This is a genomic window from Amycolatopsis sp. ATCC 39116 (genome assembly GCF_000231075.2).
Taxonomy (GTDB): domain Bacteria; phylum Actinomycetota; class Actinomycetes; order Mycobacteriales; family Pseudonocardiaceae; genus Amycolatopsis_E; species Amycolatopsis_E tucumanensis.
In genome coordinates, this window is sequence record NZ_AFWY03000005.1 from 113,458 (window position 1) to 226,086 (window position 112,629).

106 protein-coding genes and 5 pseudogenes (2 of these 111 cut by a window edge) are annotated in these 112,629 nt (G+C 70.1%); 54 read left to right on the forward strand and 57 right to left on the reverse strand.

What is annotated here, in order from left to right:
* Window positions 1-318 carry the 3' end of a helix-turn-helix domain-containing protein gene (locus tag AMY39116_RS0308160; RefSeq protein ID WP_020417200.1) on the forward strand. 873 nt of this gene lie to the left of the window's left edge, so 318 of the gene's 1,191 nt are visible here — the last part of the coding sequence; its start codon lies off the left edge, out of view; its stop codon occupies window positions 316-318.
* Window positions 319-436: 118 nt separating this feature from the next.
* On the opposite strand, the gene AMY39116_RS0308165 is transcribed toward AMY39116_RS0308160, so the two are convergent.
* The 4 genes from AMY39116_RS0308165 to AMY39116_RS0308180 all read right to left on the reverse strand — a co-directional run bounded on the left by AMY39116_RS0308165 (window position 437) and on the right by AMY39116_RS0308180 (window position 5,432).
* Window positions 437-1,978: a DUF11 domain-containing protein gene (locus AMY39116_RS0308165; RefSeq protein WP_157358480.1), complete on the reverse strand. Its 1,542-nt coding sequence runs from the start codon at window positions 1,976-1,978 to the stop codon at window positions 437-439.
* A 127-nt stretch (window positions 1,979-2,105) separates the two neighbouring features.
* On the reverse strand, window positions 2,106-2,588 hold the full coding sequence (locus tag AMY39116_RS0308170; RefSeq protein WP_020417202.1) for a hypothetical protein: 483 nt from the start codon (window positions 2,586-2,588) through the stop codon (window positions 2,106-2,108).
* The gene (locus AMY39116_RS0308175) at window positions 2,585-4,909 is read right to left on the reverse strand and encodes a molybdopterin oxidoreductase family protein (RefSeq protein WP_027935752.1); all 2,325 of its coding nucleotides are present in this window, start codon (window positions 4,907-4,909) and stop codon (window positions 2,585-2,587) included. Before AMY39116_RS0308175 ends, AMY39116_RS0308170 begins: the two co-directional genes overlap by 4 nt.
* Window positions 4,910-4,964: 55 nt before the next feature.
* Window positions 4,965-5,432 (reverse strand): MarR family winged helix-turn-helix transcriptional regulator, encoded by a 468-nt coding sequence (locus tag AMY39116_RS0308180; RefSeq protein WP_020417204.1) that lies wholly within the window; start codon window positions 5,430-5,432, stop codon window positions 4,965-4,967.
* Window positions 5,433-5,542: 110 nt separating this feature from the next.
* Here AMY39116_RS0308180 and AMY39116_RS0308185 point away from each other — a divergent pair, with 110 nt between their 5' ends.
* The 12 genes from AMY39116_RS0308185 (at window position 5,543) to AMY39116_RS0308240 (ending at window position 18,425) form a co-directional block, all read left to right on the forward strand.
* Window positions 5,543-6,610 (forward strand): 2,3-butanediol dehydrogenase, encoded by a 1,068-nt coding sequence (locus AMY39116_RS0308185; protein ID WP_020417205.1) that lies wholly within the window; start codon window positions 5,543-5,545, stop codon window positions 6,608-6,610.
* A gap of 79 nt (window positions 6,611-6,689) precedes the next feature.
* A complete protein-coding gene (locus AMY39116_RS0308190) occupies window positions 6,690-8,207 on the forward strand; it encodes an MDR family MFS transporter (protein WP_020417206.1) in 1,518 nt (505 codons plus the stop codon).
* 272 nt (window positions 8,208-8,479) lie between these two features.
* A complete protein-coding gene (locus AMY39116_RS42435) occupies window positions 8,480-8,773 on the forward strand; it encodes an MSMEG_0570 family nitrogen starvation response protein (protein ID WP_084506028.1) in 294 nt (97 codons plus the stop codon).
* Window positions 8,770-10,083: an MSMEG_0569 family flavin-dependent oxidoreductase gene (locus AMY39116_RS0308200; protein WP_020417208.1), complete on the forward strand. Its 1,314-nt coding sequence runs from the start codon at window positions 8,770-8,772 to the stop codon at window positions 10,081-10,083. Before AMY39116_RS42435 ends, AMY39116_RS0308200 begins: the two co-directional genes overlap by 4 nt.
* Complete coding sequence (locus tag AMY39116_RS0308205; protein ID WP_020417209.1) at window positions 10,083-10,901, forward strand: amidohydrolase family protein; 819 nt, start codon at window positions 10,083-10,085, stop codon at window positions 10,899-10,901. Before AMY39116_RS0308200 ends, AMY39116_RS0308205 begins: the two co-directional genes overlap by 1 nt.
* A 42-nt stretch (window positions 10,902-10,943) precedes the next feature.
* Window positions 10,944-11,456 carry an MSMEG_0572/Sll0783 family nitrogen starvation response protein gene (locus AMY39116_RS0308210; protein ID WP_017982569.1) on the forward strand — a complete coding sequence of 171 codons (513 nt, stop codon included), beginning with the start codon at window positions 10,944-10,946 and terminating at the stop codon, window positions 11,454-11,456.
* A gap of 31 nt (window positions 11,457-11,487) precedes the next feature.
* Window positions 11,488-12,549: an MSMEG_0568 family radical SAM protein gene (locus AMY39116_RS0308215; RefSeq protein ID WP_235716081.1), complete on the forward strand. Its 1,062-nt coding sequence runs from the start codon at window positions 11,488-11,490 to the stop codon at window positions 12,547-12,549.
* A 4-nt stretch (window positions 12,550-12,553) separates the two neighbouring features.
* Entirely contained in the window at window positions 12,554-13,921 is a 1,368-nt protein-coding gene (locus AMY39116_RS0308220) for an MSMEG_0567/sll0787 family protein (protein WP_020417211.1), read from the forward strand.
* The gene (locus AMY39116_RS0308225; RefSeq protein ID WP_020417212.1) at window positions 13,918-14,778 is read left to right on the forward strand and encodes a carbon-nitrogen hydrolase family protein; all 861 of its coding nucleotides are present in this window, start codon (window positions 13,918-13,920) and stop codon (window positions 14,776-14,778) included. The genes AMY39116_RS0308220 and AMY39116_RS0308225 overlap by 4 nt, the downstream gene beginning before the upstream one ends.
* Window positions 14,779-14,782: 4 nt before the next feature.
* Entirely contained in the window at window positions 14,783-15,616 is an 834-nt protein-coding gene (locus AMY39116_RS0308230) for a carbon-nitrogen hydrolase family protein (RefSeq protein WP_020417213.1), read from the forward strand.
* Window positions 15,613-16,674, forward strand: a complete 1,062-nt coding sequence (locus AMY39116_RS0308235) for an MSMEG_0565 family glycosyltransferase (protein WP_020417214.1) — start codon at window positions 15,613-15,615, stop codon at window positions 16,672-16,674. The genes AMY39116_RS0308230 and AMY39116_RS0308235 overlap by 4 nt, the downstream gene beginning before the upstream one ends.
* Before the next feature lie 41 nt (window positions 16,675-16,715).
* Window positions 16,716-18,425 carry an FAD-dependent oxidoreductase gene (locus tag AMY39116_RS0308240; protein WP_020417215.1) on the forward strand — a complete coding sequence of 570 codons (1,710 nt, stop codon included), beginning with the start codon at window positions 16,716-16,718 and terminating at the stop codon, window positions 18,423-18,425.
* Here AMY39116_RS0308240 and AMY39116_RS47380 read toward each other — a convergent pair.
* Together AMY39116_RS47380 and AMY39116_RS42440 are read right to left on the reverse strand one after the other, a co-directional pair.
* Window positions 18,422-18,622 (reverse strand): hypothetical protein, encoded by a 201-nt coding sequence (locus AMY39116_RS47380; protein ID WP_235716082.1) that lies wholly within the window; start codon window positions 18,620-18,622, stop codon window positions 18,422-18,424. The genes AMY39116_RS0308240 and AMY39116_RS47380 overlap by 4 nt on opposite strands.
* Window positions 18,619-19,263 (reverse strand): LysR family transcriptional regulator, encoded by a 645-nt coding sequence (locus AMY39116_RS42440; protein ID WP_235716083.1) that lies wholly within the window; start codon window positions 19,261-19,263, stop codon window positions 18,619-18,621. Before AMY39116_RS42440 ends, AMY39116_RS47380 begins: the two co-directional genes overlap by 4 nt.
* A gap of 70 nt (window positions 19,264-19,333) precedes the next feature.
* On the opposite strand from AMY39116_RS42440, the gene AMY39116_RS0308250 reads away from it, so the two are divergent.
* Window positions 19,334-19,651, forward strand: coding sequence for a hypothetical protein (locus tag AMY39116_RS0308250; protein WP_020417216.1), 318 nt, complete (start codon window positions 19,334-19,336; stop codon window positions 19,649-19,651).
* Between the two features lie 385 nt (window positions 19,652-20,036).
* Here AMY39116_RS0308250 and AMY39116_RS0308255 read toward each other — a convergent pair whose 3' ends face one another.
* Window positions 20,037-20,699: an IclR family transcriptional regulator gene (locus AMY39116_RS0308255; protein WP_020417217.1), complete on the reverse strand. Its 663-nt coding sequence runs from the start codon at window positions 20,697-20,699 to the stop codon at window positions 20,037-20,039.
* A 135-nt stretch (window positions 20,700-20,834) separates the two neighbouring features.
* Here AMY39116_RS0308255 and AMY39116_RS0308260 point away from each other — a divergent pair, with 135 nt between their 5' ends.
* Together AMY39116_RS0308260 and AMY39116_RS0308265 are read left to right on the forward strand one after the other, a co-directional pair.
* Entirely contained in the window at window positions 20,835-23,147 is a 2,313-nt protein-coding gene (locus AMY39116_RS0308260; protein WP_020417218.1) for a cytochrome P450/oxidoreductase, read from the forward strand.
* Window positions 23,148-23,180: 33 nt separating this feature from the next.
* Window positions 23,181-24,488: an MFS transporter gene (locus AMY39116_RS0308265; protein WP_020417219.1), complete on the forward strand. Its 1,308-nt coding sequence runs from the start codon at window positions 23,181-23,183 to the stop codon at window positions 24,486-24,488.
* Here the strand turns inward: AMY39116_RS0308265 and AMY39116_RS42445 are convergent.
* Together AMY39116_RS42445 and AMY39116_RS48065 are read right to left on the reverse strand one after the other, a co-directional pair.
* Window positions 24,401-25,126 (reverse strand): aldo/keto reductase, encoded by a 726-nt coding sequence (locus tag AMY39116_RS42445; protein ID WP_202961408.1) that lies wholly within the window; start codon window positions 25,124-25,126, stop codon window positions 24,401-24,403. The two genes, AMY39116_RS0308265 and AMY39116_RS42445, sit on opposite strands and share 88 nt — an antisense overlap.
* 151 nt (window positions 25,127-25,277) lie before the next feature.
* Window positions 25,278-25,379 (reverse strand): annotated as a pseudogene (locus tag AMY39116_RS48065) (aldo/keto reductase); the annotation flags it as partial.
* Window positions 25,380-25,429: 50 nt separating this feature from the next.
* On the opposite strand from AMY39116_RS48065, the gene AMY39116_RS45265 reads away from it, so the two are divergent.
* The gene (locus AMY39116_RS45265; protein WP_255346838.1) at window positions 25,430-25,906 is read left to right on the forward strand and encodes a hypothetical protein; all 477 of its coding nucleotides are present in this window, start codon (window positions 25,430-25,432) and stop codon (window positions 25,904-25,906) included.
* Here the strand turns inward: AMY39116_RS45265 and AMY39116_RS0308285 are convergent.
* The 3 genes from AMY39116_RS0308285 to AMY39116_RS0308295 form a co-directional block, all read right to left on the reverse strand.
* Entirely contained in the window at window positions 25,833-26,666 is an 834-nt protein-coding gene (locus AMY39116_RS0308285) for a DUF2182 domain-containing protein (RefSeq protein WP_020417222.1), read from the reverse strand. The genes AMY39116_RS45265 and AMY39116_RS0308285 overlap by 74 nt on opposite strands.
* Window positions 26,642-27,298: a DUF1326 domain-containing protein gene (locus AMY39116_RS0308290; RefSeq protein WP_027935754.1), complete on the reverse strand. Its 657-nt coding sequence runs from the start codon at window positions 27,296-27,298 to the stop codon at window positions 26,642-26,644. The genes AMY39116_RS0308285 and AMY39116_RS0308290 overlap by 25 nt, the downstream gene beginning before the upstream one ends.
* 193 nt (window positions 27,299-27,491) lie before the next feature.
* A complete protein-coding gene (locus AMY39116_RS0308295) occupies window positions 27,492-28,217 on the reverse strand; it encodes an SDR family oxidoreductase (RefSeq protein ID WP_020417224.1) in 726 nt (241 codons plus the stop codon).
* 79 nt (window positions 28,218-28,296) lie between these two features.
* Between AMY39116_RS0308295 and AMY39116_RS0308300 the strand changes: the two genes are divergently transcribed.
* Window positions 28,297-28,869: a TetR/AcrR family transcriptional regulator gene (locus AMY39116_RS0308300; protein WP_020417225.1), complete on the forward strand. Its 573-nt coding sequence runs from the start codon at window positions 28,297-28,299 to the stop codon at window positions 28,867-28,869.
* 101 nt (window positions 28,870-28,970) lie between these two features.
* Here the strand turns inward: AMY39116_RS0308300 and AMY39116_RS0308305 are convergent, their stop codons facing one another.
* Window positions 28,971-29,594: a TetR/AcrR family transcriptional regulator gene (locus AMY39116_RS0308305; RefSeq protein ID WP_020417226.1), complete on the reverse strand. Its 624-nt coding sequence runs from the start codon at window positions 29,592-29,594 to the stop codon at window positions 28,971-28,973.
* Window positions 29,595-29,933: 339 nt separating this feature from the next.
* On the opposite strand from AMY39116_RS0308305, the gene AMY39116_RS0308310 reads away from it, so the two are divergent.
* Window positions 29,934-32,129: a 2Fe-2S iron-sulfur cluster-binding protein gene (locus tag AMY39116_RS0308310; protein ID WP_020417227.1), complete on the forward strand. Its 2,196-nt coding sequence runs from the start codon at window positions 29,934-29,936 to the stop codon at window positions 32,127-32,129.
* Window positions 32,130-32,315: 186 nt separating this feature from the next.
* Here AMY39116_RS0308310 and AMY39116_RS0308315 read toward each other — a convergent pair whose 3' ends face one another.
* The 6 genes from AMY39116_RS0308315 to AMY39116_RS0308345 all read right to left on the reverse strand — a co-directional run bounded on the left by AMY39116_RS0308315 (window position 32,316) and on the right by AMY39116_RS0308345 (window position 38,871).
* Window positions 32,316-33,527, reverse strand: a complete 1,212-nt coding sequence (locus tag AMY39116_RS0308315; protein WP_020417228.1) for an NAD(P)/FAD-dependent oxidoreductase — start codon at window positions 33,525-33,527, stop codon at window positions 32,316-32,318.
* Window positions 33,528-33,626: 99 nt separating this feature from the next.
* Window positions 33,627-34,487 carry an alpha/beta fold hydrolase gene (locus AMY39116_RS0308325; protein ID WP_027935755.1) on the reverse strand — a complete coding sequence of 287 codons (861 nt, stop codon included), beginning with the start codon at window positions 34,485-34,487 and terminating at the stop codon, window positions 33,627-33,629.
* A 58-nt stretch (window positions 34,488-34,545) separates the two neighbouring features.
* Window positions 34,546-35,886 carry an aromatic ring-hydroxylating dioxygenase subunit alpha gene (locus tag AMY39116_RS0308330; RefSeq protein ID WP_039791329.1) on the reverse strand — a complete coding sequence of 447 codons (1,341 nt, stop codon included), beginning with the start codon at window positions 35,884-35,886 and terminating at the stop codon, window positions 34,546-34,548.
* Window positions 35,887-35,921: 35 nt separating this feature from the next.
* Window positions 35,922-36,488, reverse strand: a complete 567-nt coding sequence (locus tag AMY39116_RS0308335; protein ID WP_202961404.1) for a 3-phenylpropionate/cinnamic acid dioxygenase subunit beta — start codon at window positions 36,486-36,488, stop codon at window positions 35,922-35,924.
* Between the two features lie 392 nt (window positions 36,489-36,880).
* Complete coding sequence (locus AMY39116_RS42450; RefSeq protein WP_020417233.1) at window positions 36,881-37,696, reverse strand: SDR family NAD(P)-dependent oxidoreductase; 816 nt, start codon at window positions 37,694-37,696, stop codon at window positions 36,881-36,883.
* A 290-nt stretch (window positions 37,697-37,986) separates the two neighbouring features.
* Window positions 37,987-38,871, reverse strand: coding sequence for a VOC family protein (locus tag AMY39116_RS0308345; RefSeq protein ID WP_020417234.1), 885 nt, complete (start codon window positions 38,869-38,871; stop codon window positions 37,987-37,989).
* 163 nt (window positions 38,872-39,034) lie between these two features.
* Here AMY39116_RS0308345 and AMY39116_RS0308350 point away from each other — a divergent pair, with 163 nt between their 5' ends.
* Complete coding sequence (locus AMY39116_RS0308350) at window positions 39,035-39,358, forward strand: non-heme iron oxygenase ferredoxin subunit (protein ID WP_020417235.1); 324 nt, start codon at window positions 39,035-39,037, stop codon at window positions 39,356-39,358.
* A 28-nt stretch (window positions 39,359-39,386) separates the two neighbouring features.
* Here AMY39116_RS0308350 and AMY39116_RS0308355 read toward each other — a convergent pair whose 3' ends face one another.
* Window positions 39,387-40,187 (reverse strand): IclR family transcriptional regulator, encoded by an 801-nt coding sequence (locus tag AMY39116_RS0308355; RefSeq protein ID WP_084506030.1) that lies wholly within the window; start codon window positions 40,185-40,187, stop codon window positions 39,387-39,389.
* Window positions 40,188-41,465: 1,278 nt separating this feature from the next.
* Here AMY39116_RS0308355 and AMY39116_RS46570 point away from each other — a divergent pair.
* Together AMY39116_RS46570 and AMY39116_RS0308365 are read left to right on the forward strand one after the other, a co-directional pair.
* On the forward strand, window positions 41,466-42,098 hold the full coding sequence (locus tag AMY39116_RS46570) for a TetR/AcrR family transcriptional regulator (RefSeq protein WP_020417237.1): 633 nt from the start codon (window positions 41,466-41,468) through the stop codon (window positions 42,096-42,098).
* 98 nt (window positions 42,099-42,196) lie between these two features.
* A complete protein-coding gene (locus AMY39116_RS0308365; RefSeq protein ID WP_020417238.1) occupies window positions 42,197-42,607 on the forward strand; it encodes a nuclear transport factor 2 family protein in 411 nt (136 codons plus the stop codon).
* A gap of 424 nt (window positions 42,608-43,031) precedes the next feature.
* On the opposite strand, the gene AMY39116_RS0308375 is transcribed toward AMY39116_RS0308365, so the two are convergent.
* Genes AMY39116_RS0308375 through AMY39116_RS0308405 form a run of 7 tightly spaced genes read right to left on the reverse strand, consistent with a single transcriptional unit; the run spans window position 43,032 to window position 49,645 of the window.
* Complete coding sequence (locus tag AMY39116_RS0308375) at window positions 43,032-43,874, reverse strand: fumarylacetoacetate hydrolase family protein (protein ID WP_020417240.1); 843 nt, start codon at window positions 43,872-43,874, stop codon at window positions 43,032-43,034.
* Between the two features lie 13 nt (window positions 43,875-43,887).
* Window positions 43,888-44,745 (reverse strand): alpha/beta hydrolase, encoded by an 858-nt coding sequence (locus AMY39116_RS0308380; protein WP_020417241.1) that lies wholly within the window; start codon window positions 44,743-44,745, stop codon window positions 43,888-43,890.
* Window positions 44,742-45,776 (reverse strand): NAD(P)-dependent alcohol dehydrogenase, encoded by a 1,035-nt coding sequence (locus tag AMY39116_RS0308385; RefSeq protein ID WP_020417242.1) that lies wholly within the window; start codon window positions 45,774-45,776, stop codon window positions 44,742-44,744. The genes AMY39116_RS0308380 and AMY39116_RS0308385 overlap by 4 nt, the downstream gene beginning before the upstream one ends.
* Window positions 45,777-45,804: 28 nt before the next feature.
* On the reverse strand, window positions 45,805-47,139 hold the full coding sequence (locus AMY39116_RS0308390) for an MFS transporter (protein ID WP_020417243.1): 1,335 nt from the start codon (window positions 47,137-47,139) through the stop codon (window positions 45,805-45,807).
* A gap of 5 nt (window positions 47,140-47,144) precedes the next feature.
* Window positions 47,145-47,555, reverse strand: a complete 411-nt coding sequence (locus tag AMY39116_RS0308395) for a RidA family protein (protein WP_020417244.1) — start codon at window positions 47,553-47,555, stop codon at window positions 47,145-47,147.
* Window positions 47,556-47,580: 25 nt separating this feature from the next.
* Window positions 47,581-49,176, reverse strand: a complete 1,596-nt coding sequence (locus tag AMY39116_RS0308400; RefSeq protein ID WP_020417245.1) for an FAD-dependent monooxygenase — start codon at window positions 49,174-49,176, stop codon at window positions 47,581-47,583.
* Window positions 49,177-49,201: 25 nt separating this feature from the next.
* Window positions 49,202-49,645 (reverse strand): cupin domain-containing protein, encoded by a 444-nt coding sequence (locus AMY39116_RS0308405; RefSeq protein WP_020417246.1) that lies wholly within the window; start codon window positions 49,643-49,645, stop codon window positions 49,202-49,204.
* Between the two features lie 169 nt (window positions 49,646-49,814).
* Between AMY39116_RS0308405 and AMY39116_RS0308410 the strand changes: the two genes are divergently transcribed.
* The gene (locus tag AMY39116_RS0308410) at window positions 49,815-50,858 is read left to right on the forward strand and encodes a helix-turn-helix domain-containing protein (RefSeq protein ID WP_027935757.1); all 1,044 of its coding nucleotides are present in this window, start codon (window positions 49,815-49,817) and stop codon (window positions 50,856-50,858) included.
* Between the two features lie 7 nt (window positions 50,859-50,865).
* Here AMY39116_RS0308410 and AMY39116_RS0308415 read toward each other — a convergent pair whose 3' ends face one another.
* Window positions 50,866-51,540 carry a nitroreductase gene (locus AMY39116_RS0308415; RefSeq protein WP_020417247.1) on the reverse strand — a complete coding sequence of 225 codons (675 nt, stop codon included), beginning with the start codon at window positions 51,538-51,540 and terminating at the stop codon, window positions 50,866-50,868.
* A 93-nt stretch (window positions 51,541-51,633) separates the two neighbouring features.
* On the opposite strand from AMY39116_RS0308415, the gene AMY39116_RS0308420 reads away from it, so the two are divergent.
* Window positions 51,634-52,224, forward strand: coding sequence for a TetR/AcrR family transcriptional regulator (locus AMY39116_RS0308420; protein ID WP_027935758.1), 591 nt, complete (start codon window positions 51,634-51,636; stop codon window positions 52,222-52,224).
* Between the two features lie 29 nt (window positions 52,225-52,253).
* On the opposite strand, the gene AMY39116_RS0308425 is transcribed toward AMY39116_RS0308420, so the two are convergent.
* Entirely contained in the window at window positions 52,254-55,703 is a 3,450-nt protein-coding gene (locus AMY39116_RS0308425) for an indolepyruvate ferredoxin oxidoreductase family protein (RefSeq protein WP_020417249.1), read from the reverse strand.
* A gap of 155 nt (window positions 55,704-55,858) precedes the next feature.
* On the opposite strand from AMY39116_RS0308425, the gene AMY39116_RS0308430 reads away from it, so the two are divergent.
* Entirely contained in the window at window positions 55,859-56,326 is a 468-nt protein-coding gene (locus AMY39116_RS0308430) for an Lrp/AsnC family transcriptional regulator (RefSeq protein WP_020417250.1), read from the forward strand.
* Between the two features lie 42 nt (window positions 56,327-56,368).
* Window positions 56,369-56,983, forward strand: coding sequence for a TetR/AcrR family transcriptional regulator (locus tag AMY39116_RS42460; RefSeq protein WP_020417251.1), 615 nt, complete (start codon window positions 56,369-56,371; stop codon window positions 56,981-56,983).
* A gap of 143 nt (window positions 56,984-57,126) precedes the next feature.
* Here the strand turns inward: AMY39116_RS42460 and AMY39116_RS0308440 are convergent, their stop codons facing one another.
* From AMY39116_RS0308440 to AMY39116_RS0308470, 7 genes are all read right to left on the reverse strand, one after another.
* Window positions 57,127-58,560, reverse strand: a complete 1,434-nt coding sequence (locus AMY39116_RS0308440; protein WP_020417252.1) for an NAD(P)/FAD-dependent oxidoreductase — start codon at window positions 58,558-58,560, stop codon at window positions 57,127-57,129.
* 1 nt (window position 58,561) lies between these two features.
* A complete protein-coding gene (locus AMY39116_RS0308445; RefSeq protein ID WP_084506032.1) occupies window positions 58,562-59,125 on the reverse strand; it encodes a hypothetical protein in 564 nt (187 codons plus the stop codon).
* A gap of 277 nt (window positions 59,126-59,402) precedes the next feature.
* Window positions 59,403-61,721, reverse strand: a complete 2,319-nt coding sequence (locus AMY39116_RS0308450) for a hydantoinase B/oxoprolinase family protein (RefSeq protein ID WP_027935760.1) — start codon at window positions 61,719-61,721, stop codon at window positions 59,403-59,405.
* 11 nt (window positions 61,722-61,732) lie between these two features.
* Window positions 61,733-63,835: a hydantoinase/oxoprolinase family protein gene (locus AMY39116_RS0308455; RefSeq protein ID WP_020417255.1), complete on the reverse strand. Its 2,103-nt coding sequence runs from the start codon at window positions 63,833-63,835 to the stop codon at window positions 61,733-61,735.
* Window positions 63,836-63,854: 19 nt separating this feature from the next.
* Window positions 63,855-65,474 (reverse strand): FAD-dependent monooxygenase, encoded by a 1,620-nt coding sequence (locus AMY39116_RS0308460; protein WP_020417256.1) that lies wholly within the window; start codon window positions 65,472-65,474, stop codon window positions 63,855-63,857.
* Window positions 65,471-66,223, reverse strand: coding sequence for an alpha/beta fold hydrolase (locus tag AMY39116_RS0308465; RefSeq protein WP_027935761.1), 753 nt, complete (start codon window positions 66,221-66,223; stop codon window positions 65,471-65,473). The genes AMY39116_RS0308460 and AMY39116_RS0308465 overlap by 4 nt, the downstream gene beginning before the upstream one ends.
* Complete coding sequence (locus tag AMY39116_RS0308470) at window positions 66,224-67,609, reverse strand: MFS transporter (protein ID WP_020417258.1); 1,386 nt, start codon at window positions 67,607-67,609, stop codon at window positions 66,224-66,226.
* Window positions 67,610-67,908: 299 nt separating this feature from the next.
* Here AMY39116_RS0308470 and AMY39116_RS0308475 point away from each other — a divergent pair, with 299 nt between their 5' ends.
* A complete protein-coding gene (locus tag AMY39116_RS0308475; RefSeq protein ID WP_020417259.1) occupies window positions 67,909-69,297 on the forward strand; it encodes an FAD-binding oxidoreductase in 1,389 nt (462 codons plus the stop codon).
* Window positions 69,298-69,362: 65 nt separating this feature from the next.
* On the opposite strand, the gene AMY39116_RS0308480 is transcribed toward AMY39116_RS0308475, so the two are convergent.
* The 5 genes from AMY39116_RS0308480 to AMY39116_RS0308500 all read right to left on the reverse strand — a co-directional run bounded on the left by AMY39116_RS0308480 (window position 69,363) and on the right by AMY39116_RS0308500 (window position 73,077).
* Entirely contained in the window at window positions 69,363-70,124 is a 762-nt protein-coding gene (locus AMY39116_RS0308480; protein WP_039791305.1) for a 3-hydroxybutyrate dehydrogenase, read from the reverse strand.
* Between the two features lie 2 nt (window positions 70,125-70,126).
* A complete protein-coding gene (locus AMY39116_RS0308485; RefSeq protein WP_020417261.1) occupies window positions 70,127-70,993 on the reverse strand; it encodes a VOC family protein in 867 nt (288 codons plus the stop codon).
* Window positions 70,994-70,997: 4 nt separating this feature from the next.
* Window positions 70,998-71,813 carry an alpha/beta fold hydrolase gene (locus tag AMY39116_RS0308490; protein ID WP_020417262.1) on the reverse strand — a complete coding sequence of 272 codons (816 nt, stop codon included), beginning with the start codon at window positions 71,811-71,813 and terminating at the stop codon, window positions 70,998-71,000.
* 101 nt (window positions 71,814-71,914) lie between these two features.
* Window positions 71,915-72,586 (reverse strand): TetR/AcrR family transcriptional regulator, encoded by a 672-nt coding sequence (locus AMY39116_RS0308495; RefSeq protein ID WP_202961405.1) that lies wholly within the window; start codon window positions 72,584-72,586, stop codon window positions 71,915-71,917.
* Window positions 72,587-72,648: 62 nt separating this feature from the next.
* Window positions 72,649-73,077: an organic hydroperoxide resistance protein gene (locus AMY39116_RS0308500; RefSeq protein WP_020417264.1), complete on the reverse strand. Its 429-nt coding sequence runs from the start codon at window positions 73,075-73,077 to the stop codon at window positions 72,649-72,651.
* Between the two features lie 219 nt (window positions 73,078-73,296).
* Between AMY39116_RS0308500 and AMY39116_RS0308505 the strand changes: the two genes are divergently transcribed.
* The 3 genes from AMY39116_RS0308505 to AMY39116_RS0308515 are packed head-to-tail and all read left to right on the forward strand — an operon-like array spanning window position 73,297 to window position 75,722.
* Window positions 73,297-74,253, forward strand: a complete 957-nt coding sequence (locus AMY39116_RS0308505) for an oxidoreductase (protein WP_027935762.1) — start codon at window positions 73,297-73,299, stop codon at window positions 74,251-74,253.
* Window positions 74,250-74,888 carry a chorismate mutase gene (locus AMY39116_RS0308510; RefSeq protein ID WP_020417266.1) on the forward strand — a complete coding sequence of 213 codons (639 nt, stop codon included), beginning with the start codon at window positions 74,250-74,252 and terminating at the stop codon, window positions 74,886-74,888. Before AMY39116_RS0308505 ends, AMY39116_RS0308510 begins: the two co-directional genes overlap by 4 nt.
* Window positions 74,889-74,924: 36 nt before the next feature.
* A complete protein-coding gene (locus tag AMY39116_RS0308515) occupies window positions 74,925-75,722 on the forward strand; it encodes a 2-keto-4-pentenoate hydratase (RefSeq protein WP_020417267.1) in 798 nt (265 codons plus the stop codon).
* Here the strand turns inward: AMY39116_RS0308515 and AMY39116_RS0308520 are convergent.
* Complete coding sequence (locus AMY39116_RS0308520; protein WP_202961406.1) at window positions 75,717-76,637, reverse strand: DMT family transporter; 921 nt, start codon at window positions 76,635-76,637, stop codon at window positions 75,717-75,719. The two genes, AMY39116_RS0308515 and AMY39116_RS0308520, sit on opposite strands and share 6 nt — an antisense overlap.
* Window positions 76,638-76,705: 68 nt before the next feature.
* On the opposite strand from AMY39116_RS0308520, the gene AMY39116_RS0308525 reads away from it, so the two are divergent.
* From AMY39116_RS0308525 to AMY39116_RS0308535, 3 genes are all read left to right on the forward strand, one after another.
* Window positions 76,706-77,566 carry a LysR family transcriptional regulator gene (locus tag AMY39116_RS0308525; protein WP_020417269.1) on the forward strand — a complete coding sequence of 287 codons (861 nt, stop codon included), beginning with the start codon at window positions 76,706-76,708 and terminating at the stop codon, window positions 77,564-77,566.
* Between the two features lie 344 nt (window positions 77,567-77,910).
* Window positions 77,911-78,375, forward strand: coding sequence for a MarR family winged helix-turn-helix transcriptional regulator (locus AMY39116_RS0308530; RefSeq protein WP_020417270.1), 465 nt, complete (start codon window positions 77,911-77,913; stop codon window positions 78,373-78,375).
* Entirely contained in the window at window positions 78,372-79,187 is an 816-nt protein-coding gene (locus tag AMY39116_RS0308535; RefSeq protein ID WP_020417271.1) for an NAD(P)-dependent oxidoreductase, read from the forward strand. Before AMY39116_RS0308530 ends, AMY39116_RS0308535 begins: the two co-directional genes overlap by 4 nt.
* Here AMY39116_RS0308535 and AMY39116_RS0308540 read toward each other — a convergent pair.
* Window positions 79,144-79,419: a hypothetical protein gene (locus AMY39116_RS0308540; RefSeq protein ID WP_020417272.1), complete on the reverse strand. Its 276-nt coding sequence runs from the start codon at window positions 79,417-79,419 to the stop codon at window positions 79,144-79,146. The two genes, AMY39116_RS0308535 and AMY39116_RS0308540, sit on opposite strands and share 44 nt — an antisense overlap.
* Window positions 79,420-79,999: 580 nt before the next feature.
* Between AMY39116_RS0308540 and AMY39116_RS42465 the strand changes: the two genes are divergently transcribed.
* The 6 genes from AMY39116_RS42465 (at window position 80,000) to AMY39116_RS42480 (ending at window position 86,347) form a co-directional block, all read left to right on the forward strand.
* Window positions 80,000-80,677 (forward strand): GntR family transcriptional regulator, encoded by a 678-nt coding sequence (locus AMY39116_RS42465; protein WP_020417273.1) that lies wholly within the window; start codon window positions 80,000-80,002, stop codon window positions 80,675-80,677.
* A gap of 81 nt (window positions 80,678-80,758) precedes the next feature.
* Window positions 80,759-81,811: a TauD/TfdA family dioxygenase gene (locus tag AMY39116_RS42470; protein WP_020417274.1), complete on the forward strand. Its 1,053-nt coding sequence runs from the start codon at window positions 80,759-80,761 to the stop codon at window positions 81,809-81,811.
* A gap of 2 nt (window positions 81,812-81,813) precedes the next feature.
* Window positions 81,814-83,241 carry an MmgE/PrpD family protein gene (locus AMY39116_RS42475; protein ID WP_020417275.1) on the forward strand — a complete coding sequence of 476 codons (1,428 nt, stop codon included), beginning with the start codon at window positions 81,814-81,816 and terminating at the stop codon, window positions 83,239-83,241.
* Window positions 83,238-84,608, forward strand: coding sequence for an acyclic terpene utilization AtuA family protein (locus AMY39116_RS0308560; RefSeq protein WP_020417276.1), 1,371 nt, complete (start codon window positions 83,238-83,240; stop codon window positions 84,606-84,608). The genes AMY39116_RS42475 and AMY39116_RS0308560 overlap by 4 nt, the downstream gene beginning before the upstream one ends.
* The gene (locus AMY39116_RS0308565; RefSeq protein WP_020417277.1) at window positions 84,605-84,910 is read left to right on the forward strand and encodes a DUF4387 domain-containing protein; all 306 of its coding nucleotides are present in this window, start codon (window positions 84,605-84,607) and stop codon (window positions 84,908-84,910) included. The genes AMY39116_RS0308560 and AMY39116_RS0308565 overlap by 4 nt, the downstream gene beginning before the upstream one ends.
* Window positions 84,911-84,991: 81 nt before the next feature.
* Window positions 84,992-86,347: an MFS transporter gene (locus AMY39116_RS42480; RefSeq protein ID WP_157358482.1), complete on the forward strand. Its 1,356-nt coding sequence runs from the start codon at window positions 84,992-84,994 to the stop codon at window positions 86,345-86,347.
* Between the two features lie 21 nt (window positions 86,348-86,368).
* On the opposite strand, the gene AMY39116_RS0308575 is transcribed toward AMY39116_RS42480, so the two are convergent.
* Window positions 86,369-87,280 (reverse strand): helix-turn-helix transcriptional regulator, encoded by a 912-nt coding sequence (locus tag AMY39116_RS0308575; protein WP_020417279.1) that lies wholly within the window; start codon window positions 87,278-87,280, stop codon window positions 86,369-86,371.
* A 133-nt stretch (window positions 87,281-87,413) separates the two neighbouring features.
* Between AMY39116_RS0308575 and AMY39116_RS42485 the strand changes: the two genes are divergently transcribed.
* Window positions 87,414-88,886, forward strand: a complete 1,473-nt coding sequence (locus AMY39116_RS42485) for an MFS transporter (RefSeq protein ID WP_020417280.1) — start codon at window positions 87,414-87,416, stop codon at window positions 88,884-88,886.
* A 23-nt stretch (window positions 88,887-88,909) separates the two neighbouring features.
* Window positions 88,910-90,010: an FAD-dependent monooxygenase gene (locus AMY39116_RS0308585; protein WP_020417281.1), complete on the forward strand. Its 1,101-nt coding sequence runs from the start codon at window positions 88,910-88,912 to the stop codon at window positions 90,008-90,010.
* 48 nt (window positions 90,011-90,058) lie between these two features.
* On the opposite strand, the gene AMY39116_RS0308590 is transcribed toward AMY39116_RS0308585, so the two are convergent.
* On the reverse strand, window positions 90,059-90,979 hold the full coding sequence (locus AMY39116_RS0308590; protein WP_020417282.1) for an aldo/keto reductase: 921 nt from the start codon (window positions 90,977-90,979) through the stop codon (window positions 90,059-90,061).
* A 184-nt stretch (window positions 90,980-91,163) separates the two neighbouring features.
* Between AMY39116_RS0308590 and AMY39116_RS0308595 the strand changes: the two genes are divergently transcribed.
* Both AMY39116_RS0308595 and AMY39116_RS45985 read left to right on the forward strand, forming a co-directional pair.
* Entirely contained in the window at window positions 91,164-92,009 is an 846-nt protein-coding gene (locus AMY39116_RS0308595; RefSeq protein WP_020417283.1) for a helix-turn-helix transcriptional regulator, read from the forward strand.
* A 72-nt stretch (window positions 92,010-92,081) separates the two neighbouring features.
* Complete coding sequence (locus tag AMY39116_RS45985; RefSeq protein WP_157358483.1) at window positions 92,082-92,426, forward strand: hypothetical protein; 345 nt, start codon at window positions 92,082-92,084, stop codon at window positions 92,424-92,426.
* A 949-nt stretch (window positions 92,427-93,375) separates the two neighbouring features.
* Here the strand turns inward: AMY39116_RS45985 and AMY39116_RS0308600 are convergent.
* On the reverse strand, window positions 93,376-93,726 hold the full coding sequence (locus AMY39116_RS0308600; RefSeq protein WP_020417284.1) for a MerR family transcriptional regulator: 351 nt from the start codon (window positions 93,724-93,726) through the stop codon (window positions 93,376-93,378).
* 89 nt (window positions 93,727-93,815) lie between these two features.
* Between AMY39116_RS0308600 and AMY39116_RS42490 the strand changes: the two genes are divergently transcribed.
* The 3 genes and pseudogenes from AMY39116_RS42490 to AMY39116_RS48070 form a co-directional block, all read left to right on the forward strand.
* On the forward strand, window positions 93,816-94,715 hold the full coding sequence (locus AMY39116_RS42490) for an NAD-dependent epimerase/dehydratase family protein (RefSeq protein WP_020417285.1): 900 nt from the start codon (window positions 93,816-93,818) through the stop codon (window positions 94,713-94,715).
* Window positions 94,712-95,581: an alpha/beta hydrolase fold domain-containing protein gene (locus AMY39116_RS42495; RefSeq protein ID WP_020417286.1), complete on the forward strand. Its 870-nt coding sequence runs from the start codon at window positions 94,712-94,714 to the stop codon at window positions 95,579-95,581. Before AMY39116_RS42490 ends, AMY39116_RS42495 begins: the two co-directional genes overlap by 4 nt.
* Before the next feature lie 217 nt (window positions 95,582-95,798).
* Window positions 95,799-96,170: pseudogene (locus AMY39116_RS48070) on the forward strand (LLM class flavin-dependent oxidoreductase); the annotation flags it as partial.
* Between the two features lie 58 nt (window positions 96,171-96,228).
* Here the strand turns inward: AMY39116_RS48070 and AMY39116_RS0308615 are convergent.
* The 5 genes and pseudogenes from AMY39116_RS0308615 to AMY39116_RS45275 form a co-directional block, all read right to left on the reverse strand.
* Window positions 96,229-97,506 carry a DUF1116 domain-containing protein gene (locus AMY39116_RS0308615; RefSeq protein ID WP_020417287.1) on the reverse strand — a complete coding sequence of 426 codons (1,278 nt, stop codon included), beginning with the start codon at window positions 97,504-97,506 and terminating at the stop codon, window positions 96,229-96,231.
* Window positions 97,503-98,390, reverse strand: coding sequence for an alpha/beta fold hydrolase (locus AMY39116_RS0308620; protein ID WP_020417288.1), 888 nt, complete (start codon window positions 98,388-98,390; stop codon window positions 97,503-97,505). Before AMY39116_RS0308620 ends, AMY39116_RS0308615 begins: the two co-directional genes overlap by 4 nt.
* Window positions 98,391-98,440: 50 nt before the next feature.
* Window positions 98,441-99,985, reverse strand: coding sequence for a sodium:solute symporter (locus tag AMY39116_RS0308625; protein WP_020417289.1), 1,545 nt, complete (start codon window positions 99,983-99,985; stop codon window positions 98,441-98,443).
* On the reverse strand, window positions 99,985-100,221 hold the full coding sequence (locus AMY39116_RS46575) for a hypothetical protein (RefSeq protein ID WP_020417290.1): 237 nt from the start codon (window positions 100,219-100,221) through the stop codon (window positions 99,985-99,987). The genes AMY39116_RS0308625 and AMY39116_RS46575 overlap by 1 nt, the downstream gene beginning before the upstream one ends.
* 206 nt (window positions 100,222-100,427) lie before the next feature.
* A pseudogene (locus AMY39116_RS45275) lies at window positions 100,428-100,807 on the reverse strand (transposase); the annotation flags it as partial.
* A gap of 105 nt (window positions 100,808-100,912) precedes the next feature.
* On the opposite strand from AMY39116_RS45275, the pseudogene AMY39116_RS0308645 reads away from it, so the two are divergent.
* Window positions 100,913-102,073: pseudogene (locus AMY39116_RS0308645) on the forward strand (IS3 family transposase).
* 89 nt (window positions 102,074-102,162) lie between these two features.
* Here the strand turns inward: AMY39116_RS0308645 and AMY39116_RS47385 are convergent.
* Window positions 102,163-103,170, reverse strand: coding sequence for a helix-turn-helix transcriptional regulator (locus AMY39116_RS47385; protein WP_020417294.1), 1,008 nt, complete (start codon window positions 103,168-103,170; stop codon window positions 102,163-102,165).
* Window positions 103,171-103,476: 306 nt separating this feature from the next.
* Here AMY39116_RS47385 and AMY39116_RS47390 point away from each other — a divergent pair.
* Window positions 103,477-103,853: pseudogene (locus AMY39116_RS47390) on the forward strand (transposase); the annotation flags it as partial.
* 800 nt (window positions 103,854-104,653) lie between these two features.
* Here AMY39116_RS47390 and AMY39116_RS0308655 read toward each other — a convergent pair.
* On the reverse strand, window positions 104,654-105,649 hold the full coding sequence (locus AMY39116_RS0308655; RefSeq protein ID WP_020417296.1) for a PhnD/SsuA/transferrin family substrate-binding protein: 996 nt from the start codon (window positions 105,647-105,649) through the stop codon (window positions 104,654-104,656).
* A gap of 40 nt (window positions 105,650-105,689) precedes the next feature.
* On the opposite strand from AMY39116_RS0308655, the gene AMY39116_RS0308660 reads away from it, so the two are divergent.
* Window positions 105,690-106,400 (forward strand): TetR/AcrR family transcriptional regulator, encoded by a 711-nt coding sequence (locus AMY39116_RS0308660; RefSeq protein WP_020417297.1) that lies wholly within the window; start codon window positions 105,690-105,692, stop codon window positions 106,398-106,400.
* A gap of 28 nt (window positions 106,401-106,428) precedes the next feature.
* Here AMY39116_RS0308660 and AMY39116_RS45285 read toward each other — a convergent pair whose 3' ends face one another.
* Window positions 106,429-107,325, reverse strand: coding sequence for a hypothetical protein (locus tag AMY39116_RS45285; protein ID WP_235716084.1), 897 nt, complete (start codon window positions 107,323-107,325; stop codon window positions 106,429-106,431).
* Between the two features lie 10 nt (window positions 107,326-107,335).
* On the opposite strand from AMY39116_RS45285, the gene AMY39116_RS0308665 reads away from it, so the two are divergent.
* Together AMY39116_RS0308665 and AMY39116_RS0308670 are read left to right on the forward strand one after the other, a co-directional pair.
* Window positions 107,336-108,340: an alpha/beta fold hydrolase gene (locus tag AMY39116_RS0308665; protein WP_235716085.1), complete on the forward strand. Its 1,005-nt coding sequence runs from the start codon at window positions 107,336-107,338 to the stop codon at window positions 108,338-108,340.
* Entirely contained in the window at window positions 108,337-108,795 is a 459-nt protein-coding gene (locus tag AMY39116_RS0308670; RefSeq protein WP_020417299.1) for a GbsR/MarR family transcriptional regulator, read from the forward strand. The genes AMY39116_RS0308665 and AMY39116_RS0308670 overlap by 4 nt, the downstream gene beginning before the upstream one ends.
* 372 nt (window positions 108,796-109,167) lie before the next feature.
* Here the strand turns inward: AMY39116_RS0308670 and AMY39116_RS0308675 are convergent, their stop codons facing one another.
* Together AMY39116_RS0308675 and AMY39116_RS0308680 are read right to left on the reverse strand one after the other, a co-directional pair.
* A complete protein-coding gene (locus tag AMY39116_RS0308675; RefSeq protein WP_020417300.1) occupies window positions 109,168-110,052 on the reverse strand; it encodes a hypothetical protein in 885 nt (294 codons plus the stop codon).
* Window positions 110,049-110,390 (reverse strand): hypothetical protein, encoded by a 342-nt coding sequence (locus AMY39116_RS0308680; RefSeq protein WP_020417301.1) that lies wholly within the window; start codon window positions 110,388-110,390, stop codon window positions 110,049-110,051. Before AMY39116_RS0308680 ends, AMY39116_RS0308675 begins: the two co-directional genes overlap by 4 nt.
* A 107-nt stretch (window positions 110,391-110,497) precedes the next feature.
* Here AMY39116_RS0308680 and AMY39116_RS42510 point away from each other — a divergent pair, with 107 nt between their 5' ends.
* The 3 genes from AMY39116_RS42510 (at window position 110,498) to AMY39116_RS48075 (ending at window position 111,624) form a co-directional block, all read left to right on the forward strand.
* Window positions 110,498-111,118: a DNA-processing protein DprA gene (locus AMY39116_RS42510; RefSeq protein WP_162146033.1), complete on the forward strand. Its 621-nt coding sequence runs from the start codon at window positions 110,498-110,500 to the stop codon at window positions 111,116-111,118.
* Between the two features lie 85 nt (window positions 111,119-111,203).
* Window positions 111,204-111,374: a hypothetical protein gene (locus tag AMY39116_RS45290; protein ID WP_020417302.1), complete on the forward strand. Its 171-nt coding sequence runs from the start codon at window positions 111,204-111,206 to the stop codon at window positions 111,372-111,374.
* Between the two features lie 100 nt (window positions 111,375-111,474).
* A complete protein-coding gene (locus AMY39116_RS48075) occupies window positions 111,475-111,624 on the forward strand; it encodes a transposase (RefSeq protein ID WP_354712326.1) in 150 nt (49 codons plus the stop codon).
* Between the two features lie 381 nt (window positions 111,625-112,005).
* On the opposite strand, the gene AMY39116_RS0308690 is transcribed toward AMY39116_RS48075, so the two are convergent.
* Window positions 112,006-112,629 carry the 3' portion of a crotonase/enoyl-CoA hydratase family protein gene (locus AMY39116_RS0308690; RefSeq protein WP_027935767.1) on the reverse strand. 141 nt of this gene lie beyond the right edge of the window, so 624 of the gene's 765 nt are visible here — the last part of the coding sequence; its start codon lies beyond the right edge, outside the window; the stop codon is at window positions 112,006-112,008.

Consider the following 112,629-nt stretch of genomic DNA (forward strand, 5'->3'; position numbering starts at 1 on the left):
GTGGACGACGAGCGGCCCGCCGTCACCCGCGTCGTGCTCGACCCGCGCCCCGGCGGTCGTCCCAGCCTCGTCGTGGAGGGTGAGACGGGCAGCTGGACGCACCGGCTGTCCCCGCGCCACCGGGACATCCTGCTCGAACTGGCCCGCCACCGTGCCGGGCTCACCGCCGCCGAACTCGCGGCCCGCCTGTTCGGCGACCCCTCCCGCACCGTCACCGTCCGCGCCGAGCTGTCCCGGCTGCGCAAACGGCTCCCCGACCTGCTCGATCACCGCCCGTACCGCTTCCGGGACGCGGTGGACGTCGTCATCCGCGACTAGCGGCTCAGCCGGCCGGCGGGGACAGCCGCTTCAGCATCGCGTCGGTCCGCTTCAGCCGGCGCAACGCGTGACGGGCGGCTCCGCAGAGGTGAGCCGCCCGCCCTGCTGATCACTCCGGTCAGGCGTTGCTGCGGCGCCGCTTGAGGGCGTAGCCGCCACCGCCGAGTGCGAGCACACCACCGGCGACGGCCAGCGACACCATCGGCACCACGTCGGTCGTGACCTCGTTGGAGGTGTCGTTGGTCGGGTCGGTGTCGATCTCGTTGGACTTGACGACCGCGGTGTTGTAGAGCGTCTTCACGCTGCCGTCGGCGATGCCGGAAACCTCGATCACCGCACTGTCACCGGCCGCCAGCTCGCCGCCGGTGCAGGTGAGGTCCAGGCCACTGACGGTGCAGCCCGGGGTGGTCGTGGTGATGTTGGTCAGGCCGGCGGGCAGCCGGTCGCTGACGGTGTAGCCGGTCGAGTTCCCGGGGCCGTGGTTGGTGACGATCAACCGGTAGGTGACGAGGTCGCCGGGCGCGGCGGTGGCCGGGCCCTCCTTGGCGAGGCTCAGGTCCGTCTTCTGCCCGGTGTTGGTCAGGGTGCAGGAGATGTCGTCACCCGGCTGCGGGGAGACCTGCACGCTGGTGCCGGTGCCCGACGGGAGCGGAGTCGTGCTGCCTGTGGTGGCGTTGGTGCAGGCCCAGGACTGGTCGTAGTTGCCGGTCGGGCCGGTCTCACCGAGCGTGTAGCCCTGGCCGGCCGCACGCGGCAGGACGGTCAGTGCGCCGGTGGTGGCGGTGTTCGACAACCCGGTGCTGGCCGTGCCCACGGTCGTGCCCTCCGGCGAGGTCACCGAGATGTCGAACGAGTCGTTCGCCTGACGCCGGTCGGTGACCTGCTTGTTCAGCGTCAGCTTCGAGGTCTGCACCGCGAACGCGACGGCCTCGATGCCCGCGCTCGACCGCAGGGTCTGGGAGAAGGTGGTCGCGCCGACGGAGTTGACCACGAGCGTGCCCCAGGTCGTGTTGGGCCCCCCGGTGCCCGTGCAGGTCACGGTGTTGGTGCCGAAACCGGTGGCGGTGCTCGCCTGGCAGCCCTGCGTTCCGGAAACCGAGGCCACCTGGTTGATCGGCTGGTTCGAGGTCCAGGTGATGCTTTCGGCCCCGGTGTTCTCGGCGTCGGCGCCCACCAGCGCGTAACCACTCACGCGTGCGCCGCCGGAGTCCGTGACCACGATGTCCCGCAGGGTCAGCGTGTTGGCGCCGCTGACCCTGGTGTACAGCGCGGGCTTGCCCGGGATGTTCTTGTAGACCCTGTTGCCCATGGCCGACGCCGTTCCGTTGGTCGGCACGGCGAAGGCGGCCACGGGCACCGCCGGGCCGCCCGCGGGCCGGTTCACGATGTTGAACGTCATCGTGTAGCCGCCGGGCAGGGTGACTTTCATGTTCTGGCCCGCGGCGGAGCTGGCCTGGGTGTTGTTGTAGGCGCTCATGTCGAGCCAGCACAGGGTGGAGGCACTGGGCCCGCCGGTGCCGTAACCACAGCCGACCGGCGCGTCCGCGGCCGAAGCCGGTGACGCGCCACCGACCATGGTCAGTGCCGCCAGCCCAGCGGCCGACAACACACCGCCGACCCGGGCGACGGCGCGCCTCAACGTGTTTGATTCCTGCGACATCCGTTTCTCCATCAGTCGTTGTCACCGGTCGGTGACCACTGATGGACCGGGATCAACGGCAAGATCTGACGTGGGCTAATCAGCCCGGGGGACCCCCGCGCCGGCAATAGCCGGCTGGCTCTGCGGCTCAGCCGGCCAGCACCTGCGGGGACAGCTGCTTGAGCATCGCGTCGGTCCACTTCAGCTGGCGCAACGCGTGCGGGTGGCAGCGGCTCGCCAGGGCCAGCAGGTCGTCGTCCTTGACGGCCTGCGCTCCTTGCGCCAGCAGTTCCCAGTCCAGCGACACCCCGGCGCACGCGCGGTGCAGCCGGCGCAGGTCGGCCAGCAACGGCACCCCCGGCTCGGGCCGGGTGCTCAGCAACTCGCTCACCGCGGTGCGCACCGGCGCCAGCGGGCCCGACCGCTCGGCGACCTCGGCGTCCAGGTCCAGGCCGTAGGAGCGGCCGGCGTCGGCCAGCGCGCGGACGTGGTCGCGGGACCAGCGCGCCAGGTCGCGGGTGACGTGGTGGATCTCGGGTTCGGCGTGGTGCCGGTCGGACACCTTGAGCAGGTCGCGCACCAGCGCCTTCTCGGCGCGGTGCAGTTCCCGCAGGGCGAGGTCGATCTTCATCGGGTCCCCTCCGCGCGGCGGATCGCGGCGGCCGCGGTCTTGAACAGCGGCTGCTTGGACACCGGGTCCCAGTCGGTGATCGTGAGCTCGTTCGCGGCCCGGTGCCGCCCGGACGGGTCGTCGGCGTCCCAGTAGCCGTAGTGGAACGGCAGGAACAGCACCCCGTCCCGGATGCCGCTGACGCGCACCCGGGCGCGGACCGCGCCGCGTGGCGTGGTGATCTCGGCGAGATCCCCTTCGGACAGATCGTGCGCCTTCGCGTCCTGTTCGGACATCTCCACCCACACCTCGGGAGCCGCGTCCCGCAGCTCCGGCACGCGGCCGGTCTTGGTGCGGGTGTGGAACTGGTAGATCGTGCGCCCGGTGATCAACGCGAACGGGTGCTCGGCGGACGGCATCTCGTGCGGCGGCACGTACTCCGCCGCCTTGAGCATGGCCTTGCCGTCCGGGTTGAACGCGCGGTACTCGCTCTCTTCGGCGGGCGCGCCGGTGATCAGGTCCCGCCCGTATTCCTCGCAGTAGCCGGGCTGGGCGAAGAACTTCCCGTCGGCGTAGAGCCGTTCGGTGCCGTCGGGATGCTCGGCGTCGCAGGGCCACTGGATGGCGCGCTCACGCAGCTTGCCGTAGCTGAGCCCGGTGTAGTCGCAGGGCCGTCCGGCGCTGGCCCGCTGCCACGCCTCGAACGCCGACTCCGCGTCGTGCCAGGGCGGGAACGGCTGCCCGTCGCGGTCGCGGAAGTCCATGCGGCGCGCGTAGTCGAGGAAGATGTCCAGGTCCGGCCGCGCCTGCCCGGGCGGGTCGACGGCCTTCTCCGACAGGTGCACGGTGCGGTCGGCATTCGTGAACACGCCCGTCTTCTCGCCCCACATCGCCGCGGGCAGCACCACGTCGGCCAGCTCGGCGGTCTCGGTGCGGAACGCGTCCTGAACCACGAGGAACAACCGGTCCTGCGACAGGATGGACCGGATGCGCGCGAGGTCGGGCAGCGACACCGCGGGGTTGGTGGCCGACACCCACAGCAGGCGCAGGCTGCCGTTCTCGGCGTAGCGGAAGATCTGCATCGCGTGCGTCGGCGGGGCGTAGTGCGGGATCTGCCGCACCTCGAGGTTCCACAGGTCCGCCAGTTCCGCGACGTGCGCGTCGTTGGCCCAGTTGCGGAACCCGGTGAGGTCGCCGTCCGCGCCGCATTCCCGGGTGTTCTCGGCCGTGGGCTGCCCGTTCATCTGCAGGACCCCGCACCCCGGACGGCCGAGCATGCCGCGGGCCAGGTTGACGTTGTTCACCTGCACGGCCGCGGCGGTGGCTTGGTGGGACTGGTAGAAGCCCTGCAGCACGGTGGACAGCAGCCGCTGCGCGCCGCCCAGCAGAGCCGCGGCCTCGCGGATGCGCGCGGCGGGGACGCGGCAGATCTCGGCCGCGCGTTCGGGCGGGTAGTCCGCGACGAGCGCGGCGAGCTGGTCGAAGCCCACGGTGCACCGGTCCACGTAGTCGTGGTCGACCGAGTCGCGGGCGATGATCTCGTGCAGCAGCGCGTTCATCAGGGCCAGGTTCGTGCCCGGCAGGGGCGCCAGGTGCACGGTGGCCGCGCGGGCGACCGGCGTGTCCCGCGGGTCGACGCACAACAGCGACGGCGGGTTCGGGCCGGCGAGCCGGTCGAGCATGCGGCTCCACAGCACGCTCTGCGTCTCGGCGACGTTGTGGCCGTAGAGGGCGATGACGTCGGCGTGGTCGACGTCGGTGTAGGAGCCGGGCTGGCCGTCGCAGCCGAAGGTCTCCTTGAGCGCGGCGGCCGCGGTCGCGGTGCACAGGCGGGTGTTGCCGTCGACGTGGTTGGTGCCGATCGCCCCGTGCGCGATCGCGGCGAGCGTGTAGTACTCCTCGCAGAACAGCTGGCCGCTGGTGTAGAAGCCGATCGAGCTGGGGCCGCGCTCGTCCAGCAGGGCCCGGCTGCGGTCGGCGACCAGTGCCATCGCCTCGTCCCAGCTCGCCTCGACGAGCCGGCCGTCGCGGCGGACCAGCGGCGTGGTGAGCCGGTCCGGCGAGGCGTTGGCCTGCCAGCCGTAGAGGTCCTTCGGGTCGACGCGGCCGTGGTTGACCCGGTCCCCGGCGCGGCCGCGGACGCCGACGAGACGGCCGTCCTTGACGGCCAGGTCGAGGCCGTCGCCGTTGGAGTGCAGGACCGCCGCCGTCGGGACCCAGCGGTCGACGTCGTCCTCGGTCAGGCCCTCGGCGAGCTGGGAGTCGACCCGCACGGGCCAGGGCTGCCCGGGTCCGTAGGGCGTGCGGGCGCCCCACGGATCGGCGATCGCGTCTCGTCGCACCGGACCCGGTTACCCGCTCCCGCGACGGGGAAACCACTACGGTTGCGCGGCGCAATCAACGGGCGGTGTCGGCGCCGGGGTGGAGGACGGCCTCGGCGGCGTCGGCGAAGGCGCCGAACACGAGCGTCAATGACTCGCGCGCCCGGGGTTCCATCCGGTCGAGCACCTCGGCGAGGACCGACCTGCGGTCGTGGTCGACGCGGTCGACCAGCCGGCGCCCGCGTGCCGTCGGCGCCAGCAGGGTTTCCCGCTTGTTCAGCGGGTTCGAGGCGCGTTGCAGCAGCTTCGCCGCCTCCAGGCGGTCACAGGCGCGCGTCACCGACGACGGGTTCATGCCCAGCTCGGCGGCCACCCGCCGCATCGTGACCGGGGTGCGCTCGGCGACCACGCGCAGCGCCCGGAACTGGGTCAGGGTCAGCCCCGCGGTCCCCCGCTCTACCGTAGCGTCGGCGATGCCGACCATCGACCGCAGCACCGCGAGGGCGGCCTCCGTCTCCGTCTGCACCGCGTTCGGTTGCGTCACGCAACCACCGTACGGGAGGTTTTCCCGCCGGGTGCAACTCGTTGCAACCCTGGCCGCGCCGTCGCTGCCACGTCACCCTCGACGGCACGGTTCGGCGACGAGGAGGTCCCATGAAAGCCGCACGGTTCCACGGTCCCGGCGACATCCGGATCGACGAGGTGGACGACCCGCGAGTGGGGCCGGGGCAGGTGGAGGTCTCGGTCGACTGGTGCGGCATCTGCGGCACCGACCTGCACGAGTACCTGGAAGGCCCGATCTTCATCCCGCCGGCCGGATCGCCGCACCCGCTCACCGGGGTCGCGCTGCCCGTGGTGATGGGCCACGAGTTCGCGGGGGTGGTGTCCGCGGTCGGGCCGGGCGTCACCGGCATCGCCGAAGGTGACCGCGTCGCCGTCGAGCCGTATCACGTGTGCGGCAAGTGCGCCGCCTGCCAGGCGGGGCGCTACAACATCTGCCGCAACCTCGGCTTCATCGGCCTGTCCGGCAACGAGGGCGGCTTCGCCGAGCGGTGTGTGGTCGACCAGCGCTGGATCCACCAGCTCGGCGACCTGCCCACCGACATCGGCGCCCTGGTCGAACCGCTGGCCGTGGGCTACCACGCGGTGCGGCTGTCCGGGATCCCCGAAGGCGGCACCGCGGCGGTGTACGGCGCGGGCCCGATCGGTCTCGTCACCGCCGCCGCGCTCAAGGCCCGCGGCGCCGGGCAGGTGATCGTGGTGGAACCGGCCGCCGCCCGCAAGGCGAAGGCCGGGCCCGCCGGCGCGGACGTCATCATCGACCCCACGTCCGACGACGCGACCGAGGCGATCCGGGACCTGACCGACGGCGCGGGCGCCGACGTGGCGTTCGAATGCGCCGGCATCGACGCGGTCCTGGCCTCGGCCATCTCGTCGGTGCGCCCCGGCGGGACCGTGGTCAACGTCGCGATCTGGGGCCACGTGCCGCGGGTGGCGGTCAACGACCTGGTGATGAGCGAGATCAACCTGGTCGGCTCGCTGGCCTACTGCGGCGACCACGCCGGCACCATCGCGCTGCTGCGTGAGGGCAAGGTCGACGCGTCGCAGTTCATCACCGGCCGGATCGCCCTTGACGACCTCGACGGCGGGTTCCGGGAGCTGATCGACAACAAGGAGGACAACGTCAAGATCCTCGTCTCACCCCGGGAGCAGCTCGCCTGACGTGGCGGGCGGAAACCGCTTCGCCTGTGGGCGGGTGCGGGCGTAGCTTGGAGCTTCGTCGCAGCCTGCGGGAGCCGTCATGGATCGCTCCACCACCGCGCGTGCGGAGAAGCTCGACCGCGAGGTCGTCGTCACCGGGCTCGTCGTCGTGTGCGGGTTCATCATGGTCGTGTTCGACACGACGATCGTCAACGTCGCGCTGGAGACCGTGAGCCGCCAGCTCGGCGGGAACCTGTCCACGGCCCAGTGGATCGTCACCGGGTACCTGCTGGCGGTGGGCCTGGTCATCCCGCTCACCGGGTGGGCCGTGGACCGGTTCGGGACCAAACCGGTGTGGATCGTGTCGGTGGTGTTGTTCGCGGCGGGGTCGGCGCTGTGCGCGAGCGCGTGGTCGATCGAGAGCCTGATCGCGTTCCGCATCGTAGAGGGCCTCGGCGGCGGGATGCTCCTGCCGAGCGGGCAGACGATCATCACCCGCGCCGCCGGGCCGGCGCGGCTGGGGCGCGCGATGGCGATCCTCGGGGTGCCGATGCTGCTCGGGCCCGTCTTCGGCCCGGTGCTCGGCGGTCTGCTGGTCGAGTACGCCAGCTGGCACTGGATCTTCCTGGTCAACGTGCCGGTGGCGGCGTGCGCGGTCGCGCTGGCGGTGTGGAAGCTGCCCGGCGGCGGCGAGGCCGAGCACCCCGGCCGGATCGACGTGCGTGGGCTCGTCCTGCTGTCCGGGAGCCTCGTCGTGCTGCTCTACGGCCTGTCGCGGGCCAGCTCGCAGGGCGGTTTCGGGCAGTGGAGCGTGCTCGCCTGGCTCCTCGCCGGTGGCGCCGGCCTCGCGTTGTACGTGTGGCACAGCCTTGCCCGGGGACCGGCCTCGCTGATCGACGTGCGGCTGTTCACCGACCGATATTTCACCGCTGGCACGGTGACGATCTTCCTCGTGGCGGTCGCGCTGTTCGGCGGGCTGCTCCTGCTGCCGCTGTACTACCAGACCGCGCGAGGCGAAGGCGCCCTGGCCGCGGGCCTGCTGATAGCGCCGCAAGGACTCGGCGCGATGGTGGCGATGCCGCTCGCCGGACGGCTGACCGACCGGATCGGGGCGGGCTACGTCGTGCCGGTGGGCATCGTGCTCGCGCTGCTAGGCACCGCGCCGCTGGGCCTGCTCGGAACCGGCACGTCGTACGGGTGGCTGAGCGCGGTGCTGTTCGTGCGCGGCCTGGGGCTGGGGTCGATGATGATGCCGACGTTCGCCGCCGCGTACGCGCAGCTCGACAGGCGCGCCGTGTCCCGCGCCGCGCCCACGCTGTCGGCGATCCAGCAGATCGGGGCTTCGCTGGGCAGCGCGCTGCTGGTGACCGCGCTGACCCAGCACCTCACCGGCGAACTCGCCGCGCGCGGCATCCCCGCGGTCGGCGCCGGGGCGAACCAGATCACCTCGATGCCACCCACCGCGAGGGCGACGATGGCCCCCATCCTGGCCGAGTCGTTCGGTTTCGCGTTCTGGGTGGCGTTCGGCATGACAGCGGTGCTGATCGTCCCGGCGCTCCTACTCCCCCGCCACCCCGGGCGAAGCATGGGCGCGGGCACGATGACCCCCGGAGCCTGAACCGCCATCGGTTCGCCGCTGTCCACGACGCTCACCATCGGTTCGGCCCAGCGCGGTCCGTGACAGCGAGTCCCCCCGCCCCCAGGCAGCCAGCCGATCCGGCGAGGCACCGCTCCCAGGCGTACTCGCTCCTACTCCCCCGCCACCCCGGGCGAAGCTGAACCACCACCGCGAAACCCGTTGGCAACAAAGGTCTCGTTCCGAAACGAGCCGGTGTTCCGGATGCAACGCCCCCGACATCGCAGGCCGGTGAACTACTCCCATCGCCGCAGATGGGGAGGAAACCCGTGCCGGAGATTGTCTTTCGCGTTCGTTGGCCGGACGCCTCCGTTCAGCAATGTTACTCGCCCTCCACGGTCGTGGAGGAGTTCTTCGTTCCCGGGGACAGCTACCCGGTCGCCGAGTTCGTCGATCGCAGCCGCACGGCGCTGACCCAGGCCTCGGAGCGCGTGCGCCGCATCTACGGGTTCGGCTGCGCGCAAGCCGCGGCCCAGCTGGCCGACATCGAGGCCCGCGCGAAGTCGTTCGAGGACGGCCGGGTCGTCGTCGAGGGGTTCGAGCGATGAACGGCCACCACACCGTGGTCGTGGTCGGCGGCGGCCAGGCCGGGCTGTCGATGAGCCACTGCCTGTCCGCCCGCGGCATCGACCACGTCGTGCTGGAACGCGACACCGCGGGCCACGAGTGGGCCGACCGACGCTGGGACTCCTTCTGCCTGGTCACCCCCAACTGGCAGTGCCGCCTGCCCGGGTTCCCCTACCCCGGCGACGATCCCGACGGGTTCATGGTGCGCGACGAGATCGTCGCCTACCTGCGCGCCTACCGGGACGCCTTCGACTTCCCGCTCATCGAAGGGGTCGAGGCGACCCGGCTGCGCCGCACCGCCCACGGGTTCCAGGTCTCCACATCAGAGGGTGACCTCACCGCCGACCACGTCGTGCTCGCCACCGGCCCCTACCAGGTGCCGCTGATCCCGCGGATGGCCGAACGGCTGCCCGGCGACCTGGTGCAGGTCCACTCCGCGGACTACCGCAATCCCGGCCAACTCCCGCCGGGTGAGGTGCTCGTCGTCGGCACCGGCCAGTCCGGCTGCCAGATCGCCGAAGACCTGCACCTGGCCGGCCGCCGCGTGCACCTGGCCGTGGGCAGCGCGCCGCGCGTCGCCCGCCGCTACCGGGGCCGCGACGTCGTCGCCTGGCTGGACGACATGGGCTACTACCGCCGCGGCATCGACGAGTTCGCCGACGCCGACGCCGTCCGGTTCCGCGCCAACCACTACGTCACCGGCCGCGACGGCGGGCGCGACATCGACCTGCGCGCCTTCGCCCGCGACGGCATGCAACTCTACGGCCGGCTCACCGGCATCGACGGCGGGCGCCTGACGTTCGCCCAGGATCTCCAGAAGAACCTCGACGCCGCCGACGCCGTCTCCGAGGGCATCAAGGACTCCATCGACGCCTGGATCACCGCCCGCGGCATCGACGCGCCACACGAGGACCGCTACATCCCGGTGTGGCAACCGGACGCCGAACCGTCCGAACTGGACCTCCACACCAGCGGCATCACCTCCGTGGTGTGGAGCACCGGATTCGGCCGCGACCACCGCTGGATCGAGGTGCCGGTGTTCGACGGCCGCGGCTACCCGACCCACGAACGCGGCGTCACCAGCTGCCCCGGCCTGTACTTCATCGGCCTGCCCTGGCAGCACACCTGGGGCTCCGGCCGGTTCTGCGGCGTCGCCGACGACGCCGAGTACCTGGCCGCGCACATCGCCTCCACGCACCGCCGCACCGACGGGCTGCACTGGATCGCGGGCACCCCGGACAGCACCTACCCGGCCGACGAGTACTGGACCGCACCCCGGACGGTGGCCTGATGCCGGTCAACGACGCGCACCGCCACCTCGGCGTGCTGCCCGCCTACCCGTTCTACGGCGGCCCCGCCGTCCACCCCGACCTCGGCGCCCGCGCCACCATCGACGAGCTGATCGCCGACCTCGACGCCGAAGGCACCGAACGCGCGCTGGTCATCCCCAACTACGGGGTGCCGGACCCGGAAATCGCGTTCTCCTTCAACGAACTCTGCGTCGAGGCGGCCCAGCGCGACGACCGGATCCGCGCCGGCCTGTGGGTCTCCCCGCTGGAACGCGACGCCGAACGCACCGCGAAGGCGCTGAACCTGGCCGCCGAACCCGGTGTCCGGGCGCTGAAGCTGAGCTTCCTGCTCGGCGGCCGCCCCACCGACCCGGCCTGCCGCCCCGGCCTGGACCGGATCTTCGCCACCGCGCGCGAGCACGACCTGGTCGTCCACGTGCACACCTCCCCCGGCGCGGCCTCCGACATCGACGAGGTCGGCACGCTGGTCGAGCACTACGGCGACGACGTCAAGGTGCACCTGGTGCACTTCGGCGGCGGCATGAGCGGCCACATCAAGCTCGTGGGCAGCCGGTTCTTCGACTGGATCGCGGCGGGCAAACAGGTCTACACCGACCTCTCCTGGGCGATCGGCTTCGCGCCGCGCTGGCTGGCCGCCGAGGTCGACCACCGCGGCATCGGCGGCGACCGCATCCTCTTCGCCAGCGACGAGCCCTGGGGCGACCAGGCCGGCGAATACGCCCGGCTGGCCGCGGCGGCCGGCGACGGCGAGCTCGCGGAACTGGTGTTCCGCGGCACCTTCGACAAGCTCTACGGGTGATCCGCACCCGTGGCAACCCCCGCAACAACAAGGAGAATCATCGTGTCCGAGCTGACCGAGACCGAGCAGCAGAGCCTCAACGAGATCCCGCACCCGTCGCTGCCGGAGGGCTCCAGCATCTACGGCGGCACCAAGGTGTTCCCGGACTACCAGGCCGAACCCGGCCAGTCGTACTTCACGCTCGTGCACGGAATCGCGCACGAGTCGTCGGTGAGTTTCGTGGCGATCCTGCAGGCCACCCGCGCGCTGCGCAAGGGCTTCGAATCCGCCATCTACTTCTACGGCCCCGGCTCGATGAACGCCATGGCCACCCGCGGATTCCCCACCACGGGCAACTCCGCCTTCCCCGGTGAGCACAACATCAACGACCAGCTCAAGACGTTCATCAAGGAGGGCGGCAAGGTCTACTGCTGCCGCTTCGGGCTGTCCCTGCACGGGCTGCGGGAGGAGGACCTGATCGAGGGCGTCATCCCGACACACCCGCTGGACGTGCAGGACGCGCTCATCCACTACGCCCGCAAGGGGGCGATCATCAACTCGACCTACATGTGGTGACCCCGGGCTGACGGAAGAGGAGGCAGTGCGCGTGAAGACCGACAACCTGGACGCCCGGACCGATCTCGCGGTGCACGGGGTGCGCTGGGACGCGCCCGTGCGGCGCAGCAAGGGCGCCGGCCCGAGCGACGACGGGCACCTCGTCGTCGACGGTGCGAACGCGGCGCTGCCGCTGAACCCGGACAGCCCGTACACCCTGCGCGACGGCCGTGTCTACCGGGGACGGATCGACCTCGGGCTGACCGTGGAACCGGTGTCCCGCCCGAAGTTCTACGACCTGGAGACCGCGGACGGCGTGCCGTACCGCAAGATCGCGCTGCTGCACGGGCGGGACGTGCTCGCCACGACCGTCGTGCAGACGTGCATCCGCTACGCCGAGGACCAGCGCTGCCGGTTCTGCACCATCGAGGAATCGCTCAAGGCCGGGGACACCGTCGCGGCGAAGACCCCGGCGCAGCTGGCCGAGGTCGCCGAGGCCGCGGTCCGGCTCGACGGGGTGCGGCAGATGGTGATGACCACCGGCACCACGGCGGGCCCGGACCGCGGCGCCCGGCACCTCGTCCGCTGCGTCAAGGCGGTGCTCGACGCGGTGCCGGGGCTGCCGGTGCAGGTGCAGATCGAGCCGCCGGGCGAGCTGTCGGTGATCGCCGACCTGCGCGCGGCGGGCGCGACCTCGATCGGCATCCACGTCGAGTCGCTGGACGACGAGGTCCGGCGGCGGTGGATGCCCGGCAAGGGCTCGGTGCCGCTGGCCGAGTACGAGGCCGCGTGGGACGAGGCGGTGCGGGTGTTCGGCCGCAACAAGGTCTCCACGTACCTGCTGATCGGGCTCGGCGAGGACCCGGACGAGCTGGTCGGCGGCGCGGCGCGGCTGATCGAGCGGGGCGTGTACCCGTTCGTCGTGCCGATGCGGCCGATGGCCGGCACGCTCGCGCGGCGGGACGGCGTGTCCGGGCCGCCCGCGTCGCTGGTGCGCGACGTGAGCGAGCGGGTCGCGAAGTTGTTGCTGGAGGCGGACATGCGCGGCGCGGACCAGGAAGCCGGCTGCGCGGCCTGCGGGGCGTGTGGCGTGCTGAGCGCGGCGGGAGCCTGACGTGATGCCCGACGTGCTGGCCCTGCTGGGCGATTCGGCGACCCTGGCCCGGCGTCCCGCCTTCCACATCGAACCGGCCGACGCCGTCGCGGTGCGCGCCTACCACGCCCTGCGCACCGAGGTGTTCGTGCACGAACAGGGTTTGTTCGACTCGCACGACCGGGACGAGCGGGACGACGACCCGCGCACCGTCGTCCTGGTCGCCCGTGACCGGGAGGGCACGGTCATCGGCGGTGTCCGCCTCGGCCCGGCCACCGCCGAGGACATCGGCTGGTGGCTGGGCGGGCGGCTGGTGGTGCACCCCGCGTGCCGGGGCCGCGTCGGCCCGGCACTGGTGCGAGCCGCCTGTGCGCACGCCGAGAACGCCGGGGTGCTGCGGTTCGAGGCCACGGTGCAGGCCCGCAACGAGAACCTGTTCGCCCGGCTGGGCTGGGACCGGGTGCGCCCAGTGACGGTCGCCGGGACGCCGCACGTGCTGATGCGGTACCCGATCGGCCGCATCGCCGCGCTGGCCCGGGCGACCAAGAGCGACCTCGGGCCGCTGCTGTCCGGGCTGACCGGCGTGCCCGGTTTCGTCGGCGACGACGGGGTTCCGGTGCCCGGCAGCGACGTGGTGGCGGCGTGCGACGCGATCCTGCCGTCGATGGTGGAGCGCGACCCGGACTGGGCCGGCTGGTGTTCGGTGCTGGTCAACGTCAACGACCTCGCCGCGATGGGCGCGGAACCGGTCGGGATGCTGGACGCCCTCGGCGCGCGTGACGCGTCGTTCGCCAGCCGCGTGCTCGGCGGGCTGCGCCGGGCGAGCCAGGCCTACGGCGTGCCCGTGCTCGGCGGGCACACGCAACTCGGCGTGCCCGCGTCGCTCGCCGTGACCGCATTGGGCCGCACGGAATCCCCGGTGCCCGGTGGCGGCGGACGGCCTGGCCAGCGGGTGCGGCTGACCACCGACCTCGGCGGGCGGTGGCGGCCCGGATACGCCGGACGGCAATGGGATTCCACGACCTCCCGCCGCACACCGGAACTGCGCGCCATGCTGACCGCCGTCGCCCGGGCACGGCCCGCGGCGGCGAAGGACGTGTCGATGGCCGGCATCGCCGGAACGCTCGGGATGCTCGCCGAGGCCAGCGGCTGCGGCGCCGTCCTCGACGTGACCGCCGTGCCCCGGCCCCGCGGCGCGAGCGCCGGCGACTGGCTCACCTGCTTCCCCGGCTTCGCGATGCTCACCACCGGGCCGGCAGAGCTCGACGCCGGACCGGCGGTGAGCGCCGAATGCGGTGAGCTGGTGGCCGGGCGCGGCGTCGCGCTGCGCTGGCCGGACGGAGAACAGACCCAGGCCATCGCGGCCGGGGTGACCGGATTGGGGACCTCATGAGCACCCTGCGGATGGCCGCGGTCGCGGCGCCCTTCGACCGCGACCTGGAGGGCGACTTCGACCGCATCGCCGCCCTGATCGCCACCGCCCGCGCGGACGGCGTCGGCCTGCTCGCCCTGCCCGAGGCCTGCCTCGGCGGGTACCTGGCCAACCTCGACGGCGACGCCGACGGGCCACCACCCCTGGACGTCGACGGCCCCGAAATCAAGCGGCTGGCCGCGCTCGCCGGCGACATGGTGGTGACCGCCGGCTACTGCGAACACGCCGGGGGACGGCTCTACAACAGCGTCGTCTGCGTGACCGGCGACGGCGTGCTGGGCAACCACCGCAAGGTGCACCAGCCGCTGTCGGAGGACGCCACCTACCGCGCGGGCGACGGGTTCGCCGCGTTCGACACGCCGGTCGGGCGGCTGGGCATGCTCATCTGCTACGACAAGGCGTTCCCCGAGTCTGCGCGCAGCCTCGCCCTCGACGGCGCCGAGATCGGCGTGTGCGTCTCGGCGTGGCCGGGCAGCCGCACCAACCCCGCCGCGGACCTCGCGCAGGACCGGTGGAAACGCCGCTTCGACCTGTTCGACCAGGCGCGGGCGCTGGAGAACCAGATCGTGTGGCTGTCGGCCAACCAGTCCGGCGCGTTCGGCGACCTGCGGTTCGTCGCCAGCGCGAAGGTCGTCGACCCGGGCGGCGAGATCCTGGCCGGCACTGGCGTCGCCGAGGGCATCGCGGTCGCCGAGCTCGACGTGCGGCAGGCGCTGGAGACGGCGCGCCGGTCGATGGGCCACCTGCGGGACCGGCGGCCGGCGGCCTACCCGGCGCTGGCCACCGGCGAGGAGGAACTCGCCGCGGCGCGATACTGACGCGATGGGGACCATCCGCATCGGAGCCGTGGCCGCGCACTTCGGCCGCGACCTCGACTTCGACCTGCAGCGCATCGCCACGCTCATCGAGCACGCCCGCTCCTCGGGGGTGGCGCTGCTGGTGCTGCCGGACGCCGCGCTCGGCGGGTACCTCGCCGACCTGCGGCACCCCGACCCCGGCGCGCTGCCGCCCGCGCTCGCCCCGGACGATGTGCACCTGCGCAAGATCGCCGCGCTCGCCGCGGACATGGTGGTGTGCGTCGGATACTGCGAGGCCGACGGCGAGCACCGCTACAACGCGGCCGTGTGCGTCACCGGCGACGGCGTGCTCGGCAGGCACCGCAAGGTGCACCAGCCGCCCGGCGAGGTCGCCGCCTACTCGGCAGGCACCTCCTTCGCCGCGTTCGACTCGCCGGTGGGACGGCTGGGCATGCTCATCGACTACGACAAGACGTTCCCGGAATCGGCGCGCAGCCTCGCGCTCGACGGCGCCGAGGTCCTGGCCTGCCTGTCGGCGTGGCCCACGAGCATCACCAACCGCGCGCCGCGCATGTCGCAGGACCGGCAGGCCAGGTTGTTCGACCTCTATGACCAGGCGCGCGCGGCGGAGAACCAGGTGGTGCTGGCCTCGTCCAACCAGACCGGCGCGATGGGCGGGATGCGTTTTCTGGGCCAGGCCAAGGTGGTCGGGCCGGGCGGCGACATCCTCGCCCGCACCTGGAGCAAGGCCGGCATCGCGATCGCCGAGGTCGACGTCGCCGGTGAGGTCGCCACCGCGCGGCGGGTGCTGCACCACCTGGCCGAGCGCAAACCCGACGCCTACTGGAGCCGCACGTGAGGATCGCCCTGCTCAGCTACTCGACGAAGCCGCGCGGCGGGGTCGTGCACACGCTGGCCCTGGCCGAGGCGCTGGCCGCCGAGGGCGCGGAGGTGACCGTGTGGTCGCTGGGCCGCGGCGGGGACAGCGGGTTCTTCCGCCCGGTCGACCCGGCGGTGAGCGTGCGGATCGTGCCGTTCCCGGAGGTCGAGGGCGAGGGCGTGGGGCCGCGGATCCTGCGTTCGATCGAGGTGCTGCGCGCCGCGTTCGACCCGGGCGGCTACGACATCGTGCACGCCCAGGACTGCATCAGCGCCAACGCGGTCGAGCGGGTCGTGCGCACGGTGCACCACATCGACCACTTCACCACGCCGGAACTGGCCGCCTGCCACGAACGCGCGATCCGCCGCCCGTACGCGCACGTCTGCGTGTCCGCCGCGGTGGCCGGGGAGCTGCGCGAGGGCTGGGGTGTCGAGGCGACGGTGATCCCAAACGGCGTGGACTACGAGCGGTTCGCCACCGCCGCGCCGGATCCGGCATGGTCGGACCGGTTTGTGTTGTCGGTGGGCGGGATCGAGCCGCGCAAGGGTTCGCTGGACCTGCTGGAGGCCTACGCCCTGCTGCGTGAGACTGACCCGGACGTGCGGCTGGTGATCGCGGGCGGCGAGACGCTGTTCGACTACCGCGACTACCGGACGGCGTGGGAGAAACGGGCCGCCGAGCTGGGCGTGGAGCCGGTGGTACTGGGCCCGGTCGCCCACGACGCGCTGCCGTCCCTGGTCGCGGCGGCGGACGTGTTCGCCTTCCCCTCGACCAAGGAGGGCTTCGGCCTCGCCGCGATGGAGGCGCTGGCCGCCGGGGTCCCGGTGGTCACCCGCGAACTCCCCGTGCTGCGTGAGGTGTTCGACGGCGCCGCCCGGTTCGCCTCCGGCCCCGCCGGGCTGGCCGACCAGATGCGAGCCGCGCTGGCCGACCCCGGCCGGCTGCGGGAACCCGGCCGTCAGCTGGCGGCGTCCTACGACTGGGGCGCCGCGGCGCGGGCGCACCTGGCGCTGTACCGGGGGCTGCTGGCGGAGTGAGGCCGTTTCCAGGCGGCCGACGAGCGGTTACAGTCTTCGGCATGTCCGGCGCAGTGCTCGTCGCCGTCGACGGGAATGCGGACGTACTCGGGGATGTCGAGCGGGAGCTGCGGGAGCGCTACGCCCGGCACTACCGGATCGTGTGCCTGTCCTCCCCTCGCGAGGCGCTGACTGTCCTCGAGGAATTCGCCGACGCGGGTGACGAGGTCGCGCTCGTCCTCGCCGGCCAGTGGCTGCCCGGGATGACCGGCAGCGAGCTGCTGGACCGCACCCGCCGCCTCCACCCGCACGCGAAACGCGGGCTGCTGATCGCGTGGGGCGACTGGGGCGACCGCGAAACCGGCGAGGCGATCTACACCTCGATCGCCCGCGGGCTCATCGACCACTACGTCCTGCGGCCGATGGCCACCCCGGACGAGGCGTTCCACCAGGCGATCTCGAGTTCGCTGCTGGACTGGGCCGAGTCGCGGCGGACCTCGCCCTACACCATCCACGTCATCGGGGAGAGCTGGTCCGGCCGGGCCTACGAGCTGCGCCAGACCCTCGGCCGCTGCGCGATCCCGCACTCGTTCTGCCTGGCCGACTCCGACGAGGGCCGCGCACGCCTGGCCACGGTGGGCGACGGGATCCGGCTGCCGGTCGTCCTCTTCCCCGACGGCACGGTCCTCACCGACCCGAGCAACACCGAGCTGGCGCTGGCATCGGGCTCGCCGGTGAGCCCCGAGCGGATGGAGTTCGACCTGGTCATCATCGGCGCCGGGCCGGCCGGGCTGTCCGCGGCCGTGTACGGCGCGTCGGAGGGGTTCAGCACGCTGGTCGTCGACGAGGGCGGGCTCGGCGGCCAGGCGACCTCCAGCTCGCTGATCCGCAACTACCTCGGGTTCCCCCGCGGCGTCAGCGGCCGCCGCCTCGCGCAGCAGGCCTACGACCAGGCGTGGGTCTTCGGCGCGAAGTTCGCGTTCATGCGGCAGGCGCTCGGCCTGGAGCGCGCGGACGGCGAGGTGGTCGTCACCCTGTCCGGCGACGCCCGTGTGCGGACCCGCGCGGTCCTCCTGGCCACCGGCGCGAGCTACCACCAGCTCGGGTTGCCGGCGCTGGAAGCCCTCAGCGGCGCCGGGGTCTTCTACGGCCCGCCGTCGTCCGAAGCGCCCGCCATGACCGGCCGCGACGTGTACGTGCTCGGTGGCGGCAACTCGGCCGGCCAGGCCGCGCTGTACCTCGCCCGCTACGCCCGCAGCGTCACGCTCGTGGTCCGCGCCTCGTCGCTGGACGCCGGGATGTCGCAGTACCTGACGCGCGAGATCGCGGCGACCCCCGGGCTGGAAGTCCGCACCGGAACCGAGATCGTGGGCGGCGGCGGTGACGGGCGGCTGGACCACCTCGTGCTCCGCGACCGCGCGACCGGCGGCGAGGAGACCACCGGCGCGGACGGGCTGTTCATCATGATCGGCGCCCGGCCGCACACCCGCTGGCTGCCACCCGAGCTCGACCGGGACGACCAGGGTTTCGTCCTCACCGGATCCGACCTCCGCGACGGCACCTGGCCACTGCAGCGCAACCCGCTGCTCCTCGAAACGAGCATGCCCGGCGTCTTCGCCGCCGGCGACGTCCGGCACGGATCGGTGAAACGCGTGGCCTCGGCCGTCGGCGAAGGTTCGGTGGCGATCCAGCTACTGCACCGCCTCTTCGCGGCGAACGCCCAGCAGCCGCGCGGACGCGCGAAGGAGGCTCGCCCCGCACCGGCGAGCTAGCGCTTGCCCGTGGCGGCGAGCGCCGCCGCCACGAACGAGGCCACGAGCGGACGGCGGTCCAGCTCGGCCCAAGCCAGGACGATCTCGCTGGCGGGGGCGTCGACGACCGGGACGCACACGATTCCCGGCGGCACGGGTTCGACCAGCGAGCGCGGAAGCATCGCGATCGTGCGGCCGAGCGCGATCATCTGGATCATCTGGGGCACGTCCACCAGCTCCGGCCCCGTCCCGCCGCCGGGCACGCCTTCCACCGCGGCATCGTTTCGTGCTCGAGGTCGGCCGGCCGCACCTCCTCCCGCGCGGTCAGCCGGTGATCGGCGGGGAGGATCGCAACGCGGTCCTCGACGTGGAGCGCCTCGTACGCCAGCCCCGTGAGATCGTCGAACGGCGCGTACAGCAGTGCCAGGTCGGCCCGGTCGTCGCGCACGTAGTCCGCGCGGTCGGTGGCACCACCGAAGAGGATGTCGACCCGGCGTGCGTCGGGCAGCTGGGCGTACGCGGTGAGAATGCCCGACAGCAGGTTCGCGTCGCCGCCGGGTTTGATCACGAGCCGCAAGTGCGCGTCGGCGTCACCGGCCTGTCGCGCCTGCTGCACCGCGACGCTCATCGCGTTGAGCGCGTGGCGGCCGTGGTACAGCAGGGCCTCCCCCGCCGCCGTGAGCGAGACGCGCCTGCTCGAACGCACGAACAGCTGCACCCCCAGCCGCTCCTCGGCGCGCCGGATCGCTTTCGACAGCGCCGGCTGGGCGATCGACAGGCGCACCGCCGCGCGGCCGAAATGCAGCTCCTCCGCGACCGCGACGAAGTAGGCCAGCTCGCGCGTCTCGACCTCGATCATGCCTCCAGGTTATCGCCGGATGACGAACCGGTCTTGGACTCCGCACGGCTGTCGTTGCTTGAATCGGTTCGTGCTCAACCACAACATGATTGTCTCCTTCGACCATCCCATCCCCGACGCCGAGCTGGATCAATACCTGAAGGACATCGAAAACCTCATGCTGGGCTCCGGCCGCGTCGAGACCTTCGCGGCCCGTCCCCACATCCGCGTGCCCGCCGACGACCACAGCCCGGTCTTCGTCGCCAGCGCGATCATCCAGCTCGGAGTCGCCGACGTCGACGCGCTCAACGCGGTCTTCACCGCGCCCGGCACCGAGGAGCTCATCCAGCGCTGGCAGTCGCGGCATCCCTACCAGGTCGTCTGGACCAACCACGAGGCCCTGTCATGACGGACTTCGAGGGAAAGGCTGGACTGATCACCGGGGCCGGCAGCGGAATCGCCGCACGAGCGCGCTCGAATTCGCCCGGCGCGGGGCCGCGGTCGACGGGCCTAAGCGGCGGCAGGGAGCGATCGGACGCGGGCTGCTGCGGTGGATCCGGTGTCCGGACAGCCGGCCTTTGTGGACTGGCGCTTCCCGCGTGAGCGGGAATGGTCCCCTGTCGCCGAGACCGACGGGTGAGCCGAGCACTGGAATGGCGGCTCCTACACGCTCAGCGCGGGCGGCAGCGGCAACTGCAACACCAGAAGGGCACAACGACAACTGACCGGCTGCACCAAGCCCGAGGGCCGCGAGTGGTGTCCGCTCGCGGCCCTCGGCGCCTGACCGCCACGGCTCAGGCCGTGAGCAACTGTTCGATCCGCCGCGCGGTCGCCATCACCTCGGTGGCCGCGAGGTCGGTGTCGAGGCCATCGATCGCGACCACGCCGACGCTGCGTTCCAGCGTGCCGGCCCGGATGCCGGCGGCGAGGCCCACCGCGCCGCGTTCCAGCTGGCCGCGCGTCAGGCTGTAGCCGTCCTGGCGGGCCTGCCGCACCGCGTCCGGCTCGCCGGGTTCTTCCGGCCGGGCGGCGAGAATCGCGAGGCCGGCGGCGCCCTGCGTGAGCGGGTGCCTGCTGCCGACCCGGTAGCCGACGGTCAGCACGGTGCCCTCGGGTTCGGCGACCATCGCCACCACGCACTCGGTGCCCTCCGCCGCGGACAGGAACGCCGTCGCGGACGTGCGGTTGGCCAGTTCCTTCAGCAGCGGCAGCGCGTCCTGGTTGAAGTGCGGCTCGAACTTCGCCGCCAGCGTCGCCAGACCGGACGCCAGCCGCACCCGCCCGTCCCCCGTGCGGGACACCAGCCGATGACCTTCCAGCGTGGCGACGATGCGGTAGCAAATCGCCCGGTGCACGTCGAGTTCGCGCGCCAGGTCGGCGACCGAGATGCCCGATCGTGACTCCGCCACGACCTCCAACGCCCGCAGCCCGCGGTCGAGCGTCTGCAACGTGCTCATGCCGCCCCTCCGCTGTCGATCCCGGCCCGACTCTACCGGCGGACCTTGACGCCTCCCCGTGCCCCACTTACGCTACACCGCGGTTCGCTCACCGCAACAACATGTGCGTTATCAGTAAAACACGAGGTGAACAGCATGAGCACAGGGTCGTGCCCGGTCGATCACGCGGCGGCGGCGGCGGCCGGCTGCCCGGTCTCGCCCCGGGCGAGCGCCTTCGACCCGTTCGGCCCCGAGTACCAGGCCGACCCGCCCGCCGCGGTGCGCTGGTCCCGCGACGAAGAGCCGGTGTTCTACAGCCCGCGCCTGGGCTACTGGGTCGTCACCCGCTACGACGACGTCAAGGCCGTCTTCCGCGACAACACCACGTTCTCGCCCTCGATCGCGCTGGAGAAGATCACGCCGGTCTCCGCCGAGGCCACCGCGACGCTGGCGAAGTACGGCTACGCGATGAACCGCACGCTGGTGAACGAGGACGAGCCGGAACACATGCCCCGCAGGCGGGTCCTGATGCACCCGTTCACCCCGGAGCAGCTCGTCCACCACGAGCCGATGGTCCGGCGGCTGACGCGCGAGTACGTCGACCGGTTCGTCGACGCCGGCAAGGCCGACCTCGTCGACGAGATGTTGTGGGAGGTCCCGCTCACCGTGGCGCTGCACTTCCTCGGCGTTCCCGAGGAGGACATGGCGACCCTGCGCGAGTACTCCATCGCGCACACCGTCAACACCTGGGGCAGGCCCTCACCCGAGGAGCAGGTCGCCGTCGCCGAGAACGTCGGCAAGTTCTGGCAGTACGCCGGAACCGTGCTGGACAAACTGCGCCAGGACCCGTCCGGCCACGGCTGGATCCCTTACAGCATCCGCGCGCAGCGGGAACACCCCGACGTCATCACCGACTCCTACCTGCACTCGATCATGATGGCCGGCATCGTCGCCGCCCACGAGACCACGGCCAACGCCGCCGCCAACGCCATCAAGCTGCTGCTGGAAAACCGCGCGGTGTGGGAGGAGATCTGCGCCGACCCGGACCTGATCCCCCACGCCGTGGAGGAATGCCTGCGGCACTCGGGTTCGGTCGCGGCGTGGCGCAGGCTGGTCACCCGGGACACCACGATCGGCGGGGTGCCGATCCCGCGCGGCGCCAAGCTGCTCATCGTCAACTCCTCGGCCAACCGCGACGAACGGCACTTCGACCACCCCGACGAGGTCGACCTCCGCCGCGACAACGCCACCGACCACCTGACCTTCGGCTACGGCAGCCACCAGTGCCTCGGCAAGAACCTGGCCCGCATGGAACTGCAGATCTTCCTCGAGGAACTCACCCGGAGGCTGCCGCACCTGGAACTCGTGCCGGACCAGGAGTTCACCTACGTCCCCAACACCTCCTTCCGCGGCCCGGAACACCTGTGGGTGCAGTGGGATCCCGCCGCCAACCCGGAACGGGCCGACCCGTCGATCACCGAGCTGCGCCGCCCGGTGCGGATCGGGGAACCGTCCAAGCGCGCCGTGGCCCGGACGGTGAGCGTCGTGTCGGTCGAGCGCGCGGCCGAGGACGTCGTCGAGGTGACCGTGGCCGCCACCGACGGCAAGCCCCTGCCGAGGTGGTCACCGGGCGCGCACGTCGACCTGCAGCTCGGCGAGCTGTCCCGGCAGTACTCGCTGTGCGGCGATCCCGCGGACGCCGGCACCTACCGCATCGCCGTGCTCAAGGACCCGGACAGCCGCGGCGGTTCCCGCTACGTGCACGAAAACCTGCGCCCCGGCGCCACGCTGTCGCTGCGCGGCCCGCGCAACCACTTCCGCCTCGACCCCACCGCGCGCCACTACGTGTTCGTCGCGGGCGGGATCGGGATCACCCCGATCATCGCGATGGCCGATCACGTCAAGGCTTCCGGCGGAAGCTACGAACTGCACTACTGCGGCCGCGACACCCCCGCGATGGCCCTGCTCGACCGGTGCCGCCGCGACCACGGCGACCGGCTGCACGTCCACACCAGCACGGACGGAACGCGCCTGGACGTCTTCGCGTTGCTCGCGAATCCGGCGGAAGGCACGCAGATCTACGCCTGCGGGCCGGAACGCCTGCTCGACGCGCTGGCCAAGGCGAGCGCGCACTGGCCGGACGACGCGCTGCACGTCGAGCACTTCACCACCACGCAGCGGGTGCTCGACCCCGCCGTGGAGCACGCCTTCGACGTCGACCTCGCCGACTCCGGGCTCACGGTGCGCGTCGCCGCGGACGAGACCGTGCTCGCCGCACTGCGCGCCGCCGGCGTCGACGTGCCCAGCGACTGCGAAGAAGGCCTGTGCGGCACGTGCGAAGTGCCTGTCCTCGACGGCGAGGTCGACCACCGCGACGTGGTCCTCACCAAGGCCGAACGGGCCGCCGGCACCAGGATGATGACCTGCTGCTCGCGAGCCTGCGGCGACCGCATCACCCTCCGGCTCTGACCCTCCCCTGTGGACATTCGAAAGGAACTGACAATGACGTCAACGGTGCGGCAGGCGCGGCCCGCCACCAGCTTCCGGCGCGTGCTCGCGGGCGGGATGGCCGGCGCGGTGCTGGAGTGGTACGACTTCGCGATCTACGGCGTGCTCGCCGCGACCGTGCTCGGCCCGCTGTTCTTCCCCGGCGGCAACGGGATCGTGCAGCTGCTCCTCGCGCTCGCCACCCAGGGGCTCGGGTTCGTCGCGCGCCCCCTCGGCGGCATCGTGTTCGGGCACCTCGGCGACAAGTTCGGCCGCAAACCCATGCTGGTGACCACGTTCCTGCTGCTCGGCACCTCGACCGCGGCGATCGGGCTGCTGCCGACCTACCACCAGATCGGCATCTGGGCGACGCTGCTGCTGGTCGTGCTGCGCATGACGCAGGGTTTCGCACTGGGCGGCGAGTTCGGGGCCGCGGTGCTCATGGTCAGCGAGTACGGCGAGCCGAAGCGCCGCGGGTTCTGGGCCGCGTGGCCGCAGGCCGGCGCGCCGCTGGGCACCGTGCTGGCGACCGTCGTGGTCACCGTCCTCGGCGGCCTGTTCCCCGGTGACGCCTTCGACGCGTGGGGCTGGCGCGTGGCGTTCCTGGTCGCGGTGCCGCTGCTGGTGATCGGGTTCTGGATCCGGCGCAGCGTCGAGGAATCGCCGGTGTTCCAGGCCGCCCGCGCCGGTGCCGAGCGCAAGGCCGCGCACAGGTCGAGCGTGCTCGAAGCGCTGGCCCGGCCCCGCGCGGTCCTGCACGGTCTCGGGATGCGGCTCGGCGAGAACATCGCGTTCTACATCTACACCGTCTTCGTCATCGCCTACGCCACGACGTCGTTCGGGTACCAGCGCGGCGATGTGGTGCTGGCGGTGACGTTCGCGTCGGTGTGCCAGTTCGCGGGCATGATCGGCGGCGGCGCGTGGTCCGACCGGGTCGGCCGCAAGATCGCGATGCTCGTGCCCGCCGTCGCGCTGGTGGTCTGGGCGCCGGTGTTCTTCTGGATGGTCCAGACCGCCAGCGTGCCGATGCTGTGGCTCGGTGTCTGCGCCGGCGCGCTGTTCCACGGCATGCTCGCCGGGCCGGAGGCCGCGTGGATCACCGAGCTGTTCCCCACCCGCTACCGCTACGCCGGCTCGTCCCTGGTGTTCCAGGGCTCGTCGATCATCGCCGGGGCGCCGGCGCCGCTGATCGCGGTGTGGCTGATCGACAGCGTCGGCGTCGGCGCGGTGATCGGCTACCTCGTGCTCACCATGGCGATCACCGTGCTCGCGGTGGCGACCAGCCGCGAAACGAGGGGCGTGGACCTCGACCGCGTCGGCTGAGTGCGCGGGTGCGGCCCGGGCCCGGGCCGCACCCGCTGCCACATGGCGTGCTCCCAGCTGCCGCGCGTGTCGACGTCCGCGGCGTCCGCCAGCTCCTCCAGCTCCGCGATCTCGTCGCCGGCGAGCGCGATGCGGTGCGCCCGGACCAGCCCGTCGAGGTGAGCCGCCCTCGTGACCCCGATGATCGGTGTGGTCCCCTTGGCGATGGCCCAAGCGGTGGCGATGTCGGCGGCGGAGGCGCCCCGGTCCGCACCGATCGCCGTCATCCTGTCCGTCAGCGCCCGCAGCTGGGGCAGGATGCCGTTGTACACGGCCGCCCGGCTGCTGCCCGCCGGCAACGGGTTCGCCGGGCTGTACCTGCCGGTCAGCGCGCCTTGCTCGAGGACCATGTAGGAGAAGAACCGCACGTCGTGCTCGCGGCAGTGGCCGATGATGCCCACGCGCTCGGAGCCGCGGTAGAGGAGGCTGTAGTGGTTCTGGACCGCCTCCACGCGGAAGCCGGCCTCGCCGAGGATCCGGTCGGCCAGGGCGATCTCGGCCAGGTTGTGGTTCGAGACCCCGACGTGCCTGATCCGGCCGCTTTCCAGCAGCGGGATCAGCAGCGGCGTCCAGCCACGTCGGCGGGGTTGTGGATCCAGTACAGGTCCACGTAGTCGGTGCCCAGCCGGTCGAGGCTCTGCTCCAGCATGTCCGCGACCGGATCGCCGCCGGCGCGGCGATCTGCGGGGTGAACTTCGTGGACAGCTGGTACTCGCCGCGGTCGTAGCCCTTCAGCGCGCGGGCGAGGACCGTCTCCGGGTGGCCCATGCCGTACACCGCCGCGGTGTCCCACAGCGCGAACCCGTGCGACTGCGCCTTGTCGACGACCTCGCGCAGACCGGACTCGCTCAGCCGCCTACCTGTTCGACCTGGCCCGGTCGTCTCGGCGCCGGGACGTCGAGATCCCGCCCCGGGTCCAGTGGCTGCTCGACTCCATGACGATGTCCTCGGCGTTCGTGCGCAACGGCCGCACGGACGTCGTCGCCGCCAATCCCCTGGCCCGGGCCCTGCTCGCGCCGATGTTCGACAGCGCCACCGCCGACCAGCGCGGCCGCACCAACATCGCCCGCTACATCTTCCTCGACCCCGGCGTCCTAATCCGCCACGACGGCACCAACCGGCTCCGGCACCCCGAAGTCGGCCACCTGGACCTGACCTTCCAGTCCCTCGACCTGCCGCTGCCCGGCCGGGCCGTGCACGACCTGATCATCTACACGGCCGAGCCCGGCACCGCGTCCGAAGACCGGCTCAAACTCCTCGCCAGCTGGGCGGCCACCCGATCCCGGAGGGCGGAGCCCGCCACTCCTAGGTCAGCAGGGCCGGCTGTGCCAGCAGGACGATCGCCGTGGCGAGGAGCAGGCCGCCGACCACGCGGCTGATCAGTTCGCCGTGGCGGGTGACCTTTTCCAGGGCGACGACGGCCGCGAACACGGCCATCCATACCAGGTTCATCATCCCGGCGGCCAGCAGCACCGCCATCAGCGCCCAGCAGCAGCCAAGGCAGTACCCGCCGTGGCTCAGCCCCACCCGCAGGACACCGAACCGGCCGCGCACCGCCGTCTCGCTGTGTTCGAGCAGCAGCGCCATCGGCGTCCGGCAGTGCCGCAGGCACACGCGCTTCAACGGGGTCAGCTGGTACACCCCGGCGACCAGCAGCACCACTCCCCCGGCCCGCACTGTGGTGACGCTGGGCCCGGTCACGGCCCGCTCCAGCCCCTGCACGAACGCGAACGCCCCGATCCCCGCCACCGCCCACACGAGGAAGTAGCCGGCGAACAGGCCGTGGCCACGCAGTCCCCGGCTGCGCAGCAGACGGCGCATGCCCAGGCTGAACGGCACGACGCTCGGCAGCATCATCGCCGCCATCATCACGACCCACACGCCGAGGAACAGCGCCGCTTCCCCGGGCCACGGCCGCATCGCGCCGGCCATGTCGTCCATCGCGGGCCCGCCGGTCAGGACCCCCATGCGCATGTCCGCGGTCGCGAGCCTGCTCGTCAGCACCCAGGCCAGTGCGGCGAGCACCAGCAGCACGACCACCAGCGCGACCTCGGTTCGCGACCACCGCCGCACCGAAGCCGCGTGCGAAGCGACATCCCGGCCCGGCCGCGGGGTCATGCCGCGTCCGGTCCGCTCCACTCGAACGGGATGAGTTTGCTCGAGTTGCCGCTGCGCTCCCAGCGGAAACCGAACGCGTCGGCGGACTCCCCGGTGACCCGGCCCCACACCGCGGGCGGTTGCCCCGGGCCCACCTCGGCACCGGGCAGGTTGTGGACCTCCACCCGCGCGCCCGGCTCGCTGGTGGGCCCGGTCAGCGCCTCGACCCGCGCGGTCGCCTTGCCGGGGATGCTGACGCTCCAGCCGGAGTAGTCCTCGGCGATCGAGGCGTCGATGGCGGCGAACTCCATGCCGCGCATCTCACCCCCGAACATCTCGGTGAACCGGGCGGGCCAGCCGCCCGCCTGGCCGCCGAAGATCATCTGCAGGGCGCCGCGCTGCGCCTCGTCGGCTCGCTCGTCCAGGAACACCGCGCCGTAGGCGTCGCTGTGATCGCCCCACACGTTGCCCACGAAGGACGCCAGCATCACGACGTTCAACCCGTCCAATCGGGACTCGCCGTACCGCCCCTCGCGCACGTGCCAGAGGAGAACACCGTCGCAATCACCGTAGGTCGGCGGCTGGGCGAAGGAACACGGGCACGGGATGGCGCACTTGCACGCGTCGAACCACACTCCCCGCAAGCGCCACGGCTGCACGGAAGAACCGGTCATCGCCACCCTCCCTTCGGGAATCAGCCCAGTGTCCCTCCCGCTTGTCGGTCGAACAAGCAACGCCGGCAGGCGAAAACCATTCCCGCGGGCACGCGACGGATCGACTGTTCTTGGCACGCGAGCTCGGGCCCGGCGGTGGCCGCCGGGCTGGTGGCGCCACCAGTCCAGGCGGTCGTCCACTCTGGACCCGGGGTCAGGACACCAGCTCTGCCAGCTGCGCATCCATCCAGGGGTAGAACTCCTCGGCCTTCGTGCTCAGCCGGGACTTCAGCTCGCGCGTCGGCTCGTCGGCCAGTACCTCGAGCGAACCGTCGGCGACGCCGTCGTAGGCCTGGGCGACGACGCTCGCGGCGGTGACCTTCGGGACGTCCCACCTGGTCGTCATCGGGGTGTCGATCATGCCGACCAGCAGGCCGATCACGTGGGTGCCCTGCCCGCGCAGCTGCACCCGCAGCGCGTTGGTCGCCGACCACATCGCCGCCTTCGAGGCCGCGTATCCCGTCGGGATGCTGAACCAGGACGCCGCGGACAGGATGTTCAGCAGGGTTCCGCCCCCGTTGGCGCCGAGCACCGGCGCGAAGGCGTTCGCGACGCGGAGCGTGCCGAAGAAGTTCGTCTCGAAGATCCGGCGCAGCTCGTCCTCCGGCCCGGCGATGGAGTCGCCCTCCGGCGCGATCCCGGCGTTGTTGATCACCAGGTCGACGTCGGGGGCGGACCTGACGGCGCGGGCCACGGCGCCGGCGTCGGTGATGTCGAGGGCCAGCGGTTGGACGCGGGAGTCGTTCCAGCTCTTCGGCTTGCGCGCCGCGGCGTAGACCTTGCTCGCGCCGCGTTCGAGCGCCTGGGCCACGAACTGTTCGCCGAGGCCGCCGTTCGCGCCCGTCACGAGCACGGTCCGGCCCTGGAGTGACTGGTTCACCTATACTCCTTCATCAAGTGGGGAGTGTCCCCGAATTCAGTATGCGGGGACACTCCCCACTTCCGCAAGGAGGGATGCCATGGCTGACAGCGCGAAGGCGCGGCCGCTGCGGGCCGACGCCCGGCGAAACCGCGACGCGATCCTGCTCGCGGCACGTGAGACGTTCGAAACCGAGGGCGTCCTCGCCTCGCTCGACGGCATCGCCCTGAAAGCGGGAGTGGGCAACGCCACGCTCTACCGGAACTTCCCGACGCGGGACGACCTGCTCGCCGCCGTCATGCAGACCAGCATCGAGGAGGCCGTGGCCGAATCCGGCGAACTGGCCCGCACCGCGTCCCCGCGCGAGGCGCTCGCCGAATGGCTGGCGCGGCTGACCTGGCAGCTGCGCATCTGGCACGACCTGCCCTCCTGCGTCGCCACCGCGCACAACGACCCGGGCTCACCGATGACCCACGCGTGCAACCCCCTGCTCGACCGGACCCGCGAACTCCTCGACGCGGCGAAGTCCGCCGGCGACGCCGTGGAGGGCGTCACCGCGGAGGAGCTGTACGAGCTGGTCGTCACGCTGTCCTGGGGCGTCGACCGCTTCGGCGACGACGAGCAGGCCGCACGCAAGCGAGTCCGGGTCGCCACCGCGGGCGTGTTCACCTAGCTAGCCCGGAGCACCCCTCCAACGGGTCAGCGCGATTCCGCATTTCCCCCCAAGCAGGACCCGAACCTGAAGATGAGCCGGAGCATCGCGAAGCCGAGATGTCAGCCCCCGGCGCGGAGATAACCGGCGACCATGGCCACCAGCTCGCGCCCCAACCGGTCCGTGTCGACCGAACCGGGCGCGGCCACGAGCTGGTGCACCGTCAGCTCCACTGTGGACGTCACGAGCCGGGCGGCGGTGTCCTTGTCCCGCACCCCCACTTCGGGGTGCCGCTCCAGCAGTTCCCTCAGGTGGCCGACCATCTCCTGCTCCTGCCGGACGACGCGCTGCAGCAGCCCACCGGAGCGGGGCCCCTGCTCGATCATGATCCGCAGCAGCTGCGGATCATCGAGGTGGTTGTCGATAACCGTGCGCACGAAGGCCCGGACGATGTCCTCAAGCGGTTCGGCGCGGTCCTTGTACCGCTCGAGCACCGCGGCGGCCCCGTCGGCGTCGAGGTGGCGGACGAGCAGTTCGGCCAGGATCGCGTCTTTGTTCGGATAGTACTGGTACAGCGAGCCGATCGAGACGCGCGCCCGCTCAGCGATCCGGTTCGTGGTGCCGGCGGCGTAGCCGTACTCGGCGAAGACTTGACCAGCGGCGGTGAGGATGCGCTGCCGGGTCAGCGCGGCACGGACCTGCCTCGGCTGTTTGCGCGGCTCGAGCCTGCGTTGTTCCGATGTCACGACTCCCCTCCTGAGGGCGTGGAAGCGAGCAGCAGCCAGACCGATCTGTCGCTCAAATCTTGCCACGACCCCACCCGCCAGGTGGTCAGCCGCCAGCGGCAAACGTGAGCAACCGCGGCAGCCGTTCGCTCGCGGTCGCCGCCGCCTCGCCTCCGGCGGGTCCTCGACCTGGCCGAACACACCAGCGGAACACCATCTCCCGGCGCGCGCGAAGCCAGGAAAAGCGAGTAGCCAAAGATGTGAGGTATTGCTCATAATTTACCCGTGACCTGCGGATTTACCCGCTTTGGCGCCGAGCGCCGGGGTGCCCGGTCCGCCCCCCGTCTGAGAGGAGAACCTGTGCAGCGAGAACACCAGGCGCACACCATCCACCGGCTGGCCACGGTCGACGAGGTCGAGGCGGCCGTGGGCCGGCCGGCTCCGATGATCACGCTCAAGCAGATCAGCGCACTCGACGAGGGATGCCGGAACGTCCTGGCCCGGTCCCCTATCGCGGCCTTCGGCTACCGCGACGCTCAAGACGTCAGCCGGACGACCTTCATCGGCGGCAGTTCCGGCTTCGTACGCGTGCATTCACCCACACGGATCTCGTTCACCGGGCCCGGCGCCGGGGTACCGCACGGCCCTGTCTCGTTCTTCTTCCTCCTGCCCGGTGTCGGGGAGATCCTGCGCGTCAACGGAGTGGCCACCGGGCACCAGGGCGCGGAGACGACAGTCACGATCGAGCAGGCCTACGTGCACTGCGCACAGGCGGTGATGCGGGCCCGCCTGTGGCAGCCAGCGAACCCGGTCGAGCCGGCCGTCACCGAGATCAGCGGGGACGGGCCGTTGTGCCGCCCGGGCGTTGGTGAGTTCCTGGCGGAGGCACCGTTCCTAGCACTGTCCTCCTGGGACGCTTCGGGCGGGAGCGACACGAGTCCGCGCGGGGACCAGGAGGCGGTCGCCCGGATCCTGGACGGCCGCACCCTCGTCATCGCGGATCGGAAGGGCAACAAGCGCGCGGACACGTTCCACAACCTGCTGCAAGACGATCGGCTGTCCTTCGCCGCGCTCGTGCCGGGACGCAGCGGCGTGCTGCACGGCCGTGGCCGCGGCACGATCACCGACGATCCCGCGCTGCTGGAAATGATGGCCCTGCGGGGGACGCCGCCGCAGCTCGCTCTCGTCATCGACGTCGAAGACGCCGAGGTCAGGGTCAACGACGCCGTGGTGCGCTCGCGTCTGTGGAATCCCGGGGAGTACCTCGACGAGGGTCCGATGCCGAGCCTCACCGCTCTGGCCACGCAGCACCTGGCCGCGAACTCGGCGAAAAGCGACGGCGGGCCGCCCGCACTCCTGCTGAAAGTCCTCGGGGCGATCCCAGGGGTGGAAACCTTGCTGCGGCTGGTGATGGACCGTGCGTACCGCTCGGGCCTGCGGAAGGAGGGCTACGAGGACCTCGGGCGCGGCCCCGCCGGCGGGCGCCGCGGGTTCCTGCGCCGGCTGCGGGGGCGTCCCGACGACGAGCGCGGGACGGCGAACCCGTTGCACGAAGTGCGCGTCGTCGAGGTGCGCCAGGAAACACCGAGTGCCGTCACCCTGGTGCTGGAGGACACCGGTGCCGAGCCCCGCTCGTTCGACTTCCGGCCCGGCCAGTTCTTCACGCTGGTCGCCGACATCGACGGCCGCCAGGTGCGGCGCGCCTACTCCGCCTCCTCGGCACCCGGGTCGTCCCGGCTGGAGGTCACCGTCAAGCGGGTCGATGGCGGTGGCTTCTCCACCTACGTACACCAGAGCCTGCGAGCCGGGGACCGGCTCTGGGTACGCGGTCCGTCCGGCTCCTTCCACGCGCAACCGCAGCCCCCGGAAGAAGTCGTGCTGGTCGCCGCGGGCAGCGGGGTGACCCCGATGATGAGCATGATCCGTACGCGGCTCGCGGACCGCGCGGCACGCGACCGGATCGCGATGCTCTACAGCAGCCGTGACGAGGAGGAGATCATCTTCGGTGACGAGCTGGCCCGGATGGAGAGGGAGCAGCCTGGCCGGCTGTCGGTCACGCACGTGTTGAGCCGCCGGGACGGGCGCCTCGACGGCGACCGCGTCCGTCACTGGGTGACCGAGCACGCTCCGGCACAAGGCGCTCACTACTACCTTTGCGGTCCCGAACCGCTCATGGACACGGTGCGGGCCGTCCTGGCCGAACTCGGCGTCCCCGGCACGCTGATCCACCAGGAGCGCTACTCCAGCGGCGCGGACACCGGGACGACCGTGACCGAGCCGCAGAAGATGATCGTCGAGGACAACGGCCGGCCGGTCGGCTCGGTGACGGTCGAACCCGGCCAGACACTTCTCGACGCGGGACTCGCGGCCGGGCTGCCGATGCCGTACTCCTGCACCGTCGGCAACTGCGGCGAGTGCATGGTGCGGCTCCGCGCCGGGGAGATCGCGCAGAACGAGCCGAACTGCCTGACGCCCCAGCAGAAAGCCGATGGTTACCTGCTGACATGTGTGGGCTGTCCGCTCTCGGAGGTCACCCTCGACATCGCCGGCCACTGACCCCCCAGGGGCCGGTGCCGTCATCAGCGGTGGCCCCCGGGTCGCGGGCGGCGACGGCCCAGCGGGCTCGTTTTCGAGCCTGCTGGGCCGGTCCTGCGGACGCGGACGCCCCTCAGACGCAGCAGGCGCCGACAGGCTGACCACCGGCATCGAGCGCCGTGGCCGGAAGTGGACGACCGTGACGGCTCAAACACCATGAATCCCCGCCGCTCCCATCACGGCTTCCCACGACGCGTCAGAGGCGAGCAGGCGGCGGTACTTGCCGAAAGACCGCGGGTCGTCCACAGCCAGCACCGAGGAGAGCCGCCCCCGGCGCTCCGTGAACGCGACGATCTTGCCGCCGTCACGGACCACGTGCACGGCGTCGGTCGGCGCGCAGCGACCAGCGAGCTGAATCCGCCGGCCGAACTGATCGGACCACACGTAAGGCACCGGTTCACCGGGCACCGGAAGGTTCAGGATGTCGGCAGCGACCATACTGGCCTGGTCTCCCGCCGCCGTCCAATGTTCGGTCCGCACGGCGTCGCCGAACCGGGAGCTTCGCCACCGAGCTACGTCACCGACCGCGTAGACGCGGTCGCCACCGACCGCCCGGCCATGCTCGTCGCAGTGCACGCCGTCCCCCACCATCAGCGACGACGAACGCAGCCAGTCGACCGACGGTTCCGACCCGACGCCCGCCACCAGCAGATCGGCGGCGACGACCGTGCCGTCGGAGAGCGTGACCCGCTCGAGTGAACCCGTGCCTTCGACCGCCATCACTCGCGTCGAGCACCGGAGGTCGCTGCCGCACTCCGCGTGGAACGCGGCCAGGCGTGACCCGAGTTCGGGTGCCAGAACCCGGGACATCGGCGTCGGCATCGCCTCGACCACGGTGACCCCGACGCCCCGCTCGCGCGCCGCGGACGCCACTTCGCAACCGATGAACCCGGCCCCCACGACGAGCAAGCTCGACGCGGAGCGCAGGGCGTCCCGGATCGCTCGCGCGTCCTCGACGGTGCGAAGCGTCAGAACGTGCTCCGACGGAGGGAGGCGGAGCGGACGACGGGCTCGTGCGCCGGTTGCGATCACAACCGTTTCACCCGTCAGCCGCGTGCCGTCGTCGAGCGTGACACACCGGTCGCGGGCATCGAACGCGACCGCCGTCCGGCCCAGGATGAGTTCCGGCTCAAGCGCCGACATCTCCTCCACCGGCAAGAGCGCGAGATCGGAGACATCTCTCGTTTCGTCGAGGAGGAACTGCTTCGACAGCGGAGGCCGGTCATACGGGGGATGGAGTTCGTCGCCGACGAGCGCGATCGACTCCGCATAGCCCGCGGCGCGCAGTGCCTGGACCACGCGAACACCGCCGAGCGAAGCCCCGACGACGACTGTCCCGAACCTCCTGCCGGTGGCCACGGCTCAGGCCTCCACGAACCCGGCGGCGGCCGGGCATTCGTCGGACTTCTCGCGCGTCCCCGCGCGCCGTCGCATCAGCGGCTCGACCACGGAGACCACCTATGACCGGAGGAAGTCGAGAACGACGCGGTTGAACTCTTCGGCGTGCTCCCACTGAACCCAGTGGCCGCATCGGTTGAAGATGGTGAGTCGGCAGTCGGCGATACCCTTGACGACCTTCAACGCGTGGTCCATCGGCACGAACCGGTCGTTGGCGCCGTGTATCGCCAACGTCTTGGCAGTGATGTCCCTCAACTGGGAGGAGAGGTCGACGGGCGTGAAATCACTCGAATTCTCCATCGCCGCGACGAAGCTCTTCAGGTGCAGGCCGTCGTCACGCATGATGTTCCGCAGCCGGCCCTGCTTCAGCTCTTCGGTGACAGTCGACTGGTCGTACACGAAAACCCTCAGCATCTCCTCGACCGCCTCGAGCGTCGGATTCAGGTAGAGGTTCATCAGCAATTTGATGCCCTCCATGGGAACCGGCGTGAAGAGGCTGTCACCCAGATTGGCCGGTCCCATCACGACAAGACGATCAACTCGCTCCGGATGATCAAGGGCGAAGCGGATGGCCGAAGCTCCCCCCATCGAGTTGCCGACCAGGTGCGCCTTCTGGATGTTTAGCTCCCGCATGAGCCCCCGGATCGCCTTCGCGTTGGTTCGCCCACTGGCGTCCGGCGTGGCGATCGGATCGGACCGGCCGAAGCCAGGACAGTCGACCAGGATGGTTCGGTAGCCGGCAGTGGCGAAGTCCTCGATGTTCCGGTGGAAGTTGCTCCAACCACTCGCACCCGGGCCGCCACCATGGATCATGATGACGGCGGGCCCCTCCCCTGCCGAGTTGTAGTGGATCCTCATTTCCAGGTCGTCTTCGAAGATCTCTACGAAACCGCTCGTAGATTCTTCTGTCAATGTTTCCACGTTCTGCTCCTCGCGCCGTTCGTCGTCGTGTTGGTCGAGCCGGTCCCCGTGCAAGCGACTACGCCGAAAGGGACGACCCGGGAGCCTGCTGATCCCCGCTCCTCGCGAGCGCGACGGGCCACCGGTCGCTTGTCATGAACTCCAGCCATCGCCGGTAGAAGGCCCGCTGTGGAGCGTCGCCCACGCCGTAATCGGTGATCGTCCCCGGGTACTCCGGGTGGTCGTCCCGGTCCTGTCCCAGGCCCATCTGGTAGTTGAGAAGGTGGCGTTTGATCTGCGGACTGGCCGACAGGTTGCGGCCGATCTCGCTCCAGTTCTCCCCGTCGTCGGATTCGGTCATGCCGGCCGGACTGAACTGGCTGGTCGTGAACCGCCGCTGTTCGTCGCGCACTTCCGAGGGTGCGTCGCGGTCGACCAGGACCCACGACCAGGTTTCGAAGGCGTTCGGCCCCTTGGGGTGCCAGACGCGGATGGTCATGAACTGGCCGGTCAGCCCGGAAAGGTTCGGGAACACCGTGTTGTGGAATCCGAGCCGCGGGTGCCCGAGGCGCGCCTCCGACTCGCTTTGCGTCTCCTCGTAGTACTTCAGCAGACTGGGCGTGGGGTAGAAGCCGTAGCCGGGTGTCTCCACATGGAAGCCCGCGCCGTGCCCGTGACGCGAGCTGTACTGCTTACCGAGCGTCAGGGCTTCCGACAAGTCCAGCTGCCGGGGCGCGTTGGGATCCATGAACGTCATCATGATCGACACGTGGCTGGACGCGACGTGGTAACCGTCACCGGCGAACTGCTCGGCGGCCAGCTTCCAGTTCCCCGCGAAGGACCACTTGTGCACACCGTCGAGCACCTCTGTGCCACCTTCGCGGCGGTCGAGAAAGTTGTCGAGGTAGAACTTCGCATCACCAAGGTACTCGCGGAGAGAGGGAGCCGTCGGATCGAAGCAGCCGAAGATCAGGCCCTTGTACGAGTCGACCTGTGCGACCGGGATCAGACCCCACTTCTCCTTGTCCAGTCCACCACGATACCCACCGTCGAGGACGGGTACGTTGACGAGCTCGCCGGCCGTGTTGTACGTCCAACCGTGGTATGTGCACGTGAAGGCGCGGACGTTCCCGCCGTCCGCGCGACAGACCTTCATACCGCGATGGCGGCAGGAATTCAGGAACGCCTTCACGCTGCCGTCGCGCTGGCGTACCACCAGCACCGGATCAGCCCCCATGTAGGTGGAGAAGAAATCGCCAGGCCGCTTGAGCATGCTCTCATGCGCGAGAAACAGCCACGTCCTCCCGAAGAGACGCTCCATCTCAACATCGTAGATTTCTTGATCGGAAAATATCAACGGGCTGATCAAGCCGTTTTCCCAGTCAACCAGATTGACCAGATCGCAATTGTCCAGCGTCATCGGCATCCCTTTCCACAGACGACTCGGAGAACTACTCAGAAGAAAACCGTGACATTCTTGGAAAGAATCACGTTTTGATCGAGAAGTATTGTTCGCCGCGCCAGCAGAAAACGCTCCTCGCCGGTACTCCGCAGCACGTCTTCACGCTGCCCCACCCACATGTCGACCTCGGTGTCGAGCCGGTTGCGGTAGCAGAGGAAGTTGGATCGCACCGCGACCTCACCCTCCCGCTCGCCGGGCCGAATCCGCACGTTCGAGATGAGGTGCCGTGTCCGGCTCGGCGGATCTTCGGACCAGTGCGTTCCGGTTTCGAACTGACGCACTTTCCATCCGATCGATTCCTTGTCGTCTTCGATGGTAGCGAGCATTCCCGGGCCGGAGTTCTCCTGGTCGAGCTCGCGGCTCACGCGGTTGTAACGAATCGGCATCCAGTAACGGATGTCCTCGGCGAGCAGGTCGTACCACACGCGATACCGCCTGTCGTCGAGCAGTTCGGCTTCGTAGTAGTAGAATTGCTCGATTTCATGCTGCAGCTTCAGGGACATCCGCGAACGGCCGTGCACTTGCTCGGCACTCTCGGCACCTCCGACAGCACTGGACACTCGGCGCCTCCAACCTGGTTCGATGTGCTGACCTGGTGGACGATTCAGGAACGCGTGCCGCGAGAACCGCTCGCGACCGTGCGATCACGATGTCAGCGGGGCCGGCCGACGGCAAATGTGCCGTGCCGGTGAACGGAACCCATGGTTGTCCACGCCGGATCCGCGATTCGTCCCCCAGGATTCGGCCCTGGGCGGTGACTCGGCTCGCCGGCGCAGGGAGGCCGCCCTCGATGGGGTGCGGTAGCGAGTGCGTTGGCGGTGCGCCTGCACTTTCGCCGCTCGGCCCGTCCCGTCGACACAAACGAAGGCTGTTGACCGGAAACGCCGGACTCACCCTGCCGGACTCGACGGCGGGCCCTTCTCGCACTTGGGACAACCACGTTCGCGGCCCGTCACCCGTGTGCCGGCACGTCAGCCACGGGGGGAACGGGCTGACGTGCCGGGGCGCTCAACATGCCGTGCATCTCGAAGATCGCGCCGTTCGTGACGCGCGCTCCACTGGACGCGAGAAGGACGTAACCCATGACGTAATCCCCGGCGGACCGGACACCTGCCGTGCCGGCACCATCAAGCTGTTCACCGATCAGATCGCCGAGGCTGACCGCATCCTGGCCCAGCGACGGCAAGCCCCTGAGGTCGGTCGGCATGAGTCCTGGCGCGACACCATTGACACGAACCTGACCCTCGAGTTCGTATGCGAGTTGCCGGATGAGGCCGACGATCGCGTGCTTGGACGATGTGTACAGCGGTCCGCCCCCACCCGGAAGGAACGCGGCGTTCGAGAGCGTGAAGATCATGACACCGCGGCTCGAACGGAGCGCGTCGACTGCCGCCCGGGCGCCGAGCAAGTAACCCTTGACGTTGATCCCGTACAGGTCGTCGAATGCACACCCGAGTGTGTCGATCGGGATGTCGACGAGTGACGCGCCGAAATCCCACACCCCGGCGTTGCCTATGAAGACGTCCAGCGGACCGAACGCGTCGACTGTCCGGGCGACGGCCGCTTCGTTGTCGCGGGCGGAGCGCACATCGCCAACCGTGACAGCTACCGCACTGCCCAGGCCGGCACTCAGGTTCTCGGCCTTGGCGGAATCGCGCTCCAGCACGCCGACGCGTGCTCCCTGGGCGACGAAGCGCTCCACGATCTCCCGCCCCAGGCCCGAACCACCACCAGTGACGAGCGCGACTTTCGCATCGAGAGCATTCATGTGGCCAGTCTGCCGTCACGACCGTCAGAAGCCATCGACCCGGTTCCGTTGCGCGGAACCACCGTGGAAGTTCGCGACAGCGCCGAGTGGTGGGGCCCGGTTCCCTTCATGTGGCAGGTGACTGGGAGAAGGCGAGGCTGGTGCGGGTGAGCGCCGGCAGGGTGGCGTCGACATGCAACTCCCGAGGAGTGGGCCTGTGTGATCGAGCCCAGCCGTGTTGCCGGCCTGGCTGCACGCCACTGGGGCCGTTGGAACTCCACGACCCGGCGCAGGAGCGGGCAGCGGTCGATTCAGGGCTGCTGCTCGTGCCAGGGCCGGTGACCCCAGTAACTGGCGTCGGTGTAGTAGCCGGTGGTGTGTACCGAGTCGTCGATTTGCACAGCTCCGCAACCGTACTCGACATGCAGTCCGGACGGCGCGGTGCAGTAGAAGGACACCATCTTGTCGTTGGTGTGACGACCCAGGGTGGACACCGGCCCGCCGCCACTGGCGAGCGCGAGGTCGAGTGCCCGGCCGACACCGTCCAGTTGCGTCACCTCGAGCATGATGTGCTGCAGCCCCGACTTTCCCTCGGCGGAGGCGAAAGCTAGCGAATGGTGTCGCTCGTTGGGCGAGGTGAAATACAGCGTCATACCTTCCAGGTCAATGATGTCCGTCAGCCGGAAGCCGAGCAGATCGATGTAGAACTCCCGTGCCCGGACCACGTCGGACACCCACAGAACGGCGTGGCCGAGTCCTTGCGAACCGGTTAGGAAACTGACCGATCGCGGCGACCTGAAGACGGATGTGGCCATCCGCCCCCCGTAGTAGAACTCCAGTGCCGTCCCGTCCGGGTCCTGTGCACCGAACAATCCCAGTACCTGACGTTCCACGGCCAGGGAGGACAAATCCTTGACCGGCACTCCGGCCGCACTGAGCCGTTTCTTCAGCGACTCAAGAGCCTGGAGCCCGGACACCTCGAACCCCAGCGCGCCGATCCCGCCATCCGGGCCCTGCTCGACCGCGATACGCCAGGCGTGGTCGTCCATCCGCAGCAGCAGTGTGCCGCTGTCGTCCGATTGGGCTCGATCTTCCGCGACTTCCAACCCCAGCACGCCTTCGGCGAAAGAACGCCACGCGGCGAGATCTTCAGCCGTGACCACCACGTACCCGAGCGCAGAAATCTCGCTGCTCATACCGGCATTCCTTTCAGGTCGACGATCTGGCGAAGCCGATCGTGGCATGTCCCGCTCCTCCACTCCCCTGTCGCGTTCCGCCAGACGGCACTGGGCAGCTGAGTGGAAGACGATGGCGCGATAGCGTCAGGTCCGGTTCGAACGCTGCGGAACGGAGTATCGGATGGCCTGGAAGCGTGTTTGTGCGATCGGCGACGTCGCACCCGGCGAAGCCGTCGCCGTCGACAACGACCCGCCCATCAGCGTTTTCAACATCGACGGAGAGTGGCTCGCCACGTCCGGCACCTGCACGCATGACGCTTCGCCGCTGGTGGACGGGTACGTCGAGGGCGACGTCGTCGAGTGCTCGTGGCACTTCGCGCGCTTCTGCCTGCGGACCGGCGCAGCACTGTCCTTGCCGGCGACACGGGACATCGAGACCTATCGGACGAAGGTCGAACAAGGCGTCGTCTACGTCGCGGTGAGTTCCGATGCCACGACTTCGTAGTGGAGCAAACCGTTCTTCCGCATGCCGGTCAGACCTCCCCTGAGGTCGCGCGAGCCGCGGTCAGCGACGTTCCGGCGGCAGAGGCAGCCTTGCGCACCGCGGCGGCGTACACCCTCGGGTTGAAACGCGGCGGAGAGCCCGAAATCGAGATCGCGGCAACAGGTTTGCCCGCCATGAGGATGGGAGCTGCGACGCACGAGAGACCGACGGCGGCCTCTTCGTGGTCGTAGGCCACGCCCTCGACCCGCGAGGTTGCCAGCACCTTGCGCAGAACGCCGGGGAGCACGATCGTCCGCGAGGTGCGCGGCCGCAGTCGACCCGCGACGATCGACGAGACGACCGAATCGTCGGAATGGGCCAGAATCGCCTTTCCGAGCGCCGCGCAATGAGCCGGCAGCCGCTTACCTACGCGAGAAGGGCTGCGGACACTGTTGTGACCATAAATCTTCTCGAGGTAGAGAACGTCCGGACCGTCGATCGTCGCCAGGTGTACCGTCTCGTGACTCAGCTCGTACAAATCACTCAGGTAGGGCAAGGCCGTGTCTCGCAGATTCTCCGGCCGGCAAGGCGATACCAGATTGCCGAGCTCGAACAACCGGATGCCCAAGCGATAGCGTGTGTCGTCGCGCTCCACGAAGCCCCCGGCCTCGAGCGTGCCCAGCAGCCGGAACGCCGTCGACTTCGGAATTCCTATGGCGTCAGCCAACTCCGTTACGCCGAACACGTATGTTGCATTGCCGAACGCGTTCAACAACGCGAGCGCCTTGCCAACAGAGGTGCTCAAGTCCTGCCGGCTCACATCGTGACATCGCGGATGAACATTTTCCATGGCACTCTTCTTCTAGTGCCGCGGGCCGCCGACACAGCAGCGGTGTTCGGCGGGCCGGCGGGTTCGGCGTCGGCGATCGAGCTCGCTCGGGTGACCGAACGGAAGTCCGGTTCGTCCATCCACGCGCGACGGGCGACCCCGGCGAACCAGCATGCGACGAGGTTGATCCGGGCCGGGACAGCCGCCGCGGGCCGCGCGGACGTTGAACCGGGCGGAGCTCCCATCGGGAGGTTCGGAAATGTCAGGCTCGGCGGCAGCTCGCGGTGGCACCGTCGCCGCGTTGTCGTCATGCCTCCGCCGAAGACACCGCCGAGTTTGAAGAGGGCTACCTGATTGTTCGCAGAACATGAACATATTATGAGCAATAGCTCAAGTTTCTTCTACTCGTTTTTTTCAGTGAGCGACGAGGCCAGGGATGCACCCGTGAACCGCCGTTCGGCGCCACGTGGAAGCACCGGCGAGCGCTTGCTCGCGTTGCGTCCGAGCACATCCTTCCCACGGCTGCTCACGTTTCCCCAGGCAGGTGCCCGCCCTCGCCCGAACTCCTGCCGGCTCCTCGATTAGCGAACCTCGGCCCGCGCAGCCCCTGCCGCGCGCGAAGCTGCCGCGACAGCAGCACCGTCCCGCCCTCCCACTGTCCGGACCGAGTCGATCCATCCCCCGCCCGGAATCGTCCGCGACGGAGAAATGCCTTCGACGCACCATGACAAATTGCGGCTGCCCGTCGAAGGCGATCACCTGATCGCCCGCGGTGCGCGAGCGGGCGCCGGCCCCCACCTCGTCACCGCCGAGGGCACACCGGACTGGCATGCCCCGCTTCGGCCAACCGCCGGAGTCAGCGAGCGCTCGCGGCCCAGCACGGCGACTGGCGATCAACGTCGCGCGGTAGCGCAGCAACCGTCACCCGGACTCGCAGGTGGGGCCAGCGCAGCGCTGCCCCGCAGCACCTCCCCATCGGGGCACACGGCCCCCACGGAGCGGGCACCTCGTCCCCGCGGCTCGCGGTCGGCGCCCGCCATGGACAGGACCGCGACCTCGACGACATCGGTGAGCGCGGCGACCGACGTGGTGACCAGCTGTTCCGCCCAGCTTCTAGGCCACTGGCGATCCCAGGTCGTCGATGGCGCGGTCACCAGTCCGCATGCCCCACTCGGACGCGAACCTGGTCAAGGTCGATGTCAGCGAGGACAGTTACCAGGCGATGACCGACCGCGAGGCACTCAAGGCCGTGATCGCGCTTCCAGTCCGGCCCGGCTGTGCTCACCAGGGACGACGCCCATGCTGTCGACGACCCGCGTCAGCAGCACAACTAGGGTCTCGGGCATGCCGCGCGTACAGTTTCCACCCGAACGGATCGACGCCGTTCTCAAGATCGTCGTCGAACTACTGCGTGAACGCGGGTTCGAGCGGCTGACCATGGACACCGTTGCCATCGCGACCGGCACCTCGAAGGCGACCCTTTACCGGCATTGGTCGAGCAAGCAGGAACTGTTCGTCGCCGCAGTCCGACGACACGTCGCCCGTGAATGGAACGTGCCGGCGCACGGCTCCTTTCGGGACGACGTCCTATCCGGTCTGCGGTTCGCCGCCTCGGCCCTCGCAGCCAATGGCATGCTCTTGCAGTCTCTGGCCGAGGCGGCGCGACATGACCCGTTGCTGCTCGCGGAGAGCCGGCGGCACATCTCAGCGCCGCACGAGCAGATGTGGACGGAGATCGTCCGGCGGTGGCGTGACGATCCGCGGATGCGGGGCACGACCGACCTGGACTGGCTCACAGAGCTCTGCGAGTCCCTGCTGACCAGCAGACTCCTCCCGACGAGCGTACCGCTGAGCGACGCGGACCTCGTCCGCTTCACCGACGAAGTTCTCCTGCCACTGTTCGTCGGCGCCCCGCCACCCGGTCTGGTCTGATCCACCGCCTCGTCCCGCCTTGTCAGAGGCAGAGAAACGGCGTAGTTTTCCTAGTGGCGAAACTTGGCAGTTTCGCAAGAAGGGAGAGGACCCGACCGATGACCGATCGCCCCGCCGACGTGTTCCGTCGCGCTCTGGACACTCTGCTCAGCAAGGACATGGCTGCCTTCCTCGACATGTACGCCGAGGATGCCGTGATGGAGTACCCGTTCGCCCCCGATGGCTGGCCGAAACGCCTGGAAGGCCACGACGAGATCTGGAGCCACATTCACAACTACCCCGACTTCCTCGACCTCCACGAGGTGCGCGACCTGGAGATCCTCGAGACCACTGACCCGGAAGTGATCGTCGCCCAGTTCGTGGTGGAGGGCGTCGTCACCTCGACGCAGCAGCCCTACGAGGTGCGCTACGCCGACATCGTCCGAATCCGCGACGGTAAGGTCATCACCTGGCGGGACTACTGGGATCCCACACTCGCCACCAGCCTCGTCCCGACCGGGCTCGGCTGAGCCGCGACAACTACGCCGAAAAGCCTCGACAAGGCCTCGGGCTTCCTGGTTGGCAGGCGCGCGGGTCGCCGCGCACTTCACAACACGTGATTGCAGGAGGCCCTGGCAAGACGCTGGGCGAGGATCGGTGTGCCGACGCCCGCGATGTGCACGGCCACGTATCCGCGATGCGGGTGCCGAGGTGAATCGAGTTGGGGAGTTCGATCTTGTCCACGTAGACGATGTTCCTGCTCTGCCGCACGGCGAACCGCTACGAGGCGATCTCCGGCTTCGTCGCCGCGCCGGTCTGGAACCACGCCGGCGAGGTGGACGCCATCAACATCACCGCGATCACCCCCATCACCGGCTCCGGAGACGAAACCGGGGACACGGTCCTCGAGCTGACCCACGAGGTGGACCGGCGGCCGGTCCCGGGACGCTTGGGCTACCCCGTGCCGCCGGCCACGAAGACGTGCCTCATCTCCCCGATGCCGTCGATGCGGGTGCGGACGACGTCGCCGGGGGCGAGGTACCTCGGCGGGGTCCGTCCCATGCCCACCCCGGCCGGTGTGCCGGTGAAGACGAGGTCGCCGGGGTGCAGCGTGCACACCGCCGAGATCCGTTCGATCAGCGCGCCCACCGGGAGGATCATCTGCCCGGTGTGACCGTCCTGGACGAGTTCGTCGTTGACCCAGCAGCGCAGCCGCAACGGTGTCGTGAGCTCGTCGGGGGTCACCACCGCGGGACCGAGCGGGCCGAAGCCGGGGAAGCTCTTGCCCAGCGAGAACTGCGGTGGCTCCCCGCTCATCTGCACGTCACGATCGCTGAAATCCTGTCCCACGGTGAGCCCGGCGACATAATCCCAAGCGTCCGCCTCCGCGACGTTCCGCGCTTCCCGTGCCATGACGACGACGAGTTCCACCTCCCAGTCCACGGACGGCCCGCTGAGCACGATGCGGCCGTGCGGCCCGGTCAGCGAGTCGGCGAACTTCGTGAACACCGACGGCACCCCGCCGGCACGCAAACCCGTCTCCGCCGCGTGCTCCGAGTAATTCAGGCCGACGGCGAAGACCTGACGCGGCCGCGGCACCGGCGCGCCCAGGTCCTCGGGCCGGTACGGCTCGGCGATGTCGGTGTGCGCGGTGGCGGCCCACGCCACGAACTCGGGCCAGCGGGCGAACAGGTCCGCGGGCTCGGGCCCGAACCGGCCGCCGCTGGCCTTGGCGATGTCGATCGCGGCGCGGTCGCGCAACAGGTGGGCACGGCCGCGCAGGTTTCCGATGCGCATGTGTTTTTTCCCCTCAGTTCAACGGATCGTGTCGCGCCCACGCGGCACGCAGGAACTTGACAGCGGGATCGACGACAGCCGGCGTCGCGAACACCGGGTCGGCGTGATCGGCCCCGGGCACGACGAGTAGTTCGGACCGGCCGCCCGCCGCCAGGACCACCTCGTGCAATCGACGGCTTTGGGTGAGGCCGCACCGCCGGTCGCCGGAGCCGTGGCTGAGGTGGACGGGCGGCCGGTAGCCGGCCCGGCGCGCGGCGGTCACCACCGAAACCGCGGCGAGCTGATCCTCGCGAAGCCCGGCCGGAACGCCGAGGAACGTGCGAACCACTTTCGCCAGGGCCTCCCGTTCCACCACTGTGGACGCCTCCGACAGCAACAACCCGAAATCCGTGACCGGATAGTGCAACACCAGCGCGGACAGCGGCACGTCGTCGGAGAACGCGGCGCGGGCCACCAGGTACGCCCCCGCCGAGCTCCCCCACCCGGCGATGCGGCCGGGGTCCAGCCCGTACTCGCCACCCCGGTCCCGCACCCAGCGGATCGCCTCCAGCACGTCCTCGACCGGGCCGGGGTGGGCGACCTCGCCGGCCAGCCGGTAACCGACCGAGGCGACCGCGATCCCGCGTGCGGGCAGCGTCGCCCACGGTCCCATTTCCTTGCCGCCGCCGACGAAACCGCCACCGTGCGCGTAGACCACCACGGGCACCGGACCGTCCGGATTCCGGGGCAGGTGCAGGTCCAGGGTCAGCGGACGCCAGCCGGTCACCGTGGCATACCGGAGGTCGAGGTAGGACACCGCGCCGTCGAGCACCCGCACCGGATGTGGCCGCGCCAACCGGAGATCGGCCGGCTCGCCACCGGGCTCCGTCATGCCTGCGGCACCAGGATCGCGCGCCCCCTGATCCGGTTCAGCGCCAGATCGTCGAGCGCCTCGGCGGCCGCGTCGAGCGGGTAGCGGCGGGTGTGCAGGTTCACCTTCCCGCTCTCCGCGAGCACCATCAGCTCGACCAGGTCGCGGTAGGTCCCGACCATGTTGCCCACCACGTTCTTCTCGGCCGCCACGGCCGCCACCGTCGGGATCCGCAGTTCCCCGCCGTAGCCGACGACGAACAGGGAACCGCCCGCCGCGGTCATGTCCCAGGCGTCGTTCTCCGCGCCCTGCTCGGCGACGAAGTCGAACACGACCTCGGCGCCGCGCCCGCCCGTGACGTCCAGGACCGCGCTCACCTGGTTGCCGTCGGCCCGCACCGTCGTGTCCGCGCCGAGGCGGGCGGCGAGCGCGAGCGCGGCCGGGTCCCGGTCGACCACGACGATCTTCGTCGCCGTCAGGGCGGCGAGGACCTGGATGCCGATGTGACCCAGCCCGCCGGCCCCCTGGACGACGGCCGTGCTGCCGGGCGGCAGCAGCGGAACCGCCTTGCGCACCGCGTGGTAGGCGGTGAGGCCGGCGTCGGCCAGCGCGGCGACGTCGGCCGGGTCGGTGGCGGGGTCGAGCTTGACGCACGCCCGCGCGGTCGTGCGCAGGTACTCGGCCATACCGCCGTCGTGGTCGGACACCCCGGGGAACGCGGCCGCGGCGCAGGCCATGTCCCGGCCCTCCCGACAGGCCAGGCACAGCCCGCACGAGGGCTGCGGGTGCAGGATCACCGCGTCCCCGACCTCGACATTGCTGACCCCGCCACCGACCGCGTGCACCCAGCCCGCGTTCTCGTGCCCCAGGGTGTAGGGCAGCCGCGGTCCCATCGCCTCGGCCCACTGCCCTTCGATGATGTGCAGGTCGGTCCGGCACACGCCGGCGCCCCCGATCCGCACGATCACGTCCAGCGGTCCAGTCAGGACCGGCTCCGGCACCTCCTCGACGATCGGCTGCTTGTGGTAGTCGTGCAGGCGCACGGCTTTCATGCTCTTCCTCCTTGCAAGAACGTCTGACTCAGGCGAGCGGAGCGGGTGTTTCGGCGGCTGTGGTCGTCCGCGCCGTCCGCCGGGGCACGGTGATCACGAGGACCGCGACGGCGGCCGCCACCAGAGGCACGACGAGAAGCCCGAACAGCGACCGGGGCGACCAGGAGTTGTCGAGGAGCAGCCCGGCCAGGACCGGTGCCGTCAGGGCCCCGATGCGTCCGAAGGCCATAGCCCAGCCGACGCCGGTCGCGCGCACCGCCGGGGCGTAGAGCCCGGGCGCGATGGCGTTGAGCCCGTTGCCGCTGGCGTTGATGAACATGCCGACCGCGACCGCGGCGATCAACGCGGCGACGGCGGACTCGAGGAACAAGCTCATCGCCAGGTACGACAGTCCCGCCGCGAGGAAACAGGCGATGGTCAGCCCGCGCAACCGCACCTTGAGGGCGAGCAAGCCGAACAGCAGCGTGCCCGCGATCCCGCCGAGGTTGAGCAGAAGCCCGGCGTTCATGCCCTGCTGGGCCGAGGACCCGCTGTGCTGCAGCAGCAGCGGCGTCCAGCTCGCGGCGAAGTAGAAGCCCGCCATCATCACGAAGTAGGCGATCCACAACAGGACGGTGCGCACCGCGTCCCGGGTCAGCAACGTCGCCACCCGCACCCGGCGTTCGCCGGGCTCCGGATCGGGCAGGGCGTCCACCGCGGGCAACCGCATCCGCTCCAGGAGCCGGTTGACCTTCTCCAGCGCCCCGCGGGGACGGCGGCTGATCAGGTGGTCCAGTGATTCCGGCATCGCCGCGGCCACCACGAACACCATGAGCAGGGTCAGCACGGCGCCCACGAGGAAGGTGGCGCGCCAGCCGTACTGGGCGACCACGAGCTTCGCGACCGCACCACCGAGCACACCGCCGAGGGGCAATCCCATCCCGTACAGGGCGATCATCGTGCCGCGCAGCCGCTGCGGCGCGTATTCGGTGATGACCACGGGCAGGCTCGCCACCATGCCGCCGATGCCCAGGCCCGTCAGGACGCGGCAGGCCGCGAGCACCTCGAACCCGGTGCTGAGCGCGGCCAATGCCATCCCGGCGGTGCACAAGGCCAGGCAGACCAGCGTGAGCGGCCGCCTGCCGATCCGGTCGGCCAGTGGGGCGAGCACGGCCGACCCGAGCGCCATCCCCACCAGACCGCTGCTGAGCAGCACTCCCACCCGGGAATCGGTGAGTCCCCACTCTCCTGCCACGCCCGGAGCCGCGAAGGACATCACGAGGACGTCGAACCCGTCGACGAGGTTGATCACGAGACAGATCGCGATGACCCTGATCTGGAACCGGCTCAGACCCGACCGGTCGATGGAATCCCGCACGGACATCGCCCTCACCCCTCCTGCCGGAACGCGGTCGCGTCGATCTCGACCAGCAGCTCCGCCCGCACCAGTCCGGCGACGATCAGCAGGGTGTTCGGCGGGTACTGCCCCTGCGGGTAGTGCTCGGCGAAGTACTCTTCGCGGGCCGCGTAGAACTCGGCGACGTGATCCCGTGACGTGAGGTAGCTGACGAACCGCACGACGTCCCGGAGGGTGGCGCCCTGCGATTCGAGCACGGTGCGCACGTTGTCATAGGCGCGGATCGTCTGGGTCCGCACGTCGGAACCGGCCACGGAACCGTCCTCGACGATCCCGCACTGGCCGGCGACGAACACCAGCTCGCCCGCGCGCGCCACGTGGGAGTACGCGCTGAACGGCGCCCCGACCCCGGGCGGGTTCGCATAACTCGGCGTGATGGTCATGGTGTCTCTTCTCCTTCGAGGTCGGTCAGGCGAGGGTGCCGCCGGCGAGGACCCGGCCGAGCGCGGCCGGCAGCTCGGACCCCTCCCCCGCCTGGCGGGCGCGCCAGGCCACGTGCCCGTCGGGCCGCACGAGCGCCGCGCCCTCCCGGCCGATCGACAGGGGCCCGAGCAGGTGCGGCAGCCGCTTGACCCGCAGCGGGACGACAGCCGAGGCCGCCAGCTCCTGTCCGGCCCGCTCCCAGCCGTCGGCGTCCGGCCCGCAGACGAGCACGAACTCGGTGTCGAACCAGTCGATGCTCGACTCGGTCCTCTCGACGTCGAGCCAGAAGTGCGGGAACCGCGCGCCGGGCCGGTCGGTCGGCCAGTAGTACTGCGAGTCGTACGGCGGCACCGGGGAACCGTCGTCGACGACGGCGCCGCGGGTGTAGATGTAGCCCAGCGTGTGGCCGTCGCTGTGCAGCTGCTTGTTCTGGTCGATCAGCAGGTCGCGCCAGCGCTGCGGCTCCTCCTCGCGGCGGCGGAACGCCTCGTCCATCTCGTCGATCCGCGTCTGGTTGCGCACAGCGAAGTCGGTGTTGGACTGCGCGATCGGGCGGCGCTCGGATTCGTAGGTGTCGAGCAGGACGTCACCGGCCCGCCCGGACAGCACCATCGCGAGCTTCCACGCCAGGTTGTGCACGTCCTGGACGCCGGAGTTCAGCCCGTTGCCTCCCGCGGTGGGGAACCGGTGCGCGGCGTCCCCGGCGAGGAACACCCTGCCCGCACGGAACCGTTGCGCGACCTGGGCGCTCATCCGCCAGGTCATCACGTTGATGCGCTCGACCTTCAGGTCGGGCATCTCCCACTGCTCCCGCACGTCCTGGATGAGGCGCTCCTCGGACAGCGGCTCCTCGCCCTCCCGCAGCTTCTGCACCGCCAGCCACCGGTCCCCGTCCGGACCGGTGGCCAGGACGTTCACGTCGGGCCGGCTGCGGTCGCGCGGCCGCACCAGGAACCCGATCGCGCTGCGGACGTGCGGCAGGTGCCCGAGGTCGGCGCGGTAGTAGTGGTTCGCCATGAGCGCCAGGGTTTCCGGGCCGTCCATCGCGATGCCGACGGTCTCGCGCACCCGGCTGTTCGCGCCGTCGCACCCGACGAGGTACCGCGCCCGGACGTCGAACTCCTCGCCGTCGGAGGTCCGCCGCACCCGCGCCGTCACACCGTCGGCGTCCTGGGCCAGCGACACGAGTTCGGTGGACCGGCGCACCTGCGCCAGCGGCCGGGCGGACAGCGCGTCGTCCAGTGCCTCCTCCACCGCGTCCTGGGGCACGATCGAGCGCGGCGCCGGGGTGTGCAGGCTCGGCGCGGGCTCGGTGTAAGCCACCAACGGCCCGTTCAGGCTTTCACACCAGCACGCCACGTCCGACTCCTGCGGCAGCCCCGCGCGGCGCACCCGGTCCTCGATCCCCCAGATGCGGAACAGCTCCATCGTCCGCGGATGGCATCCCCGGGCCTTCGGGTGCGTGGTCGTGGCCGGCCGTCGCTCGACGAGCAGGCTCTCCACCCCGAACCGGTCGAGCAGCAGCGCGAGGCTCATCCCGACCGGTCCCCCGCCGACGACGAGCACAGGTACCTCGATCATCAAGACCGTCCTTTCGGAAAGAGGGTCAGTCGACGTAGGACACCCGGGGCTTGCACCGGTCGTCCTCCAGCTCGGGCAACAACACGACACGCTCCTGCTCGAACGCGTCGGTGCGGGCGGTGACGAACGCCGCGTCCCCGGTCAGGCTCCGGTTGTAGGACACGTGGGGGCAGAACGGCGGGATGTACAGGAAGTCGCCGACGCCCACGATCAGGTCGTGTTCGAGTTCGGCGCCCCAGAAGAAGTGCACGCTGCCCCGCAGACCGTAGAGCGCCGACTCGTGCTCGAGGTGGTAGTGGACGTTCGACTTCTCCCCCGGCCCCAGCGAGGTCACCAGGAGCGACAGGTGCTTCGACGGCGTGGTCACCCCGTTCACCCCGAAGAGCGCGTTGACGTCCTGCTTGGCGCGCTGCTCCCGCTCCGGGTGCACCAGGGTGACGTCACCGTCCCATTCGACCTTGAACTCCATGTGGCCCGTCCTCCTCGATCAGTGGCTGTGACGATGGGAGAACGGTGCGCCGCGGGCCGTGTCCGGGTCGAGGTGGCTGTCCAAAATTTGCACAGCGAAAGGCGTTTTCCGGACCGTCCCAGCCATAATCGGCGGACGGTGTTCTCGCGGGCGCTGAGGAGGAGGCGCGATGAGGTCGGTGGAAACCCGGCTGGCTTGGGAGAGCTTCCAGTCCGGTGCGCAGGCCCGGATCCGGCAGGAGATCGTCGCGTCGTGGCGGCGATCCCGGAGCAACGGGGTCGACCCGGACCGGCTGGACCTGGCGCACGGCGAGATCGACGTGCAGTCCCCGTTCGTCCGCGTCGCGGCACCGGTGCTGCTCGGCATGGCCGACCTGCTGACCGGCAGCGACACCTCGCTCGCCCTCGCCGACCCCGACGGGTTCCTGACCTGGCGCTGGGAGTCCGAGCGGACCCTCACCCGGGCTCTGGACCGGATCGAGTTCGAGCCCGGCTCGCAGGTCGCCGAGCAGAGCGCCGGGACCAACGGCATCGGGGTCGCCGCGACCACCCACCGCCCCTCGATCGTGATCGGCGCCGAGCACTACAAGCAACCGTGGCACCCGTGGGCCTGCGTCGCCGCACCGGTGGTCCACCCGATCACCCGGCGCGTCGCGGGCATGGTGAACGTGGCGTGCCACGCCGACGACGCCAACCACCTGCTGCTGGTCGCGGTCCGGGCACTGGTCGACGGGATCACGACCGCGCTGGGCGAGGCGGCGACCTCCCGGCAGCGGCGGATGCTCGACGCGCACCTGTCCTTCCGGTCCGCGTCGGCCGGGCCGGTGGTCACCCTCGACCGCCAGACGATGATCGTCGAGGACGAGGCCGCCGAACTGGGCCTGGACCGGCCTGCCCTGTGGGCGGCGGTGCTGGAGGCGGGCCCGTCCGCGAGCGAGATCGCGCTCGCGGACGGCCTCCGCGCGCGCCTGTACCCGGTCACCCCGGGCCGGCTGGAGGACGGCGTCGTGCTGGTGCTCACGCGCGGCTCCGCACCGGGCGGGGCGGCATCCGGCCGGGAGGCCGCGGCCTACGGACCGCTGGAGCGGGCCGAGGTCCGGGTCATCACGGACACCCTCGCCGAGTGCGGGGGCAACAAGTCGGAGGCGGCGGCACGCCTGGGCATCTCCCGCGGCACGCTCTACCAGCGGCTCCGCCGCTACCGGCTGGGATGAGCCGCGCTCAGCGGTGGAATCGCGTGGTGACGGACAGGTGCTCGCGCTCCACGGTGATCGCGTTGACGGGCGCTTCGGTGTCGGCGTAGCCGAAGGAGATGCCGAACAGCAGCTTCCCGCCGCTGATGCCGAGGACCTCCCGGACGGTGTCCGCGTAGAAGCTCAGCAGGCCCTGCGGACAGCTCGCCACGCCGTGGGCGGTCAGCGCGAGCAGCAGGGTCTGCCCGTACATGCCGACGTCGGCGGCCAGCCGGGCCTCCGCCGTGTCCGGCGCGAACAGCATGGCGACGTGCGGGGCGCCGTAGAACCGCAGGCTCTCGGCGTCGTACGCGGCGCGCTGGTCGCGCTCGTCCGGGCCGATGCCGAGCGCGCCGTAGAGCGCGGCGCCGAAGGCGGCACGGCGTCGCTGGTGCACGGGCGCGTAGATGTCCTCGCTGTACGGGAAGTCGACCGAGGTCCGGCCGGCCCGGTGCGCGGCCACCAGCGCGTCCGCGAGGGCGTCGCGCCGCGCGCCGCTCACCACCTCGACCTGCCACGGCTGCGCATTGGAGTTCGACGGTGCGGCTGCCGCCAAGGAAAACACGTCCTGGAGCGTCGTCTCCGGAACCGGCGTCGGGCGGAACGCCCGGGTCGCCCGGCGGCCGCGGATCAGCTGCGCCGCATACCCGGCGAGATCACTCATCACAGGCACTCCTCACTGAAGTAAACGATGGCGTTTACTTAAGACCGTAACAGCGCCCCGGAGCCAAGTAAACGGTCACGTATACTCTGTGACGTGGAGAACGGAACGACCAGGAGGCCGGGGCGCGGGGCCCGGGAGCGGGTGCTCGCGGCGGCGAACCGGCTGTTCGCGACCCAGGGGATCAACGCGACGTCGATGGAGGACGTGGCGGCACAGGCGCCGGTGTCGAAGCGAACGCTGTACGCGCACTTTCCGACCAAGGACGACCTCGTCCTCGCCCAGCTCCGCGCCCTGGTGGAGTCCGGGGACACCCTGCACGCCGTGCTGACGAGGGAGGACATCCCGCCCCGCGACCGGCTGCTGGCGATGTTCGACATCCCGGCGCCCGCGACCGGCCCGGTGCGAGGCTGCCCCTTCCTGGACGCCGCGGCCGAGTTCCCCGACCCCGACAGCGCCGCCCACGCCTACGCGCGCGCACAGAAGCTGCTCATGCTCCGCCTGGTGACCGACCTGGTCATCGAGCTCGGCGTCGCCGAGCCCGAGCTACTCGCCGAGCAGCTCGTCACGCTCGCGGACGGGGCCGCGATCCGCGCGATGACCCTGAACGACGCAGGCTCCGGCCGCCACGCCCGCGCCGCCGCCGCGACCCTCATCGACCACGCGGAACGCAACCCAACCGAGTAGGTCGCGTCGGGTGTCCCGCCGAATCCGCGTCAGGCACTGTGCTGCGCCGCGCGATCGCTCGGTGCCAAGTCCAGCGCCTCGGCCAGCTCCGCCTGGCGCTGCCGGTACACGGCGACGTTGGCGAGCTTGATGTCCTCGTAGCCGCGCACCACGTCGGGGAGTTCGGCGAGTTCGAGCAGCGCCGGCTCGTTCGCCTCGGCGACGCGGAGGGCCTTGCTGATCGCATCGCGGTATTCGGTGATCAGCTGCCCCTCCACGCGCCGCACCCGGGCGTAGCCGAACAGGTCGAACCGGGTGCCGCGCAGGCGCCGCCCCGCGCGCAGCAGCCGCAGCACCGGCTGCGCCCAGGGGCCGAGCGCGATCTTGCGGTTCAGGCCAAGCGCACGCAGCACCGGCGGGTGGAACCGGTGAGCGTAGCGGGCGCCGGGACCGAACTCGGCTTCGATCTCGGCCCGCAGCGCGGGGTCGAGGGAGAGCCGGGCGACCTCGTACTCGTCCTTGTAGGCCATCAGCTTGTAGAGGTTGCGTGCCACGGCTTGGGTGACCGCGCCGTCACCGGCCCGGCTGCGCACCTGCTCGACGAATTCGGCGTAGGCGCGGGCGTAGTCCTCGTCCTGGTAGGCGATCAGGTCCGGGATCCGCACGTCGAGCAGCCTCGCCAGCTCGCCGCCCTCGGCCCGCACCAACGACCGCACCCGTCGCACGGCCGCGGGGTCGGCTGTGGTCCCGGGTGCCGCCGGCGCCGGGGCCAGCTCGGTGACCAAAGCGTCCGGGTCGGCCACGAGCTGGCGACCGCGGCGGAACGCCTGCAGGTTGGCCGCGACCGCGGTGCCGTTGATCTCGATCGCGTGCTCAATCGCCGCGGCACTCACGTTGAGCGCGCCGGTCTGGTAGGCCGCGCCGAGCTGCAGGATGTTGGCGAACTGGTCGTCGCCGAACAGTGCCTCGGCCGCGGCGCGGGCGTCCAGGTAGTGCCCGCGAGCTGTCGCGCCGTCCAGGACGGACCGGATGCTGGACTGCTCGGGGAAGGACACCGCGGTGTCGACGATCATCCGTCCGGTCGGGATCTCCGAAGTGGACACCACCGCGACCGTGCGGCCCCGGTCAGCCACGGTCAGGTGCGCCGGATCGGCCGCCACGAGCGGGTCGCACGCCAGGTACAGGTCGCACTCCCCCGCGGCGAGCTTGGGCGCCTGCTCCACCGGTTCCGTGGTGATCTTGACGTCGGAGACGACGGCGCCGCCCTTCTGCGCCAGGCCGGTCTGGTCGAGGGTGCGCACGTGCCGCCCGTCGAGGACCGCGGCGGTGGCCAGGATCTGCGCCACGGTCACCACGCCGGTGCCGCCGATCCCGGTGATGCGCACGGCGACATCGCCTTCCGCGTTCCGCGGTTCCGGCAGCTCGGACGCCTCCAGCGACGCGATCTGCGTGCGGCGCTTCCCTTCTCCGGGCACGACGGTGAGGAAGGACGGGCAGTCGCCGTCGAGGCAGGAGTAGTCCACGTTGCACGAGGACTGGTGGATGCGGGTCTTGCGGCCGAATTCGGTGTTCACCGGCTGCACGGACAGGCAGTTGGACTTGACGCCGCAGTCGCCGCAGCCCTCGCAGACGCGTTCGTTGATGAACACCTTGGTGGCCGGGGTTTCCTGCTTGCCGCGCCGCCGCTTCCGCCGCTTCTCCGCGGCGCACTCCTGGTCGTGGATCAGCACCGTGACGCCCGGGATCGCGGCCAGTTCCTCCTGGGTGCGCAGCAGATCGTCGCGGGACCGGACCTCCACTCCGCGGGGGAACCGCAGCCGCCGCAACCGGCGCGGTTGGTCGGAGGTGACCACGACCTTCGCCGCGCCCTCGACGAGGAGCAGTTCGGTGAGCTTGTGCACCGGCAGCGCCCCGACCGCGTCCTGGCCGCCGGTCATCGCGACCGCCGAGTTGTGCAGCAGCTTGAACGTGACGTTCACGCCGGCCGCGACCGCCGCCCGCACGGCGAGGCTGCCGGAGTGGGTGAAGGTGCCGTCGCCGATGTTCTGCACCAGGTGGCGGGCCTCGACGAACGGGGCCATGCCGATCCACTGGGCGCCCTCGCCGCCCATCTGCGTGATGCCGATGACGTCCCCGACCTGGCCGGGCTCCATGAACAACGCCATGGTGTGGCAGCCGATCCCGCCACCCACGAGGGTGCCCTCAGGCACCTTCGTCGAGGAGTTGTGCGGGCAGCCCGAGCAGAAGTAGGGCGTGCGGGCCAGCAGCGGCACCGCGATCCGCTCCCGCCTGCGCCGCCCTTGCCACGCGCGCACCGGCTCGATGTCGCCGAGCAGGCGCGCGAGTCCCTTGGCGATGACGTCCGGATCCAGCTCGCCCAGCTCGGTGAACAGCACCCGGCCGTCAGGCCCGGTCTTGCCGTGCACGCGTGGCGCGCCGGTGCGACCGTAGAGGATCTCCTTGACCGCGGGTTCGATGAGCGCGCGCTTCTCCTCCACCACCACGATTTCGTTGAGCCCCTGGGCGAAGTCGGTGATGATGCCGGGTTCGACGGGGTGGATCACGCCGAGCTTGAGGATGCGGACACCGAAGCGGGCGAGCGCGTCCTCGTCGAGCCCGAGCGCGCGCAACGCCTGCCGCAGGTCCAAATAGGACTTACCGGCCGTGACGATCCCGATCCGGTCGCCCGGCCCGGACCGCACGATCCGGTTCACGCCACTGGCCCGCAGGTACTCCAGCGCGAGCGGCAGCCGCACCCGGTGCAGGCTGTGCTCCAGCGTCGCCAGCTCCGGCCCGAGAAGCCGGCTGCTCGGGCGGTGGCCGTAGGCGCCCTCGGGCAGCACCGGCGCCGTCCACGACGGGTCGACCACGGCGGTGCCTGCCGCGTCCGCGACGTTGGCGACGATCTTCATCGCCGTCCACAGCCCACTGGCCCGGGACAGCTCCACCGCGTGCCGACCGTGGTCCAGGACGTCCTGGGAATCCGACGGGAAGAACACGGGCATCGCCAGGTCGGCCAGCGCGTGCTCGGAGGCGCATGGCACCGACGACGACTTCGCGTTCGGATCGTCCCCGACGAGCGCGACGGCGCCGCCGAGCGGGTGGGTTCCGGCGAGGTTGGCGTGCCGCAACGCGTCCGTGGCCCGGTCCAGTCCCGGGGCCTTGCCGTACCAGAAGCCGGTGACGCCGTCCGTGCGCAGCGAGCCCAGCCCCGCGGCCAGCTGGCTGCCCATCACCGAGGTCGCCGCCAGCTCCTCGTTGAGGCCGGGCCGGTGCACCACCGCGTGCTCGTCCAGCAGCTTCCCGTGCCGCGCCAGCTCCAGGTCGAACCCGGCCAGGGGCGAACCCTCGTAACCGGATACGAACGCCGCCGTGTCCCGCCCTGCCCGCCGGTCCTGCCGAATGCGGTCCAGCACCACGCGCACCAGAGCCTGCACACCGGTCAGGTAGACCGTTCCCGTCTCGCGCACGTACCGCTCATCCAGGGTGAAGGTCGTCATGCCGGGCCTTTCGCGTCACGCCGGTTGGGACGTGGATCACTTCAGCCAACTCCAGCGGCGCCGCGCAACAACGAACAGGCCGGTTCCACCGAGCACGCAAAAATTCTCGCGATCGGAGTGTTCCGGCTCGCATCCGTTGCGTACGATCCCCCGTCATGGCCGACGAGCTGATCGACGCGACCGACCGGGAGATCCTGACGCTGCTGCGGGAGGACGCCCGCCGGACGCTGTCCGACATCGCCTCCCGCGTCACGCTGTCCACGGCCGCGGTGAAGCGGCGCGTCGACCGTCTGCAGGAGGCCGGAGTCATCACCGGGTTCACCGTGCAGATCGACCACGCCAAACTCGGCTGGGGCATCGAAGCCTTCACCCAGCTCCGCTTCTTCGGCACCACGAACGTCGACGAGATCGTGCAGACCACCACGCGGATGCCCGAGGCGCAGGCCGTGTTCACCATCGCCGGCGACCCGGACGCCTTGGTGTGGCTGCGGGTGCGCGACATGCAACACCTGCAGCGCACCATCGACGAACTGCGCCGCAGCCACCGCATCACCAGCACGAAAACGCTCATCGTGCTGGATTCCTGGACACGGGGCCAGCAATGGCCGGGCAGTGCGCCCTGACCGGACCCGTACACTCGCGGTGATCGGAAGGCAGGTGACAGGGTGTCGGAAGCACGTTCCCGGCTGCTCGGGACGGCCAGCCGGCTCTTCTACGCGGAGGGGCTGCACTCGGTCGGCATCGACCGGATCGTCGCCGAGGCCAAGGTGACCCGCGCGACGCTGTACCGGCACTTCCCCAGCAAGGACGACCTGGTCGTCGCCTACCTCACCGCCGCGGACGAGCTGATCCGCGCCCAGATCGAATCGGTGCGCCAGGCCGGGCACTCCCCCGCCGACACCGTGCGCGCGGTCGCCGGGACCATCGCCGACAGCATCCGTTCGGATGGGTTCCGCGGGTGCGCCTTCCTCAACGCCGCCGCCGAGTATCCCGCGCCCGACCACCCGGTCCACCGCGCCGTCCTGACCCACCGGCAGTGGTTCCTCGACACGATCACCGAGCTGATGGCCGCCACCGGCGAATCCGAACCCGAGCCGCACGCCAGGCACTTCGTCATGCTGCGCGACGGCGCCATGGCCGCCGGCTGCCTCGCCGACCCGGCCGCGGTCTGCGAAACCTTCCTCCTCGGCGTCGAAGGAATCCTCAAGTACCGCGACGCCTCCGTGGTGGACCAAGCCACGGTCACGACCCGCCGACGCCAGCCGGCTCGGGCACGCTGACCCAGCACGCGCTCGCCGCGCATCGAGAGGCACACCGGCCTCCGTCCGATCAGGACAGTCACGACGTCGCTCAGTCCAGCGAGTGAGGAGGTGCGCCGGTGTCCCCTCCCCCGCATGGCGGTGGGACGGAACACCGGCGCGGATCAGCGGCCGTAGGCTTCGAGCAGCCGCAGCCACACCTCGCTGACGGTGGGAAACGCCGGGACCGCGTGCCAGAGCCGGTCCAGCGGCACCTCGCCGACCACGGCGATCGTCGCCGCGTGGAGCATTTCCGCGACGTCCGGGCCGGCGAGGGTGAACCCGACGATCACCCTGCGGTCCTCGTCGACGACCATCCGGGCGTGCCCTTGGTACCCCTCGGCGTGCAGGGCGGCCCCGGCGGTCGCGGCCAGGTCGAAGTCGACCACACGGATCCGCAGCCCGGCGGCCTCGGCGGCGGCCGCGGTCAGACCCACTGCCGCGATCTCCGGTTCCGTGAAGATCACCTGCGGCACCGCGCGCTCGTCGGCGGTCGCCGCATGCCGGCCCCACTCGCGGTCGTCGGCGGGTTCCCCCTTCGCGCGGGCCACGATGACGTCGCCGACGGCGCGAGCCTGGTACTTGCCCTGGTGCGTGAGCAGAACGCGCCGGTTCACGTCGCCGGCGGCGTAGAGCCAGCCGCCACCGACCGGCGCGCCGTCCGCACCGACCACCCGCATCGTCTCGTCGACGGTGAGCCACGCGCCCGGCCGCAAGCCCACGTTGTCCAGCCCGAGGTCCTGGGTGTTCGGGGTGCGGCCGATCGCGACGAGGAGTTCGTCGGCTTCGAGCTGCTCGCCGTCGGTGAGCGTGATGGACACCGTGCCGTCGTCGTTGCGCTTGACTGACCCGGCCTCGGCGCCGATGCGCACCGAAACCCCCTTGTCCCGCAACGACGCTGCCACCAGCTCACCGGCGAACGGCTCGTTGAGGTGCAGCACGCCGTCGCGGGCCAGCATGGTGACCGAAGACCCCAGCCCGGCGAACGCGGTGGCCATCTCCGAAGCCACCACCCCGCCGCCGATGACGGCGAGCCGGGCCGGCACTTCCTCGGCCGCCACCGTCTCGCGGCTCGTCCACGGCCTCGCGTCGCGAAGGCCTTCGATGTCCGGGACCAGCGCGCCGCTGCCGGTGGCGACGACGACCGCGTGCAGCGCGGTCAGCGTCTCGGTGGCGCCGTCGGCGCCGGTCACCTCGACGGTCCGGTCGGAGCTGATCCGGCCGTGTCCCCGGTACAGGGGGACGCCGACCGACTCGAGCCAGGACACCTGGCCCTCGTCGTTCCAGTTCGAAGCGAAGGAGTCGCGACGGCGGAGGACGGCGGCCACGTCGAGGTCGCCCGTCACCGCCTCCCGCGCGCCAGGCACCTGCCGGGCGGCCCGGAGTGCCGCTCCGCTGCGCAGCAGCGCCTTGGTCGGCATGCAGGCCCAGTAGGAGCACTCGCCCCCGACCAGTTCCCGCTCCACGATCGCGGCGGTCAGCCCGCCCTGGACGACCCGGTCGGCCACGTTCTCCCCGACCGGACCGGCGCCGATGACGATGACGTCGTAGGTGGCCACGTCAGCCGGCCTTCGCGGCACTGCCGAGGCGGATCGCCGAAACGAGGAAGAAGATGCCGCCGAGGACGGCGTAACCGGCCACGGCGGACAGCGAAGGATCCGCGGCGGCGGCGCTGACGATGAAGTTGCCGCCGGCCAGCACCGAGATGCCGCCACTGAGGATCATCGGCCACTGGCCACCCATCTTCCGGCGAACGATCGCCACGATCAGCTGGACCAGCCCGGCGACGATCGCCCAGGCACCCCACACCCGCAGCACCGCCGGAATGCCGGAGGCCGCCGCGACGCCCACGCCGATGGTGGCGAGCAGGCTGATCGCCATGTTCACGTACAACCCGCGGACCGATCCGGTCCCCTTCGCCGAACGAGCGTCCACGACGGCCGCTCCCACGTCGAACAGCGGGTACAGGACGACCAGGACGATGCCGACGGTCCCCAGCCCCGACTTGGTCGTCAGGAACACCAGCGCCGCCCACACGATGGCGAACGCGAACCGCACGAAGTACAACCGGCGCAGCGCCGGCGCGAACCCGCCCACGGCGGGCGAATCGACAGTAGTCACCATGATCCCTTCAGCAGGAGGAGAACCGCTCGCAAGACCGAACGTTCTATCTCGACCTAGCTTGGACCGGTCGCGGCCCCATGTCAAGACCGAACGTTCTAGCTCACTCGGAAGACTTCCGGACCGCAGCGTGGTCATACCTCCTCGGCGCAGCGGCCGATCTCCTGCGAGACAACGGGATTCACCCTGCCCATCGAGCGGAACCTCGCGGTAGCACAGCCAGTTCGCGGCGGCGGCTGCCTCGCAAGGCAGCCGCCGGCCGTCCGATCGTCCTGCCGGCTCACGCCCAGCTGCGGTATTCGTCGGCGGGCAGCGGGTGATCCACCGGGACGATCCGGGAATGCACCGCGGTCAGGCAGCCGGGGCAGAACAACTGCCGGAAGACGACCTCCGCGTCGACGTACTCCTGCGGGTCGTGCCAGATGTGCGGCCCCGCCTCGGTCGGTGGCGCCTCCCGCCGGGCCAGCGACGCGACGAACGCACCCCCGGCCAGTGGCCCGATCGCGGTTCCACAATGGACGCACAGCACCGTGCCGCCGTCCGGCGCCTCCCGGACGGCGAGGTTGTCGTCGAGCCGGCGCAGGCCGGTCAGGTCCGGCTCACCGGCGGGCACGAGCCGCACCTGACCGGCCAGTCCGGCGCCGGAAGCGCGGCGCCGCCGCAGCTGCGCGCGTCGCTCTTCGGTCGCGGCGCCGTCCACTTCGCCGTCCTCGCGGAGCACGACCCCGTAGACGTCCTCGGCCGCGTCTGCCGTCACGCGGACCTGCCGCACGTCGTCGCGGACGCTCTCCGGCGACCGGAGCAGCGGATCGCCGTACCCGCCACCGGCCTGCCAATGGAGGTAGAGGGCGTCGCCCGGCCCCAGGTGGGACTCCCCTTCGCAGGGCAGCACCTCGATCTCCCCGCCCAGCTCCTCCAGGTCGCCGGGAATGACCGACGCCTGGGCCAGCTGAGGTTGGTTCACCCCGCGCACGACCAGGTCGAGCTGGGAGTTGCCGGGGTAACCGCCCGCCAGGCCGACGTTCTGGTTCGCGACCTTGCCGGTGCCGGAAACCACCAGTGACATCGTCCCCTGCTGGTCCGGGTGCTGGACGTAGCAGACCGAGCCGCTCATCCCCCCGCGCCGGCGGCCGGGCCCGCCGGAGTCGGTCTCCTCGCGGCGCCACAGGGCGACGAGCGGGTAGAGGTACTCGGTCATCTCGACGTCCGGCGCCCGCGCCGACGGGATGATCAACCGGCCGCCGGTGTCGACGCCGTCGTGGTACACCTGTGCGCCGTAGCCACCCGCCATGACGTCGAAGACCGGTGACACGAAACCCTTGCTCGCGCCGCCGCGGGTGTCCACACCGGACACGACACAGAGGTCGGTGGTGCCGTTGCAGATGGACTGCACGTCGGTGCGGTGGTCCGGTTCGGCGTCCAGCATCTTGGCCAGCACCTCGGCGACGAGGTTGCCCGAGCCCCAGGCCGGACCGAAGGGCCCCTTGCCGACCGCGGCCGGGAAGGACGCGTTGGTGATGGTGTCCTCGTCGGTGATGATCTCGAAGCAGCGCATCAGCCCCCCGGCCGCCCACGGGATGTCCCCGGCCAGCAGCGGCAGCATCGTGAAGACGATTCCGGCCCGCAGCCCCGGGTAGGGGCAGTTGATGATGCCGGTTTGCCCGGCGGTGCCGCGGAAGTCGAAGACGAGCGTGCCGGCTTCCTTGGTCATGGCCACCTTGATGGCGTGCAGACCGCGGTCGCCGGTCTGCGACTGCTCCTGATAACCGACCGCGGACCAGGTGCCGTCCGGCAGTGTCTCGAGCTTGGCCCGCAGCCGCCGCTCGGCGTCGTCCATCATCCGGCGCATCACCGACTTGACGGTGTCCGCGCCGTACTTGGCGATGAGCCGCAGGATCTGCTCGGCCGCGTTTTTGTTGGCGGCGATCTTGGCCCGCAGGTCGAGACCCACCAGGTGCGGGAGCCGCGAGCGGCGGACCCAGGCGTCGGCGACGTCGCGCTGCAGCACACCGCCGCGCACCACCTTCATCGGCGGCGTGGGGACGGCCTCGCCGAAGACGTCCTGCGCGGAGGGGCTGAACGAGCCCGGCCGCGGCCCGCCCAGGTCGACCTGGTGGGCGATGGCCGTCGTCCAGCCGAACAGCTTGCCCTCGTGGAAGATCGGCGCCAGGATCGCGGCGTCGTTCTGGTGCAGGCCGCCGCCGATCCACGGGTCGTTGCACAGGAACATGTCGCCCTCGGCGATACCGGGGTTGTCGCTGCGGTGCCGCAGCGTCCAGGTGATCGCCAGGTCCATCGAGCCGATCAGGCCGATGTTGTACGTGCCGACCTGGACCTGCTCACCGAGCTCGTCGCAGATGGAGAAGTTGAAGTCGTTGGACTCGGTGACGACGTGCGAGCCCGACATGCGGCGCAGCGTCTCCCCCATCTCCTGGGTGATCGCCCAGAGGCGGTGCCGGACGACCTCGTAGGTCAGGGCGTCGACCTCGGCGTCGCCGGCCTGGTGCAGGGGCAGGGCGGGCGAGATCTGCCGCAGCAGCTCCTCCCGCGGCATGGGGCGGCTGGTGAACTCGTCCGCCCCGGGGATCCTGGATGTCATGGGAACTGTCCTCACTGGTAGCGCAGCACGAGGTTGCCGAGGTGGTCGACTCGTCCGGTGACCCCGGCGGGGACCACGACCACCGTGGTCGGGACGTCGACGATCGCCGGTCCGGCGAGTTCGTGGCCGGCGCGCAGCCGCGCGTAGTCGTAGACGGGGGTCATCACGTAACCGGTCTGCGAGTCGAGGCAGACGGAACGTTCTCCGATCAGGGCCTCGCGCGGGTCGGGGCCGTCCGCTTCGGGGACGGCGGGCAGCGCGACCGGGAAGCCGAGGCCGGCCTTGGCGCGCATGCGGTAGGTGATCGCCTGCACCCCCGCCTCCCGGTAACCGGCGCCGCTGCCGTTGACCCGCTCGTACTGCTCCTCGAAGCGCGCGAGGATCTCCTCGCCGGTGCGCTCGGTGAACTTCGCTTCCGGAACGGCGGTCGAGAGCTCGGTGACCTGCATCGAGTACCGCAGGTCGATCTCGCGGTGCAACGACACGTCGTGGAACTTCACCTTCTGCCGGTCCAGCGCGCGCTGCAGGTCGGCTTCGAGCCGCGCGAAGTGGGATTCGAGCGCGGTGTGGTCGACCGGGAAGGACGACGGATCGGACAGTTCCGCGCTCAACGCGACGTCCGAGGCCGCGAGCCCGTACGCCGAGAAGGCGGACGCGACCGGTCCGAGCGGCACGACGACCTCGCTGACGCCCAGGTCCTGGCAGTAACCGGCGCAGTGAGCCGGCCCGGCGCCGCCGAAGGCGTAGGCGACGAAGTCGCGGGGGTCGTAGCCGGCCTGCACGACGGCCCGCCGCAGCAGGTCCCCCGCCTGCGCGTTCTGCACCTCGTGGATGGCGATGGCGGCTTCTTCGACGGTGAGGCCGAGCGGCTCTGCGACGTGCACGCGGATCGCCTCCCGCGCGAGGTCCATCCGCAGCGGCTTGCGTCCGCCGAGCAGGCCCCGCTCGCTCAGGATGCCGAGCACCAGATTGGCGTCGGTGTTCGTCGGGCGCGTCCCGCCGTTGCCGTAACAGGCGGGACCGGGCACGGCTTCGGCGCTCTGCGGCCCGAGCCGCAGGTTTCCGCCCTCGTCCACGGACGCGAGGGCCCCGCCGCCGGAGCCGATGGTGTGCACGCGAATCGTCGCCGCGTTGATCGGGAACTGGTTGACGATGGAACCCGGCGCCATGACCGGCTCGCCGTCGACGATCAGTCCCGCGAGGAACGTCGTGCCCCCGACGTCGGTGGTGATCACGTTGCGGTGGCCCAGCTGCCCGGCCAGGCGCATCCCGCCGACGACGCCGCCGGACAGCACGGACCCGACCGTCGTGATGGCGTGCTCGGGGGCCCGGTCGGCGGTGATGGTGCCGCCCTCGCTCTGCATGACCAGCAGCGGTCCCTTGAGCCCGCCTTCCTCCAGCCGCTTCTGCAGCGGCAGCAGGTAGGTGCGCAACCGCGGGCCGACCTGGGCGTTCATGATCGTCGTGGAGGTCCGCGCGAACTCGCGGATGCGGGGGCTGACCTCCGAGGACAGCGTGACGTACATGTCCGGGGCGATCTCGTGGACCAGCTCCCGCACACGCTGCTCGTGGACGCCGTTCTTGAACGACCACAGCAGGCAGACCGCGATCGCCTCCACCCCCTGGTCCACGAGGGCCTGTGCGACCCGGCGGACCTCGTCCTCGTCTAGCGGCACCAGGATCCGTCCGGCGTGGTCGATCCGCTCGGTGACCTCCAGGGCCCGGTACTTCGGGATCAGCGGCGCCGGCTTGCGCTGCCGGAGCGTGTCCTGGATCTCGTGGGCCGACCGGCCCAGCGTGCGGCCCTCGGCGTTCATGATGTAGATCGCGTCCCGGTGGCCCTTGGTGGCGATCAGCCCGACATCGGCGACTTGGCCTTGGACCAGGGCGTTGATCGAGGCGGTCGTGCCGTGCGCGATGTAGTCGGTCTGCGAGAGCAGTTCGCCGACGTCGATGCCCAGCTCGGCGGCGAGGTCTTCGATCGCGCGCATGACCCCGGCCTCGCGGTGGGGCGGGGTCGTCGGCGTCTTGGCCGACACGATCCGGCCCGCGCCGTCGGAGGCGACGGCGTCGGTGAACGTGCCGCCGACGTCGATGCCCAGTGCGTATGGCATGCGTTTCTCCTGGTGTTCTCTACCGCTGGTGGGCGGGGACGCGCCCGGTGACTGTGTGCAGGAGCTGCTCGGGGCTGGCCTCCGCACCACCCATCCAGGCGACGTGCTGGTCCGGGCGGACGAGCAGCAAGTCGGCGGGGTAGCGGTCGGGCCACCGTCCGGGCAGGTCCACGACGGCGAGGGGGATGCCGAGTTCCCGGGCGGCCCTGGTCCAGGACGTCGTCGCGGTCCGCGGGTTCACGCGCAGCACGGTGAAGCCGTGGCCGAGCACGTCGAGCACCGACCGGCCGTCGTCGAGCCACGCATGCGGTAGCCGGAACCCCGGCCGCGCCCGATCCTGGTAGTCCCCCATGGTGATCTCGGCGTGGCCGCCGCCGACCACCAGTGGCGAGCCCGCGTAGTGGTAGCCGAAGCTGAACCCGTCGGGTGAATACCGGCGCGGCTCGGTGACAGCGAGCCGCTCGGCGAACTCCGCGCGCGCCCGCTCGCCGTCCGGGCCGGGCAGGTGGATCTCCGGCGGGACGTCCGCGAACGACGTGCGTGCCTGGGCGCCGACCGCCGCGGCGAACTGCTCGCCGACCGGCTTGCGCTCCGCTTCGTAGGCGTCCAGCAGCTCCGGTGGCGCCCATCCGTGGTGGACGGCCGCCAGCATCCACCCGAGGGTCGCCGCGTCCTGGATGCCCGCGTTCATGCCGAATCCCCCCACGGGGATCCAGATGTGGGCGGCGTCCCCGGCCAGGAACACCCGGCCCGCGCGGTACCGCCGGGCGACGAGCCGCCGTCCGGTCCAGCGCACCACGCCGAGCACCTCGTGCTCCACGGGCTTCCCCACGGACTCCCGCAGCAGTTGTTCCGGGTCCTCGCCCCCGGTGTCGTGGTCAGGGGCGAAGGCCACGTGGTTGAGCCACAGCGACTCGCCGTCGATCGCGATCAGCGACGCGATCCGGCGGCCGTAGGTCCAGTACGTCCAGGCCCGGTCGCGGGCGGCGAGCCGGCCCAGCTCTGGCGAGCGGACGAAGGTCGAGACGAACCGCTGGATCGCGTCGACGCCTTCGTACCGGATGCCCAGTTGCCTGCGGACGGTGCTGTGGGCGCCGTCGCAGCCGACCACGTACGCGTACCGCAGAGCGCGGCGCTCGCCCGCGGTCTCCACCACCGCCTCGACGTGGTCGTCGAACTGCCGGAGCGAGACCAGCCGGGTGCCGCGCTCGAGGGTCAGCCCGGGGAGCGTGCCGGCGTGCCGCTCCAGGATGGGCTCGAGGTACAGCTGCGAGATCCGGTGCTGCGGCTCCGGCGTCGGCCAGCCGTCCTTGCCTTCGCCGGCCAGGACCTCGCGCGCGGACGGCAGATCGATCCGGTAGATCTCCTCGCCGGCCAGGGTCGTCCGGTAGTGGATCGAGGTGGGGTAGTCCCCGGGCAGGCCGGCCCGGCGGATCTCGCCGGCCAGCCCGAGCCGCCGGAAGATCTCCATCGACCGCGCGGAGGTGGTGTTGCACCGGGGGTTCACACCCCGCTCTTCGGTCGCTTCCACGACGTGGCAGGGGACGCCGCGCTGCGCGAGGTCGATGGCGAGAGTCAGGCCGGCGGGCCCCGCGCCCACGACCAGGACATCGGCCCGGCCTTCGCTGTGCTGTGTCATGCGCTCAGGAACTCCCCTACCAGCTTGCAGAACTCGTCCGGCCGGTCGACGTGGATCCAGTGCCCCGCCCCGGCCACCACTTCGAGGCGAGCGTCGGGCAGGGACGCGACCAGGCGCTCGGAGACCTCGGGCGGCGAGACCCGGTCGCACTCCCCGTGCAGTGCGAGCACCGGGGTCGTGATCTTCCCGAGGTCGACCGGCGGCGGGCCGTCCACGACGTCGGCGAACATCGACCGGAACGCGGACTCGGCGCCGGGGCGGAGTGCCTGCCTCAGCCGGAGCTCGGTGAGCTCGTCGAGCAGTTCTTCGTGGACGTGCTCGTCGGCGACCAGCCGGCCGAGGGTGGCTCGCATGGACGTCTTGGTGGGGTTGTCGTAGAACGGAATCGCGCGCGGCAGTGGTCCCGTCCCGGCTCCGCCCATGACGACCGCGCGGTCGACCCGCTCGGGCGCCATCGACAGCAACGCCAGTGCCGCGGCCCCGCCCGCGGCCGAGTTGCCGACCACGTGGACGCGCTCCAGGCCGTGCTGGTCGAGGAGGTCTCGTACCTGCCGGGCGCGGGCCAGCGCCCAGGCACGCGGCCCGGCGAGCCCGCCCGTCCCGGCGATCCGCGTCCCGAACCCGAGGAGATCGGGCGCCAGGCAGCGGAACTCACCCTCGAACCGGGGCCGCACGCCCGACCAGTTGCTCGCCGCGTCGACGCCGGGTCCACCACCGTGGAGCAGCACGAGATCTGATGTGGCCGGCACCTACCGCCTCCTCTGTGGATCGTACGTCGCGACGAGGTCGGTGCCATCACCCGCATGCCGAGTCCGCGCAGGATGATCTCCAGGCCGGGTGCGTCCGAACCGGACGAGGAGGAGCACCGCGAGAGCCCCGATCACGCCGGGGATCGCGAAGATCCGGAACATCGAGCCGGGGGCCCAGCCCGCCTGCAGCAGGAAACCGGCGATCAGGGGCGCCAGGACGGCACCGAGCCTGCTCACGGCGACCGCCAGACCGAGCGCCGTCGCGCGGGCTTCGGCCGGGTAGAGGTTCGGGATGATGACGTTCATCCCCGAGATCGCGCCGTTGAGGAACAGTCCGACGAGCACGGCCACGACCAGTGCGGTGGCCAGCGTCGACAACGACACGGAGAACAGGATGAGGAAGAGGGAACCGATGCCGAAGTAGGCCGCGGTGAGCCGCCGCGGCCCGACCCGGGAAACCAGCAATCCCAGCAGGACCGCGCCGGTGACACCACCGATGCTGAAGAGAACGCCGCCGCTGATGCCCTGCTGGCCGGACATGCGGGCCTTCAGCAGCAGGCTGGGAGTCCACGAACTCGCGAAGTAGAACGTCATCTGCGCCGCGATGAACGCCACCCAGACCAGCGCCGTCCGAAGGGCGTTGCCTCCGCGGAACAACGAATCGAGCGCCACTTTGCGCGACACCGAGGCCGGAGGTGCCGAGGGCAGGTCCTCGACGCGGGCGCGGCCCATCGAGGCGAGGATCCGGTTCAGCTTGTCCAAGGCCTGGCGCGGCCGGCGTGCGACGAGGTAGTCCATCGACTCCGGCAGGTACCGCAGCCCGACCACGAAGAGGACGGCGGTGGCGGCACTGCCGAACACGAAGACCGCTCGCCAGCCGAACGGGCCCAGCAGCAGGCTCGAGGCGATCCCGGCGACGAACGAGCCAAGACCGTACCCGGTGGTGATCAGCGCGACGACCAGCCCCCGGCGCCGGTGGTTCGCGTACTCCGAGGTGAGCACCGGCAGGCTGGCCGCCATCGCGCCCACCGCCGCGCCCGTGACGAGCCGGCAGACGAGGAGCTGGCCGAGGTCCTGCGACACGGAGGCGGCGAGCATGCCCAGTGCGGCCAAGGCGAGACAGCCGAGAGTGAGGCGCCGTCGCCCGATTCGGTCGGCGAGGGGCGCGAGGAAGAGCCCGCCGAACGCCATCCCGGCCAGTCCTCCGCTGAGCAGCACTCCCACCGCCGAGGGGGACAGACCCCACTCGCGGGTGATCGCCGGCCCGATGAAGGACGTGACCAGGAGATCGAACCCGTCGATCAGGTTGATCACCAGGCACAGGGAGACCGCACCGACCTGGGCCCGGCTCATCGGTGAGTTCTTGACCTCTTCGAGAACGTTCAAGGGAACCTCGCTTCGTTGCGACGGTCGGTCAGGCCCCGGTAGAGCCCCGGGCGGCAGTGGAACGCGGCTGACAAGAGCCACTCGACGCGCGCTGTATGTAGCGTTCACTCTACAAGCTTGAGGAGGGGTTGACTAGTGCACACCACTCGGCCGTCCACAGCAGAATCTCGGGACGTGCAACGGATGGAACAGGCAACTCCGCGGCATCCTCCGATCTCGTGTTAGAGTGAGCACTACATACATGAGATAGAACGTTCGGTCTTGCTCATTCTGCTCCCCTCTCTCACTGAAGGAAACCCATGCCCGGTCACACTGGCGACGACTCCTCGGTCGCCGCAGCGCAGCGCGCGTTGCGCGCCCTCCTGCCCGCCCAGCAGATTCACGTTTCCGGCAGGGGCTACGCCGAGGGCGTCACCTTGTGGAACGCCGCGGTGAGGCGCCGGCCCGCCATCGTGCTGACCTGCAACTCCACCGCCGACGTGGTCACCGGTGTGCGCACCGCACGGGAATTCGGCCTCCCGCTCACGGTGCGCGGCCGCGGCCACGACTGGGCCGGCCGTGCCCTGTCCGACGGCGGCTTGACGCTGGATCTGCGGCCACTGCGCGACGTCCGGGTCAATCCCGGCGCCCGGACCGCCGAAGTCGGTGGCGGCGCGTCGGCCAACGACCTGCTGGCCGCGGCCGGCGCGCACGGCCTGGTGGCCGCGACCGGCACGATCGGGACGGTCGGGGTGGCCGGGCTGACCCTCGGCGGGGGTTACGGTCCGCTGGCCGGGCGGATCGGCCTCGCCGCGGACAACCTGCTGGCCGCCGAGGTGGTCACGGCCGACGGATCGGTCGTGCGCACGGACCAGCACCAGCATCCCGGTCTGCTGTGGGCACTGCGCGGCGGAGGCGGCAATTTCGGGGTCGTCACGTCGATGACCGTCCGGCTGCACGCCGTGCCCTCCGTGATGACCGGCCTGGTGCTCTATCCCTGGCACCAGGCCACGCGAGTGCTGGAGCGGGTTCGCGAGGCGCACCACGACGCCCCCGACGACCTGACGATCCAAGTCGGTGCGATCGCCGTACCGGACGGCTCGCCCGCGCTCCTGGTGCTGCCGACCTGGGCGGGGGACGCCGCGGTGGGCGAAGACCCCGCTGGTCCGGTGATGGCGCTGACCCGGCTCGGCGATCCCCTGCTCACCCAACTGGAGACCGCGCCCTACGCCGCGGCGATCGCCGCGCGGGACGCGATGTTCCCCGACGGCAGGCACGTCACCATCCGCACCCGCTCGGTGCCCGGGCTCACCGACGACGTCATCGGCGTCGTCGAGCGATTCGGCGGCCGGCTGCCGACACCGATGTCCGGGCTGACCCTGCACCACTTCCACGGCGCCGCGGCCAGGGTCTCCACCACCGACACCGCCTTCGCGCTGCGCCGGCCGCACCTCATGGCCGAGATCATCGGCATCCACCCGGCGCAGGACAGCGGCGAGCACGTCGTTCGCTGGGCCGACGCGGCATCCGCGGGGCTGGCCGGGCAAGCCTTCCCGGGTGGCTACGCCAACCTGCTCGGGCCGGAAGCAACCAGCCAGATCCCCCACGTCTACGGGGACAACCTGCCCCGCCTGCAGCGGATCAAGGCGGCGGTGGACCCGGACGGTGTCTTCTCCGCCACGCCGTTGCCGATGGCCGGACCCGCCTGACCGAGCCGGCCCGCGGGCCCCGTCCCCTTCGGCGGCCCGCGGGCGACAACCCCTCCAGAGACGGGTCAGGCCGCGCTCCAACCCCCGTCGAGGATCAGTTCGGTGCCGGTCACGGCCGAGGCCTCGGGTGAGCACAGGTACGCGACCGCTCCGGCGACCTCGCCGGGTTCGATCAGGCGCTTCACGGCCGACTTCGCCAGCAGGACCTCCGACAGCACCTCGTCGGTGCTCAGTCCGTGCGCCGCCGCCTGGTCCGCCAACTGGTTCTCCACCAGCGGCGTGCGCACGTAGCCAGGGCAGACGCAGTTGCTGGTGACGCCCTTGGCCGCGCCTTCCAGCGCGATGACCTTGGACAGGCCCAGCAAGCCGTGCTTGGCGCTGACGTAGGCGGACTTGTAGGCGCTCGCCCGCAGGCCGTGAACGCTGGACAGGTGGATGATCCGCCCCCAGCCGCGCTCGTACATTCCCGGCAGGACGGCACGGGTCAGCAGGAACGGAGCCTCGAGCATCAGCCGCAGCATGAACGCGAAGCGGTCGGGTTCGAACCGTTCGACGGGCGCGACGTGCTGGATTCCGGCGTTGTTCACCAGGATGTCGGCATCGAACTCCACACCGGCCAGTTCGTCGGTGCGGCTCAGGTCGATCGCCAGCGCCTCGCCACCGATCCGCTCGGCCGTCCGCGCCGCTCCCCCGGCGTCGATGTCGCAGACGACGACGTGGACGCCGAGCCCGGCGAGCCGGGTCGCCACCGCCGCGCCGATCCCGCTCGCCGCGCCGGTGACCACCGCGCGCCGGCCGGACAGATCGGATCCGGATCGATCGGACATCGTCACGACCTCGGTGAAGCGAAGGGATTCGCGTCGGCGTGGTGGTGACCCCACTCGTCCGAACGCCCGAAATCGTGCGGGATCCAGTCGTCGCCGACTTCGATGCCACCGCAGCCGATCTCCAGGTGGAACCCGCTCGGGTTCCGGACGTAGAACGAGATCGCCTTGTCGTTCATGTGCCTGCCCAGGCTGATCGAGATCGGCACGTCGTTGGCCTTGGCCCGGTCGTAGGCCCGCCCGACGTCGTCGATGGAGCCGTGCTCGAACTCGAGGTGGTGGATCGAGGTGGTGTCCGCGTGCGCGAGAGCGATGCTGTGGTGCGTCCGGTTGCAGCGGAAGAAGAACAGGCCGGGAGCGCGGTAGTCGGTCAGCTTGAACTCGAGCACCGACTCGTAGAGCTCGCGCAGTTCGCCGAGGTTGGGGCTGGCCAGCACGAAGTGCCCCAGACCGGTGATGCCGGCCCCGCCGGCGGGGCGGTCGGCGCCCAGGCGCACCTTGGCTTCCCCGACCGCCAGCTCCACGCGGTAGCCGACCGGGTCGGTGAACCAGCGCAGCTGCGTGGCACCACGCAGTTCCTGTTCTTCCGCCGATCCGTCCGCGACGGTGAATCCGGCGCCGGTCAGCCGCTCGGTGAGCCGGTCCAGCTCCCACGGCGAGTCCACGATCCAGCCCAGCTCACGGGGACGGTCCTGAGTGGACCGGTAGAGCGCGAGGCGGTACTTGAACTCGTCGAGTTCGGCGAGGGCGACCTCGTCCGTGCCGGACTTCGCGTGGGTGACACCGACGCCCAGCGTGCGCCCGAGCAGGTCGGTCCACGCGTCGAGGTCGGCGACCTCGAGACCGACGTACCCCAGTTTCCTGATTCCCACTGTGTCATCCCTCCGGCGCGGCGGCCGCGCCACCCTGCAGAAACTCGCGGACGATGTGGTTGAACTCGGGTGCGCGCTCGTACTGGACCCAGTGACGGCAGTTCGGCAGCACCCGCAGCTCCGCGTTCGGGATGCCGGCGAGGATCTTGGGCGCCCAGGCCAGGGGCACGGTCTGGTCTTCCCGGCCCCACACCAGCAGCGTGGGGGCGGTGATGAGACCCAGGTCGGGCGTCAGGTCCCCGAAGTTCGGGGGGATGGGCAACTCGGGGTGGGCCCGGAGGCTGGACTCGTAGCGCTCGTCGATGAGCGCCTCGGTCGCCAGTGACTCGTCGTGGACCATGAGCCGCACGAACTCGGCCATGGCCTCGCGCGACGGCTTGTCCGCTGCCATGTAACCGAAGAGGCGTGCGAGCCCGGCGGGCCAGGGCGGCGCGTCCGGCGGGAGGACCCCGCCCGGGGCCATCAGGACGAGCCGGTCCACGCGATCCGGGTAGCGCATCGCGATTCGCATGGCCACGGCGCCACCGTAGGAGTTGCCGACCAGGTGGGCCCGCTCGATCCCGAGCGCCGTCATCGCGCGGCACACCCGGTCGGCGGCGTGGAAGATCAGCGGCTCGTCCGTCTCCGGCCGCGGGGACTCTCCCCAGCCCGGCAGATCGACCACGATGTTCCGGTAGTCGGAGAAGGCGGGCAGGTTCCCGCCGAAGTTGCTCATTCCGGTGGCGCCCGGCCCTGAGCCGTGCAGCCACACGACCGGGCTGCCCGAACCGGCCTCGGTGTAGGCCAGGTGCGCGTCACCGACATCCAGAGTGCTCGTCACTGTGCCACCCTATCCGTTGTATGTAGCGCTCACTATACAACGGACGGCAGCGTTATCAAGGTCGAGCGGATTGCGATCGCCAACCGCGACGGCGGCCGGCGTCAGCGCTTCCGCTTCGCCGCGGCCTGCCGTTCCGCCAGGCCGCGGACCAGGGAGACGAAGGGGGCCACCTGCGAGCTGTAGCTCACGCCGTCGAAGCTGTTGGTCACCGACAAGCCGTCGGTCAAGGCGCGACCGAGAACGGCCAGCTGCTGCACCAGGGCTTCGTTGTTCTTGCCACCGTGGGGCGCGAAGATCGGGGTGAGCGCTTGAACCCAGGAAGCGTGGGCGTAGTCGCGGATGCGCCGGACGGTCGCCTGAACCGCCTCGGCGTCCTTCTGCGGCCCGATGCTGATGGCGACCAGCAACTGGAGGTAATCCGGCCGCCGGTCGAGTGAACTGCACGCGGCGGAGAACCAGGCTTCCAGGCGCTCCAACGGCGCCAGGTGGTCGAACGAAGACGGATCGGGGAACAGCGCGTGCAGCTCGTCGAAGGTCCGCTCCAGCAGCGCCGCCAGCACGCCGAGCTTGCTGCCGAAGTGATAGTAGATCGAGCTCGGCGGAAGACCGGACTGCGCGCTCAGGTCCGAGATCGCCATGCCGTCGTAGCCCTTTTCTCTGACGAGGGCGCGAGCCGCGTCAAGGATCACCTCGCGGCTGCTCAGCCCGGCAGCCGTCCGAGCGGAGCTGGAATCCCTCGCCATGCCCTCATGATAGGTCCGCGACGGTGTCACTCCCCCACCGGGCGCGCGGGCGGGCGCCGGGCCGGCGGTACCAGACCGGCCCGGTCACCACGTCAGCCGACGGTCGCGTCGACGGTCACGGGGATGTTGCCGCGGGTCGCGTTCGAGTACGGGCAAATCGCGTGGGCGCCTTCGACGAGCTGGTCCGCCGTGTCCTGGTCCACACCGGACAGTTCGGCGTGCAGCGCCGCGCTGAGGCTGAACCCGCCTTCCGGCGTCGAATGCACCTGAACCTCGGCGACGACGGCGGAGTCGGTGATCCTGACCTTCCGCTGTGCCGCGACGGCCTTGAGCGCCGAGTGGAAGCACGAGGCCCATCCCGCCGCGAACAGCTGCTCCGGGTTGGTCGCGCCGCCGGGGCCGCCCATCTCCTTGGGGATCGCCAGGGAGAGCTCGAGCAGGCCGTCGTCGGTCCTCGCCCGTCCTCCCGCGCGGCCGTCGCCGGTCGAGGTGGCGATGCCGACGTACAAGGGCTTCGTCATGGGAGAGGTCCTTTCTCGCTCACGGCCGAACCGCGATACCGAACGTTCTATCTGGTTTCACTATGAGGCGTTCACGGCCACACGTCAAGACCGAACGTTCTACCTTTCCTCGTCAGCGTGCGCTAGAGTGAGCGCTACATACAGCGCGCGGACCGGGGGAAGACCGTTGAACAGCAGGCGGGCCGAACCACGGCCTCGTTCCAGGCGAAAGGCGCACTCGTGACACGGAAACGCTGGTCCGCCGACGACATCCCCGAGCAGCACGGGCGGACAGCTGTGGTCACGGGCGCCAACACCGGGCTGGGTTTCGCGATCGCCGGGGCGCTCGCCCGGCGCGGCGCCTCCGTCGTGCTGGCCTGCCGCGACCCGGGCAAGGCGGCTGCGGCGGCCGAGCGGATCCGGGCCGGCGCGCCCGGCGCCGTGGTCCGCACCCTTCCGCTGGACCTCGCCTCGCTCAAGTCGGTCCGCGCCGCCGCCCGGCGGCTGCACGACGAGTACGACGGCTTCGACCTGCTCGTGAACAACGCAGGCGGCTTCCGCGTGCGGTACTCGGTCACCGAGGACGGCTTCGAGTCGACCATCGCCGTCAACCACCTCGGCCCGTTCGCGTTCACCGGTCTGGTCCTGGACCTGCTGACCGGCACGCCCGGATCCAGGGTGGTGACCGTCGGCAGCAACGGGCACCGGCAGGGCACGATCGACCCGGCCGACCTCGATCCCGAGCCGGGCGCCGCCTACCGGTTCATGCCGGCCTACTACCGCGCGAAACTGGCCAATCTGCTCTTCAGCCACGAGCTGGACCGTCGCCTCCGAGCCGCCGGCGCGCCCACCATCGCGGTGGCCGGACACCCGGGCCTCGCGCGGACCGACGGCGGACGTGACATGCACTGGGCGGTCCGGGCCGCGCTCGATCCCCGGGTGAACCCGCTCGCGCTCCTGGTGTCCCAGAGCGCGGCGAAGGGAGCGCTGGGGCCGCTGCGGGCCGCTACAGACCCGCGGGCGCAGGGTGGCGACTACTACGGCCCGCGCGGGCGCACCGGCCATCCCGAGCTGGTCACCGCCACCGAACTGGCCCACGACGCCGACTTGCAGCGGCGACTGTGGGAAGCATCCGAGCGACTGACGAAGGTCGCCTACCTGTCCGATCCCATCCGGAGAAGTGAGGCAAGCAAGTGAGCAAGCACAGCAGGGTGGCTCGTGGCGTCGCGGTCACCGCCCTGACGGTAGCCGGCGCGATGTCGGTGACCGTTGCCCCGGCCACCGCCGCGAGCACGCCCGTGAACGGCGCTCTAGCGTCCCATAAGGCGCTCGGCAGGCTCGGCGCGCTGACCGACCTCGTCGTCGAACGCCTCCGGGTGAGCGACGACGTGGCGGCGGCCAAGTTCGGCACGGACTCGCCGATCGACGACCCCGCCCGTGAACAGCAAGTGCTCGACCAGGTGCGGCAGCAGGCCGGCACGCTCGGCCTGGACCCGGAGTCGGCGGCGGCCTTCTTCCGGGACCAGATCACGGCGAGCAAGGTGGTGCAGAGCGGACTGTTCTCCCGTTGGACGGCCCACCCGGACGAGGCCCCCACCACCCGCCCCGACCTGGGACAGATCCGCACGCGGCTGGACCGGCTGACCACGGATCTGCTCGGTCAGCTGAAGGCCACGGAGGAGGTGCGCGGCTCGCGCGTCCCGTGCACGGTCCAGCTCGCCTTGGCCACAGGTTCGGCGACGGTCCTGGAGCGGCTCGACGCCCTGCACCGCCAAGCGCTCGGCACCGCGGTGCACTCCGTGTGCACCGGCGACGCCGTCACCGAGGCATAACCGGTCAACCGGCCCAGCCGTTCGGAGGTAGTTCGCTTGAATGCCCACGTCCACAAGGCCGCCGAGGTGCTGGCCACCGCTGCCCGCACCGGCGTCCCGTGCCCGCCGGTCCGCGACCTGTTCGCCGAAGGCGACATCGACGCCGCCTACGAAGTCCAGCGCCTGCACACCGAGCGGCGGCTCGCGGCCGGACACCGCCTGGCCGGGCGCAAGATCGGCTTGACCTCGCCCGCCGTGCAACGTCAGCTGGGTGTCGACCAGCCGGACTTCGGCGCGCTGTTCTCCGACATGGCGCTCGGCCACCACGGGACCGTTCCGGCAGGCAGACTGCTGCAGCCCAAGGTGGAGGCGGAGATCGCCCTGATCCTCGGGGCCGACCTGCCCGGCCCCGCCTGCTCGGTCGCCGACGTCCGCGCGGCCACCGCGTTCCTCGCCCCGGCCCTGGAGATCGTCGACAGCCGGATCGCCGGCTGGGACATCAGCATCGTCGACACCGTCGCCGACAACGCCTCCTCCGGCCTGTTCGTCCTCGGCGACACCCGGGAGGCACTCGGAGACGTCGAACCGGCCGACGTCGAGATGCGGCTCCACCGCGGCACCGAACTCGTCTCCCAGGGCACCGGCCGCGACTGCCTGGGCGATCCCCTCAACGCGGCCGCCTGGCTCGCCGCCACGCTGGCCCGCCGCGGCGAGCCCCTGCGCGCCGGCGACATCGTCCTCACCGGCGCGCTGGGCCCGATGGTTGCCGCCTCCCCCGGCGACGTCTTCACCGCCCGGATCTCCGGACTCGGCACGGTCCGGGCCGGCTTCGCGACCGGGGGGAACGCTTCATGAGGGACCGTTCCGGCCGCGGGACATCCGCGCGGTGACCACCGCGTTGCTGCCGATGATCAAGCCGATGCCGATCCACTCGTTGAGCTTGAGCGCCTGGTGCAACAGGAGCCACCCCGCCAACGCGGCCCAGACCGGGTTGATGCTGGTGAACGTGCCGAAGACCTGAGCGGGTATCCGGCGCAGGGCGAGCAGGTCGGTGACGTAGGGCACGATCGAGGACAGCAGGCCACAGGCGACGGCGAGGAGCACCGCCGCCGCGCCGGGAGCGTGGAAGGTGAACCAGACCGCCGCGACCGGAACCCACGCCGCCGCCGTGACGGCGCTCGCCACCGCGGTGCCCTGCAAGCCGGGAAGCTGTTGTCCGAGCGTGCGGTTGAGGAGCACGTAGGAACCCCAGGCTGCCGCCGCGAGCAGGGCCAGTGCGATGCCGATGACGTCGGTGCTCGGGCTCGGGGCGGTCAGGACGACCACGCCGGTTCCGGCGACGAGGGCGCAGGCGAAGTCGGATGCCCGTCGTGAGCTCGCGACGGCGACGGTGAGCGGGCCGAGGAATTCGAGGGTGACGGACAGGCCGAGCCCGATGCGGTCGACCGCGGCGTACAGACTGAGGTTCATCACGCTGAACACGACCACCAGGCCCAGGATCGGCCGCCACTGCTGTGCGCGCAGGCCGCGGAAACGCGGGCGCACGATCGGCGTCAGGACGAGCGCCGTCACGAACTGCCGAACCGCGACCACGCCGACGGGGCCGATGGCCGGGAACGCCATCGCGCCCAGGGCCGCGCCGGTCTGGTTGGAGACCGAGCTGGTGAGCATCAGCGCGATACCGGCGCCGCGCTGGCTCCGGGTCGCTGTGGCAGCGGAGAGCCCGCCGGCCGCGGGGCGAGCGCGTCCGGGTTTCTGGAGGGTGCTCATACCGCCACGTTAAGAGCACTGCCCGGCATGACCTAATGCGACTTTCGGACTTGCCATACGCTCGTGTTATGGATTGGAGTCTGCGTGAGCTGCGGTTCTTCGTCACCGTGGCCGAAACCGGGTCGTTCACCGAGGCGGCGGCGCGACTGCACGTTTCGCAGGCCGCGGTCTCCCGGACGATCGCCGGGCTGGAGAAGACCGTCGGAGACAAGTTGCTGTGGCGGGTGCCGCGGGGATGCGAACTGACCAGCACCGGGCTGCAGGTGCTGCCACAGGCGCGGAAGGTGCTTGCCGAGGCCGATCGGTTCACCGGGTTCCTGGCCTCCCGCCACCACGTCCTGCGGCTCGGGTACGCATGGGCAGCTCTCGGACGGCACACCGCGCAGCTGCAGCGGATCTGGGCTGAGCGGCACGAGTCGGTCGAGCTGGAGCTGGTCCGGCACAACTCGCCGACCGCGGGGCTGGCCGAAGGCCTCTGCGATGTCGCGATCGTGCGCAAGCAGGTCGACGAGAAGCGGTTCGACTCCGTGGTGGTGGGTCTGGAACGCCGGCTGGTCGCGTTCGCGTCCGACGACCCGCGGTGGTCACGACGCCGGATGCTGAGCATGGCCGAGATCGCCGAACGCACTGTGATCATCGACCCCCGCGTGGGGACCACGAGCGCGCGGTTGTGGAGCGGCGCCGACCACGCGCCGCAGTTCATCGAGTCCAGTGACGTCGACACCTGGCTGGACGCCATCGCCGCCGGCCGTGGTGTGGGCACCACGTCCGAGGCGACCGCGCACCACCACCCGCGGCCGGGGGTGACCTACCGGCCCATCAAGGACGGCCCCCGGATCCCCGTCCGGCTCGCCTGGTGGCGCGACAATCAGCTCAGTGGCTTGGCGGAGCTGGTCGACACTGTCACGCGCCTGTACGCCCAGCCGTAGCCGCGCGGCAGCGGACCATACTGGCCCGCGTATGTCGTCCCCACGTCCGTTCGCATTCGCGTGGGTCACAGAGGTCGGTCGAGCGTGCTGGGTGATCGGAGGGCCGCACCGGGAGCGCATCGCCGGCATCCGGAGCGGCGCGGGAAGGTCGCTCCCGCCGCGTCGGACATCCCTGCCACCGCGACAGCGGGTTCACGTGCGAGTGGTGCGTCGGAGTTTTCAAGCGATGTGGAGGATTTCCGTGGTCGCCCAGGACCTCCGGCGTTCACCGTCCGAACAGGACGCGCGAAGGCGAGCAGCAACGGCGCTTGACACTTTGTTAGGCACCTAGCTACCTTTGTTAGGTGGCTAACAAACAGGCGGATCCCGAGCACCAGTCCGCGGGCGCGTGGGCGAAGAAGTACTACCTCGCGAGCCGGGTGGTGATGGAGTCGGTTCTTCGCCCGTTCGATCTCGGGCCCACGCAGTGGTACGTCATGCACCAGCTCATGACCGTGGGTCCGACCTCGCAACGCGACCTCGGGCGCATGCTCCGGATCGAGCGCGCGACACTCACGGGCGTCGTGGCCGCCCTTGTCCGCAAGGGTCTGGTCGAGCAGGAGCCTGATCCCGCCGATCAGCGCCAGAAGGTGCTGACCGCCACCCCCGCCGGCGCCGCCCTCTGGGGTGAGTTGCCCGATCCGATCGCGCTGATCCTCCAGACAGCGTTCGACGGCGTCCCGCAACGCGACCTCGAGACGACCGTCCGCGTACTGCGCGAGGCGACCGGCAGGCTCACCAGTCTCTTTCCGAAGGGAAGCGAATCATGACCGTTCTCGTCACCGGCGGAACCGGCCTCGTCGGCACCCGCCTGCTCCGCCGTCTCGTCGACGCCGGCATCGAGTGCCGTGCGCTCGTCCGCGCGGGCAAGGAACTCCCGGCGGGCGTGACACCCGTCGAGGGCGATCTGCTCGAACCGGCGACGCTACCCGAAGCGGTCGAAGGCGTCTCCGCGGTCATCCACCTCGCCGCGGTCCTGCGCACTCCCGAACCCGCGCTGATCGAGCAGGTGAACGTCACCGGCACGAAGAACCTCATCGAGGCCGCGCTGATCCACGCTCCCGCAGCGCGCGTCATCATGGCCAGCACCAACCTCGTCTACGACGAGGACCTGTCGCGGCCGGCCCGCGAAGAGGATCCGGCGAACGCGAAGCAGCCCTACCCGGCGACCAAGATCGTCGCGGAACGCCTCCTGCGCGAAAGCGGACTGACGTGGAGCGTCCTGCGATTCGCCTTCGTCTACGGCGACGCCGACGGCCACCTGCAGTCCGCGCCACAGCTGCTCCGCTCATGGGGCTGGCACCCCGCCGCGACAATGAGCCTCATCCACCACCGCGACATCGCCACCGCGATACTGCTCGCGCTGAGCGGCGCGATGGACGGCCGCGTCGTCAACCTCTCCGACGACGCCCCCACGACGGTCTACGAGATCGCACGCATCGTCGGCGCCGAGTACACCGAGTCCGCCGAGCCGTTGCAGAACCCGTGGAAGGGGCACGTCGACGGAACTCTCGCGCGGGAACTCGGCTTCCGGCCGGTCATTCGCAGCGTTCACCAAGCCGCCGCGGAAGGCGTGCTGTGACGACGTGGCCCGATCCCGGGGGGCCGGCAAGTCCGCGATCGTCCAGCCATTCCGCGATCTCGTCGCTGTTCTGCTCGATCATGAGCATGTGCCCGTTGCCGTGCACTCCGGCCTCTTCCAGCCGGATGTGGTCGGTCTCGACTCCAGCGCCTCTCAGGAACTTCACCGTGGAGTGGTCGTAGGCGGCGTGGTAGCCGGCCTCCGAGGTGACCACCGCGACCGGGATGTTCACAGTCGGGTCCACATGGCTGGCACATTGCCGACGCGCGCCCGAATCTGGTGAAGGCCATCTCTCCGTCGAGCTCAGTGGCCCGCCGTTCCTGCGCCACGAAGAGGCGGGCCCGCCGCGATCCCTTACGGCTCGTCCACCCCGACCTCGATGCGGACCTTCCGGGCGACACCGCTCGTCTACGAGCCGCCCGTGGTCGGGAGTAATCGCTCCGACAGGTCACGATCGCGGACGAACGGCACCATGGACGAGAAGAACTGGTCGAATACAGGGCCCTCACGCGACCGCTGCCGGGCCACCTGGTGTGCAGCTTCGCCCGCTCCCACGTCCGCGCGCGGGCTGGTCCATGACGTAGGTGGGGAACCCGCGCCGAGCGAAGAAATCCGCCCAGCCGTCATCCGGACCTCCAGGCTTGGGCAGCGGACTCCTGGCCGGACGCTATAGCAAATAGCATCGTTGGTCAAAAGGGTCTTCGCAACCGAGCGTGCCGGCGGTCGGGGCACGCTACTGCACGTTGGCTATAGCATGTGGCTGAACTCGCGCCGCTCGACGATCGCGGCGCCGGACCGCGAGGAGCTGTACCGTGACCGACTCGGCCGGGAACCCCCTGTCGTCCCTCGAGCGGCACGAGTCCCTCGCTGAGCAGGCGTACCAGCAGATCCGCGAGAGCATCGCCAGCGGAGCCCTCACCCCCGGTCAGAAGCTCACCGAACGCAATCTGGCCTTCATGCTCGGCGTGAGCCCCACCCCGGTCCGGGAGGCGCTGCGCCGGCTCGAGCAGGAACACCTGATCGAACGCCACTCGGCGCGCTCGCTCGCCGTTGCCAACCACTCGGCGGAGACGATCCGGGAGCTGCTCTACGCCGAATCGTTGTTGCGCGGCGCGCTCGCCCGGTTCGCCGCGCAGAAGATCACCGACGACCAGGTGGACGAGCTGGCCAAGATCGTCGACGAACTGAGCCGGTCCGTGGCCGACCCCGAAGCCGCCCAGCAGGCCGCAGACCGCTTCGACGCCGTGCTCCGCCGGGTCGCGGCCAACGCCTTCCTCGACTCCCTGGCGTCGAGCGCCGGCGTGTTCGGGCGAGCACGCCGCATCCGCCTGATCGAGCAGTGGTCCGCCGAGGAGCGGATGACCCGCCTGCAGATCCATCGCGAACTCGTCGACGCCCTCCGCGCCCGGGACGCCGATCGCGTCGAACAGCTGACGCGCGAGCAGCTCGAGTCGTCCCGGCGTCTGCTGCTCAGCGCCGACCTCGACTGATTCGCCTCTTGACAACAAGCATCGGCTCGTCTTCTATTTGCTATAGCATGTTGCAGATATCGTAGAGCAAGGAGAGCGCCTGTGACCTACTCACCGCTGAGCAAGGACCTGGCCTGGTTGCCCGCCGACCTGGAGGACCAGAGCCGGTGGATCTACCGGCTCACTCCGGCGGACATTAAGGACATCGAGAACGCGCTCGCCGCGTCGAAGGCCGCCGGGGCCACGATCGAGACGCTGACCAAGGAGACGTTCCCCCTCGACATCTTCAACGACGCGCTGGCCCTCACCCTCGATCGGCTGGAGAACGACCTCGGCCTGTTCGTGCTCCGGGGCCTGCCCGTCGAGCGGTTCACCAAGGACGAGCTGCGGCTGATCTTCTGGGGCATCGGCCTGCACATGGGCTCCGCGCGCTCGCAGAGCTTCAAGGGCGACGTGCTCGGTGACGTCCGGGACTTCGGCCAGTCCGCCATCACCCAGACCGGCCGGGGGTACATGTCGCGCGAAGGCCTGGGCTTCCACACCGACAGCGCCGACGTCGTCGCGCTGTTCGTGCTGCGGACGGCCAAGAGCGGCGGGCGGAGCCTGTTCTGCAGCTCGGTCGCCGTCGCCGACGAGATCGCCCGCACCCGCCCCGATCTGTTCGAGGTGCTGCAGCAGCCCTTCTACCACTCCTGGAAGGGCTCCGAGCAGCCCGGCCAGAAACCGTACTACCGGCAGCCGATCTTCAGCATCGAAGACGGCCGCTTCTCCTCGCGCTGGGTCGCGCCGCACATCTGGTCGGCGCAGGAGTTCGACGACGTGCCGCCGCTGACCGACGCGCAGACCGAGGCGATGAACCTGCTGATCTCGCTCAACGACGACCCGCGATTCCACACCTCGATGATGTTCGAGCCCGGCGACTTCCAGTTCCTCAACAACCACGTGGTCTACCACGCGCGGACCGAGTTCGAGGACTGGGAAGACGAGGACCGCAAGCGGCACCTGCTGCGGTTGTGGCTGGCGCCCGCGAACTCACGACCCCTGAGCGAGGGCATGAAGGAGTTCTACGGCGACATCCGGCCCGGCGTCCCGCGCGGCGGATTCCCCGCGCGCGTCGACAATCCCGTCTTCGTCACCAAGGCCGAGAAGCCCTGAGCATGCCGACCGACCCCGAGACGACGTCCACCGAAGCCGCCGTCGCGATCCTGCCCGCGCTGGCCGAGCGGATCAGCGCGTACCGGATCGAGGACCTCGACGACCACGCCCGGCAGCTCGTCCGCACGGCGTTCACCGACACGCTGGGCGTCGCCCTCGCCGGCTCCGGATTCCCCGGGATCGCCGCGATCCGCACCGCCGCCGGAATCGCCGCGAGCGAGAACGGGAGCCTCGTGCTCGGCACCGCCGAGCGCGTCCCCGCCCTGGACGCCGGGCTCCTCAACGGTGTCGCCGCGCACGCCCTGGACTTCGACGACGGCAACTCCGCCATGGGCGGGCACCCCTCGGCGATGCTCGTGACCGCGCTCCTCGCCCTCGGCGAGGAAACCGACGCGTCCGTGCCGGACATCGCAGTCGCCTACGCAGCCGGCTACGAGGTGATGATCCGGCTGGCGTACGGGCTGAACCCGGCGCACTACCAACGCGGCTGGCACCCGACCTCGACCATCGGCGTCATCGGAATCGCGGCGGCGGCCGCGCGGCTGCTCCGGCTGTCCACGGAGCACACCGCGATCGCGATGGCGGTCGCGGTGTCCCACTCGGCGGGCGTCAAGGCGAACTTCGGCACGATGACCAAGCCGCTGCACGTCGGACAGGCCGTCCGCAACGGGATCCTCGCCGCCAAGCTCGCGGCGGCGGGCTACACGGCCAACCCCGGCGCGCTCGACCACCGGCAGGGCTTCCTCACCGTCTACAACGGACCTGGCGGGTTCGACTCCGGGCGGATCGTCGCCGGGCTGTCCGGGCCGCCGCTGGTCTGCTCCGAGCACAACCCGATCAAGCTCTACGCCTGCTGCCACAGCACCCACGGCGCGATCGAGGCGGCCCGGGAAATCCGCCGCTCACCGGGCTTCGACGCGGCCCGCGTCGAAGCCGTCGAGATCACCGTGGATCCGAATCGCATGCCGCACACCGACCGCCCGGTGCTGACCGAAGCCCTGTCGGGAAAGTTCAGCCTGCAGTACGTGACGTCCCGGGCTCTGCTCGCCGGAACCGTCGCGTTGGCGGACTTCGACGGCAACGCCCACCACGACCCCGCCACCCTCGCGCTGATGAGCCGGGTTCGAGTGAAGCCGGCCGCTCCCGGTGGACCGGCGAACTCGTTCACCGCGACCGTCCGAACCGAACAGTCCGACGGGACCGTGCTCACCGCAACCCGCGGTCCGCACGGTTCCGGCAGCAACGCGCCGGTCGACCCGTCCCTGCTCCGCCAGAAGTTCACGGACTGCGCCGGGCGGGTGCTGCCCGCGGACCGGGTGACCGCGCTGAGCGAGGCGGTGATGCGGTTCCCCGACAGCGGCACCACCGTGCGCGAGCTCATGCGGCTTGCCGAAGTCCACCGTCCCACCAACGCGAAAGTGACACCATGACCGACCCGATCCGGGTGCTCTTCCCGGTGGGCATGCTGGGCGGCGGCTTCCCGCCCGAGACCGTGACCCGCGGCATCGAACTCGGCGCCGACATCATCGCCGTCGACGGCGGTTCGACCGACTCCGGCCCCCACTACCTGGGGACCGCGACGGCCAAGACCGCCCGCGCCGCCGTCGAACGAGACCTGCGGGTTCTCGTGCCCGCGGCGCACGAGGCGAACATCCCCCTCGTCGTCGGATCCTGCGGCACCTCGGGATGCGACGCGGGCGTCGAGTGGGTCCACGAGATCGTCCAGGGGATCTGCGCCGACCTGGGGATCAGCCGGCGAATCGCCCGGGTCTACAGCGAACAGGACCCCGCTCGCATCGCCGACCTGCTCGCCCAGGGCCGGGTGCACCCGCTCGGCACGGCCGAGCCCCTGCGGCCGGAGACCGTGGCCCGGTGCAGGCACATCGTCGGGCTGATGGGACACGAACCGCTCGCCGACGCGCTCCGCGACGGTGCGGAGATCGTCCTCGCCGGCCGCTCCACCGACACGGCACTGGCGGCGGTGCTGCCATTGCTGCGCGGGCTGCCCCCGGGCCCCGCGTGGCACGCGGCGAAGATCGCCGAATGCGGCGGTCTCTGCACCGAAAACCCGAGGGCGGGCGGCGTCCTGGTGACCGTCGACGACACCGGCTTCACCGTGGAGCCGCTCGCGGTGCACGCCCGGTGCACCACGCGCAGCGTCGCCGCACACATGCTGTACGAGAACGCCGACCCCTTCCGGCTCCGCGAGCCCGCCGGCACGCTGAACACGAGCGACGCCGTTTACACCGCGCTCGACGAGCGCCGGGTGCGGGTCGAAGGCTCCCGGTTCGAACCGGCCGAGCAGCCGACCATCAAGCTGGAAGGCGCCGCCTCGACGGGGTTCCAGGCTCAGCTGATCACCGGGATCCGCGACCCGGAGATCCTCGGCAGGCTCGACGACTGGTGCCGGCGACTGATCGCCTACCTCGACAAGCACGTGCCCTCGACCTTCGGACTGGCTCCCGGGGAATACGACTATTCGCTGCGCCGTTTCGGCCACGACGCCGTGCTGGGTGCGGCCGAGCCCGAACGAGGCACCCCGCCCCGCGAGGTCGGCATCCTGCTCACCGTGACCGCCCCGGACCAGGCCACGGCCGACGACCTGGCGAAGTTCGCCAACCCGATGATGCTGCACCTCCCGCTCGACGACGACAGTCCCTTCCCGACGTTCGCGTTCGTCGGCTCCCCCGCGGAGACCGCGCGAGGAGAGTCCTTCGAGTTCGTGCTGCAGCACGCGGTCGACGTGGCCGACGAGCGAGACCTGTTCCGCACCGTTCACTCGGAGGTGGGACCGTGACCCGGCTCCGGCACATCGCGACACACGTCCGCTCGAAGAACGCGGGCCCGTTCTGGCTGACCGTCGACGTCTTCCTGCCCGACCGGGCTTCCTTCGACCGGGCGGTGGCCTCCGGCCTCACCGACCGCGCGGTGCTCGGCACGACCTACGACGTCGACCCCGCGACCGTGCTCGTCTTCCCCGTCCCCGACCTGCACGTCGTCAAGGTCTCGTTCCCGCGCCCCACCACGCAGGGCGCCCGCGACGACCGCGACATGCACGGCGGACAGCAGTTCGTCCCCTTGCTCGACCTGGCCGTCTGAGCCCCGGCGAGCCACCTCCGAACCGGCGGTGCCACCGTCGCCCGGCCAGCCGGTCCCCATTCCTCAACGAGGAGGATTCTCGTGGACGTTCCCACCGCCCCTGTGACACCCGGAAACCGCGGCGCGGACCTCATCGCCCGGTTCGACCGGCTCCCCCGGATGACCCGGCCGCACTGGAGATGGCTGCCGCTGCTCGGTCTGCTGTCCTTCGGCGACACCGTCGACAACAGCGTGCTCGCCTACGCCGCCCCGGCGATGCGGCAGGACTGGGGGCTGTCGATCTCCCAGATCGGCAACCTGACGTCGTTGTCGCTCCTGGGTTCGTTCGCCGGGGCCCTCCTTGGGGGCCGGCTGGCCGACAGGTTCGGCCGGAAGCGGATCATCATCGCCGGGACGCTGTTCTACTCCGTCGCCTCCATCCTGTGCGGGCTCGCCCCGAACTTCGTGGTCCTGAGCCTGTTCCGTGGCCTGTCCGGCCTCGGGATCCAGGCTGTCGTCGGTGTGCTCAGCGTCTACGTGGCGGAGATGTACCCCACCAGGGTCCGCGGTCGCAGCCAAGCGGCCGTGCTGGGGGTGGGTCTGCTGGGGGTGCCGTTCGCCGCTGTCGCCGCCAAGCTGATCATCCCGCTCGACCCGCAGGCCTGGCGCTGGGTGTTCGTCGTCGGCGCGGTGGGCCTCATCCCCGCCATCCTCGGCATGTTCCTGCTGCCGGAGTCCGTTCGCTGGCTGATCGCCGGCGGCCGCGAAGAGAAGGCCTCCCGCATCGTGTCCGGCCTGGAAGCGCACTACTCCGGCGAGCTGCCACCGCCAGTGCTCACCGCTCCGTCGGCGCCGCCCGCGCGCGGCAAGATGGCGGAGCTCTTCACCGGGTCCCAGCGCCGCATCACCATCGTCACGGCGCTGACGCTGATGTTCGGCATCGTCGCGTTCTACGGGTTCAACTCCTGGGTGCCGACCCTGCTCGTCGAGCGCGGCCACTCGACCGACACCGCGCTGACCATCACCACCATCCTCTCCATCGCACCGCCGTTCGGCGCGCTCGTCGGCATGCTGGTGACCGACCGCTGGCAGCGCCGCCACGTCCTCGCCACCACCTCCGTGACGATCGCCGCCCTGATGGCCGTCTTCGCCTTCGCCGACGCGCTCTGGCCCACCATCGTCGTCGGATTCCTCATCACGATGTTCCTGCAGTCGAACGCGGTCACGATCTACGCCTACCTCCCGGAGGTCTTCCCCACCACGCTCCGCGGATTCGGCGCCGGCCTGTCCAACGGGGCGGGGCGGCTGGCGGGCGTCGGCGGCGCCGCGCTCGTCGCGGCGATCTACGGCGTGTCGGGGTTCGTCGGCGTCTTCCTGACCACGGCGCTGTTTTCCCTGGCCACGGCGGTGGTCATCGGCCGGTTCGGCGAGAACACCCGCAACCGGTCGCTGCGCTGACATCCCAGGTGGCAGGCGGCGCTATTCGCGAGTTTCGATCTCCGGGCGCACCGGTCGTCGAGTGCGGACCGCGCCGCCGGCCACTTGGTCCGAGGCAGCCATCGACCCGAGGATGCGCAGGGCCTCCGCGGATTTCGATCCTGGCTCGGCCATGTAGGTGACCAGCATCTGGTCCGGCGCACCGGGCGTCGTCCAGGCGACGTAGGACAGGTCGATGTCACCGACGTCGGGATGCCGCAGGAGGTTGACCCCGGTGGTCTTCTCGAAGACGTGGTGCTCCGCCCAGAGACGCCGGAACGTCTCGCTTCGGACAGCCAGTTCGCCGACCAGCGCGGCCAGGCGAGGGTTGCCAGGGTCTTCGCCCGCGGTCTTCCTCAGGATGCCGACGGTGCCGCGTGCCGACGCCTCCCAATCGCGGTGCCGGGCCGCGATCTCTTCGTCCAGGAACAGCAGCCACGCCGAGTTCCGCTCGGCCTCGGGCAGGGCCGCGTAGTCGGTGAAGACGGCGCACGCGAGCGGGTTCCAGCCGATCACCTGCATCGTGCGGGTCATGACGAGCGCCGGCACGGTGAGGGTCTCCAGGAACTGGCGCGTCAAGCCGGGCATGCGGTCCTTGACCGCGCGCCGGGAGGGCCGGGGCCGGGGACGTGCCAGGTCGTACAGGTGGGCGCGCTGCGTTTCGTCGAGCAGCAGAACACGGGCGATGGCATCGAGCAGGGATTCCGTGGGGCGGCCACCGCGGCCCTGCTCGAGCCGCACGTAGTAGTCCGTCGACACGCCGACGAGAGCGGCCAGCTCCTCGCGGCGCAACCCCGGCACCCGGCGTCGGCCGGTGTCCGGCAGCCCGGCCGAGGCCGGCGACACGGCGGCCCGTCGAGCTTGCAGGAACTCCCCCAGCTCGGACTTCCAGTCGCCAGGCGTGCTCGCGGTCATTTCGCCAGTCTGCCATCGAGAGGCCGGCATTGGGTGGTCATGCGAGTACCCAGGCACGCCGGCACCCTGGTCGGGCGACCCGTGGCACATACCGGTCCTGAATAGACGCTCCCGGATCTCCGACGCTGGAAGCATGGATTCAGATCCCCGCGCGTCGACGATCTCGGCGGCTGCGACCCGGGCGTCGATCGGCGCCGTCCTTCTCGCTTCCTTCTTCCTGCCGTTCGCCGTGACGGGACCGGCGATCGTCCTGCCCGACATGGCGGCCGACCTGAACGCTTCTTCAGCAGGCACCCAGTGGGTGCAGAACTCCTACAACGCGATCTTCGCCGCGACCGTGCTCGCCACCGGTAGCCTGGCGGACCGCTTCGGGCGGCGGCTCGTGCTGCGCGCCGGCATCGCGACGTTCGGCCTGGCGATGGCGCTGATCGCGGTCTCGTCCGACATCCTGGTCATCGACGTGCTACGAGGTGTCCAGGGCCTGGCTGCCGGCGCCACGGTCTCCGCGGGCTCGGCCGTGCTCGCGCACGCCACCTCCGGACCGCGGCGAGTTCGCGTGTTCGGGTTGCTCGGGGCCAGTTTCGGTGGCGGCACCGCCGCCGGCCCCCTGGTCGCCGGCGCACTCGCTCCACTGGGGTGGCGGTCGATCTTCGTGGTGATCGCACTCGGCGCCGCCATCGCCTTCGTCGCTTCCCGGTACACACAAGCGTCCAGCGACCCGTCCGCGCCGCGCCCGGACCTGCCGGGCATGGCCTGCTTCGGCGGCGCGCTGCTCGTGTTGTCCCTCGGGTTCATCCAGGCCGGTGAGGCCGGGTGGTCGAACGGGTGGGCTCTGCTGGCGTTCGCGGCGACGCTCCTTCTGCTCGGCGCGTTCGTCCTGGTCGAGCTCCGCAGCAGCCATCCGATGTTCGACGTCCGCCTGTTCCGCCGTCCCGCGTTCACCGCGCTGATGTGCCTGCCCTTCTCGGTGACGTTCGGATTGGCCGCGCTGAACGTCTTCCTGCCCGTGTTCCTGCAGAGCGGCGGCGCCAGCCCGTGGCGAGCCGCGGTCGAGCTGACACCGCTGGAGGTCCCGGTGCTGCTGGTGCCGTTGGCGGCCCGATGGCTGACGTCCCGTTGGTCGATGCGGACCTTGCTGGTCGCCGGCCCGGTCCTGATCGCCGCCGGAAGCTTCGGGCTGGTCGTGCTGGAGCGCGGCACCCCGACGTGGATTTCCGCACTGCCCCTCCTGCTCTTCGGCGTCGGCGTCGGGATGGCCTTCTCGGTGATGGACAACGCCGCTGTCAGCGCGGTCCCCGTGGACAAGGCCGGATCGGCGGCGGGAATGTTCAACACGATGCGGATCACCGGCGAGTCGCTCTCGGTGGCGGCCACCGCCGCGGTGCTCATCTCGGTCACCGCCGCCCGCACCTCGGCCACGGAAGCGGTCGCCGCGGTGCAAGGCAGGCCGGTGCCGGTGACCACCGGACAGGCGTTCGCCGACGCACTGCACGTCGTCGTCATCGGACTGGGCGTGCTCGCACTCGTCGGAGCGATTCTGACCGCGTGGGCACTGCGCCCATCCCACGACACCGAAACCGACGAAGTGCGCGCGGGCACACGGTGACCGGCAGATCCAGGAGACCGCAGATGACGAAACACCACCAGTCGGCGACACGTGGTTCCGCCATCGTCGTCGGAGCCTCGCTGGCCGGACTGATGACCGCACTGACCCTGTCCCGCACCGGACTGCGGGTGACGATGCTGGAGCGCTCGAGCCGGAAGGTCCGGACCGGCGCCGCCCTGCCCGTGAGCGGTGGACTGGTGGAGCGCCTGACGGGCCGGCGCTCGCCCGACGGGAAAGACGCCCTCCCGCCGGGCGGCCAGGCCTGGGCCGACGTGCACGCCGGCCTCAGCTCCGCCGCGCAGGCCGACCCCGGCATCTCCCTGCGGTCGCCGGTGCGGGTGACCGAGGTGGGCCAGGACGAGCGATCCGCGTGGGTCGTCACCGACGACGGCGAGTTCGTGCGCGCGGATCTCGTCGTCGGGGCGGACGGACACGCGAGCGTCGTCCGCCGCCACGTCGTCCCCGAGGCGCCCGACGCGACCTTCTCCGGATACGTGATCTGGCTGGGGCTGGTCGACGAACGCGAGATCCGGTCCCGCCCGTGGCTATCGGACCTCGCGATCCTCTACGAACGGGACTACTGCCTCAACGCCTACTACCTGCCGGGAGCGGACGGATCCGTCGCCAGGGGCGAGCGGCGGATCGGCTGGGGGTGGTACGACTCCAGTCGCAACGACCTCCTGCGCGCTCGCGGAGCCGTGGTCGACGATGTCGTCCAGCGCACGCTTCGAGCGGCTGACGTGCCCGACGCGACCTTCGACGAACTCGCCGGCGAGGCACGGGAAATCTGGCCCAGCCCGTGGCGGGACGCCATCGTCGACTGCATCCGCCGTCGAGCGGTGATCGGCACGCCGATCGGCGAGTACCTGCCGCACCGGCTCGTCTCCGGGCGGGTGTGCCTTGTCGGCGACGCCGCCCACCTGCCCTCGCCGATGACCGGCAGCGGCTTCGACGCGTCCGCCCAGGACGCCCTCGCCCTCGCCGACGCCCTCGGCGGGAATCGGGCCAGCGTTTCCGACGCGCTGCGCCGCTACGAGGCAGCGCGGCTCGATGCCGCTCGCCAGCTCGTTCGCTCGGGGCAGAGCTTCAGCAACTCGTTCGCGCCCCGTGGCGCCGCACAATGAGCCCGCCGGCTGTCCGATGTAGACCGTCGAACCCGTGCCCGCGGGCCCCTAGCCTTCGCCGCCGTGGTCCGGCATGTGTTGTTCGGGGTAGCGGGCCCCCTTGGCGGCGCCCTTCGGGATGAGCTCGTCGATGCGGGCCAGGTCCGCACGGTCGAGCGTGACTGCCGTGCTGGCGATCATGGTCTCGATCTGCCCGGGCCGGCGCGACCCGATGATCGGGACGATGTCGTCGCCCTGGGCGGCGACCCAAGCGATGGCCACCTGCGCGACCGTGGCGTGCTTCGCCTCGGCGATCTCGCCCAGGGCGGACACCAGCGCTTCGTTGTGCTCGCGGTTGCCGGGCCGGAATCGCGGCATCATCGGCAAGGCACCGCCGGTCCCGCCGCTGCCGCCGATGAGGCCCTTGGCCAGGACTCCGTACGCGGTGATGCCGATGCCGAGCTCGCGGCAGACAGCGAGGGTTTCGTCCTCGATGTCCCGGCTGAGCAGCGAGTACTCGATTTGCAGGTCACTGATCGGCGCGACGGCCGCGGCCCGGCGGATGGTGTCGGGGCCGACCTCGCTCAGACCGATGTGCCGGACGTGTCCCTGCTCGACCAGCTCCGCGATCGCACCGATCGTGTCCTCGATCGGCACCTGGGGGTCGAGCCGGGCGGGACGGTAGATGTCGACGTGATCGGTGCCCAGCCGCCGCAGCGAGTAGGTGAGGAAGTTGCGCACCGCGGCAGGGCGGGCGTCCTTCACCCCGGCCGGCATTCCGGCCGGGGTGAGCAGCTCGCCGAACTTCACCGAGAGCACGGCGTCGTCACGGCTGCGCTCGCGCAGGGCACGCCCGACGAGGAGCTCGTTGTGGCCGGCGGCGTAGAAGTCCCCGGTGTCGAGCAGCGTGCCGCCGGCGTCGAGGTAGGCGTGGATGGTGCGGACGCTCTCGTCGTCGTCAGTGTGCCCGTAGGCGCCCGACATGCCCATGCAACCCAGACCAGGTGAGGAGACGGCCGGGCCGCTGCGTCCGAGGTGGCGGATGTGGAGTGTCGCGGAAGGTGAATCGGTCATGCCATCAGCCTCTCCGGCCGCACGTGCGCCGACCAGGCGCGGTGTATCCACGGAGAGGCCGTCCCTGGCTATCCGGCCTGGAGCGGGTGATAGTGGAGGAATGATCGATCGGCACGGGCTCGCGGACTTCCTCCGTCGCAGGCGGGAACGCCTGCGGCCGGCCGATGTCGGCCTGCCCGCTGGTGCTCGCCGTCGGACGCCGGGTCTGCGGCGTGAAGAGGTCGCGCAGCTGGCCGGCATCTCCACGGACCACTACGCCCGGCTCGAGCAGGAGCGCGGGTCGGCCCCGTCGGAAACCGTCGTGGCCGCTCTGGCACGGGCGCTGCGATGTGATCTGGACGAACGGGACCACCTGCTCCACCTCGCGGGGTACCCGGCACCTGCCCGCCGAGCCGGACGGCACATCCGCCCAGGGCTGATCGCCCTCGCCAGTCGTCTCGACGATGTGCCCGTCTGCATTTACACCGACCTCGGCGAGATCGTGTGGAGGAACAGTCTGCTCACTGCTCTGCTGGGCTACGGGGAGACCGCACCCGGCCGCGACAGCAACATGGTCTGGCGCATGTTCACCGACCCTGCGGGACGGGCTCGCGTCCCCGAAGAAGACTGGGCGCGCCTGGCCGCGGTACACGTCGCCGACCTGCGCGCCACGTACTCCCGACGTGGTGGCGACGCCGACGTCACCGCCCTGGTGAACGATCTGATCGAGGCCAGTGACGAGTTCCGCGAACTGTGGCAGCGGCACGAGGTCGGCGTCCGCCGCTCCGACCTCAAGCGCACCATTCATCCCGAGGTGGGGACGATCGAGCTGCGCTGCGAGGTCATGCTCACCTCCGACGCGGACCTCAACCTCCTCGCCTTCTTCCCCCTCGAAGGCACCGACGCCGCCGAGAAACTCGAACTGCTGCGCGTCATCGGCACCCAGGACTTCCACACGACCTCGTAAGGCGTATCAGAAAAGGGTCCCGCATGCCCGAAATCGCCATCGCATGCTCGATCGACGACCGCGCTCGCCGCGGTGGAGTACGACCGCCATCGCCACGTGCTTCACGAAATGAAACGCCTGGGAGCCGCCATCGAACATGCCGGCAACCGGCTCATTCAGGAAGAAATCGACTTCCTGAACCCCGCCGAAGCCCGCACCGCCTCCATCACCGCCCGTCAGTCGTACGGGATCGAGGACATCACATCTTTACCGGGACCTGTTGCGGGAATCCGACAGGATGTGGAAGGAGGTGAACGCCGGGACCCGGAAGAAAAGTCCCATGCAGTTCGCCACCGCCGATGTCACAGTGACCAGGCTGCGCTGGCGGTGACCAACGGCATCGGCAGCAGACACTCCCGCCAGAAGTGTTCTTCGTAGGCCCCCCACTGTCACGGCCGTCGCGTCGGGATCGCTGATCAACAGCGGGACGCTATGCGTTCGACTGCCTCCTTGATCCAGCTTGCGGACCTCGAGGGAGTAACTGCGTACGTTTATTCCGAGGCCGGCCGTGTTCGGGATGAGGTAATCACGACGGGATCCACCGTGGTGTCGGGCTTGGCCGCATGACCGCCACGCCCGTGAAGCACAACTTTCGCGCTGTCCGCCGCGGCCGGAACCGGCCCGGAAGTTGCCCTCCGAGGCCGGCGGGAAGCGGTACGACGTGCTGCCCCAGAACGATGTCCGGCTTGGGGAAGCGTTCGAAGAGACCGTCCTCCACCATGTCCCCACGGGTTCAGGGCCGCTTCCTTGTGCGACCGTGACACGGCCAATGGAGCAACCGGTCTATCAGCACTCGTCGGGCGGACCGGAGCAGGCGACAATCGTCGATTGCGATTGGGCTTTCACGCGTCCACATTGGCCTCTGTTGGCATCACAGTCTCGTTCAGCCCTGAAGACCGTTGGCGGCATAGCCAAACACGTCTCAGTGGGACCGAAACAGACGTAGATGGCGATATCGGCGGGATCGCTGACCGAGCGGCGGGCCCCGGTGATCGGCGAAGTAATGAGCCGTGGGTCGACCCCGCTGATCCGGCCTGGCAGGGTGCCTGGTGGAGGTGATGCCCGTGGCTCATCAGCCCAGGGTCTTCGCGCACGGGTTGGAGCCCGAACAAGCTCAGCGCGGACGGTGAAGATCACCAGGTCGACACGCGACGGGGTCCGGTTGCGCCGAGCGGGGGACGTGCTCGCCTCGGTGCAGGGCCGGTCGGTAGCCGGGTCAACGCGATGCTCCGCAGCCTTGCGCCACATCCACGTGGCTGCCTTCGCCTGACTGCTCTTCACTCCGCTCGAAGCACCGGCGACGGATCGTGAGCGCGGACGTGACCGATCAGGACGGCTGCTGGCTCAGGAACGCGGTGAGGGCATCCCGGGTCTTGAGAAGTCGACGAGCCTTGTCATCGATCTCGTCGCGGATCTCTGCCACCCGGGCCACGATTCCAGAGCACTCCCCTTCGAGCGGACCGGCGTCGCCCGTGCACGGCAGGACGCGCTCGATCAGTGTCATGGGAAACCCCAGGTCTAGCAGCGACTTGATGGTCGAGACCACACCCACCGTTGTCTCGTCATAGTCGCGATACCCATTGGGCTGCCGGACGGACGATATCAAGCCGAGTTCCTCGTAGTATCGCAGGGACCTCGGACTCGCTCCGGAAGCCCGACTCAGCTCGCCGATCTTCATGCCCCACGCTCGCTTCCACTTGACATTGACACTGATGTAAGAGTTTAGCGTGATGTTCCACCGCGAAACCGCTGAGGAACGGAACCATCATGAAGGTCTTCATCACTGGCGGGACGGGCTACCTCGGCACCGTCCTCGTCGAGCACCTCGTCAGGGCCGGGCACGACGTCGCAGCCCTTGCCCGCTCGGACGCCAGCGCCGCACGCCTGCACGACGCGGGTGCCACACCTGTGGCTGGGTCGCTCAGCGACACCGCCGTCCTCGCCGGCGCTGCGGCAGCCGCCGATGCCGTCATTCACGCAGCGGTCGACTACGCGATGACCGACGAATCGACGGCGATGGAGCTGGCCGCGGTCAAGGCGTTGGTCGACGGCGCCGCGTCCGGGACTGTCCGGAAGCCGTTCGTATTCACCAGCACCGGGCTGGTCTACGGGTTCGAGGAGGATCAGGACAAGTCGGAGGATGCTGTTCTGCCGGAGGTCAGCGCACAGCCGGTGAAGGTCGCAGCTGAACGCATCGTCTGCGGTGCGGCGGGCATCTCCGGCATCGTGTTCCGCGCCGGGCTGGTCTTCGGCCGCGGTGGCTCCGCACTCGTGACGGGACTGATCCAGTCCGCCCAGCACACCGGAACGTCGATCTACGTCGGAGACGGGGAGAACGCGTGGACCCCCGTCCACGTCGACGACCTCGCCGATCTGTACGTCGCGGCTCTCGAACGCCCGGTCGCTGGCATCTACAACGCTGTCGGCGCCGTGCCGTTCACGTTCCGAGCGCTCGCTGAAGCGATCGGAGACCTGACCGGAAAGCCGGTCGCATCCGTTCCGCTCAAGATCGCGGAACAGAGCTTCGGACCGGCCGCCCGCATCCTGACGACGACGAGCGGCCTCGACGCCGCCAAGGCCCGCGACACCTTCGGCTGGAGTCCCGCGCCGCGATCGCTGATCGACGACGTCCGCTCCGGGTCCTACACCGAGGCCGCCGCGAAATGAGTCCGAGCCTGCGGAGCCGGCTGCTCGCCGGCGCCATGACGGTCATGCGTGCTCGAGAACAGTTCAACCCGAAGAAATTCACCAAGGAGCCGAGCACCGCGGCCCAGTACTCGCCGCCGCCGTCAATCAAGAAGAGGGTCACCATAACGCGGAGCACGTTCCGCGACTGGCCCGTGTTCACGCTCGCGCCGGAAACGCCCTCCGGGAAGCAAGCCCTCTACCTGCATGGCGGGGCGTGGGCAGCGGAAATCCAGGCCCGGCACTGGAACCTCGTCGCCGACCTCGCCGTCGGCACCTCGCGGACCTTCGTCGTACCGATCTTCCCCCTCGTTCCAGCAGTCACCCACCGCGACATCACCCCGGTCCTCACGGACCTGTGGCTGGCGACCGCACAAGAGGTGCCGACGGCGCTCGTCGGCGACTCATCGGGAGCGACAATGGCCCTGAACCTCCTTGTCGCCCTCGCCGAGGGGTCCCCCGCGCCGGATGCGACAGTGCTGCTGTCCCCTACGTTCGACCTCACGTTCGCTAATCCAGAAAGCGCCCGCATCGCCCCCCACGATCCACTGCTGAAGCTCGACCACATCCGCGCTCTCGCCGCCAGCTACGCGGGCCCCGACGGGCCCGACAGTGCACTGGTCAGCCCCGTTCACGCCCGGGTCGACCACCTCGACGCGATCACTGTCTTCACCGGCACCAGGGACCTCCTGAACCCGGATGCTCACCGCTTCGCCGACCTCGCCCGAGACGCCCCCGGCACGCAGGTCACCGTCGAAGAGACCGCCGGTGCGGTGCACGACTGGATGCTGATGCCGATCCCCGAAGCGAAAACGACCCGTGCCCACATCGCCCGCCTCCTGCGGTAGGCAGCAGGCGTGCGAGGCACAGCCGGCTCGGCTGCAGGGCATCCGGCGCCGAACACCCTGCGCGTCGAACTGCCACAACCGGTCGCCCGCATGTGCCGCGAGCAGCGGATCCGGAGCCTGTTCGCCAAGAAACGTCGCCTGCCCCGCACAGCGGGACCACCGGTCCACGACGACCTCGTCACCCGTCGGTTCACCGCCAGGCCAGCCTGCCGCGGCCGCTGCGGTGACCAATCGGATCGAGTTGCTCAGCCACGTCCTGATCGCCCCGAGTTGGCCGACGGCCCTGCTGGCCAATGAAGCCGCCGGGATCGACGCGGTGTCGGGCGGACGGCTGACGCCCGACACCGGAGTGGGAGCCGGCCCGGACAACTTCCTGGTCGCCGGCCACAGGTGGAGGGGCGCGGCAAGCGCCCCTCGATCGATCTGCGCACCTACCGCGATGTCTGACGCGGCGAACCGGTCACGGGCGGCGAAAACCCTGCGGTCTCCGCTGGAACCGCCCGATTTCCCTGCTGTTCGGCGCACGAGACGAGCCGGCACTGCAGCGGGCCGCACGCCGCGGTGCGGGAGGAACCTGCCGGGTGAGTAACCCCTCGCCCGCAAGCGTGCTGCCCGTAACCTCCGTCCGCGTCTGACCCTCGCCTAGCTCACCGGGAAGACCCGGCCGCCTGCAACGCTTTGACCGCTTCCTGGAACGGTTCGACTGGCGCGATCAGGAGTCCCGCGCCAGCGTGACCACCTTCGCGGAGTGCTGCGCCCATGTGAATGCTCGGCGTGATGCCGGACGCGGCTACCTGTGCCGCATCGATCCCGAACGGGACGCCTCGGAAGGCTAGGTACGGAATCTTCCATGTCGGATGTTCGGTGTGCGTGATGTCGTACATCGCGTTCGTCGTCGTCACCATGTGATCGACCGAACCGCCGCTGTAATCCTGGAGGGAGAAGGCCGCAGCTGCAGCCATGCCGCCCAGGCCGATCGTCTCGGTGATGAGACTTTCGCCGCCCATGAACGCCGTGTCCTCGGGCCTGAGGCCGTCGAACAACTTCGCCCGCAGCGGAGGAATCGGCGCCCGGAACCAGCGTCGTCCTGTGCCGGCGGTGCGGATCGCGAACTGCTTCTCGTTGAGCGTCATGGCAGTCACGATGGTGCTCCCCACCATCCCCGCGGCGCGATCAGCGATGCACTTGCCCGTCGCCATAGCGATGTGGAGGAAGAACAAGTCGTTCTGACCAAGGAAGTCGAGAACCTCACGCGTAGAAGCGCCGAGCCCGTTGGCGTCGAGGACCGGTCCGCTCAGCTGTTGATACAGGATGGCGGTAGCGGCGGTGTTACGGCTGTGCAGATCGTCCCCCATGCCCAGAGCGCGGCGGATCATGGGGCTCAGTCGCAGCCCGCCGACATGCCGCAGACCCGCCGACAGCTGCGGAGCCAAGACCTCTCGCAACCAGATCAGGCGCCGGTGCACTGCGTCGTTCCAGACTCCGTAGGTCAAGCGTTGACGCTCGCTGCCCTCATAGAGCAGGCAGTGCCCGCGCCCGCCGGTGACCGGATCCTCCACAACCCACACCGGCATGGAGGCCGAGGTGACGCCCGTGACGGAGCCGACGCAGCCGTGGTCATGGCAGGGCCGGACGATGATCTTCCCCTCGTGCAGCAAGGCGTCTGCCTCCGCAAGCGAGTCGGCGAGCCCCTCGAACACGGCCGCTCCGAGGACCGCCCGACGCTGACCACCGGTGTACTGCGCCCACTTCAGCGGCGCTCCCGAGACGAGGATCGTGTGCGGCGTCATGCCCGGCAGGGCTTCGAGTGCTGGGGCGACGTCGACCAGGATCGGGTCGACAGCCAGCATGGCCGCGACCGCCGCGTCGTTGGCTCCCTCGCGGTCGATTCTCGGAGCCTGGCCGGCGACGTGCGCGCTCGTCATGCCCACCTCGAGATGAACTTGGTGGCGGCCGCGTTGACCTGATCCGGCTTCGAAGCACTCAGGAAGTGGTGCCCGCCGTCAATCACCTCGAGCCTGGCGTCGGCCGAGCGCGTAAAGAGCTTGATTTCCTGTTCGGCGTTGGCGACCGAGTAGACCTGGTCGGCGGTGCCGTGCAGCCACAGCACCGGCGGTCGCACCTCATCCAGCCGGCCGTGGAGACCGTCGCGATCGCGCAGGTTGATCGTGCACAGGCGAAGACGGTGCCGGCCGGCGTCGCCGGCGTAGTTCGTGCGATATGTCTTGAGCCAGAACCTGCGCTCGTCGTCGGTCAGACCGCCGAGTGCCGCGTCGAAGGTGTCGTCCACAAACTGGTCCGGCACCACCCAGTCAGAGTCGACCGGATCGGCGAATGCATCTATGAAGGGTGTGCAGAACTGCGGACCGTCCCAGCAACCCAGATCGCGGGTGCGCTGGCTCTCGGTGTCGAGCGACGTGCCCAGCGGGATCAGCCCTTTGACGACCTGGGGCGCCATCAGTGCCATGCGGACGGCGATCCATCCGCCCTGGGAGGTGCCCAGCACGAATGCCTCGCTGATGCCCAGGGCCGCGAGCGCCTGGAGGGTGGCGATTGCGCTGTCCCAGTAGGTGAAGTGCTCGTACCCCGCCCGGGTGCGGCCGTGCCCGAATGGCTCGAGAGCGAGGAGATTCACCGCTCCGTTCAGCGCCGGGTCTGCGAACTGCGGCCGGTACAGGTCGGCGGAGGTGGTGTACGAGTTGATCATGACCAGCGTGGGCAGTTCAGGATCATGAGGCTTGCCGAAGGTGGCACCGATCACCGAGCCCCCGAGGTGCGGGATGTCAATGGTGTGCGCGATGGTGCTCATGAATCGTGTCTCCTGTTGTGCGGGACGTCGATGGTGAGTGAGGTTGGGGTTCAGACCGGGTCCGAGAGCGGGCTGGTGACAGGTCCCGGAGCCGACGGGCCGGCTGGGGCGGTACGTGATCGCGCCGTTCGGAAGAGCTGGTCGACCCTGTGACGCTCTGCGGCGTCGTCCGGGCGGGCGATGCTGACGGCGACGAACACAGCCAGGTTGGCGACCAGGCCCACCAGTCCGGAACCGAGGCCGCCCAGCCATGGAACGGCACCACCGACGTCCATGTAGGGCACCGTCAGCACTAGCGCCACCAAAGCACCTGTCAAGAGCCCTGTGATCGCTCCTGCCTTGGTGCCGCGGCGCCAGACGAGTCCGCCGAAGATCGGAACGGCCAGTTGGATGATTGCTTGGTAGGCCAGCTGCGTGACGCCTGCCAGGTTCGGGGAGTCATAGATCCGGTAGGCGATGACGGCGGCGATGATCGCGCTCACTCCCATCGCACCTTTGGCCAGGTAGAGCTCCTGCTTGTCACGCAGGGGGCGGATGACCCCGACGATGTCGTTGGCGACCTGTGTGCCGATGGCCTGGGTGACGCCGTCGACGAAGCCCATGCCGGCGGCGAAGACGACGACCAACGAGCACGCCAGCAGCCACGTGCCGCCCGCATCCTGCGAGACCGCGAAAAACGCCGAGACGGGCTCCTTCGCGGCGAAGGGAAGGGGTGCCGCGCACAGCGCAACTGCGACGAGTAGCACGAAGAACCCGAAGCCGATGACCATCGTCTGCAGGGATCCCTTCTTGACTTCCTGCACACTGGCCGCGGTGTAGATGCGGGTGAAGATCATGGGCCAGCACAAGCTGCCGATGATGCCGGCCGCGACGATGCCGAAGTAGTAGAAGCCGCCGTTCTCGGATCCGAAGCCGGGCAGGCTGAGCTGGCTCTCGCTCAGGCGGTCGAGGTTCGAAAGACCATCGAAGTAGAAGAAGAGCAGGCCCAGGCAGAGGACGGCCGAGCCCAGATAGGCCACGATCCCCTGGACCATGTCGGTCATGATCAGTCCGCGCATGCCCATCTGCACGGTCCAGAACTGGCGGACGACGAGAACGAGGATGCCGATCAGGATCGAGTCGGCGACCGAGAGGTGTCCCAGCGACGCCCACTGGATGACGGCGCCCATAGCGATCAGCCCCAGGATGAGCCATGGGAGGAGCGCGACGACACTGATAGCGCTGGCGACGAGCTTGAGCGCAGGACTGTTGTAGCGCAGAGCCAGCAGGTCCGCCTGGGTACGCAGGTCGAACTGCTTGCCCCACTTCCAGACCGGGCGTGCGATGAAGTACATCGCCAGGACGCCGAGGACGGAGTAGACAAGGAAGTACAGACCGACCAGACCGCTGGCCACCATCAGGCCGAACACGGCGGTGAACGTCGATCCGGGCCACCACGAGTTGGTGTAGGCCATCGACACGAACCAACTGGAGAAAGAGCGCTCCCCAACCGCGTAGTCGCTGAAGGACGCGATGTCGCGACGTCGCTTGGTGAGATGCAGTACACCGACGATAACGGCGAAGAACAGGGCCAGGGAGCCGAAGGTGATGATCATCAGTCAAGCACCCCCCGCCGGCGCTCGAGCAGCCAGAGCCCGTAGGTCACGGCGATCGCGGCCGCGGAGACCAGGAGCATGTACCAAACCGACGCTGGGATCGAGAGCAACCTCCCATGTTGCCGGGAGAGCGTGATGTACACCGGCGGTGCCAGTGCGACCGCGTACACCAGCGCGAACAAAGCGCCGAACAGCACGGTGCCCGAAGGCCGCTGTTCATCCTTCGTGCGTTCCATGAAACCTCACTTCGTCGACCAGGGCGTGAACTGCTGGTGTCGAGACCTTGAGCGTAGGAATCGGCTCGATCGAGGGGCATCGGTCGACTGACGTATTCGGGACTTGAGGCTTCAGCAGGGCTCTCCGGCCTCACTGGAGTCACGCTGCCGCTCCGGTCACTGAGCCGAATCCTCCGCCACTGGCGCGGGGCGTTTCCCTGACCTCGACCTGCGACAGCTCGGCGCTGACCTGCGCGCCTGGCGGGTGTCGTCGACCGAACTCGTCGAGGAGTCCCGTGCAGCATCAGGCCGAGGGTGTCGATGAGCCAGTGGCGTTTGCGGTCCGGACGCGTTTCCCGGCGTCGTAGCCAATCTGTTCACCGAGAAACCACTGGTAGGCGATGCTCCACGACCCCGATCGTGCGGACCAGCCGCCACGCGCACCCGCTGACCAGCACTAGGAGATCGTGTCGACGATCAACCGGCGGGAGTACACATGCGAGCGACCACACAGCACCGCCGCTGGCCGGGGCAGCAACGGCTCGATCACCTCCTGCGCGTCGGTCACCGACGAGTCATAGGCCGGCTTGCAGCCACAGACACACACCCGACCGAAATGATCACCAAATCCTGACAACTACCACGGGTCTGCCCAGGTTTCGGTTGACTCCTGATCTGTGAGGCCGACGGCCTTGCTGGAAGGATGAGGATCGTGCCGAAGCCGTTCCCGAAGGAGTTCCGTCGTGACGTGATCGCGGTCGCCCGTCAGGGCGACCAGTCGGTTGCCCAGGTCGCGAGGAGTTTCGGAATCTCGGAGTCCTGCCTGTCACGGCGGCTGAAAATCGCCGACCGCGAGGACGGCGTCAGCGCCGACCGCCCGACTTCAGCCCCGCCGGGGGACCTGGAGGCGGAAAACCGGGAGCTGCGCAGGCGCACGAAACAGCTGGAGCAGGAGAACGAGATCCTGCGCCGCGCGACCGCCTACTTCGCGCGTGACGTGCTCCCAAAATGATGTACCCGCTGGTCGGCGCACCTCGCCGGCGACGGCATCCCCGTCACGGTGACCTGCAGGGTGCTGGGCTTTTCCAAGCAGGCCTTCTACAAGTGGAAGGTCAAACCGGTCAGTGACCGCGACTACGACGACGCTCATCTCATCAACGCCGCGATCGACATCCACCACGATGACCCCGAGTTCGGCTACCGGTTCATCGCCGACGAACTCGCCGCCGCGGGCTGGCGGGCCTCGCGCAACCGCGTCGGCCGGTTGTGTTCCCAGCAGCGGTTGTGGTCAGTGCACGCCGGCAAACGAGGGCGCCACCGACGCCCCGGGCCACCCGTGCACGATGACCTCGTCCGTCGCGAGTTCACTGCCCAGCGGCCCGATCAGCTCTGGCTGACCGACATCACCGAACATCCCACCGACGAGGGCAAGCTTTACCTCTACGCGGTCAAAGACGCCTGCTCCAAACGGATCATCGGCTACTCCATCGATTCGCACATGACCTCCCACCTCGCTGTCGCCGCGCTACGCCACGCCGTGACGCTGCGCGAACCGGCCGGGACCGTGGTGCACTCCGACCGCGGCAGCCAGTTCCGCTCACACGCCTACCAGCGCGAGCTGCGCGCGGCCAGCCTGCGCGGATCAATGGGGCAAGTCGGAACCTGCGCCGATAACGCCGCGATGGAATCCTCCTTCAGCCTCCTGCAAAAGAACGTGCTCAACCGCCGACGCTGGCCCACCCGAGCTCAACTACACCTCGCCATCGTCACCTGGATCGAAACCACCTACCACCGCCGACGCCGCCAACACACCCTGGGACGACTGACTCCGATCGAGTTCGAGACACTGCTCAACGCCGCTGACGCGGCCTGACCCCACCCCACAAAACCGGAGTCAACCGAACTCTGGGCAGTCCCCACCGCTGCCACGCCGAGGTGATCACCCGGCTTCACAACACTGTCTCAGGCGTCCGTGGCGTTGAGGAGAACAAGGTCGGCGCCGACCGCGATCGCCGCGAGCCGGGCTCGCGACTCGCATGCGAGCTTCTCGAGCAGGTGCTCGACATGGGTGGAAACCGTGCGTGGACTGATGAAGAGCTCCCGAGCGATCCGCGGATTGGAGAATCCTTGTGCCACCAGGTGCAGGATCTGGGCCTCCCGGGGGCTGAGGTCGAAGGGCCACGGGATCTGTTCCTCGCTGATCAGCGTCGCCTGACCACGGCACGGGATGACGTCGATACGGTGACAGCTCCCCTTCGGGCCTGCCCACAGATAGCGCCGGCGAACCGAGCCACGCATGGCCAGGTCGCGGAGCACGCGGTTGGGTATGTGCTCCAGGAGGACCGGTCCGGCCGATCGCCCGGGCATCTGCGAGACCGTCCCCGTACTGGAAACGACCACTGCGTGGGCGTCGGGACCCACGTGATGCTCGGCCGGGAGCGCGCTCAGCAGGTCACACGCCTGCGCGAGTAATGGCCGGAAACCCTCGATGGTGCGTCGTGCCTCGTCGCTGGCGTCGTGTGGACGTGCCCAGCTGACGTGAAGCGCTCCGGTGTAGCGACCGTCCGGGAGCCGCAGGCACATCGTCGCGCCCTCCTTGAATCCCGCCGGGATCAAGACCACTTCGGCGGAGAAGGTCTTGGAGAACTCGACCTGCCAGTCACGGGCGAGGTCGGACCACCTCAGCGCGTCAGGTACGCGGGTGTGCAAGAGCTGAAAACCGGGATTCTCCTGCACGAAGGCGTCGTTCATGTGGGCCTGGACCTGTGCGGAGTAACCCTCACTCGCCAGGGTGACGTGGCGGTGGGTTCCTGACACGGCGTCCCAGGCTGAGAGGGCGTACCCCTCCCAGGGGATGAGTTCACGCAGCACCCGCATCGCCGTCACCGCTCGCTCACGTACCAGATCGGCCTCGACGGAATCAGCAGCAGCGTTCGTGGCCATGGCGGGAAGTATCGCTTCGATCTGCATCTCGCACCTCGGGTCACATCACACGTGAACACACCAATGCTAGGCGAACTGAGGACGCACGTGTCTGGTCGCGCTGTTCTAGCTGTGATGTCCAGGATGTCGGTCAGCCTGATCGGGGCCGTCGTCGCCGCGCCTACGCATGAAGGGCGGCGAGGCGTACCTCATGGGTGTTGAAGGGTCCCGAGGTTGTCTGGCAAGCCTTCCCGTTACCTGGCCTGGTTGAGGTCTTGAATAAGAGGTCGTAACAATATGATCTTGGTGTGGTTTGATGTCTCCCGCTGTTGATCTTGTCTCGGGAGGGTGTTGGTGGCGCAGCGTAGGCCGTGGGAGGTAGAGGACGAGCTGTGGGAGCTGATCGAGCCTCCGTTGCCCAAAGTTGAGCGCCGGTTCAGAAATCCGCGGCGGAAGCGGTTGGACGATCGGCGTGCGTTGTGCGGGATCTTGTTCGTGCTGTAGACGGGGATGCCATGGTCGCGCTCGCGGCGGTTGCGGGACTGGACTGAGGCCGGGGTGTGGCAGCAGTTGCACGAGCTGCCGCTGGCGAAGCTGAACGCGGCCGGGCTGATCGACTGGTCTCGGGCCGCGATCGATGGCTCGCATGTCCGGGCGTTGAAAGGGGGCCGAAAACCGGGCCGAGCCCGGTCGACCGAGCCCGCACCGGGTCAAAACACCATGTGATTACCGGAGGCGGCTGTGATGTCGTTGCGGTTGCCGCCGGCCAGCGCCACCGCCAGCGGGAACCACCAAGCCTTCGTCCGGCATCGCCTGCAGCATCATCTGCTGGCGCCGACTCAAGCGTGCTGCCGTCCGCGCTCTGGCCGGCAGATCAAGACCACGGCGGTCCCCGCGGCCGAACAGCCAGTAGGTCCCCTCCAGGTCGTGCGCGGTCGGGTCTGGTGGCGCTACGTCGACCGGCTCCGGCTGGAGGACTGCCAGCTCCGCTGGGCATGCCAGGTCTGCGGGCTGCCGCTGCCGCCCCGCGTGGGTGCTGGCCAGCCGCACCGGGCAGGTGAGCATGTCCAGCGCGCTGCACGAGCTCTGCCTGCACCTGGCCCAGCGGTGCTGCCCGGTGCTCGACGACGCCGGCGCTGCACCCGTAGCCGATCGACGCGCCCACGAGGTCAGCCCGAGGTCCTAGCCAACGGCACCCCGCTGAACCAGGTCCTCGTCGCGACCGCCGGACGCCTCCCGGACGGCTGTTCCCGCAGCACCGGACGATCACAACCGGACCCGGCCACCACGGGTAACGCCGCCCGGCCGGGGACGACGCGCCGACCACGGGCATGCCCGCGGAGCCGAACGCGACCGGTCGAACCGACCAGTCGCGCTCCCAGTGTCCGGCGAGCAGCTCGTGACCGCGCTTGATCGACCGCGCCAGATGACATCACAGGAGAACGGCCTGCGATGCTGGACGAGCGCACCCTGCGGATGGTTGCCGGGCCCGGCGGCCGCACCCCGGACTGGCTGTGACGTGGGCTGACGATCATGTCCCCAGCAGGTCGCTGACGAAGATGTCCTCGCTCGTCAGGTGGCGTTTCGACAGGCCCTGCTCGTGGTGGTAGCGCAGGAAGGTGTCGATCGCCGTGCGGTTGGCTTCGACGCCATAGGGCCACCAGTCCCCGCCGAGCAGGCGCCGATTCTCGGCGAAGAGTTGGCTGAACCAGGGAGTCATGAGGGCCATGTGTTGTTTGGCCGCCCCCTCGCGGTACTGGCGCGCCGTGATCTCCTTCGCCTCGCTGAAGGCCCGGTAGAGGGCGGTTGTCACGTCAGGCTGGTCCGCGAGTTCCTTGCGTACAGCGATGACGTGCATGGGCGGGAAGATGCCGGTGCGCCGGTAGTAATTCCGTTCCACCGTTGGGTAGTCGGGGAACAGTCGCGCGACCCTCGGTGATCCGTCCAGCAGCGTCTGCGGGACATCGACGGAGATCAGTGCGTCAATCTCGCCCGCCTCGAGCATGGCCCCGAGCGTGTGACCGTGCGCGGCGCGTCGGACGTCTACGCCGGGGGGCACGGGCTGAGGGATCCAGTCGAATGACGGGACAGGATAGTTGGTGCCGCCGATGATCCACCGGCACTGGTCGGGGGTGACGCCGTAGTCGTCGGCCAGGATACCTTTGGGCCACACGCCCGCGTCGTGTCCGTACAGCGCGAACTCGCCCACGGTTTTCCCGGCGAGATCCTGGGGTTCGGCGATACCGCTCGCGATGTTGACGAAGATCGCCGAGTGCCGGAAGTTCCGGTTCGGGAAGATCGGCAGCGCCAGGAACGGCGCATCCCGCTGGTCGAACAGGCGCAGGAAGTACGTCAGTCCCAGCTCTGCGACGTCGAAGTCCCCGCGCACCATGCGCCGGAAGATGTCCGACACGAGTGGCGCCGTCTCGAACGTGGCATCCACGCCCTCGACGGTCACAGTCCCGTCCAGCAGGGCTGCGGTGTGTTCGTACCGGTAGACACCGATGGCAAGCGTCGGATTGCTCACAACTACACCTCGCTTCCGTGAATGATCGTTCACTGTTACCATGGAGCTGTCAAGGCGAACGATCATTCATTTTGTGTCGGTCAACGGCACCACGGAGGTTGGCTCGATGCCGCGGATCACCGACGCGCGCCGCGAGGTGCGCCGCGCTCAGATCGTGGCGGCGGCGCGTCGCTGCTTCGCACGTGAGGGGTTCCACCAGACCTCGATGCCGGACATCGCACAAGAGGCAGGTGTGTCCGTCGGCGCCCCGTACCGCTACTTCGCCAGCAAGGAGGAGATCATTCTCGAACTCGCCGGCGACGCGTTCCACCTGCTGTTCGAGCCGGTAGCGCGACTGGTCCAAGGCGAAAAGGTCGCCACGGTCGCCGATCTCGTCGCTGCGTCGATCGGCCCCGCCGCCAGAGACACTGCCCTCGATGCGGCCGGCCAGCCCGTCCCCGTCGACGAACTACTCCGCTGTGCCGTGCAGGCATGGGGCGAGCTACTCGTGCACGAAGGACTCCACCGGCGAGCGGTCGAGGGATTCGAGAATGTCCGACAAAGCATGGCTGAGGTCCTTCGTCACGGCCAAGCAGCCGGGACGGTGCCGACCGGGCTGGACCCCGAACGCGGGGCCAGGGTCGTACTGGCGCAACTGCACGGTTTCGTGCTCCAACGCGTCGCGTTCGGGCTCGACGACATCGCTGGCTTCACCGACGCTGTTCAAGCCACTCTCGCCGGCGCGGGAATCCTCAACGCCACTGAGCCGTAGGCGCCGATCGGGACCCTCCGCGCCGCACTCATTCTTGAGACCCTACAGACGGCTCACCGCGATCGCGGGAGTCAGCGAAAGTCGCGGGATGCGTGCTGGATGGTGTTCGATGCGGTCGGCGCGGAGGCTGACGACGCCTTCGGGGGGAGCGTTGGACCATGGCGCACACGAGCATCGCTGAGCTGGCGCGGGCGACTGTTCGGAAGCCTGACCAGGTGTTTTGTTCGACGACGCCGGTGGCCCGGGCGTCCGCGGCCGCCAGCTCGAGCTTGGTCATGCCGGGCAGGGGCGGGGCGTCCAGGTCTGGGGCGAGGCCGGGAAGGTGGCCGGGGTGGTGCCGGGCGGCCGCGCCGGCGGCCCACAATGCCTGGCCGCAGTCCTGTCCCCAGCTCGGTAGCGCGCCGGCGGTGGCCAGCGCTTCGATGGCGGGGGTGTCGAGTCGGACCCGGCGCGTGAGGTCGTCCTGCGAGGTGAACGGCCCCGCGGCGCGGGCGTCGACGATCGCCGCGGCGGCGTCGCAGCCGAGGTTGCGCACGGTCCCGAGTCCGAACCGGACCGCCAGCCCGCCGGCGCTGTCGGCGTGGGGTTCGAGTGTGGCCTCGACTGGGATGCGGTTGATGTCGGGGCCACGGTGATCACCCCGTGTCGGTGCCCGTCTTCGACCAGCGATTGCGGACTGTAGAGGCCCATCGGCTGGGCCTTGAGCAGCCCGGCGAGGAACGCCGACGGGTGGTAGCACTTGAACCACGCGCTGGCGTAGACCAGCAGCGCGAAGCTGTGGCTGTGGCTGTTCCGGGAAGCCGTAGTCGCTGAAGGCGTAGATCTGGCGGAAGATCTGCTCGGCGAGCTCGCCGGTGACGCCGCGTTCGGCGGCGCCGGCGAAGAACCGGCGCGCGAGCCGGGCCATCTTCACCGGCGGGCGCACGGGATATGACGTGGCTGCGCGACGTGATCGTCCCCTCCGCGCCCCCCGTGGCGACGAACTGTGGCTCACCGCGAATGACACGCGGCTGGGCCGGCAGTCCCCTCAACCCGTCCAGCCCCTGACGGATCTGGGGCTCGCCAAGGGATCACTTGCACGCGGCCCGAATCTGAACTATTTTCAGAGGATGGTGAATCTTACTCGGCGTCTCGCTCGCCGTGACGCCGAGATCGCCTTCGCGGACTCGGGCGCCACCGGTCCTGCCGTGGTGCTCACGCATGGCGCGGGTGTCGACCACACGATGTTCGACGCGCAGGTGACGACCTTGACGCAGCACGGGTTTCGCGTCGTCGTCTGGGATCTGCGCGGGCACGGCCGGTCGGCGCTCGCGCCCGGGGTGCGGTTCAGTGCGACGGACGCACTGGAGGACCTCGACGCGCTGCTCGCCGAGTGCGGAATCGATACACCCGTGCTCGCCGGACACTCGCTCGGCGGCAATCTCGCGCAGGCCTTCGCGCGGACGCACCCGCAGCGTGTGAGCGGCGTGATCGTGCTCGACTCCACCTGGAACGCCGGCCCGCTGTCCGCGCTGGAACGGTGCGCGCTCCGACTCGCCGCGCCGGCGCTCGCCCTGGTTCCCGCGAAATCCCTTCCTCATCTCATGGCCCGCGCCTCAGCGGTCTCCCCCGACGCGATCGCCCGGACCGAAGCACTCTTCGCCCGCATGCCCAAACGCAGATTCCTGGACGTGTGGGCGGCGACCGTGTCGTTCGTCGCGCCCGACCCCGGATACCGTTCGCCAGTGCCACTCGCCCTGGTGCGCGGCGCCGAGGACCGCACGGGCAACATCGCCACGGCGATGTCCCGCTGGGCCGCGACCGAAGGCGTCGCCGAGCACGTGATCCCGCGCGCCGGGCACATGGTCACGTGGGACGCGCCCGCGGAAACCTCGCATACCCTGCTGCGGATCCTGAACGGCTGGCAACACCCGATCCGACACGGGGAGCAGCGATCATGACCCCGGAACAGCAGGATTTCGTCAACGCCCTGGGCGACACGCTGGCGACGTGGAACCTCCCTCGTGCCACGGGCCGGATCTACGGCTACCTCCTGCTGCGCGGCGAAGCGTCCACTTCGGACGAGCTGCGCGCCGCGCTGTCCCTCAGCTCCGGGGCCGTGAGCACCGCGACCAGGGAACTGGTTTCCTGGGGGCTGGCACGAACGATCCCGCAACCCGGCAGCCGCCGCCTGCTCGTCGAGGCAGCCGGCGGCTTCGAACAACTCCTCGCGGCCAGCCACGAACGCGCCCGAGCCTTCATCCGCACGCTTCGGGCGGCCGAGGAACTGACCGAGACGGAACGGGCGGCGGGACGACTGCGTGACGTCCGGGACCTGTTCACGTCCTACATCGACGCCGGCGAGCGAGTGCTCAGGGAGCGCGCCGCGGATGGCAACACCCGCATCCAAGCGTAGAAACTATGCCGCATCCGGCAACACCGGCCGGACACGAAGCCAACCTGCCTCCCCGTCGCCGACCCACGCGCCGGAGTGAAGCCGGCGCCGTTCAGCCGGGACGCGAAACTCCCCAGCTTCGACTCCGCCGCTTCTGCGGCCCCGACCGGGGCGGCGGCGCGCGCAGGTGATCCCGCACCCGGCCATCACCTCAACCAGCGCTCGCCGAACAGACTTCCGTGTTCGCCCAAGACCTCCCAGTTACCGGGTCGAACACCACCTGCCGTAACCCGCTCGGCGCCCACGGCACCACGCTACCCGGTTCCAGGAGATGCCGGCCTACGCCGCCTCCGGACACGGCGCCGTCCTCGTGGGCGTCCAGGTCGAACAGCTCTACCCACGCCCGAACGTGACCTGCCTGCCCATCGAAGGCGGTCCTCCTTCGACTACGCCCTGGTCTGGCGCACCGACGAGATCGGTGCGCTGCACGAAGTCAACTGGCAGCTGGACTCGGCCGTTCTCGCCGTCCTGGTCGGCGTGCAGGTCGTGCAGTCGTGCGGCGGTGTCGGGAAGCTGGTCGACGATCACCAGCTCTCCCCTGGCCCGCAGCTCGTCCGCGGCTTCCACGCAGGCTGCTCGGCGAGCGGCTTTCCTGCGCCACCGGGCAGCGGCGAAGGCGAAGTTGCCGGGCCACGAGCGCAGCGTGTCGAGCAGGTCGGCGTGCGCTTCGGGATCGGACTCGAACTCGGTGAGCGCGGCGTACTGTTCCAGCGTCAGCTGATCATCCTCGCGCAGGGCCTCGCGGGTGGCGGCGCTGCGCGCGACCGCGAGGCCGGCGGTGACACGGTCGGCGGAGGTGCTCAGTTTCTCGGCGATCTCCTCGGGTGCGAGGTCGAACAGGGCCATCCGCTCGAAGATGTGCACCTCTTCGGCCTGGGTGTAGCCGACGCGCTGCGTGTTCTCGTCCCACTGGTCGATCAGCCGCTGCGCCTCGTCCTCCTCCCCCGCCTCCACCACGATCACCGGGATGGTGGGATGCTGGTCGACGCACAGCCGATTGGCCAGCACGCGGCTGAACCCGTAGCGCAGGCGCAGGGTGCCGTTCTCGTCCGGGTTCGCGGTGACCGCGGTCTTCACCCCGTACTTGGCGATGCTGGCGCACAGGCCTGGGTTCTTCGCGCGGATGTCGTCGATCTCCCGCGAGTTGTCGTCGAGAACGAGCTCGAACGGATCGACGTAGTACAGGCCCGGTGTTTCCCAGGTCTTGGCGGTGTTCACTGGGGACTCCTTTCACTCGGTTCTTGGTTGCCGTGGGGGAAGTACTCGGTGCTGCAGCACCACCCGACCCACGCATCGCCGTGACGGACCGCCGCTTCGACCGGACCGACACGACTGCAGATCAGGCACTCGACAGCGCCGGCGTCGGGGAACGCTCGACGTTCGGGTGTGACGAGAGGGTGATGGGCTTTGTCTTCGGCCATCGCGGGTGTGGTCACCTCGTCGACGACCGCGTCGTACAGCGGCGTCGGTTCCAGCAGCTCGTCGAGAGCGCTGAACGTAGTGGAATGGCCGACGGTGACGTTGACGTTGCCAGGCTCGAACAGCCAGTGGGACATGATGATTTCGGTGCTCCTCTCACGGTGCAGCGGACGCCGAGGCCGAGGGGGTGCGACAGCGGCCAACGGCCACCCACCGCCCGCTAGATGCAGCGACAGTGGTCTGCTTGTGGCGCGGACAGCAGGCCGCCGACAGCGGCTCTAAGCTGTCTGCCGAAGAGGTCGGCACGCGCGGGAGCGCTCTGGCGCTGTGGCACGAGCACAACCCGGCCACCCTGTTCTCCCCCTCCGAAGCGACCACGAACTCGCTTGCGGAGGCCGAGCAGGACGTCGCCGCGTGGCGAGAGTCGAAGGTGGGGTTCCTGACCTTCCTAGACCAGGAGTACGCCGCTCAGCTACGGGAGATCCACGAGATCCCACCGGTGCTCTTCCACCAGGGCAGCCTCGTACCCGGCGAGATCGGCATGTCCGTGGTCGGCTCGCGCCAGGCCTCCGCCCGAGGCCTGGACATCGCTGGTGCGACGGCTCAAGGACTGGTCGACCGCGACATCACGGTGATCTCCGGCCGGGCGGAAGGCATCGACACCGCGGCGCACACCCGGGCGCTCGACGCTCGCGGCCGGACAGTCGCGAATCATCGGCACGGGCATCCTCAAGTCCTATCCGCCGGAGGACCGGGACCTGCAGTCCTGCGTCGCCGACACGGGCCTCGTGCTGTCGCAGTTCTGGCCGAATACCCACCTAGCAAGCACGGCTTCCCGATGCACAACACCGTGATGTCCGGGTAGGGGCGCGCAACCATTGTTGTGGAGGCCGGAGAGCGCAGCGGTGCGCGGATCAAGGGCCCGGCAAACCGTCGCGCACCGCCGGCCGGTGATCCTGACCGACCTCATCGTGCAGGCGAACCGCTGGCCCGCCGACCTCATCGGCCAGCCCGGCGTCCACGTTGCGCACGGCACTGCCGAGGTGATGGCCATCGTCGAGGACATCCTCACCGCCTCCGACGAAGTCGACGAGCTGCTCGCCTTCGCCCTGCAACGATGAGGTCAGAGGGCCAATTCGGCCGCGTACCGCGTCCCGGGGTCGCGCCGCGGCCGAACCGAATGTCGCCGACGCGCAGAGCCCGCGGCTTGCCGTCTGGAGGCTGCCGAAGGCTTATCCTCCCGAGTTCCGCGCTCGCGCCGTCGCCCCGGTTCGAGCGGGCAAGCCAGTGCGAGAAGCCGCGCAGGAGCTCGGGATCAGGGAGTCGTGCTCGCACAGCTGGGCCAAACAGGATCGTATCGACCGTGGGTGAACGTGCCGGTCTGAGCAGCACCGAGCGCGCGGAGCTGGCAGCGGTGAAGCGGACCCAAAGGGCGAAAACAGTAGTCGCCCGCCTTGCAGACCGGGCATTGCCGGCGAAATTGGCCTGCGGGTTGCTGGAAGCCAGCCAGTCGGGGCTCTATCACTGGCGGTCCCGGCCGACCTCCCCAGCGGCATTACGCCGGGAGTCGTCGCCCGAGGTCATCACAGAGATCCACACCCGCCCCCGGGGCGGGCACCTACAGCGCACCCGGGGTACGGGGCGGACGGCGAACCGCTGCCCCTGCTGACGACCTGGGCGGGCGCGCGACGGCGCGGGCGCTCGACGAGCGCTCGAAGGAGCCGCCGCGGCGGAACAGCCAACGCGAAGCCGTCACCTACCCCGCCACACCGGATCCCGCTTCTCGGCGAAGGCGCGGGCGCCCTCCTGCGCGTCCTCGGATTCGAAGACGGGCCGCACGAGTGCCTGCTGTTCGCGGAAGGACTCGTCCGCGCCCCAGTCCCAGCACCGGCTGACCACATCCTTGGAGACCCGGACCGCCAGCGGGGCGTTCGCGTTGATCCGCCGGGCCAGCGCCAGCGCCTCGTCGCGCGCTCGGCCCGGCTCCACCAGCCGGTTGACCAGCCCGTGGCGGTACGCCACCTCCGCATCGAACGGGTCTCCGGTCAGGGCGTGCTCCATGGCCAACTGGTAGGGCATCCGCCGGGGCAGGCGCAGCAGACCGCCGGCGGCGGCGACGAGACCACGCTTGACCTCGGGGATTCCGAAGCGAGCGCCCTCGGCCGCGACGATCAGGTCGCACGCCAGCGCGAGCTCGCACCCACCGGCCAGGGCGTACCCCTCGACGGCCGCGATCATCGGCTTGGACAGCCTGCGCTCGGTCAGGCCGGCCAGGCCCAGCCTGGGAATCGACACACCCTCACCGCGCAGGAAAGCCTTGAGGTCCATGCCGGCGCAGAACGTGCCGCCGGCGCCCGTGAGGATCCCGGCCAGCAG

Excerpts from the sequence above, each read along its gene's own strand:
- AMY39116_RS46570 (WP_020417237.1), top strand. The coding sequence starts at position 41,466 with ATGCTGTCGACGACCCGCGTCAGCAGCACAACTAGGGTCTCGGGCATG.
- AMY39116_RS0308385 (WP_020417242.1), bottom strand. The coding sequence starts at position 45,776 with ATGAAAGCCGTGCGCCTGCACGACTACCACAAGCAGCCGATCGTCGAG.
- AMY39116_RS0308290 (WP_027935754.1), bottom strand. The coding sequence starts at position 27,298 with ATGACCGGTTCTTCCGTGCAGCCGTGGCGCTTGCGGGGAGTGTGGTTC.
- AMY39116_RS0308220 (WP_020417211.1), top strand. The coding sequence starts at position 12,554 with ATGCCCGACGTGCTGGCCCTGCTGGGCGATTCGGCGACCCTGGCCCGG.
- AMY39116_RS0308625 (WP_020417289.1), bottom strand. The coding sequence starts at position 99,985 with ATGATCATCACCTTCGGCTCCCTGGCCCTGTTCTTCGCCGTTATCGTC.
- AMY39116_RS0308590 (WP_020417282.1), bottom strand. The coding sequence starts at position 90,979 with ATGGGCATGTCGGGCGCCTACGGGCACACTGACGACGACGAGAGCGTC.
- AMY39116_RS0308260 (WP_020417218.1), top strand. The coding sequence starts at position 20,835 with ATGAGCACAGGGTCGTGCCCGGTCGATCACGCGGCGGCGGCGGCGGCC.
- AMY39116_RS0308455 (WP_020417255.1), bottom strand. The coding sequence starts at position 63,835 with ATGCCATACGCACTGGGCATCGACGTCGGCGGCACGTTCACCGACGCC.
- AMY39116_RS0308300 (WP_020417225.1), top strand. The coding sequence starts at position 28,297 with ATGGCTGACAGCGCGAAGGCGCGGCCGCTGCGGGCCGACGCCCGGCGA.
- AMY39116_RS0308520 (WP_202961406.1), bottom strand. The coding sequence starts at position 76,637 with ATGAGCACCCTCCAGAAACCCGGACGCGCTCGCCCCGCGGCCGGCGGG.
- AMY39116_RS42475 (WP_020417275.1), top strand. The coding sequence starts at position 81,814 with ATGCCGACCGACCCCGAGACGACGTCCACCGAAGCCGCCGTCGCGATC.
- AMY39116_RS42450 (WP_020417233.1), bottom strand. The coding sequence starts at position 37,696 with ATGAATGCTCTCGATGCGAAAGTCGCGCTCGTCACTGGTGGTGGTTCG.
- AMY39116_RS0308450 (WP_027935760.1), bottom strand. The coding sequence starts at position 61,721 with ATGACATCCAGGATCCCCGGGGCGGACGAGTTCACCAGCCGCCCCATG.
- AMY39116_RS0308680 (WP_020417301.1), bottom strand. The coding sequence starts at position 110,390 with ATGTCCCACTGGCTGTTCGAGCCTGGCAACGTCAACGTCACCGTCGGC.
- AMY39116_RS0308170 (WP_020417202.1), bottom strand. The coding sequence starts at position 2,588 with ATGAAGATCGACCTCGCCCTGCGGGAACTGCACCGCGCCGAGAAGGCG.
- AMY39116_RS0308375 (WP_020417240.1), bottom strand. The coding sequence starts at position 43,874 with ATGCGCATCGGAAACCTGCGCGGCCGTGCCCACCTGTTGCGCGACCGC.
- AMY39116_RS47380 (WP_235716082.1), bottom strand. The coding sequence starts at position 18,622 with ATGATCCAGATGATCGCGCTCGGCCGCACGATCGCGATGCTTCCGCGC.
- AMY39116_RS0308345 (WP_020417234.1), bottom strand. The coding sequence starts at position 38,871 with ATGAGCAGCGAGATTTCTGCGCTCGGGTACGTGGTGGTCACGGCTGAA.
- AMY39116_RS0308350 (WP_020417235.1), top strand. The coding sequence starts at position 39,035 with ATGGCCTGGAAGCGTGTTTGTGCGATCGGCGACGTCGCACCCGGCGAA.
- AMY39116_RS47385 (WP_020417294.1), bottom strand. The coding sequence starts at position 103,170 with ATGCAGATCGAAGCGATACTTCCCGCCATGGCCACGAACGCTGCTGCT.
- AMY39116_RS0308575 (WP_020417279.1), bottom strand. The coding sequence starts at position 87,280 with ATGACCGCGAGCACGCCTGGCGACTGGAAGTCCGAGCTGGGGGAGTTC.
- AMY39116_RS0308405 (WP_020417246.1), bottom strand. The coding sequence starts at position 49,645 with ATGGAGTTCAAGGTCGAATGGGACGGTGACGTCACCCTGGTGCACCCG.
- AMY39116_RS0308330 (WP_039791329.1), bottom strand. The coding sequence starts at position 35,886 with ATGACGCTGGACAATTGCGATCTGGTCAATCTGGTTGACTGGGAAAAC.
- AMY39116_RS0308620 (WP_020417288.1), bottom strand. The coding sequence starts at position 98,390 with ATGAGCACCATCGCGCACACCATTGACATCCCGCACCTCGGGGGCTCG.
- AMY39116_RS0308225 (WP_020417212.1), top strand. The coding sequence starts at position 13,918 with ATGAGCACCCTGCGGATGGCCGCGGTCGCGGCGCCCTTCGACCGCGAC.
- AMY39116_RS0308535 (WP_020417271.1), top strand. The coding sequence starts at position 78,372 with ATGACCGTTCTCGTCACCGGCGGAACCGGCCTCGTCGGCACCCGCCTG.
- AMY39116_RS0308615 (WP_020417287.1), bottom strand. The coding sequence starts at position 97,506 with ATGACGAGCGCGCACGTCGCCGGCCAGGCTCCGAGAATCGACCGCGAG.
- AMY39116_RS0308255 (WP_020417217.1), bottom strand. The coding sequence starts at position 20,699 with ATGAGCACGTTGCAGACGCTCGACCGCGGGCTGCGGGCGTTGGAGGTC.
- AMY39116_RS0308190 (WP_020417206.1), top strand. The coding sequence starts at position 6,690 with ATGGATCGCTCCACCACCGCGCGTGCGGAGAAGCTCGACCGCGAGGTC.
- AMY39116_RS0308205 (WP_020417209.1), top strand. The coding sequence starts at position 10,083 with ATGCCGGTCAACGACGCGCACCGCCACCTCGGCGTGCTGCCCGCCTAC.
- AMY39116_RS0308355 (WP_084506030.1), bottom strand. The coding sequence starts at position 40,187 with ATGGAAAATGTTCATCCGCGATGTCACGATGTGAGCCGGCAGGACTTG.
- AMY39116_RS0308595 (WP_020417283.1), top strand. The coding sequence starts at position 91,164 with ATGATCGATCGGCACGGGCTCGCGGACTTCCTCCGTCGCAGGCGGGAA.
- AMY39116_RS0308395 (WP_020417244.1), bottom strand. The coding sequence starts at position 47,555 with ATGACCATCACGCCGAGTTATGCGAACCCGCCCGGGGTCGGGGCGCCG.
- AMY39116_RS0308200 (WP_020417208.1), top strand. The coding sequence starts at position 8,770 with ATGAACGGCCACCACACCGTGGTCGTGGTCGGCGGCGGCCAGGCCGGG.
- AMY39116_RS0308365 (WP_020417238.1), top strand. The coding sequence starts at position 42,197 with ATGACCGATCGCCCCGCCGACGTGTTCCGTCGCGCTCTGGACACTCTG.
- AMY39116_RS0308475 (WP_020417259.1), top strand. The coding sequence starts at position 67,909 with ATGCCCGGTCACACTGGCGACGACTCCTCGGTCGCCGCAGCGCAGCGC.
- AMY39116_RS0308230 (WP_020417213.1), top strand. The coding sequence starts at position 14,783 with ATGGGGACCATCCGCATCGGAGCCGTGGCCGCGCACTTCGGCCGCGAC.
- AMY39116_RS0308185 (WP_020417205.1), top strand. The coding sequence starts at position 5,543 with ATGAAAGCCGCACGGTTCCACGGTCCCGGCGACATCCGGATCGACGAG.
- AMY39116_RS0308410 (WP_027935757.1), top strand. The coding sequence starts at position 49,815 with ATGAGGTCGGTGGAAACCCGGCTGGCTTGGGAGAGCTTCCAGTCCGGT.
- AMY39116_RS0308585 (WP_020417281.1), top strand. The coding sequence starts at position 88,910 with ATGACGAAACACCACCAGTCGGCGACACGTGGTTCCGCCATCGTCGTC.
- AMY39116_RS0308380 (WP_020417241.1), bottom strand. The coding sequence starts at position 44,745 with ATGACGGAGCCCGGTGGCGAGCCGGCCGATCTCCGGTTGGCGCGGCCA.
- AMY39116_RS0308600 (WP_020417284.1), bottom strand. The coding sequence starts at position 93,726 with ATGAAGATCGGCGAGCTGAGTCGGGCTTCCGGAGCGAGTCCGAGGTCC.
- AMY39116_RS0308400 (WP_020417245.1), bottom strand. The coding sequence starts at position 49,176 with ATGATCGAGGTACCTGTGCTCGTCGTCGGCGGGGGACCGGTCGGGATG.
- AMY39116_RS0308415 (WP_020417247.1), bottom strand. The coding sequence starts at position 51,540 with ATGAGTGATCTCGCCGGGTATGCGGCGCAGCTGATCCGCGGCCGCCGG.
- AMY39116_RS0308500 (WP_020417264.1), bottom strand. The coding sequence starts at position 73,077 with ATGACGAAGCCCTTGTACGTCGGCATCGCCACCTCGACCGGCGACGGC.
- AMY39116_RS0308660 (WP_020417297.1), top strand. The coding sequence starts at position 105,690 with ATGGAGCTGTCAAGGCGAACGATCATTCATTTTGTGTCGGTCAACGGC.
- AMY39116_RS0308480 (WP_039791305.1), bottom strand. The coding sequence starts at position 70,124 with ATGTCCGATCGATCCGGATCCGATCTGTCCGGCCGGCGCGCGGTGGTC.
- AMY39116_RS0308390 (WP_020417243.1), bottom strand. The coding sequence starts at position 47,139 with ATGTCCGTGCGGGATTCCATCGACCGGTCGGGTCTGAGCCGGTTCCAG.
- AMY39116_RS0308525 (WP_020417269.1), top strand. The coding sequence starts at position 76,706 with ATGGATTGGAGTCTGCGTGAGCTGCGGTTCTTCGTCACCGTGGCCGAA.
- AMY39116_RS42495 (WP_020417286.1), top strand. The coding sequence starts at position 94,712 with ATGAGTCCGAGCCTGCGGAGCCGGCTGCTCGCCGGCGCCATGACGGTC.
- AMY39116_RS0308560 (WP_020417276.1), top strand. The coding sequence starts at position 83,238 with ATGACCGACCCGATCCGGGTGCTCTTCCCGGTGGGCATGCTGGGCGGC.
- AMY39116_RS0308430 (WP_020417250.1), top strand. The coding sequence starts at position 55,859 with ATGGCCGACGAGCTGATCGACGCGACCGACCGGGAGATCCTGACGCTG.
- AMY39116_RS0308670 (WP_020417299.1), top strand. The coding sequence starts at position 108,337 with ATGACCCCGGAACAGCAGGATTTCGTCAACGCCCTGGGCGACACGCTG.
- AMY39116_RS42440 (WP_235716083.1), bottom strand. The coding sequence starts at position 19,263 with ATGATCGAGGTCGAGACGCGCGAGCTGGCCTACTTCGTCGCGGTCGCG.
- AMY39116_RS42485 (WP_020417280.1), top strand. The coding sequence starts at position 87,414 with ATGGATTCAGATCCCCGCGCGTCGACGATCTCGGCGGCTGCGACCCGG.
- AMY39116_RS0308460 (WP_020417256.1), bottom strand. The coding sequence starts at position 65,474 with ATGACACAGCACAGCGAAGGCCGGGCCGATGTCCTGGTCGTGGGCGCG.
- AMY39116_RS0308265 (WP_020417219.1), top strand. The coding sequence starts at position 23,181 with ATGACGTCAACGGTGCGGCAGGCGCGGCCCGCCACCAGCTTCCGGCGC.
- AMY39116_RS46575 (WP_020417290.1), bottom strand. The coding sequence starts at position 100,221 with ATGGAACGCACGAAGGATGAACAGCGGCCTTCGGGCACCGTGCTGTTC.
- AMY39116_RS42490 (WP_020417285.1), top strand. The coding sequence starts at position 93,816 with ATGAAGGTCTTCATCACTGGCGGGACGGGCTACCTCGGCACCGTCCTC.
- AMY39116_RS0308425 (WP_020417249.1), bottom strand. The coding sequence starts at position 55,703 with ATGACGACCTTCACCCTGGATGAGCGGTACGTGCGCGAGACGGGAACG.
- AMY39116_RS42435 (WP_084506028.1), top strand. The coding sequence starts at position 8,480 with ATGGGGAGGAAACCCGTGCCGGAGATTGTCTTTCGCGTTCGTTGGCCG.
- AMY39116_RS0308445 (WP_084506032.1), bottom strand. The coding sequence starts at position 59,125 with ATGGTGACTACTGTCGATTCGCCCGCCGTGGGCGGGTTCGCGCCGGCG.
- AMY39116_RS0308240 (WP_020417215.1), top strand. The coding sequence starts at position 16,716 with ATGTCCGGCGCAGTGCTCGTCGCCGTCGACGGGAATGCGGACGTACTC.
- AMY39116_RS0308165 (WP_157358480.1), bottom strand. The coding sequence starts at position 1,978 with ATGTCGCAGGAATCAAACACGTTGAGGCGCGCCGTCGCCCGGGTCGGC.